109 protein-coding genes and 1 tRNA gene (2 of these 110 only partly in view) are annotated in these 113,369 nt (G+C 62.9%); 25 read left to right on the top strand and 85 right to left on the bottom strand.

All coding sequences use genetic code 11. From position 1 onward, the window contains the following. Positions 1-339: the 3' end of a translocation/assembly module TamB domain-containing protein gene (locus K0F86_RS21395; protein WP_219136197.1), read on the top strand. 4,086 nt of this gene lie to the left of the window's left edge; 339 of the gene's 4,425 nt are visible here — the last part of the coding sequence; its start codon lies beyond the left edge, outside the window; its stop codon occupies positions 337-339. A 166-nt stretch (positions 340-505) separates the two neighbouring features. On the opposite strand, the gene K0F86_RS21390 is transcribed toward K0F86_RS21395, so the two are convergent. From K0F86_RS21390 to K0F86_RS21380, 3 genes are all read right to left on the bottom strand, one after another. Continuing rightward, positions 506-745 carry a hypothetical protein gene (locus tag K0F86_RS21390; protein WP_034753464.1) on the bottom strand — a complete coding sequence of 80 codons (240 nt, stop codon included), beginning with the start codon at positions 743-745 and terminating at the stop codon, positions 506-508. Between the two features lie 183 nt (positions 746-928). Continuing rightward, a complete protein-coding gene (locus tag K0F86_RS21385) occupies positions 929-1,081 on the bottom strand; it encodes a hypothetical protein (RefSeq protein ID WP_219136196.1) in 153 nt (50 codons plus the stop codon). A 67-nt stretch (positions 1,082-1,148) separates the two neighbouring features. Then, positions 1,149-3,644 carry a prolyl oligopeptidase family serine peptidase gene (locus K0F86_RS21380; RefSeq protein ID WP_257572288.1) on the bottom strand — a complete coding sequence of 832 codons (2,496 nt, stop codon included), beginning with the start codon at positions 3,642-3,644 and terminating at the stop codon, positions 1,149-1,151. A 184-nt stretch (positions 3,645-3,828) separates the two neighbouring features. Here K0F86_RS21380 and K0F86_RS21375 point away from each other — a divergent pair, with 184 nt between their 5' ends. Continuing rightward, on the top strand, positions 3,829-4,347 hold the full coding sequence (locus K0F86_RS21375) for a hypothetical protein (protein WP_219136195.1): 519 nt from the start codon (positions 3,829-3,831) through the stop codon (positions 4,345-4,347). A gap of 6 nt (positions 4,348-4,353) precedes the next feature. On the opposite strand, the gene K0F86_RS21370 is transcribed toward K0F86_RS21375, so the two are convergent. The 7 genes from K0F86_RS21370 to K0F86_RS21340 form a co-directional block, all read right to left on the bottom strand. Beyond that, positions 4,354-5,154: a hypothetical protein gene (locus tag K0F86_RS21370; protein WP_219136194.1), complete on the bottom strand. Its 801-nt coding sequence runs from the start codon at positions 5,152-5,154 to the stop codon at positions 4,354-4,356. Between the two features lie 12 nt (positions 5,155-5,166). Continuing rightward, positions 5,167-6,189 carry a DUF4424 family protein gene (locus K0F86_RS21365; protein WP_219136193.1) on the bottom strand — a complete coding sequence of 341 codons (1,023 nt, stop codon included), beginning with the start codon at positions 6,187-6,189 and terminating at the stop codon, positions 5,167-5,169. Beyond that, positions 6,186-9,017: an ATP-binding protein gene (locus tag K0F86_RS21360; protein WP_219136192.1), complete on the bottom strand. Its 2,832-nt coding sequence runs from the start codon at positions 9,015-9,017 to the stop codon at positions 6,186-6,188. The genes K0F86_RS21365 and K0F86_RS21360 overlap by 4 nt, the downstream gene beginning before the upstream one ends. Before the next feature lie 8 nt (positions 9,018-9,025). Next, on the bottom strand, positions 9,026-9,760 hold the full coding sequence (locus tag K0F86_RS21355) for a hypothetical protein (RefSeq protein WP_219136191.1): 735 nt from the start codon (positions 9,758-9,760) through the stop codon (positions 9,026-9,028). Next, entirely contained in the window at positions 9,753-11,123 is a 1,371-nt protein-coding gene (locus K0F86_RS21350) for a hypothetical protein (RefSeq protein WP_096233629.1), read from the bottom strand. The genes K0F86_RS21355 and K0F86_RS21350 overlap by 8 nt, the downstream gene beginning before the upstream one ends. A gap of 205 nt (positions 11,124-11,328) precedes the next feature. Next, a complete protein-coding gene (locus K0F86_RS21345) occupies positions 11,329-12,090 on the bottom strand; it encodes a DUF3108 domain-containing protein (RefSeq protein WP_374197311.1) in 762 nt (253 codons plus the stop codon). After that, positions 12,091-13,206: a DUF3108 domain-containing protein gene (locus K0F86_RS21340; protein ID WP_257572287.1), complete on the bottom strand. Its 1,116-nt coding sequence runs from the start codon at positions 13,204-13,206 to the stop codon at positions 12,091-12,093. Between the two features lie 149 nt (positions 13,207-13,355). Here K0F86_RS21340 and K0F86_RS21335 point away from each other — a divergent pair, with 149 nt between their 5' ends. Then, positions 13,356-14,078 carry a PhaM family polyhydroxyalkanoate granule multifunctional regulatory protein gene (locus K0F86_RS21335; RefSeq protein ID WP_219136190.1) on the top strand — a complete coding sequence of 241 codons (723 nt, stop codon included), beginning with the start codon at positions 13,356-13,358 and terminating at the stop codon, positions 14,076-14,078. Between the two features lie 21 nt (positions 14,079-14,099). Here the strand turns inward: K0F86_RS21335 and K0F86_RS21330 are convergent, their stop codons facing one another. From K0F86_RS21330 to K0F86_RS21280, 11 genes are all read right to left on the bottom strand, one after another. Further along, a complete protein-coding gene (locus K0F86_RS21330; RefSeq protein WP_010394693.1) occupies positions 14,100-14,315 on the bottom strand; it encodes a hypothetical protein in 216 nt (71 codons plus the stop codon). A 64-nt stretch (positions 14,316-14,379) separates the two neighbouring features. Then, positions 14,380-16,110 (bottom strand): tetratricopeptide repeat-containing response regulator, encoded by a 1,731-nt coding sequence (locus tag K0F86_RS21325; RefSeq protein WP_219136189.1) that lies wholly within the window; start codon positions 16,108-16,110, stop codon positions 14,380-14,382. Between the two features lie 11 nt (positions 16,111-16,121). Beyond that, positions 16,122-16,841, bottom strand: coding sequence for a sensor histidine kinase KdpD (locus tag K0F86_RS21320; protein WP_219136188.1), 720 nt, complete (start codon positions 16,839-16,841; stop codon positions 16,122-16,124). A 157-nt stretch (positions 16,842-16,998) separates the two neighbouring features. Beyond that, a complete protein-coding gene (locus tag K0F86_RS21315) occupies positions 16,999-18,789 on the bottom strand; it encodes a family 2A encapsulin nanocompartment cargo protein cysteine desulfurase (RefSeq protein WP_219136187.1) in 1,791 nt (596 codons plus the stop codon). Next, entirely contained in the window at positions 18,764-19,693 is a 930-nt protein-coding gene (locus tag K0F86_RS21310; RefSeq protein WP_034753448.1) for a family 2A encapsulin nanocompartment shell protein, read from the bottom strand. The genes K0F86_RS21315 and K0F86_RS21310 overlap by 26 nt, the downstream gene beginning before the upstream one ends. A gap of 113 nt (positions 19,694-19,806) precedes the next feature. Beyond that, positions 19,807-20,031, bottom strand: a complete 225-nt coding sequence (locus tag K0F86_RS21305) for a helix-turn-helix domain-containing protein (RefSeq protein WP_086147172.1) — start codon at positions 20,029-20,031, stop codon at positions 19,807-19,809. Between the two features lie 7 nt (positions 20,032-20,038). Beyond that, a complete protein-coding gene (epsC, locus tag K0F86_RS21300; protein ID WP_219136186.1) occupies positions 20,039-21,025 on the bottom strand; it encodes a serine O-acetyltransferase EpsC in 987 nt (328 codons plus the stop codon). A gap of 19 nt (positions 21,026-21,044) precedes the next feature. Further along, the gene (locus K0F86_RS21295; RefSeq protein WP_219136185.1) at positions 21,045-21,542 is read right to left on the bottom strand and encodes a rhodanese-like domain-containing protein; all 498 of its coding nucleotides are present in this window, start codon (positions 21,540-21,542) and stop codon (positions 21,045-21,047) included. Between the two features lie 214 nt (positions 21,543-21,756). Further along, entirely contained in the window at positions 21,757-23,388 is a 1,632-nt protein-coding gene (gene mnmC / locus K0F86_RS21290; protein WP_219136184.1) for an FAD-dependent 5-carboxymethylaminomethyl-2-thiouridine(34) oxidoreductase MnmC, read from the bottom strand. Continuing rightward, positions 23,388-23,951, bottom strand: a complete 564-nt coding sequence (locus K0F86_RS21285; protein WP_219136183.1) for a DNA-3-methyladenine glycosylase I — start codon at positions 23,949-23,951, stop codon at positions 23,388-23,390. Before K0F86_RS21285 ends, mnmC begins: the two co-directional genes overlap by 1 nt. 38 nt (positions 23,952-23,989) lie before the next feature. Beyond that, the gene (locus tag K0F86_RS21280) at positions 23,990-25,474 is read right to left on the bottom strand and encodes a PLP-dependent aminotransferase family protein (RefSeq protein WP_219136182.1); all 1,485 of its coding nucleotides are present in this window, start codon (positions 25,472-25,474) and stop codon (positions 23,990-23,992) included. A gap of 111 nt (positions 25,475-25,585) precedes the next feature. On the opposite strand from K0F86_RS21280, the gene K0F86_RS21275 reads away from it, so the two are divergent. Next, the gene (locus tag K0F86_RS21275) at positions 25,586-26,047 is read left to right on the top strand and encodes an OsmC family protein (RefSeq protein WP_219136181.1); all 462 of its coding nucleotides are present in this window, start codon (positions 25,586-25,588) and stop codon (positions 26,045-26,047) included. Beyond that, positions 26,048-26,701, top strand: coding sequence for an FMN-binding negative transcriptional regulator (locus tag K0F86_RS21270; RefSeq protein WP_219136180.1), 654 nt, complete (start codon positions 26,048-26,050; stop codon positions 26,699-26,701). 197 nt (positions 26,702-26,898) lie between these two features. Here K0F86_RS21270 and K0F86_RS21265 read toward each other — a convergent pair whose 3' ends face one another. Genes K0F86_RS21265 through K0F86_RS21255 form a run of 3 tightly spaced genes read right to left on the bottom strand, consistent with a single transcriptional unit; the run spans position 26,899 to position 28,046 of the window. Then, entirely contained in the window at positions 26,899-27,456 is a 558-nt protein-coding gene (locus K0F86_RS21265) for a helix-turn-helix domain-containing protein (RefSeq protein WP_071080157.1), read from the bottom strand. Positions 27,457-27,476: 20 nt separating this feature from the next. Next, positions 27,477-27,707, bottom strand: a complete 231-nt coding sequence (locus K0F86_RS21260; protein ID WP_219136179.1) for a hypothetical protein — start codon at positions 27,705-27,707, stop codon at positions 27,477-27,479. A 12-nt stretch (positions 27,708-27,719) separates the two neighbouring features. Beyond that, positions 27,720-28,046, bottom strand: a complete 327-nt coding sequence (locus K0F86_RS21255; RefSeq protein WP_219136178.1) for a hypothetical protein — start codon at positions 28,044-28,046, stop codon at positions 27,720-27,722. 140 nt (positions 28,047-28,186) lie between these two features. Here K0F86_RS21255 and K0F86_RS27685 point away from each other — a divergent pair, with 140 nt between their 5' ends. Then, positions 28,187-28,315, top strand: coding sequence for a hypothetical protein (locus K0F86_RS27685; RefSeq protein ID WP_257572286.1), 129 nt, complete (start codon positions 28,187-28,189; stop codon positions 28,313-28,315). A gap of 12 nt (positions 28,316-28,327) precedes the next feature. Continuing rightward, complete coding sequence (locus tag K0F86_RS21250) at positions 28,328-29,134, top strand: response regulator (RefSeq protein ID WP_219136177.1); 807 nt, start codon at positions 28,328-28,330, stop codon at positions 29,132-29,134. A gap of 2 nt (positions 29,135-29,136) precedes the next feature. Here the strand turns inward: K0F86_RS21250 and K0F86_RS21245 are convergent, their stop codons facing one another. Continuing rightward, positions 29,137-31,704 (bottom strand): TonB-dependent receptor, encoded by a 2,568-nt coding sequence (locus K0F86_RS21245; RefSeq protein ID WP_219136176.1) that lies wholly within the window; start codon positions 31,702-31,704, stop codon positions 29,137-29,139. Between the two features lie 331 nt (positions 31,705-32,035). Continuing rightward, positions 32,036-32,626, bottom strand: coding sequence for a nicotinamide riboside transporter PnuC (pnuC, locus tag K0F86_RS21240; RefSeq protein ID WP_219136175.1), 591 nt, complete (start codon positions 32,624-32,626; stop codon positions 32,036-32,038). Between the two features lie 136 nt (positions 32,627-32,762). Between pnuC and K0F86_RS21235 the strand changes: the two genes are divergently transcribed. After that, the gene (locus K0F86_RS21235) at positions 32,763-33,524 is read left to right on the top strand and encodes an ABC transporter substrate-binding protein (protein WP_219136174.1); all 762 of its coding nucleotides are present in this window, start codon (positions 32,763-32,765) and stop codon (positions 33,522-33,524) included. A 6-nt stretch (positions 33,525-33,530) separates the two neighbouring features. On the opposite strand, the gene K0F86_RS21230 is transcribed toward K0F86_RS21235, so the two are convergent. Beyond that, complete coding sequence (locus tag K0F86_RS21230) at positions 33,531-34,232, bottom strand: isochorismatase family protein (RefSeq protein ID WP_207780966.1); 702 nt, start codon at positions 34,230-34,232, stop codon at positions 33,531-33,533. Between the two features lie 56 nt (positions 34,233-34,288). Next, positions 34,289-35,155: a pirin family protein gene (locus K0F86_RS21225; protein WP_219136173.1), complete on the bottom strand. Its 867-nt coding sequence runs from the start codon at positions 35,153-35,155 to the stop codon at positions 34,289-34,291. A gap of 119 nt (positions 35,156-35,274) precedes the next feature. Between K0F86_RS21225 and K0F86_RS21220 the strand changes: the two genes are divergently transcribed. Then, entirely contained in the window at positions 35,275-36,180 is a 906-nt protein-coding gene (locus tag K0F86_RS21220) for a LysR family transcriptional regulator (RefSeq protein WP_219136172.1), read from the top strand. Positions 36,181-36,226: 46 nt separating this feature from the next. Beyond that, entirely contained in the window at positions 36,227-37,030 is an 804-nt protein-coding gene (locus tag K0F86_RS21215; RefSeq protein ID WP_219136171.1) for a metallophosphoesterase family protein, read from the top strand. Here the strand turns inward: K0F86_RS21215 and K0F86_RS27680 are convergent. Both K0F86_RS27680 and bla read right to left on the bottom strand, forming a co-directional pair. Continuing rightward, positions 37,027-37,155 carry a hypothetical protein gene (locus tag K0F86_RS27680; RefSeq protein WP_257572285.1) on the bottom strand — a complete coding sequence of 43 codons (129 nt, stop codon included), beginning with the start codon at positions 37,153-37,155 and terminating at the stop codon, positions 37,027-37,029. The genes K0F86_RS21215 and K0F86_RS27680 overlap by 4 nt on opposite strands. A gap of 19 nt (positions 37,156-37,174) precedes the next feature. After that, complete coding sequence (bla, locus tag K0F86_RS21210; protein WP_219136170.1) at positions 37,175-38,119, bottom strand: subclass B3 metallo-beta-lactamase; 945 nt, start codon at positions 38,117-38,119, stop codon at positions 37,175-37,177. Between the two features lie 125 nt (positions 38,120-38,244). On the opposite strand from bla, the gene K0F86_RS21205 reads away from it, so the two are divergent. Then, the gene (locus K0F86_RS21205) at positions 38,245-39,048 is read left to right on the top strand and encodes a metallophosphoesterase family protein (protein ID WP_219136169.1); all 804 of its coding nucleotides are present in this window, start codon (positions 38,245-38,247) and stop codon (positions 39,046-39,048) included. Here the strand turns inward: K0F86_RS21205 and K0F86_RS21200 are convergent. After that, positions 39,045-39,572: a dihydrofolate reductase family protein gene (locus K0F86_RS21200; protein WP_219136168.1), complete on the bottom strand. Its 528-nt coding sequence runs from the start codon at positions 39,570-39,572 to the stop codon at positions 39,045-39,047. The two genes, K0F86_RS21205 and K0F86_RS21200, sit on opposite strands and share 4 nt — an antisense overlap. A 77-nt stretch (positions 39,573-39,649) precedes the next feature. Between K0F86_RS21200 and K0F86_RS27675 the strand changes: the two genes are divergently transcribed. Continuing rightward, the gene (locus tag K0F86_RS27675; RefSeq protein ID WP_257572284.1) at positions 39,650-40,201 is read left to right on the top strand and encodes a TetR/AcrR family transcriptional regulator; all 552 of its coding nucleotides are present in this window, start codon (positions 39,650-39,652) and stop codon (positions 40,199-40,201) included. A 7-nt stretch (positions 40,202-40,208) separates the two neighbouring features. Here the strand turns inward: K0F86_RS27675 and K0F86_RS21190 are convergent, their stop codons facing one another. The 26 genes from K0F86_RS21190 to K0F86_RS21065 form a co-directional block, all read right to left on the bottom strand. Beyond that, a complete protein-coding gene (locus K0F86_RS21190; protein ID WP_219136167.1) occupies positions 40,209-40,886 on the bottom strand; it encodes a type 1 glutamine amidotransferase domain-containing protein in 678 nt (225 codons plus the stop codon). Positions 40,887-40,908: 22 nt separating this feature from the next. Then, positions 40,909-42,066, bottom strand: a complete 1,158-nt coding sequence (locus K0F86_RS21185; RefSeq protein ID WP_219136166.1) for an iron-containing alcohol dehydrogenase — start codon at positions 42,064-42,066, stop codon at positions 40,909-40,911. Between the two features lie 82 nt (positions 42,067-42,148). Continuing rightward, positions 42,149-42,751: a TetR/AcrR family transcriptional regulator gene (locus K0F86_RS21180; RefSeq protein ID WP_219136165.1), complete on the bottom strand. Its 603-nt coding sequence runs from the start codon at positions 42,749-42,751 to the stop codon at positions 42,149-42,151. Positions 42,752-42,873: 122 nt separating this feature from the next. After that, positions 42,874-43,653 carry an enoyl-CoA hydratase gene (locus tag K0F86_RS21175; RefSeq protein ID WP_219136164.1) on the bottom strand — a complete coding sequence of 260 codons (780 nt, stop codon included), beginning with the start codon at positions 43,651-43,653 and terminating at the stop codon, positions 42,874-42,876. 72 nt (positions 43,654-43,725) lie between these two features. Further along, on the bottom strand, positions 43,726-44,922 hold the full coding sequence (locus K0F86_RS21170; protein WP_071079694.1) for an acetyl-CoA C-acyltransferase: 1,197 nt from the start codon (positions 44,920-44,922) through the stop codon (positions 43,726-43,728). 60 nt (positions 44,923-44,982) lie between these two features. Next, a complete protein-coding gene (locus K0F86_RS21165; RefSeq protein ID WP_257572283.1) occupies positions 44,983-45,480 on the bottom strand; it encodes a PaaI family thioesterase in 498 nt (165 codons plus the stop codon). A gap of 11 nt (positions 45,481-45,491) precedes the next feature. Next, positions 45,492-47,891, bottom strand: coding sequence for a 3-hydroxyacyl-CoA dehydrogenase/enoyl-CoA hydratase family protein (locus tag K0F86_RS21160; RefSeq protein ID WP_219136163.1), 2,400 nt, complete (start codon positions 47,889-47,891; stop codon positions 45,492-45,494). A 14-nt stretch (positions 47,892-47,905) separates the two neighbouring features. Beyond that, on the bottom strand, positions 47,906-49,696 hold the full coding sequence (locus tag K0F86_RS21155) for an acyl-CoA dehydrogenase C-terminal domain-containing protein (protein ID WP_099760869.1): 1,791 nt from the start codon (positions 49,694-49,696) through the stop codon (positions 47,906-47,908). Positions 49,697-49,776: 80 nt separating this feature from the next. Further along, a complete protein-coding gene (locus K0F86_RS21150) occupies positions 49,777-50,379 on the bottom strand; it encodes a TetR/AcrR family transcriptional regulator (protein ID WP_071079697.1) in 603 nt (200 codons plus the stop codon). Between the two features lie 258 nt (positions 50,380-50,637). After that, on the bottom strand, positions 50,638-51,027 hold the full coding sequence (locus tag K0F86_RS21145) for an RNA-binding S4 domain-containing protein (protein WP_096233566.1): 390 nt from the start codon (positions 51,025-51,027) through the stop codon (positions 50,638-50,640). Next, positions 51,024-52,187 carry a cardiolipin synthase ClsB gene (gene clsB, locus K0F86_RS21140; RefSeq protein WP_219136162.1) on the bottom strand — a complete coding sequence of 388 codons (1,164 nt, stop codon included), beginning with the start codon at positions 52,185-52,187 and terminating at the stop codon, positions 51,024-51,026. The genes K0F86_RS21145 and clsB overlap by 4 nt, the downstream gene beginning before the upstream one ends. Positions 52,188-52,196: 9 nt before the next feature. Continuing rightward, a complete protein-coding gene (locus tag K0F86_RS21135; RefSeq protein ID WP_071079700.1) occupies positions 52,197-53,018 on the bottom strand; it encodes an endonuclease/exonuclease/phosphatase family protein in 822 nt (273 codons plus the stop codon). A gap of 97 nt (positions 53,019-53,115) precedes the next feature. Continuing rightward, positions 53,116-53,409 carry a hypothetical protein gene (locus K0F86_RS21130; protein ID WP_219136161.1) on the bottom strand — a complete coding sequence of 98 codons (294 nt, stop codon included), beginning with the start codon at positions 53,407-53,409 and terminating at the stop codon, positions 53,116-53,118. 19 nt (positions 53,410-53,428) lie between these two features. Continuing rightward, complete coding sequence (nudB, locus tag K0F86_RS21125; protein ID WP_219136160.1) at positions 53,429-53,893, bottom strand: dihydroneopterin triphosphate diphosphatase; 465 nt, start codon at positions 53,891-53,893, stop codon at positions 53,429-53,431. Between the two features lie 85 nt (positions 53,894-53,978). Beyond that, positions 53,979-55,781 carry an aspartate--tRNA ligase gene (gene aspS / locus K0F86_RS21120; protein ID WP_168208495.1) on the bottom strand — a complete coding sequence of 601 codons (1,803 nt, stop codon included), beginning with the start codon at positions 55,779-55,781 and terminating at the stop codon, positions 53,979-53,981. Between the two features lie 63 nt (positions 55,782-55,844). Next, positions 55,845-56,486, bottom strand: coding sequence for a DUF502 domain-containing protein (locus tag K0F86_RS21115; protein WP_219136159.1), 642 nt, complete (start codon positions 56,484-56,486; stop codon positions 55,845-55,847). Between the two features lie 40 nt (positions 56,487-56,526). Next, positions 56,527-56,835, bottom strand: coding sequence for an FmdB family zinc ribbon protein (locus tag K0F86_RS21110; protein ID WP_219136158.1), 309 nt, complete (start codon positions 56,833-56,835; stop codon positions 56,527-56,529). Between the two features lie 90 nt (positions 56,836-56,925). After that, positions 56,926-57,528, bottom strand: coding sequence for a methyltransferase (locus tag K0F86_RS21105; protein ID WP_219136157.1), 603 nt, complete (start codon positions 57,526-57,528; stop codon positions 56,926-56,928). A gap of 19 nt (positions 57,529-57,547) precedes the next feature. Continuing rightward, the gene (gene ubiB, locus K0F86_RS21100) at positions 57,548-59,119 is read right to left on the bottom strand and encodes a ubiquinone biosynthesis regulatory protein kinase UbiB (RefSeq protein ID WP_219136156.1); all 1,572 of its coding nucleotides are present in this window, start codon (positions 59,117-59,119) and stop codon (positions 57,548-57,550) included. Continuing rightward, positions 59,116-59,754 carry an SCP2 domain-containing protein gene (locus tag K0F86_RS21095; RefSeq protein ID WP_257572282.1) on the bottom strand — a complete coding sequence of 213 codons (639 nt, stop codon included), beginning with the start codon at positions 59,752-59,754 and terminating at the stop codon, positions 59,116-59,118. Before K0F86_RS21095 ends, ubiB begins: the two co-directional genes overlap by 4 nt. A 152-nt stretch (positions 59,755-59,906) precedes the next feature. Next, positions 59,907-60,851: a Tim44 domain-containing protein gene (locus K0F86_RS21090; protein ID WP_219136155.1), complete on the bottom strand. Its 945-nt coding sequence runs from the start codon at positions 60,849-60,851 to the stop codon at positions 59,907-59,909. Between the two features lie 42 nt (positions 60,852-60,893). After that, positions 60,894-61,628 carry a bifunctional demethylmenaquinone methyltransferase/2-methoxy-6-polyprenyl-1,4-benzoquinol methylase UbiE gene (gene ubiE / locus K0F86_RS21085; RefSeq protein ID WP_034753359.1) on the bottom strand — a complete coding sequence of 245 codons (735 nt, stop codon included), beginning with the start codon at positions 61,626-61,628 and terminating at the stop codon, positions 60,894-60,896. Positions 61,629-61,953: 325 nt separating this feature from the next. Beyond that, positions 61,954-62,406 (bottom strand): gamma-butyrobetaine hydroxylase-like domain-containing protein, encoded by a 453-nt coding sequence (locus tag K0F86_RS21080; RefSeq protein WP_219136154.1) that lies wholly within the window; start codon positions 62,404-62,406, stop codon positions 61,954-61,956. A 9-nt stretch (positions 62,407-62,415) separates the two neighbouring features. Then, the gene (locus tag K0F86_RS21075; RefSeq protein ID WP_219136153.1) at positions 62,416-62,865 is read right to left on the bottom strand and encodes an HIT family protein; all 450 of its coding nucleotides are present in this window, start codon (positions 62,863-62,865) and stop codon (positions 62,416-62,418) included. Next, positions 62,865-66,905 (bottom strand): DUF3683 domain-containing protein, encoded by a 4,041-nt coding sequence (locus tag K0F86_RS21070; RefSeq protein WP_219136152.1) that lies wholly within the window; start codon positions 66,903-66,905, stop codon positions 62,865-62,867. Before K0F86_RS21070 ends, K0F86_RS21075 begins: the two co-directional genes overlap by 1 nt. Before the next feature lie 262 nt (positions 66,906-67,167). After that, the gene (locus K0F86_RS21065; protein WP_219136151.1) at positions 67,168-67,659 is read right to left on the bottom strand and encodes a YqaA family protein; all 492 of its coding nucleotides are present in this window, start codon (positions 67,657-67,659) and stop codon (positions 67,168-67,170) included. 202 nt (positions 67,660-67,861) lie between these two features. Here K0F86_RS21065 and ilvA point away from each other — a divergent pair, with 202 nt between their 5' ends. The 5 genes from ilvA to rapZ all read left to right on the top strand — a co-directional run bounded on the left by ilvA (position 67,862) and on the right by rapZ (position 73,211). Next, entirely contained in the window at positions 67,862-69,397 is a 1,536-nt protein-coding gene (gene ilvA / locus K0F86_RS21060) for a threonine ammonia-lyase, biosynthetic (protein ID WP_071079716.1), read from the top strand. A 110-nt stretch (positions 69,398-69,507) separates the two neighbouring features. Continuing rightward, positions 69,508-70,350 carry an NADPH-dependent 7-cyano-7-deazaguanine reductase QueF gene (gene queF, locus K0F86_RS21055; protein WP_219136150.1) on the top strand — a complete coding sequence of 281 codons (843 nt, stop codon included), beginning with the start codon at positions 69,508-69,510 and terminating at the stop codon, positions 70,348-70,350. Between the two features lie 343 nt (positions 70,351-70,693). Next, a complete protein-coding gene (locus K0F86_RS21050) occupies positions 70,694-71,176 on the top strand; it encodes a PTS sugar transporter subunit IIA (protein WP_071079718.1) in 483 nt (160 codons plus the stop codon). A gap of 36 nt (positions 71,177-71,212) precedes the next feature. Then, positions 71,213-72,148 carry an HPr(Ser) kinase/phosphatase gene (gene hprK, locus K0F86_RS21045; protein WP_034753337.1) on the top strand — a complete coding sequence of 312 codons (936 nt, stop codon included), beginning with the start codon at positions 71,213-71,215 and terminating at the stop codon, positions 72,146-72,148. Between the two features lie 199 nt (positions 72,149-72,347). Further along, positions 72,348-73,211, top strand: a complete 864-nt coding sequence (gene rapZ / locus K0F86_RS21040; protein WP_141171521.1) for an RNase adapter RapZ — start codon at positions 72,348-72,350, stop codon at positions 73,209-73,211. Here rapZ and K0F86_RS21035 read toward each other — a convergent pair whose 3' ends face one another. From K0F86_RS21035 to K0F86_RS21000, 8 genes are all read right to left on the bottom strand, one after another. Further along, positions 73,212-74,297: a 3-hydroxyisobutyryl-CoA hydrolase gene (locus tag K0F86_RS21035; protein ID WP_219136149.1), complete on the bottom strand. Its 1,086-nt coding sequence runs from the start codon at positions 74,295-74,297 to the stop codon at positions 73,212-73,214. 136 nt (positions 74,298-74,433) lie between these two features. Next, on the bottom strand, positions 74,434-74,793 hold the full coding sequence (hpf, locus tag K0F86_RS21030; protein WP_219136148.1) for a ribosome hibernation-promoting factor, HPF/YfiA family: 360 nt from the start codon (positions 74,791-74,793) through the stop codon (positions 74,434-74,436). 69 nt (positions 74,794-74,862) lie between these two features. Next, complete coding sequence (locus K0F86_RS21025; protein ID WP_219136147.1) at positions 74,863-76,341, bottom strand: RNA polymerase factor sigma-54; 1,479 nt, start codon at positions 76,339-76,341, stop codon at positions 74,863-74,865. A gap of 4 nt (positions 76,342-76,345) precedes the next feature. Continuing rightward, complete coding sequence (gene lptB, locus K0F86_RS21020; protein ID WP_099760888.1) at positions 76,346-77,101, bottom strand: LPS export ABC transporter ATP-binding protein; 756 nt, start codon at positions 77,099-77,101, stop codon at positions 76,346-76,348. Further along, a complete protein-coding gene (gene lptA, locus K0F86_RS21015; protein ID WP_219136146.1) occupies positions 77,101-77,664 on the bottom strand; it encodes a lipopolysaccharide transport periplasmic protein LptA in 564 nt (187 codons plus the stop codon). The genes lptB and lptA overlap by 1 nt, the downstream gene beginning before the upstream one ends. 25 nt (positions 77,665-77,689) lie before the next feature. Next, positions 77,690-78,301, bottom strand: a complete 612-nt coding sequence (lptC, locus tag K0F86_RS21010) for an LPS export ABC transporter periplasmic protein LptC (protein ID WP_257572281.1) — start codon at positions 78,299-78,301, stop codon at positions 77,690-77,692. A gap of 45 nt (positions 78,302-78,346) precedes the next feature. After that, positions 78,347-78,880 carry an HAD family hydrolase gene (locus K0F86_RS21005; protein WP_219136145.1) on the bottom strand — a complete coding sequence of 178 codons (534 nt, stop codon included), beginning with the start codon at positions 78,878-78,880 and terminating at the stop codon, positions 78,347-78,349. After that, complete coding sequence (locus K0F86_RS21000; protein ID WP_374197310.1) at positions 78,880-79,914, bottom strand: SIS domain-containing protein; 1,035 nt, start codon at positions 79,912-79,914, stop codon at positions 78,880-78,882. The genes K0F86_RS21005 and K0F86_RS21000 overlap by 1 nt, the downstream gene beginning before the upstream one ends. Positions 79,915-79,998: 84 nt before the next feature. Here K0F86_RS21000 and K0F86_RS20995 point away from each other — a divergent pair, with 84 nt between their 5' ends. Continuing rightward, a complete protein-coding gene (locus tag K0F86_RS20995) occupies positions 79,999-81,978 on the top strand; it encodes a monovalent cation:proton antiporter family protein (protein WP_219136143.1) in 1,980 nt (659 codons plus the stop codon). On the opposite strand, the gene K0F86_RS20990 is transcribed toward K0F86_RS20995, so the two are convergent. From K0F86_RS20990 to K0F86_RS20980, 3 genes are all read right to left on the bottom strand, one after another. Beyond that, the gene (locus K0F86_RS20990; protein ID WP_219136142.1) at positions 81,979-83,136 is read right to left on the bottom strand and encodes a diguanylate cyclase; all 1,158 of its coding nucleotides are present in this window, start codon (positions 83,134-83,136) and stop codon (positions 81,979-81,981) included. A gap of 34 nt (positions 83,137-83,170) precedes the next feature. Beyond that, a complete protein-coding gene (locus K0F86_RS20985; RefSeq protein ID WP_219136141.1) occupies positions 83,171-84,022 on the bottom strand; it encodes an MOSC domain-containing protein in 852 nt (283 codons plus the stop codon). A gap of 128 nt (positions 84,023-84,150) precedes the next feature. Continuing rightward, positions 84,151-85,245 carry a type II asparaginase gene (locus K0F86_RS20980; protein WP_219136140.1) on the bottom strand — a complete coding sequence of 365 codons (1,095 nt, stop codon included), beginning with the start codon at positions 85,243-85,245 and terminating at the stop codon, positions 84,151-84,153. 133 nt (positions 85,246-85,378) lie between these two features. Here K0F86_RS20980 and K0F86_RS20975 point away from each other — a divergent pair, with 133 nt between their 5' ends. Both K0F86_RS20975 and K0F86_RS20970 read left to right on the top strand, forming a co-directional pair. Continuing rightward, on the top strand, positions 85,379-85,873 hold the full coding sequence (locus tag K0F86_RS20975; protein ID WP_219136139.1) for a hypothetical protein: 495 nt from the start codon (positions 85,379-85,381) through the stop codon (positions 85,871-85,873). Between the two features lie 17 nt (positions 85,874-85,890). Further along, positions 85,891-86,727 carry a MipA/OmpV family protein gene (locus tag K0F86_RS20970; RefSeq protein WP_219136138.1) on the top strand — a complete coding sequence of 279 codons (837 nt, stop codon included), beginning with the start codon at positions 85,891-85,893 and terminating at the stop codon, positions 86,725-86,727. A gap of 5 nt (positions 86,728-86,732) precedes the next feature. On the opposite strand, the gene K0F86_RS20965 is transcribed toward K0F86_RS20970, so the two are convergent. From K0F86_RS20965 to K0F86_RS20925, 9 genes are all read right to left on the bottom strand, one after another. Beyond that, a complete protein-coding gene (locus K0F86_RS20965; RefSeq protein WP_257572280.1) occupies positions 86,733-89,168 on the bottom strand; it encodes a TonB-dependent receptor in 2,436 nt (811 codons plus the stop codon). A gap of 119 nt (positions 89,169-89,287) precedes the next feature. After that, positions 89,288-90,271: a siderophore ABC transporter substrate-binding protein gene (locus tag K0F86_RS20960; RefSeq protein ID WP_374197309.1), complete on the bottom strand. Its 984-nt coding sequence runs from the start codon at positions 90,269-90,271 to the stop codon at positions 89,288-89,290. Between the two features lies 1 nt (position 90,272). Then, a complete protein-coding gene (locus K0F86_RS20955) occupies positions 90,273-91,043 on the bottom strand; it encodes an ABC transporter ATP-binding protein (RefSeq protein WP_219136136.1) in 771 nt (256 codons plus the stop codon). Next, positions 91,040-91,990, bottom strand: a complete 951-nt coding sequence (locus K0F86_RS20950; protein ID WP_219136135.1) for an iron chelate uptake ABC transporter family permease subunit — start codon at positions 91,988-91,990, stop codon at positions 91,040-91,042. Before K0F86_RS20950 ends, K0F86_RS20955 begins: the two co-directional genes overlap by 4 nt. Then, positions 91,987-92,943 carry an ABC transporter permease gene (locus tag K0F86_RS20945; protein ID WP_257572278.1) on the bottom strand — a complete coding sequence of 319 codons (957 nt, stop codon included), beginning with the start codon at positions 92,941-92,943 and terminating at the stop codon, positions 91,987-91,989. The genes K0F86_RS20950 and K0F86_RS20945 overlap by 4 nt, the downstream gene beginning before the upstream one ends. Positions 92,944-92,956: 13 nt before the next feature. After that, positions 92,957-94,711, bottom strand: coding sequence for an ABC transporter ATP-binding protein (locus tag K0F86_RS20940; RefSeq protein WP_219136133.1), 1,755 nt, complete (start codon positions 94,709-94,711; stop codon positions 92,957-92,959). Continuing rightward, the gene (locus K0F86_RS20935) at positions 94,705-96,471 is read right to left on the bottom strand and encodes an ABC transporter ATP-binding protein (protein WP_219136132.1); all 1,767 of its coding nucleotides are present in this window, start codon (positions 96,469-96,471) and stop codon (positions 94,705-94,707) included. The genes K0F86_RS20940 and K0F86_RS20935 overlap by 7 nt, the downstream gene beginning before the upstream one ends. 103 nt (positions 96,472-96,574) lie before the next feature. Then, a complete protein-coding gene (locus K0F86_RS20930) occupies positions 96,575-97,555 on the bottom strand; it encodes a FecR domain-containing protein (protein WP_219136131.1) in 981 nt (326 codons plus the stop codon). Between the two features lie 3 nt (positions 97,556-97,558). Continuing rightward, positions 97,559-98,077: a sigma-70 family RNA polymerase sigma factor gene (locus K0F86_RS20925; protein ID WP_219136130.1), complete on the bottom strand. Its 519-nt coding sequence runs from the start codon at positions 98,075-98,077 to the stop codon at positions 97,559-97,561. Positions 98,078-98,550: 473 nt separating this feature from the next. On the opposite strand from K0F86_RS20925, the gene K0F86_RS20920 reads away from it, so the two are divergent. After that, positions 98,551-100,263 carry an ATP-binding protein gene (locus K0F86_RS20920; RefSeq protein ID WP_219136129.1) on the top strand — a complete coding sequence of 571 codons (1,713 nt, stop codon included), beginning with the start codon at positions 98,551-98,553 and terminating at the stop codon, positions 100,261-100,263. 70 nt (positions 100,264-100,333) lie between these two features. On the opposite strand, the gene ychF is transcribed toward K0F86_RS20920, so the two are convergent. The 8 genes from ychF to K0F86_RS20880 all read right to left on the bottom strand — a co-directional run bounded on the left by ychF (position 100,334) and on the right by K0F86_RS20880 (position 107,765). Next, positions 100,334-101,425, bottom strand: a complete 1,092-nt coding sequence (ychF, locus tag K0F86_RS20915; protein ID WP_219136128.1) for a redox-regulated ATPase YchF — start codon at positions 101,423-101,425, stop codon at positions 100,334-100,336. 215 nt (positions 101,426-101,640) lie between these two features. Then, entirely contained in the window at positions 101,641-102,225 is a 585-nt protein-coding gene (pth, locus tag K0F86_RS20910; protein ID WP_071079737.1) for an aminoacyl-tRNA hydrolase, read from the bottom strand. A gap of 115 nt (positions 102,226-102,340) precedes the next feature. Further along, a complete protein-coding gene (locus tag K0F86_RS20905; protein WP_219136127.1) occupies positions 102,341-102,952 on the bottom strand; it encodes a 50S ribosomal protein L25/general stress protein Ctc in 612 nt (203 codons plus the stop codon). Between the two features lie 171 nt (positions 102,953-103,123). Continuing rightward, positions 103,124-104,074, bottom strand: a complete 951-nt coding sequence (locus tag K0F86_RS20900) for a ribose-phosphate pyrophosphokinase (RefSeq protein ID WP_034753270.1) — start codon at positions 104,072-104,074, stop codon at positions 103,124-103,126. A 150-nt stretch (positions 104,075-104,224) separates the two neighbouring features. Further along, positions 104,225-104,301, bottom strand: a tRNA-Gln gene (locus K0F86_RS20895). A gap of 79 nt (positions 104,302-104,380) precedes the next feature. After that, complete coding sequence (gene ispE / locus K0F86_RS20890; protein WP_219136126.1) at positions 104,381-105,265, bottom strand: 4-(cytidine 5'-diphospho)-2-C-methyl-D-erythritol kinase; 885 nt, start codon at positions 105,263-105,265, stop codon at positions 104,381-104,383. Beyond that, on the bottom strand, positions 105,262-105,912 hold the full coding sequence (locus K0F86_RS20885) for an outer membrane lipoprotein LolB (protein ID WP_219136125.1): 651 nt from the start codon (positions 105,910-105,912) through the stop codon (positions 105,262-105,264). The genes ispE and K0F86_RS20885 overlap by 4 nt, the downstream gene beginning before the upstream one ends. Before the next feature lie 62 nt (positions 105,913-105,974). Then, positions 105,975-107,765 carry a tetratricopeptide repeat protein gene (locus K0F86_RS20880; RefSeq protein WP_219136124.1) on the bottom strand — a complete coding sequence of 597 codons (1,791 nt, stop codon included), beginning with the start codon at positions 107,763-107,765 and terminating at the stop codon, positions 105,975-105,977. Between the two features lie 166 nt (positions 107,766-107,931). On the opposite strand from K0F86_RS20880, the gene mutM reads away from it, so the two are divergent. The 4 genes in view from mutM to K0F86_RS20860 are tightly spaced (at most 42 nt apart) and all read left to right on the top strand, a layout consistent with a single transcriptional unit that may run on beyond the window. Further along, entirely contained in the window at positions 107,932-108,768 is an 837-nt protein-coding gene (gene mutM, locus K0F86_RS20875) for a bifunctional DNA-formamidopyrimidine glycosylase/DNA-(apurinic or apyrimidinic site) lyase (RefSeq protein WP_219136123.1), read from the top strand. A gap of 30 nt (positions 108,769-108,798) precedes the next feature. Then, positions 108,799-110,700: a dynamin family protein gene (locus tag K0F86_RS20870; RefSeq protein WP_219136122.1), complete on the top strand. Its 1,902-nt coding sequence runs from the start codon at positions 108,799-108,801 to the stop codon at positions 110,698-110,700. A gap of 42 nt (positions 110,701-110,742) precedes the next feature. Continuing rightward, positions 110,743-111,906 carry an A/G-specific adenine glycosylase gene (gene mutY / locus K0F86_RS20865; protein WP_219136121.1) on the top strand — a complete coding sequence of 388 codons (1,164 nt, stop codon included), beginning with the start codon at positions 110,743-110,745 and terminating at the stop codon, positions 111,904-111,906. Continuing rightward, a protein-coding gene (locus K0F86_RS20860; protein WP_219136120.1) for a sensor histidine kinase crosses the window boundary here: on the top strand, positions 111,906-113,369 show its 5' portion. Its footprint extends 339 nt past the window's final position; the window shows 1,464 of its 1,803 coding nt (coding positions 1-1,464); its start codon is at positions 111,906-111,908; its stop codon lies beyond the right edge, outside the window. The genes mutY and K0F86_RS20860 overlap by 1 nt, the downstream gene beginning before the upstream one ends.

Raw genomic sequence — 113,369 nt, 5'->3', positions numbered from 1 at the left:
GGCCACGGCGCGGAAACGGCGGCTGGCGACGAGATGGCCCTGCTCACCACGGCGGCGGGCGCCCTCTTCGGCGGCTCCGGCGGCGGCTTGCAGGGCAAACTGGCCAGTTCGCTGGGCCTCGATGAAGTGGGCCTGTCGCAGGCGCAAGGGCTGGAAAGCACGGTCGTCACCGTCGGCAAGCGGCTGTCGTCGCGCGCCTATCTGACGTTCGAGCAAGGCACGAGCACGGCGACGAGCCTGGTGAAACTGCGCTACAAGCTGAACCGCCGCATCACCCTGCAGTTCCAGACGGGCACGAACAATGCGCTGGACGTGTTGTACACGTGGGCGTTCGATTAGAGTGGCGGCCTACAATGTTGTCGGATTACGCCCTTGCGGGCTAATCCGACCTACAGTCCATGTGCATGTGCGTAGGTCGGATTAGCGGCGCAGCCGCGTAATCCGACACCACCAGAAACAACAAAGGGCGCCTCGGCGCCCTTTTCTTTGCTCTACCGCAAACAGCTTACTCGGCCACGTCGAGCCCCCGCTCGATCATGCCTTCGACATACGCGCGCAGGTATTGTTCCAGCGCGGGGCCGGACAGCACGTTGGCCGTCAGCGCGCCGTGCGGCGAGCCTTTCAGCACGCCGTCGTGGTACACGCGCGCAATCCAGGCCACATCCGCGCCCTGGGTGTAATCGAGTTCATAGTCAAACGATTCTCCGCTGACTTTGCGTGTGTAGACTTCCTTGACAATTGCCATCTGAAACAGCCTTTCTTGAGGAGATTAATAAGTAATCCTCAGGAAATTATTGTGAAATTATGACGAACAGAACCGGATGCTATGCAAGGCGCTCGCTGCGACGCAGTGCGAGCACTGCTAGCAGTGAGCAACGCCGCAGAGCGCCGGTTATGGAAGTCAGAAATCACAATAATTTATTGGGGGTTACTGAGGATGCGGGTGCGGCACGGGATCGTCCTGCGGCACCGGATGCACGGGCCCCGGATGGTGCCCGGGCGCTTCTTGCGGCTCCGGTGCCGGCATGGGTACATCGACAGGCGCCGGGTCGGGCGCGCGGTGGGCGTGGATGACGGACATGGCTGACCTCCCTGCAGACAAAAGAAGACCATACCACGAGAGATGCGCCACCCGCCCTGCGCGCCCCTTATTTCGCTGCCGGCTTGACGTCGGCGGCCGGCGGCGGGGCGTTCTTCACATATTTCTCCAGCCAGTTGTTGCTTTCATACAGCATCTGCATGATCGATTCGCGCGCGCGGTAGCCATGGCTCTCGTTCGGCAGCATCACCAGGCGCGCCGTGCCGCCCAGTCCCTTGACGGCCTGGAACATGCGCTCGCTCTGGATGGGGAAGGTGCCCGAGTTGTTGTCCTGCTCGCCATGGATCATCAGCAGCGCATCCTTGATCTTGTCCGCATAGTTGAACGGCGACATGGCCTGGTAGACGGCCGGCGCCTGCCAGAACGAACGCTCTTCCGCCTGGAAGCCGAACGGCGTCAGGGTGCGGTTGTAGGCGCCGCTGCGGGCGATGCCAGCGCGGAACAGCCGCGTATGCGCCAGCAAGTTGCCCGTCATGAAGGCGCCATACGAGTGGCCGCCGATGGCGATGCGGTTGCGGTCGGACACGCCCCGGCGCACCACTTCATCGACGGCCGCTTCGGCATCGGCCACCAACTGCGGCAGATAGGTGTCGTTCGGTTCCTGCTCGCCGGTTCCCACGATGGGGAACGATGGATTATCGAGCACGGCGTAGCCCATGGACAGGAAGGCGGCCGGGCCCCAGTAGCTGACGGCGTTGAATTTGTACGGCGAACCCGTGGTCTGGCTGGCCGCGCTGGCCGTCTTGAATTCCTGCGGATACGCCCACATCAGGGTCGGCAGCGGACCGTCGCGCTTGACGTCGTAGTTCGGCGGCAGCATCAAGGTGGCCGTCAAGTCCACGCCGTCGGCGCGCTTGTAGCGGATCAGCTCTTTCTGCACGTCCTTCAATTGCGGCAGCGGATGGGGGAAGTGCGTGAGGGCCGTCAATTGCGCGGCGCCCTGCTGTTTCAGGTTGCGCACAAAGTAATTCGGCTGCTCGGTCGGCGATTCGCGCGTCGACAGCAAACGGCTGCCGTCCTCGTCCAGCACGGCCACGACGTTTTCATAGTAGGGCGCGGCGCTCTGGAACAGGCGTTCCTTCTGTTTCGTCGCCAGGTTCAGGCGGTCGATGAACGGGCGGTCGCCATCCTTCGAGGCGCCCTGGCCATCGAGCAGGATGGAGTTATCAAAGGCGATGAGCAGGCGCGGCAAGCCGGCGGCGTCCGCGCGCATGACGGGCTGGCCCGGATCGTTGTAGCGGTCTTCGAAGGATCCCGCATACACGAGGTCGGCCGGCGTGGAAGGTTGATCTGGCGAAATCTTCCACTGCTTGACGGCGCGCGTCTTGTACCACGCTTCGCTGAGCAGGGCCAGGTCGCCGCGGCCCCAGGCCACGCCCGCGTAGCGCGAGCCGAGCCTGGCCAGCACGGCCGGCTTGGCAGTGAACGGCGCCGCCTGCGTGTAGACGATGTCGCGGATCTCGACCGTCTTGGCCGGATCGCCGCCATCCTGCGCTTCGGCCCACACCAAAGTAGCGGGCGCATCGACCCTCCAGCTGACGGAGCGCACGCCGGCGGACACGGCATCATTGCCTGGCGGCAGCCCTTCCTCCAGCGGCAAGGCCGCCACCGCGTGCTCCACCTTGCCATTCAGGTCGCGTACGTCGATTTTGTGGGCAAAGTCATGCGCCGGGACGATGTACGAATACGGACGCACGATGCTGGTCATCAGCAGGTGCTTGCCATCGGGCGAGGCCGACACGCGCGAGAACTGGCCCGGCTGGCCCACCAGGCGCTGCTTGCCCGTCACGTCCAGCAAGGCCATCTGCACGGTGATGTAGTGTTCGAACAGCTGCGCATCCTGTTCGTTTTTCAGCAGGTCGGGATAGGTGCGCAATTGCTTGACGCCACCACCCGGCACGCTGTCCTGGATGGACGGACCCGTCGGGATGCCGTTGGCCACGGGTGCCGCGCCCAGCTTGGCCGGCTTCAGCTGCACCAGCAGGGTCTTGCTGTCGGGCATCCAGGAAAAACCACGGCCATACACGGTCGACAGGGGCGCGCTGGCCAGCTTGCGCGCCGCTTTCGTCTGCACGTCGAGCAGCCACAATTGCACGCCCGCATCCTTCACGCCCTTGGCGGGATCGGCATAGGCGACATGCGTAAACGCCAGGTAGCGCTGGTCGGGCGACCAGGCCAGGTCGGCGATGCGGGGCGAGGCGGGCAATCCGCTGACCTTGATCTCCTTCTGCGTATCGATGTCGAGCAATCCCAGTCCCGTGTGGAAGCTGAAGCGGCTGGCCGAATAGGTGCGCGGATTGATGCGCAAACCGGCCAGCTTCAGTTCCGGCTGCGCCACTTCGCTGATGGCGGGCAAGGATGGCGTGGGCAGCACGGCCGCCAGGTTGCGTTTCGGGCTCAGGCTCAGGGTCGGCGCGCGCGGCGCATCGACGATGGCTTGCAGGGGCGCTGGCGGGGCTTGATAAGCGCTATCTTGCGCCATGGCCAGGGAGGACGAGGCTAACAGGCCGACAGTAATGGGCAGCAAAGGCAGACGAGTAGACATGAAACTCCAGAGTATGAAGGTGGTGACAACAAGCGAGCGCACCGCTCATGGCGGCGCATTGTGACAAGGCATAGTGCGTTCATGCCATGTAAATGTCAACCAGCAACTTTTACCGTTTGACAAGCATCGCCGCCCGTCCCCATCTCGCTTACAATCGCTGTTTTACCCGCACCCGATTGCCTACATGGAAACCACCACCCTCGCCCTGCTGTTACTGGTCCCGCTGCTGGTCTGGCGTATTTATTCGCGCCTGAAGAAACTGGTGGCGCGCCAGAAGTCGCAGCTGTGGCGCCACTGGAGCGTGGCGATCGCGTTTCCCGCGCTGCTGCTGTTCCTGGCGACGACGACGAAATTCGACATCCTGCCCCTGTCCAGCCTGGGCGCGGGCGCGCTGGCCGGTGGCTGGCTGGGCGTGCTGGGCCTGAAGCTGACGCGCTTCGAGCAAGTCGGAAAAGATTTCTTCTTTACCCAGCACCGCTACCTGGGCCTGGCCATCACGATGCTGTTCATCGCCCGCCTGCTGTATCGCGGCATGGAAATCTACCTGAACACGCGCCAGGACGTGCCCGTGCCGCCGCCGCCGTTCGGCCAAAGCCCGCTGACCATGGCCGCCTATGGCCTGGTCATCGGTTACTACGCCATGTATGCGTGGGGCCTGGTGCGCTGGCGCCAGCGCAACAAACCCTTGGAAGCGGCCGAGTAAGCCAGGTCAGTAGTACTGGCACAGGCCGGTACACGTCGTCACCGCCAGTGCCTGGCGTATCGTCGCCAGCGCCGGCGCCAGGGCCGGATCGAGATCCTGGTCCGCATCGGCCAGGCTGGTCAGCAGGCGCTCGCGCAACGGCAGCGCCATCAGATTGGCATTCGCCGTGGCGTGCTGCGCCGCCGCTTCCAGCATCCGCTTCTTTTGCGCCACGCTCCAGAACGGCCCTTGCACGAACTGCACCACGCCAGCATACAGGGCGGTCGACCCCTTGCTGAAGGCGCGCGCGCGCATGCGCTCGGTTCCGCTCACCGCATCCGCTGGCTGGGCACTGAATTCCCGCTCCATCAGCCCGATCACATGGCCATGGCAATGCATGCCAAAGGCAAACAAGGTGCTCATTTCATCGCCATAATTGGCCAGGTTCCGCGTCATCTGGTCCTTGCGCGCCTGCAGCAGCTCGGCGCCGGACAGCGGCAAAGGCCATGAGAGGCCAAACGCATAGTATGTTTTGCCCAGCCGCATGGCCTGCTCGCACACGGCCACGCTCTGGTTCATGTCCTGCAGCGCCGCGACGGGCGCCTGGAACAGGCGCGGGTGGTCGGCGATCTGCGCAAACAGCTGCGCCACCTCGGGGTCGCCCAGGCGCGGCAAGCCGCTTTGCGGCGTCGCCTTGTCCATCAGCGCTTCCAGCTGGCCGCTGGCTTGCTGGAAATCGGTATAGTTGTCGGCCCAGGCGGCGGGCGCGGCAAGCAGCGCGCCCAAGAGCAGGCTACGCAGACGGCGGGCGAGAATCGGAGTGGGCATGGCGCTGTCTTTCTATTTCTTCAGCAAGTAATTGGTACGCAGCGCAGGCGCCTCGCCCGTATTCTCGCTGCCACCCTCGACATTGCCGAAATACACGTTCAGATCCTGCTGCGGACGGAAATTGCGCAGCTTGACTTGCAAGGTGGTGGGATTGATCTTGGTAAACGTGCCGGGGAAGCACAGGCTGACCAGCTCGTCCGGCTTGCCCTTGACCAGGTTCAAGGTGAAGTCCTCGATACCATTCTTCCAGGTGTTGCCCGTCTTGAGGATGTACGAGACCCACTTGGCATTGACGAAGCCGCCCTCGCCCTGTTGTGCCGCCAGGCGGTTCCACGTCTTGTAGAAGGCCTTGTCGCCGCAGTATTTCTTTTCAAATGTATTGCCATCGCCCAGGTAGGAAGCGCCGGGGCCGGCCGCGACGAACGGGGCATATTGATGGCGCACGCGCACCGTTTTACCGGCAGGGAATTTCTGCTGCCACTGGTAGACCACCGTCACGGACCAGGCCGGCACCCATTCTTCGTCTTCGGACAGCTTGGCCAGCAAGCCGTCGGCGATCATGGCTTTTTTCTGCGCGGCGCTCAAGGGCGCCACCTTTTTTTCGAACGGGCTGAATGACGGGAAATAAGCGACTTGCGCGTCCGACAGGCCCAGCTGCGCCAGGCGCGCCGTCACGTCACGGCCGTCGAGTTTGGCGAGCAGCACGGTCTGGTAATCCTTGCGCTTGCCGTCGACCTCGATCGAGAACTGCCGCGGCTGGCCATAGTACGTGGGCGACTGGTGGTAGCCGGCCTGGTAGGCGGGCAGCGGGAAGATGATGGTCTCTTCCACATCGCTTGTCGATTCGTTGAGGAACTCGTACTCGACCTTGATCAAGTCCGTGCTGACCGTCAGCACTTCCTTTTTCATGGCCACGGCGTCGGTCTTGCCGACGATAATGCCGCCGGCACTGACCGAACCGATGCCGTCATTGGCCATCGCTGGCACCGAGAACGCCAGCGCCAACGCGGCCGACAGCAGCAAACGGCGCATCATGCCACCTTGCCCGCTACGGGCTCGACCCGGCGTTGCAGCACGAAAATCGGTTGTGCCCATTGGCTATCCTTTTTCTTTTTGCTCGTGATCAAAGTCAGTTCCGAGGGATCGTAGACATCCGTGTTGTGCGTCAACGGCGTCGTCATCAGGTATTGCGCTTGCGTATTCTTCAGGAACTCGCCGACCAATTGAATGTTGCGGATATCGAGGTGGGCAAACGGTTCGTCGATGAAGACGAAGCCGCCGGAACCGTCTTCCGATTTCAGCAAGCCGATCAGCAGCACCAGCGACTTCATCACCTGCTGGCCGCCCGATGCTTCGCCATCGTTCATGCCGATCACGCCCTTGCCGTCGAATTTGAAACGCACGTGCAAGCCCGCCTGCGACAGCTGCACATCGTCGTTTTCCAGGCGCACGGGGTCGGCATGCACTTCGATGCCGGCCAGCTCGCCCAGCTCCTTGATGTTCTTGCTGTAAGTCTTGATGGTGTAGCGCAAGCGTTCCATGTAGGCGCCGCGGGCGTTGCCCGTCGCTTCGATGGCGCGGTTGTTCTGGTAGCGGCGCTCGTCCGTTTCCGACTGGCGGCCATGCAGCTGGTCCGACAGGCGGTGATGCTGGTCGATGACGGTGGCGTCGAGTTCCCAGTCGTCGCGCGCCAGGCTGTTTTGCAGGCTGGCCACGCGCAAGTCGACCTGATGCGCATTCTGGTGCTCGGCGACGAGGGCCGCGCGGCGCGCGGGCCGACGCCAGCTTTTCGGCAGGTGGCGCCACGCATGGCGCAGGGCCAGCAAGGCGCGCGCATGCTCGGCGCGCTGTTCAATCTGTTTCTTGTAGCCGAGGCGCGCACCCGCTTCCGCTTCGGACAAAGCCAGGCGTGCGTTTTGCCACACGGTATCGGCACGCGTGCGCGCCACGGTGGCGTTTTTCGTCAGGTTTTGCAACTCGCCCAAACGGCCACCCACTTCCAGGCGCTCTTCCTTGAGCGGCTTCGAATTGCGCAGCGCTTCGGCGAACTCTTCCTGGCGTGCACTGAGTTCCTTGGCCGCGTCGACGCCGGCGATGCGCGCCTTCAACGCGCCCACTTCCGCCGCCAGTTTCGAGATCGCCAGGGTCAGCGTATCTTCCTGTCCTTCCAGGCCCGGCAGCGAGCGCAGCAGCGCTTCCAGGCGGCCGCTGCGGCCAGCCTGGCCGAAGCGGTAGCGCGACGCTTCCACGAACAGCGAGCGTCCGCCACGGCGTTCGCGGTGATACGCCTCGGGCGTGATCCATTCCTCATGGTTGCCCAACTTGAAACCGGCTTCGACGGAATCGACGCGCGCGATGCGCGACAGCTGCTCGATCAGCCAGCTGGGCACGGGCGCGGAAAATTTCACCACCGCCAGCAAGCTTTCGTCTTTCGCGTCAGGCGCCGTGACCAGCTCGGGCACGATGAAGTGACGATAGCGCTCCTTCTCGGCCAGGCGGTAGGCGGCTGCCGCATCCTTGGCCTTGTCGAGCAAGACGACGGAGGCGTAACCACCCAATATACCTTCGACGGCGCCCTGCCAGCGGCTGTCCGTCACTTCGACGATGTCGGACAGCATCGCGTGGGAAATGCCCGCGTCGCGCAGCGCACGGCGCATGCCACGCACATTGTCCGGCTCCGGCATGGCCGTCTTGCCTTGCAGCGCGGCAATCGTTGCCTGCTCGCCCGCGATGCGGGCCGACAGCGCGTCGCGCTGCTGGCGCTGCTGCAGCAATTGCGCTTCCTTCTGCTCCAGCTGGGCCGCCACTTCGGCGATGTCGCTGCCCGAGTCCGCCGCCAGCTTGTGCAAACGGTCTTTCTGCTCCAGCAGGCTGTCCAGCGGTTTCAGTTTTGCATTGATCAGGGATAGGCGACTCTGCAAGCCGATCGATTCCTGCTCCAGCAGGGTTTCGTTCATCTGCGCGTCGGACAGGGCCTTCGCCTGCGCGGCCAGCGCATTGCGTTTATCGGTCAGTTGCTGGTCCGCCTGCGCCATCGGTTTGCGCGCATCGCGCAATTGCCGGCTGGCGATGGCGGCTTTTTCGCGCGCTTCGTGGTACTGCAGGCTGGGCAGCACTTCTTCCAGCAGGTTGCGGCGCTCTTTATGCAGCCCTTCCCACTGGTGGTAATTGGCCACGCGCAGGCGCAAGCCTTCCAGATTGGTTTTCGACGCTTCCAGTTCCGTTTCGAAGCGTTTCAGCTCCACTTCCGTATCGCGCTGGTGGCGCTTGGCTTCATCGTAGGCGTCCAGCACTTCCTTGTCGCCAAACACCTGGAACACCAGGTCGAGCAGCTGGCGCGGCGCGTATTCGCACAATTTGTCCGTTTCGCCCTGCTCCAGCGCCAGCACTTTCGACATGGCGGGCGACAGGCCCGCATTGGCCAGGCGCTTGCGGTAGTTTTCCACGCCCAGCCAGTCATTGGCGTCCGTGATGTCCTCGATCTGCACATTGCCTGGACGCATCAGATACTGGCGCTTCCAGTCGCCGCCATTCTTCTGGATCTGGCAAAACAGCGTCACTTCATCGTCGCTGAAGAAGCCGGAACTGCGGAACGGGCGGTTCGACAACTGCTTGCCCACGTTCTTGTTGTCGACCACGGCGCGCAGCCAGGCCGTCTGCTGGCCCGAATGGCGCGCATAGTGTTTATACGTGCGGCCCATCGAGCAATCGAGGCCGAACAGGGTGCGCAAGGCATCGAGCAAGGTGGTCTTGCCCGAACCGTTCTGCCCCGCGATGGTGATGATCTTCGCGTCGAGCGGAATATTCTTGATGCGCTGCCAGTAATCCCAGTGCACCAGTTCAAGTGATTTGATATGAAACATGGGCGCTTTCAGTGAGGGAGGTCGGACGCAGGCTCGTCGCCCGCGTCTGGCAAGTCGCCGATGTCGGCGGACAGGTCGTCTGCCAGGTCGGCATCCGGGTCGACGGCCACCAGGCGCGCCGGCGCGCGCTTGAACACGTCGGCCAGGGCGCCGTTGATGATGCGCTCTTTCAAGACGTCGGTATCCATCATCAGGTCCAGCAGCGGGCCTTCCAGGATGAAATCGCCGCGCCGCTCGATGAAGCCCAGCTTGGCCAGGGTGCCCAGGTTCATGTCCATGCGCGTTTTCTTGCCCAGCTTGTCGCCGAAGTCCGACAGCAGCGCCTTGTAGGAAATGCCGATCGACGCGTCTTCCGCGCGCGGCAGCGGTTTTTCCGTGCCGAACATGTCATTTTGGTCGTCGTCCGCGTGCTGGTGCGTTTCCTGGCGTTCGCGCTTGGGCAGGATGATCTGCGCCCACAGCACCACCAGCAAGGCCACGCCATCGCGCGCCAAACCGAAATTATTGTTTTGCCACACGTCGCGCGCGCCGAAAATCTTCGGTTCGATGGTGCGCGTCAGGGCCAAGGTCACGTGGTCGGCATACACGTTGTCGAGCAGTTTCAAGCCGCAGGCCAGCAGGCGCGCATCGATTTCGGCGCGGAACAGCTCGTCGGACAGCACGCGCTTGACGAGCTTGTCGTCGCGGCGCAGGGTTTGATGCGTGAGCAGGCGCGCAATCAGGATTTGGGAATCGTCATTCATCGGCTGTGCCGCTATCTAAATCAAGTGAAACATTCAGTGAAAGCGAGGCGATCGACATGGCCGCCACGTGGGGGTCGGTCAGCTGGACCATCTCGTCGGTCGGTGTAAAGGTGATCGGCAAACGGGCCAGTTCGGCCGTCGAGCCTTGCAAGCTCGCTTCGGAGACATCGCCGAGCAGCGGCAGCATGGAGGCGCGGTACGAGGCCACGGCAAAGCTGGCCGGCAGCAGCGAATCCTGCACGGGCACCGATTTCGGCCCTTCTTCGCCGATGCTGGGGAAATTGCCCAGGCTGGCAAAGTTCGACAGGCGTTCGAGCAAATCATCGAGTTCAAGCTGCATGGCGGGACCGTCGCTGATGGTGGTGGGCGCGTCCTCTCCGCTGGGCAGGCCCGTGTTGATGACACCTGCCGCCCGTTCGGACAGCAGTTCCGTTTCCGCCACGTCGATCATTTCGGCCGGCGTGGAGAACAGGGGCACGACGGGCTGATCGATGGCGCCCTCGGCCAGGCTGGCCAGGTCTTCATGCAGCAAGAGCCAGCGCTTGATGTCCGTGGTCGACAGACCCGACTGGCCCAGGTGCACGCGCTGGCGCTCGATCTGGTTCAGCGCGCGTGAAAACATGCCTTGCATGTTCAGCAATTTGCTTTGCGCGCGGCCGATCGCCTGCGCCGCCTTGTGCGTGGCGCTGTCCGCGTTTTCATCGGAAGTAATCGCCACGAGAATCTCGGAACCTTTTTCCACCCAGTCGCAGGCCATGTTCCACTTCGCTTGCGCCGTGCGCAGCCGGAATTCGGAACCGGAAGCGATCGCGTCGGAAAATTCCTCCGTCAAATCCACCAGCCGGCCCAGCAAATGCTGGAGTTGTTCCACGGATACGCCGCCCACGGCTTGCGCACCGGCCACCTGCGACAGCAGAAAGCCCATTTCCGCTTCGTCTTCCGTCTGGCCCAGGCCCAGCAGGCTGTCGATGGCGGACAGCACGTTGCGCGCCATGGGCGTGACGCGGTACACGCCCTGCTGCGCATCCCAGGCCAGCAACTGGTTCGAGCGCAGGCGCAGCAAGACCGTTTCCAGGCTTTCCGGCAATAAATAGGCCAGCTTGGTGTTGATATCGGCGCGCGTATAGGCGGACGTGGCCGCATCGGACGCCAGCTCGCGCAACACCAGCAGACGCACCAGCACGCCATCGAAACCGCCATGAAACAGGGCCGTAAACACTTGCAGCAAGGGCTGCGCCCGCTTCAAGTGAAATACCTGCTCGATCTCGTCGGCCGAAATATTGGGCTGGAAATGCGCCTGCAAGGAATCGTGATGCTCTTGCTCTGTCTGATGTGCATCCGTAGCCACGGCTGCACTTGCCATTATATCAATCATTCTTTTCCGGATGAGTGTTCAGCGGGCGGCGCAGCGGGCTAACGCAGCGCTGCGGGGCGGGGGCGTCAGTATATCAGTTCTGACATGCAATTCGACTTGTGGCCAGAGGCGGCAATCTGGGGTCAGACCCGCCGGGTCTGACCCCAGCACTTGCTTTGGGGTAAGAAAAACGAGTACAGCCAAGCGCAAGCGCTTACTTCTTGACGATCTTTTGCAAGGTTTGCTCGACGTAATCGCCGTCTTCATCGGCGAACGTCACCTTCACGGGATACCATTCCAGCGACGGCGCCAGCCACAGGTCCACTTGCTGGCCCTTCTTGTCCGGCGGCGGCGCCTTGACCAGGTGGATGGCGGCCACTTCGCCCAGGCCGGTGGCGACCTTGTCATCCTTGACGACCTTGAAGGTCCACGGCTCGGCGTCGTGGCGACCGGCAACGAAGAAGCTCCATTCCGAACCGGGCGTGAATTTCTCGGGCGTGGCGCGCGCCACGCTGACCAGTTGCCAGACGGTGCTGTTGCGGTCTTGCTCGCCGCCTTTCAGCGGATAGCTGTCATCGCCCTCGCTGAAGACGATGGTCTTGCTGTCGCGCTTGAACGTCGTGGTGGCGGCTTCCTTACGGAAACGTTTTTCCACGAATTGAGAAGGCGCCAGGCCGTAATCGTCCACCGTGCCTTCGCTGCGCTGTTCCAGGATCTTGCCGAACAGGGCCGCCTTGGTTTCGGCCAGCAGCGAATACTTGCCGTCGCCGGCGCGCCAGTTGCTGACCGATTCGCCGGACAGCGCAATGCCGCGCTGTTTGGCCTTGATCGAATAGACGAGGTCCGCCGATGGCGCCAGCTTGTAGGGGCGCTTGATGACGGGATGCTCCACGGGCGCGTCGGCCATGGCGGGAGTCAGGGTGGCGGCCAGCAAGCTGGCCAGCACAGCGCGTTTAAAAGTAGTCAAAGTCATCATTTATTTTCCTGTAGCGTCATTGACGCGAATTTGGGTCACGGTTTGCGTGGTCAAAGCCCCGCTCGCCTCGGTATTGCGTATTTGTACCGGGTACCATTGCATGGACGGCGCCAGCCAGATATCGAGCTGCGACGAATAGCTGCCGGGCTTCGGTGGCCGGCGCAGATGCCAGGTCACCAGACGGCCCATTTTGGTCTCGAGTTCTTCCTCGCCCACCAGCTGGAAGCGGAACACGGTCGCTTCCTTTTCCTCGCCGACGAGGATGTCGATATTGCCGGCCAGCTGGTTGACGTCGGCGCGGCCGATGGCGGCCAGCTGGAACGGCACGGTGGCCTTGTCCTGCGCCCCCTCCTGCCATGGAACCGTGGCCGTCGTGGCCGAAAACGTGATGGCCTTGGCGTCGCGGTTGAAATGCGTGGCCGTTTGCGCGCGGCCCTTGCGTTTTTCCGTGGCCGTGACGGGCACGATGCCGCTGCCATCGATCACCCCCTCGCTGGTCAGCACCAGCAGGTTGATGCGCGTGATCAGCATGCTCAAGCCCACTTCCAGTTTCAGCTGGTAGGTATCGCCTTTGTTCTCCCACGCCATGGCGGCCACGCCCTGCCACTTGGTACCGTCGGCATCGCGCCGGTCCACGTGCAAGTCGAACTGGGCCGAGGCAGGCACATTCGTCTTGTAGTGCCGTGCCTGCTCGACGGCCGGCGGCGGCGCGGCAGCTGGCGCTGGCGCGGCCGCCACGGCGGGCGCGGGCGCCGTGATGGCCGGGGCAGCCACTGCGGCCGGCTCGGACGTGGCAGGGCCTTCCGGCACATCGCTGGCGGGCGCCGTCCACTGGGGCGTTTCGCTCGATGCCAGTTCCGTCGGCGGCGGTGGTGGCGGCAAGCGGGGCTCGGGCAAGGGCCGCAGCTTGGGCGGCGGCGGTGGCGTCACCGGCACGGGCCTGGGCGGCTCGGCGATCAAGGCCATGCTGACCACCTGCGCATGATTCTGTCCCAGCGGCACCATGCGGGCATGCGAGGTGAGCCATTCCAACGCCACGTAATGCAGTGCGCCGATGACCGCGACAAAGATGACGGTACGGCGGCGCGGCGGCGAAAAGAAGGAGTCTGGCATCATAGGCCGTAGTGTAACGCTTCCGCCCCACTTCCCGCGTCTTGCCCGTGCTCAACTCCTGATGTTTTATGTAAGAAAATGTTGGCAGCGTTGCGTCAGTTGCAAGCTGATATCTGCTACGCTAGGGACATCCACCTACCAGGAGATTTCGCATGGCAAATCCGCAAATGCCCCACATACCGGGCGCAGCAGTTGTGACCGATACCCTCGACTTCGTCAAGAACCTGTGGGGCAGCATGAGCGTGCCCGGCATGGGCATGCCCGGCATCACGGCGCCCACCATGTCGGTGGAAGAGCTGGACAAGAAAATCAGCGACCTGAAAGCCGTCGAAGCATGGCTGAACCTCAATACCAGCATGCTGCGCGGCAGTATCCAGGCGCTGGAAGTACAGCGCGGCACCATCGCCACGCTGAAATCAATGGGTGCCTCACTGGCGGCGGCCATCACCCAGCCAGGCGCCAGCGAGAAAACCGTCTTTGAATCGGTGCCCTACGCTTCCGCGTTTTTCCAGCAGGCAGCACCTGCGGCGCCAGCGCCAAAACCGGCGCCCGCACCTGCACCCGCGCCCGCGCCGGAACCCGCTGCGGCGGCGCCCGACGATGCCGGCAACCAGGCAGCAGCCCAGTTGGCCAATCCGAGTGCTTGGTGGAATTTGTTACAAGATCAGTTCAAGCAGGCCGTGTCGACGGCAATGTCGCCCGACGCTGCCAGTGCGGCAGCGGCCAGCTTTGGCAGCGTAAGCAAAGCCAAGCCAGCGGCCAGCAAGCCGGCCAAACCTGCCGAGGCAGGCACGGCAGCCAAGGCCAAGGCCCCGCTGCGCAAGGCGCCGGCGAAACGCGCAGCGCCCAAGGCTAAAGCACCAGGCAAGGCCTAGCACTGCAAGCCAGCGATATGATCAGGCGATACGATGAATGCGGATCGCCTCGATCATGTTGTCGGCCTGGCGTTTTACGTCACCGATCGTGATCAGGCCTTCGTCGGCCAGCGCCTTGGCGTGCTCGTACGAAGACTGGAATGTTTCCAGCGTGTCTCCCTTGGCGGCGACCGGGCGTACCCAGGCAATACTGCCGACCTTCATTTTTTTGTACACTTCATTGACCACATCACGCATAGTTTCTTCCTTATTGTTGTAAAGCAACTCAAGCACGGGCGAACCCACGCTGGCCCCTAGTTTATCATCCGGCACGCTCGCGCACGGATTTTCCCCCTTTTTCCGGCGCCGGCGGCGTTTTTTCCGGCACATCGACGGCCTGTTCCGGCCCGGGCGGCGGCGTCAGTTGCACCAGTTGCTCCATCAATTGCGCAAAGCGCTGCTGTCCCGGTGCAATTTTGTCTACATACAACAACACTTCCATGGCTTCGGCCGCCAATTCCGCCTGGTAACCGCGCTGTTCCAGGAAAGACACGATGATTTGCGCGGAATTGAACAGGATGCGCAGGTTGTTCGGCAGTTTTTCGCGTGCCGCGCGCATCCAGGCGACCGCCTCGTTGAGCTTGTCCGTCTTCCACAGCAGCACGCCCTTGTTCATCAAATCCGACGCTTCCTTGCGCGCAGCGATGATCAGGCTGGTGCCTTCGTCGCCCATCTTGGCCTTGTCGAAGATCTTTTGCACCTCGTCCTGCACCACCTGGTTGTCGTGATTGTTCTTCACCACGTAGCACAGCAGGCCGGCCGGCGCATCCTTGACGCCGACGGCGAACAGCAGGGTCGCCAGTTCCATGCAGATACTTTTTTCGGGCCGCGCCGGGTCTTCCGCCAGCATGGCTTCGAGTTCGTCGCCGCACTTGCGCGCGCGTCGGTAATCGCCCGTTTCGTGGTGCACCATGCCTTCCGTGATCTTCGCGCGCAAACCGATCTGCTCGGGCGGGAATTCACGCTGCGCCAGCAACAGCCATTGCAGCGCCTCCTTGGCATCCTTCTTCAGTCCGCACACGCGCGCCAGGCCCAGATAGGCATCGGGCGTCTTCATCACGGAAAATTCACCGATGGAAATACATTTACGAAAAGCCTTTTCCGCCATGCTGACATTGCCAACTTTCAAGGCGGCCAGCCCCAGATTGCGCTGGCGCGGCACGGAATTGGGCGACAGGCGCGCCGCCTTTTCCAGCACGCCGCACGCTTCCTCGTGCTGACCCATCAGCTGGTAAGCGACGGCCATCTGATCATAGGCATCGATGTAATACTTGTTTTCGACGATCACGCCCTGGAAGATCTGCCGCGCCGCCTCGTGCTCGCCGTTATTCATGCGGATCTTGCCCAGGCCCGCCCTGGCCCAGCTGTAATCGCGCTCGGCCAGCACTTTTTCATACACGGCGCGGGCCTTTTCCGGCTCGCCGCTTTTCAGCAGCAACGATGCCTTCATGCGCAGCAATTCCAGCGCGTGCAGCTTGTTGAGCTCGATCTGCGCGTCGCACAATCTGGCCGCGCGCAAATAGTCCTTTTCCATGCAGGCCTGGTCGATTTCGCGGAACACCTGCTTCTTGTGCCACACGCGGTTCAGCCGCGTCAGCAGCACGCCTTCCGTGATGGGCTTGATCAGGTAGGCATCGGGCTGGTGCTCGGCCGCGCCCATCACCGATTCCACGCTTTTTTCGGCCGACACCATCAGCCACACGCTCGATGGCGCCGTCAGGTTGCGCACGCGCGTCTCTTCCAGCACTTGCTGGCCATTCTTGCCTTCGCCCAGGTTGTAATCGCACAGCACCACGTCGTAGCGCGTCTTGGCCAGCAGTTTCATGGCTTCGCCGCCGCTGGCCGCCTGGTCGATATGGCGCGCGCCCAGGTTGCGCAAGGATTCGCGCAGCAGGATGCGGATGCCGATGAAGTCGTCGACCAGCAGATAATGCTTGTCGGCCCAGTCGGTGCTGCCCGCTTCGGCGGCGGTGGCGTGGCTGTCTGTCGTCATGGCATCCTCGTTCAGGGCAGGCGCAGGATGAAACAACCGCCGCCCAGCGCGCCGCCATTTTCCAGGGCGATGCTGCCGCTGTTGCCCCGGTGCTTGTGCATTTTCGCCACTTCGCTGGAGAAATACAGGCCCAGTCCCGTGCTGTTGGTGGAAAAGTTCACGCCGGCCGCCATGCCATCCATGGCCGCGCTGCCCGCGTCGAGCAGCGCCTGCGAGTAGCCCTCGCCATTGTCTTCCACACGCAGCTCGAGCATATTGTCGTGCTCCTGCACCGACAGGCGGATCGTGTCCTTCGTGTAGCGGATGGCGTTGTTGATGGCATGCGCGAGCACGCCGATGACCAGGTCTTCATCGAGGGTCCAGATCAGCTCGGCCAGGCACGCCGTCTGCAGGCGGATGCCTTTCGAGGCCAGCAGGATCTTTTCCTGGTCCACCACCTGGTCGATGACCTGGCTCACCAGTTGCGGCTGCACGTCGAAGGGGTAGCCGGGCTTGCCCACTTCCTTGTACAGGGCCAGCAGCTGGATCAGGTTATCGTTGAGGCGCTTGGTCTGGTACAGCATCTGCGCCATCTGCAGGTAGGCGGGGTCGGCCTGGGGCGCGGGTTTGGCCTGCTCGGCCGCCAGCAGCGACTCCAAAGTGCCGCTGACGACGCTGATCGAATTTTTCATGTCGTGCACGGTCGACGCCAGGAACAGGAAAAGCTCGGGCGAGCTGTGTTGATTTTCCACCGGGTATCTCCTTGGGGACGCAGCTTGAATATTGCCAAGGATAAATTATACCGCCAGCCTGCGGACGCCAGCCAGGCACGCGCAAAGTCCGTGACCTGACGCAACAATGCCGCCCCCGCTGGCGCAAGGGCGGCATTGGCCTGACAAGCAGGCAAGATCAGCGGCGCGCACCCGCCAGGCGGCGCACCACCGCGATCATGCGGTCGATTTCCTCATACGTGTTGTAGAAGGCGAACGATGGCCGCACCGTCGCTTCCACGCCGAAGCGGCGCAAGATCGGCTGGGCGCAGTGGTGGCCCGAGCGCACGGCGATGCCCTCGTCGTTCAGGGCGCGCCCCACTTCCGCCGGCTCGTAGCCGGCCAGCACGAACGACGCCACGCTGGCCTTGTCCAGCGCCGTGCCGATCAGGCGCACGCCGGCAATCGTCTGCAGGTGGTGCGTGGCGTATTCCAGCAGCGCGTGCTCGTAGGCAGCGATGTTGTCCAGGCCGATGCGCTGCACATAATCGATGGCCGCACCCAGGCCCACGGCATCGGCGATATTGCCCGTGCCCGCCTCGAAACGGTTCGGCACGCCCTGGTAGACGGTGCGCTCGAACGTCACGTCGGCGATCATGTTGCCGCCGCCTTGCCATGGCGGCAATTGCTCCAGCAAGTCCGCCTTGCCATACACGGCGCCGATGCCCGTCGGGCCGAACACTTTATGCCCCGAAAGCACATAGAAATCCGCGCCGAGCGCCTGCACGTCCACGCGCAGGTGCGACACGGCTTGCGCGCCATCGACCAGCACGCGCACGCCGGCCGCATGCGCCAGCGCGATGATCTGCGCCACGGGCGTCACCGTCCCCAGCGCATTCGACACCTGCGTCACGGACACCAGTTTGGTGCGCCCGTTGAGCAGCTTTCGGAATGCATCGACGATGATCTGGCCGCTGTCGTCGACGGGAATCACGCGCAGTGTCGCGCCCTTTTCCGCCGCCAGCTGCTGCCACGGCACGATATTGGCATGGTGTTCAAGCTGCGAGACGATGATCTCGTCGCCGCTGGCTATGTATTTTCGGCCGAAGGTATTGGCGATCAGATTGATGCCTTCCGTGGCGCCGCGCACGAAGATGATTTCATTGGGCGAAGCGGCGCCCAGAAAGCTCGCCACCTTGGCGCGCGCGGCCTCGTACGCATCGCTGGCGCGCGCTGCCAATGCGTGGGCAGCGCGGTGGATGTTCGAATTCTCGTGTGCATAGAAATACGATATGCGGTCGATCACCGATTGCGGCTTGTGCGTGGTGGCCGCATTGTCGAACCACACCAAAGGCTTGCCGTTGACGCGCTCAAGCAACACGGGAAAATCGCGCCGCACGGCGTGCACGTCGAATGGCGCGGGGGTTTGGCCATGCCCTTGCTGCCGCGCAGGCAGCTCGGTCTGGAAATAGAACGCGGGCTGGCCACTGGCTGGCGATACGGGCAGCTGGCGCGCCGGCGAGCGCTGCGGCGTGGCAAACAGGCCTCGCAGGTCGTCAGGAGCGGCTTGCCCCAGTCCCTGCTGCGCCAGGCCATCGAGCTTGTCGTGCGATGCGGGATAGCCATGCGCGCCGCCGACAAAATAGTAGGGCGACGGCGCACCGAGGGCGGACAGCCGTGGCGTCGGCACGGAAGCCGGCGCCGGCGCAATCGGCGACTCCAGGGGCGCCGTCACGGGCGGCACTTGCGCCGTCGCCACGCCGGGGGCGATGGCGGCGAACGAAGGGCCGGGCTGCGGCGGCGGACGGTTCACGTAGCGGGGCACCGCATCGAGCACGCTGCCGGAACCGCCAAGGCTGGGCGACTTGTCCAAGCCCGGCAAACGGGCAAAGAATTCACCGGCCAGGCGGTTCAGGGTCGCTTCGTCGGGCAAAAGGGACGACGGCGACAGGGCCGCCGCGCCATCACTTGTAGGTGTCTGGGTAGTCATGGTATTTACCGATCTCCACGTCTTCCAGTACGGCCAGCGCATCGTCGGTCAGCACGGCCAGCGAGCAATACAGCGAAATCAGATAGGACGAAATCGCGTGGCGGTTGATGCCCATGAAGCGCACGGACAGCCCCGGGCTTTGTTCGCCCGCCAGGCCAGGCTGGAACAGGCCGATCACGCCTTGCCGCTGTTCGCCCGCGCGCAGCAAAATGATCTTCGTCTTGCCGTCTTCGATGGGCAGTTTGTCGGACGGCACCAGCGGCACGCCGCGCCACGTCAAAAACTGCGAACCAAACAGGCTGACGGTCGGTGGCGGCACGCCGCGGCGCGTGCATTCGCGGCCAAAGGCGGCAATCGCCAGCGGGTGCGCGAGGAAAAAGCCCGGTTCCTTCCACACTTTCGTCAGCAGTTCGTCGAGGTCGTCCGGCGTGGGCGCGCCCGTCAGGGTAAAGATGCGCTGGTCGTCGTGCACGCTGGCCAGCAGGCCGTAATCGGGGTTGTTGATCAGTTCGCTTTCCTGGCGCTCCTTGATCGTCTCGATGGTCAGGCGCAGCTGCTCCTTGATCTGGTCGTGCGGGCTGCTGTACAGGTCCGACACGCGCGTGTGCACGTCGAGCACTGTGCTGACGGCATTGAGAAAATACTCGCGCGGCTGGTCGTCGTAGTCGACGAAGGTTTGCGGCAGTTCCGACTCGTCGCGCTGCGAGCAGGCCACGCGCACGTCCTTCGGATTTTTCACGCGATTGAGGCGGTAGATACCCGCTTCCACGGGCAGCCATTGCAGCAGGTGCACCAGCCAGCGCGGCGTGATCGTGGATAACTGGGGGACGCTCTTGCTTGCATTGGCCAGCTGGCGCGCGGCGTTATCGCCCAGCGCGAACTGGCTCTCTGTTGCTTCTGCCATGACTACTCCTGATGAGAAAAGTGAATATGCTTATCTGAAAAACAAATAAAGTATCAAGCGTCTCCCCTGATCTCTCAACATGCTATCGCCATCATCGTGGCGTTTTCATCGACCTAATCCACCAGCTCCGGCTCGCAGCGGGCCATCAATCCCGCCAGGCCGACGCCCAGCGCGATGGCCAGCTTTTCCACCGTCAGCAGCGACGGCGTGGCGGCGCCCCGTTCGATTTCGCCGATGAACGAGCGGTTCAAGTCGGCCGCTTCGGCCAGCCGCTCCTGCGACCAGCCATGCCCTTCGCGCAACTGGCGCACGGCCAGTCCAAACTGTTTGATCAACATGCTGTCCTCATGGGTGATGGGCAAAAGCGGGGTGCGATGGCGCCGGCAAATCCGCTGCTTCCTGCTGGTTGTGTGCTTGCGTGACATGGCTGCCGGGCGCCACGCTGCGGGTCAGCCAGACATTGCCGCCGATGACGGAGCCCTGGCCGATGGTCACCCGTCCCAGGATCGTCGCGCCCGCGTAGATGACCACGTCGTCCTGCACGATGGGGTGGCGCGCCAGTCCCTTTTTCAGCACGCCGTCGGCGCCGGCGGGAAAGCGCTTGGCGCCCAGCGTGACGGCTTGATAAATGCGCACCCGTTCGCCGATGATGGCCGTCTCGCCGATCACCACGCCCGTGCCATGGTCGATGAAAAAGCCGCTGCCGATGATGGCGCCCGGGTGGATGTCGATACCCGTCTGCGAATGGGCCACTTCGGCGATGATGCGCGCCACCAGCGGCGCGCCCAGTGCATACAAGGTGTGCGCCAGGCGGTAATGGATGATGGCCAGGATGCCCGGATAGCACAGCAGCACTTCATCGACGCTGTGCGCGGCCGGGTCGCCATGGAAGGCGGCCGCCACGTCCGTATCGAGCTGGGCGCGGATGCGCGGCAGCGCGCGGGCGAAGCGCTGCACGATGGCCAGCGCCTGCTGTTCGATCGAGACCGTCTGCTGCAAGCCGTGCTGGCGCGCGTGGTAACTGAGTTCGCGCCGCACCTGTTCATGTAAGCCCGTGAGCGTCGTGTCGAGCGTGTGGCCGACAAAAAAATCCTCGCTCTCCTGCTGCAGATCGAGAGGCCCCAGGCGCATGGGGAACAGGGCCGCGCACAAGGCTTTGATGATATCGTGCAAGTGCTGGCGCGACGGGAATTCGCGCGCGCCGCACTCCTGGCTGCTGGCCAATCCTTCGCGCCACTGCGCGCGCACGGCGCGCAATTCATCGACGATCTGGCGCAGTTCCCATTGCGGCTGCGCGGCAAGGGGGGCGGGGGGAAGGGCTCGCTGGTTCATGGTGGTCCCGGGAAGAGATTTAATCTTGCAGCCAGGGCAGCGCATGCCAGCGCCAGCCGCCGCTGTGGCCACGCTGCTGCTGTTCGTCGAGGTCGCCCTCGAAGCCTTGCGCGATATTGAAGACGTGCGTGAAACCCGCCTTGGCGGCCGCTTCTGCGGCCAGGGCCGAGCGCTTGCCGCTGCGGCACAGCAACACCACGACGGCATCCTTGCCGCCCACCTTCGCTTCCAGTTCGCGCGTAAAGCGGGGATTGCGGTTCATGGCCGTGCCGGTGGCCCACGCCACGTGCAGCGAGGCGGGCACGTAGCCGACGAAAGTGCGTTCCTCGTTGGTGCGTACGTCGACCAGTACGGCTTTGCCAGCCTGCACCAGCTGCCATGCATCCTGCGCGCTGACGATGCCCGCATACGGCAAGCCCTGGGCCTGCGCCTGGGCGCGCGCGAGATGGAGTACTTCGTCAAACGCCGCCTCGCCATGCACGGCGCGGGGATCGAAAATCAGTTCTGCAGCAGCCATCGTTCCACCTCTTTATTCCGTCGTCAAAAACCAGCACGAGTCCACTGTAGCGAACTTATGTTGTTCGGAAAACAAATTAAAAAGAGTTTGGAAAGCTGAAAAACGTATATGGAGAAATCAAGGTGTGGAACGTCTGAAAATGCCCAGGGCTAGGCGGAGTGCCGAAGACAGTACGAATGTACGGCGAGGCACGACAACAACGCCATGGACTTTTTCAGGCGTTCCGGCGGCGCTCGCGCAATAAAAACCGGGCAGGATCAAGCGCCTCGGCCAGTTGGCGCTCCAGCGGCAACGGCTCCCCCTCCAGCTGGCAAGCCAGCAGCTCGGCCGCCAGCGGCGCCCAGATCAGGCCGCGCGAAGCGTAACCGAGCAAACCAAACAGGCCGGGCCAGCGCGGCACGTTGCGCAGGCGCTCGCAGCGGCCTGGCACGCCGGGATCGGGCAAGGCGCCCGCCAGCGGCAGGCGGTCCGCTGCCATGCAGCGAAAGCCCGTGCGCCCGGCCAGCGGCGCCTCAAACGGGGTCACGCCAAGGATGGCGGCGATCTTCGCGATATTGTCTTCCTGGTTCGATGGGCGCAGCTTGGCGTCCGTGTCCGCGTCGTAGCTGGCGCCCACGCAAACGACGCCCTGGTGCGCCGGCGTCATGTAGGCTTCGCGGCAGACGACGAACGGCAGCGATGGCAAGCTGCCTTCGGCCAGGTGCGTGACCTGGCCGCGCACGGCGTCCAGCGGCAGACCGGCCGCCTGCTCAAAATCGACTGCTCCCGTGCCCGTCGCCAGGATGACGGTGGGTGCCGCCGCGATCAGGGCACCGTCCGCATCGCGCACCAGCCATTCGCCATCGCCACGTTCCAGGCGCAGGGCGCTGCTGGAGAAGCGCCGCGTGAGCAAGGCGCCGCAGGCGTCCAGCATGGCCGCGCAGACGGAGGATGGACGCGCCCAGCCGCCCTGTGCGAACCACCAGGCGCCATCGGGCGCCGGCGCGCCCAGCATGGCGCTCGCTTCGGGCGCTTCCAGCCAGCGGGCGAATTCGCGCGGATACAGGCCGCTGGCGGCGATCTGCCGCTGCACCTGCGCATGCGCGCCATCGCGTGCCAGGTGCAGCACGCCGCTTTGCGCACCCTCGATGGCGGTACCGATGCCGCCCAGGTCTTTCCAGCGGTTCAGCGAGTACAGGTAGGCGGCGCGCACCAGGCGCGTGGGGATATTGTCATCCTTCGACATCAGCGGCATGAAGATGCCCGCCAGGTTGCCCGACGCCTCGCCGGCTGGCTGCGCGTGGCGTTCAATCAGGGTCACCTTCCAGCCGCGCGCGGCCAGCCGTTCGCAGGCGGCCGCGCCGGCCACGCCCGCGCCGATGACGATGGCGCGCCGCTCGGGTACGGTGACGGCCACGTGCTCTGCGCGCCGCGCATAGAACACGGCGCGCAAGCGGCTTTCGTCGAAGACAAAACCATTCTGTTGCAGCGCCGCGCGCTGTGCCTCGTCCAGGTGCACCGCATGCAGCTGGCCGCCATCGACCATCAGGCGCGCCAGCACCGCCATGGCGGCAGGCACCCAGGCCAGCAGCACTTCATCGACACGCGCCGACAATTGCGCCAGGCAGGCATCGGGTTCGCCGATCAGCACATCGAGCGTGACCAGGCCGTCGTGCGAGACCATGCGGTGCAGGCCCGGCACGCAAAGCGGCCACTGTGCACGCCACTGCTCGGGCAAGTGGCTGGCATCGACGGGACGCGGCGCCAGCGCGATGTAATGCAGGCGCCGTCCGCCATGCGCCGCACAGGCGGCGCGCAAACGGGCGCCGTCAAAATCCGTGTCGAGCAGGACCAGCGCGCGGCGCATCAATGCCCCGCGCGGCAAAAGCAGGTCGGCGCATGGTCGTTGACCATGCCGATACCCTGCATGTAAGCGTAGACGATGGTCGAGCCGACGAACTTGAAGCCCAGCTTGAGCAAGTCTTTCGACAATGTGTCGGACAAGGCCGTCTTGGCGGGGAATGCGCCCGGTTGCCAGCTATTGACGATGGGTTGGCCATCGACATACGCCCACAAAAAGCTGTCCAGGGTCTGGCCTTGCGCGCGTAGGCGCAAATAGGCTTGCGCATTCGTGATGGCGGCCGCCACCTTCAGGCGGTTGCGCACGATGCCGGGGTCCGCCAGCAGCTGCGCCACCTTGTCCGGGCCATACGCGGCGATCTTTTCCGCATCCCAGCCATCGAAAGCGGTGCGGTAGGTATCGCGCTTGTTCAGGATGGTTTCCCAGCTCAGGCCAGCCTGCGCGCCTTCCAGGTTCAGCATCTCGAACAGCCGGCGCTCGTCGTGGCAGGGAACGCCCCACTCCGTATCGTGGTAATCAAGGTAGCGGGGATTGGCCGGATTGGCCCAGGAGCAGCGGATGGTGGTCATGGTCGGATTCTTCGTGTGCAGGCAAGCACCAGTATAGTTTATCGGCCGCGCAGCAGGCGCCCCAGTTCCTGCAAGCCGTGCGCCATCTCTGCCGGGGGAATGGCGGCAAAGCCCAATAACAGCCCGGGCGGCGTGGCGCAGGCGGCACCGGCGTCAGGGTCGGCATAGTGCCCCAGAGGGCGCAGTTCGATGCCCCGCTCCAGCCCCGCGCGCGACACCGTTTCTTCATCATGGCCGCCGCGAAAATACGCGCACAATTCCAGGCCGCTGTCGGCCGGGCCGCACGCGAGCTGGTCGTCGAGTTCGCGCGCAATGCCGCGCACCAGCAGGTCGCGCCGCTCGGCATTGCTGTCGCGCGTGCGGCGGATATGCCGGCCAAAGTGGCCCTCGGCGATGAAGTCCGCCAGCGCCATCTGCGGCACGATGGCCGTGTGGCGGTCCATCACGGCCTTGGCTTGCACCAGCGCTTCGGCCAGCGCGGGCGGCGCCACCATGTAACCGAGGCGCAGGCCGGGGAACAGCACTTTCGACAGAGTGCCCACGTAGACCACGCAGCCATCGCGGTCCAGGCTTTGCAGGGACGCCAGCGGCGCGCCCGTATAGCGGTATTCGCTGTCGTAATCGTCTTCCACCAGCCACGCCTTGTGCTGCGCGGCCCAGGCCAGCAGGGCCAGGCGGCGAGGCAGGCTCATGCTCACGCCCAGCGGCATCTGGTGCGACGGCGTCACATAGGCCAGCTTCGCCTGCGGACAGTGCGCCACGCCATACGCCACGTCCAGTCCCTGCGCATCGACGGGCACGGGAAAGACGCGCGCGCCGGCCGCGCGCAAGGGGCCGCTGGCGCCCCGGTAGCCGGGCGACTCCATCCACACAGCGTCGCCCGGTGCCAGCAGAATAGTCGAGAGCATGAACAGCGCCTGCTGCGAACCGGAGGTGATGACGATCTGCTGCGGCGTGCACTGGACGCCGCGCGACGCCTTCAGGTACACGCACAGCAGCTCGCGCAGTTGCAGGTAGCCGGCCGGGTCGCTGTAGCCGAACTGGTGGTCGGGCCGGCGCCAGCGCCGCGCTTCCAGGCGGTTCCACACGTCAAATGGAAAATGGTCGATGCGCGGCATGCCGACGCGGAAAGCGCGCAGCGGGCCCCGGTGGAACGCCACCTGGCGCATGGCCGCCAGCACGCCTTGGCCGCGTGCCGACAGGGGCCGCAGCAGTCCCGGTGCCGCTGTCTCCGAGGCTGCGACAGGGGCCGGCACGTCGCGACATACAAAGGTGCCGCGCCCCACGGCGCCATCGAGATAGCCTTCCGCCGTCAGCAGCGCATACGCATTGAGCACCGTCTGGCGCGACACGGCCAGCAGGCGGCAAAAGTCGCGCGTGGGCGGCAGCTGCATGCCGGGACTCATGCGGCCATCGAGGATGGCGGCCTTGATGGCCGCATACAGCTGGCGGAACAGCGGCTCGCTGGCGCCGCGCTGCAGCGGCAAGGCGGCGATGATCTGGTTCAGGTGGGAAGCTGGCATGGCGGGGAAGGCTCTTGAATTGGTAGCTTCAAGATAGCACTTATTGGCTATTTTAAATAGCCAAGACTGGCGCTAAGATGACGCATCCCCTCTTACTCCCGTGGAGCACCCATGCATCAGTTTTTCGCCACCGTGGCCTGGCAACGCGACGGCCAGGATTTCGCCGGTCAGCGCTACAGCCGTGGCCATGCATGGCAGTTCGACGGCGGCCTGACGGTACCCGCCTCGTCGTCGCCCCTGTCCGTGCCGCTGCCCATGTCGGTGGCGGAAAATATCGACCCGGAAGAGGCGCTGGTGGCCGCCACGTCGAGCTGCCACATGCTGTTCTTCCTGTCGCTGGCAGCGCAGCGCGGCTACGTCATCGACGACTACCGCGACGACGCCGTCGGCGAGCTGGGAAAAAATGCCGCGGGCCGCCTGGCCATGACGCGCATCGTGCTGCGCCCGCGCATCGCCTTTGCGGGAACACCGCCCTCGCGCGAGGCATTGGCTACCCTGCACCACGACGCGCACGAGCGCTGCTACATCGCCAACTCGCTGACGGCCGACGTGGTCGTGGAAGGAGTCGCCTAGATGTACACGCCCGCCAGCTTTCGCGAAGAACGCCTCGACGTGCTGCATGGCCTGATCGATGCGCATCCGCTGGGCGCGCTGGTGCGCCACGGCGCCGATGGCCTGTGCGCCGACCATCTGCCGTTCGAGATCGCCGCGCCCACGCTTGACGCCCCATTCGGCATCCTGCGCGCCCACGTGGCACGCGCCAACCCGCTGTGGCGCGCGGCTGGCGAAGAGGATGAATGCATGGTGATCTTCCAGGGGCCGCACGCCTACATCACGCCCGCCTGGTATATGGAAAAGCAGCGCAGCGGCAAAGAAGTCCCCACCTTCAACTATGCGGTGGTGCACGCGCACGGCCCCCTGCGCGCCATCGACGACGCGGCATGGCTGCTGGGATTGGTGGAGCGGCTGACGGCGCGCCATGAGGCGGATCAAGCCACGCCGTGGCGGGTGAGCGATGCGCCGGCCGACTATATCGACAAGCTGTTAAAAGCCATCGTCGGCATCGAAATTCCCCTCACGCGCATCACGGGCAAATGGAAGCTGGGGCAGAACCGCAGCCTGCAAGATCAGGCCAGCATGGCGCATGGCCTGGCGCTGGGCCATCAAGCCGGCGCGGCACAGGCGCTGGGCGCGCTGATCGCCGCCAACGTCAAGTCAGCCAGCTGACGGCCGCCGATGGGCGGCCAGCGGCAGCAGCGTGCGCCCGTGCAGCATCCGCTGGCGCAAAAAAAGGCCGCTCGCGCGGCCCAAGGAGGTTTCGGGGGAAACGCCGGTGGCCGGCTATGGCTTGAGCTGGGCGCGGATCTCGCCTGCCGGGTAGGCGGCGCTGTGCGCCAAACTTGCTGCTCGCCTGCCGTCGCACCTCAGGCCAGATGCCCTTCCGCCACCCAGCCCCGGTTGGCTGGCGCTGGCTTCGGTTTGGGTGCGATGCCGCTGCTCTTTTCCGCATCGAGGATAATGCTGCGCATGCTGTCGCTGGCGGCCGGCCCCGGCGCGAACGCGTAGTACTCATCATTGATGGGCAAGCCCGTCATGGCGTCGACCAGCACGGGATCGGCAGCCAGGCCCGTGTCGCGGCTGGCGATGACGAGGCTGGCGCCTTCCGGCGCGAAGTTTTCATTGCCCCAGGCGATAAAGGCCAGCAAGACGGGCTTGAAGGCGCGCCCGGACTTGCTCAGCACATAGTCGTAGCGGGGCGGCTTGGCGCAATACAGGCGGCGCGTCATCAAGCCGCCCTCCACCAGGTCCGCCAGGCGGCGCGTCAGGATGGTGGGGGCGATCTTGAGGCTTTTTTCAAATTCGTCGAAGCGCGTCTTGCCATAAAACGCTTCGCGCAGGATGAGGATGCTCCACCATTCGCCCACCTTGCCCAGGCTGCGGGCAATCGGGCAAGGCAAATTATTAAAGTTGGTATGTTTCATGACCATCTCCTCACATTGATTCAACACAACAATCGAAAAAATCTCAGTTGCAACACGAAAACATCAGTACGATCCAATACAAAGTCAGTCACGCCTTTTGCTGCTGATCCGATATGCATCATGCGGCCCGGCTCATCGTCACGGCTGACCTCATCGATGAACACGCGATAGGTGTTTGCCTGCGCGACGGGGCCAGCCTCGGCACGCACACGGCGGAGGTTGAGCGTCAGGGAAGCAGAACCGGCCTTCACGCAGCGCCTGGCTTAACAGTCAACGGTGGCCGCGATGCTCGACTTGCAGGTGTCGGGCGCCGGTGCGTTATACGGGGTGCTATTGGTGCGGGCCACACTCACGGTCGTATTGACGTTCACGGCAGTAGCCAGTACACCCTGACTTTGGTCAACGGGGATATGGGCGCTGCCGTTCAGATACACGGCCGCGTCGGCGCCACGCGGCAGCAGTGCCGTGCCGGCGACAGCGACGCTGGCGGCAACGATAAGGTGGGGGGAAATAACGCGCAACATGATACCTCCTGATGATGGAACATCATTAATGAGCCCGTCAATATGAAGGACGTCGAGGATAGTCACGGTATTGCCGGCGTTTTTTGGGGCACGCAAACCAGGACAACAAAATATCAGCGCCGGGAGCCAGGAACCTGAGGGCGTCGGTTTTTTGCCGCATTTACAAAACAGATTTTTTAATAATCGACATTGCTTTAAGTCAATGCATGGGTGAATTATTAGCGATCTGGGAAATCGCCGCTTCTTCTGGCGGAGAAACCTCTTTTGAAACACGAGAAAAACAGAAAAAAAAGAAAAAGCGAGGCATAATAAGCCACAACTTGCTTTTTGGTTAAGTCATCCATGCCATGCCATTGACCAGCGAAACCGTCAAAAAGAACATCTTGATCGTGGATGATTCCGCGTTCGAGCAGCGCATGCTGATGGAGCTGCTCAGTGAGCAGCCCTACCGTTTCAGCATCGCGTTCAACGGCTACCAGGGCTACCAGCTGGCATTGGCCACGCTGCCCGACCTGATCCTGCTCGACGTGCGCATGCCCGAGATGGATGGCTACACGGCATGCCGATTGCTCAAGGCCAATCCTGAAACGGAACAGATACCCGTCATCTTTCTCAGCGGCGCCGATGCCGCCAAGGAACGCATCATGGGCTTGCAGGTGGGCGGTGTCGACTACATTTCGAAGCCGTTCACGCCGGAAGAACTGGCCGCGCGCATTCATATCCACCTGGGGTTGATGCGTAAAAGCAACAGCACCTTACCCATCGCGGTCCCCGCCAGCGAGCGCCAGCAGCATCCCGACCTGGTGTTCGTCAATGCGGTCAAACAGCTCATACTCGACAACCTGGGCAGCCTGCCCAACCTGTCCGACATCGCCCGCAGCGTGGGCACCTACCGCGAAAAGCTGACCCTGATGTTCCGCGAACAGACGGGCATGACGGTGTTTGCCTTCATCCGCGAAGCGCGCATCGCCCGCGGCGTGGCATTGCTGCAGCAGACGGAGATCGACGTGCAGGATATCGCCCTGCTGATCGGCTTTCACAACGCGGGCAACTTCGCCACCGCCTTCCGCGAGCGCATGGGCGTGACGCCCAGCGCCTACCGCCAGCGCCTGCAGGAGCAGACGGGGCAGCGGCAGGCGGCCAACGGACACTAACGCTAGAACTTGTAGTTCAGCTTGAGCGACGCGAAGCGTCCGCGCGGGTCACTCTGGGTAAAATCGAAGCCCGAAGCCGAGTAATCCCACGGCGCGCGCTTGTTGGCCAGGTTTTGCACGATGAAGGTGACGTTCGCCTTGGGTGTCACCTGCCAGCTGCTGGTCACGTCGAAGGTGCTGAAAGCGGCCACCGATTCATCGAGGTGCTGTTGTTGCGCATAGCTGCCCACGTAGTTCCAGGTCAGCGTGGACGACCATTTACCCTGCTCCCAGGTGGCCGAGGTGACGCCGCGCCATTTCGGAATCGAGCCGAAATAATTGGTGCCGGCGCCGTTCGTCAGCGGCGCGCCATCGGACAGCGGCTCGGCAAAGCGCAGCACGCGGCTCAGCTGGCCGGCCAGGGTCAGCTTGCCCCAGTCCTGGTCGACGAAGCGCTGGCGCAGGTCGAGATCGATGCCCGACACATCGCGCTGGCCCTGGTTGCGGAACTGGCGGTACAGGGTCGTGATCCGGCCATCGGCGCCGCGCGCGACCTTTCCCGGCGACGTCAATTCATTGTCCAGGGTGGTGGTGGCGCTTTCCGTGCCGATCACGCCTTCCTGCCGGATGCGGTAGTAATCGAGGCCGATGCTGGAACTGCTGGTGGGCGAAATCACCACGCCCAGGTTCAGGTTTTTCGAACGCTCGGGGCGCAGCGCCGGATTGGCGATGGTGATGACCGTCACGCCGCGCGACAGCGTCGGCGTCAACGGGTCGCGCGGATCGATCACGCCGGTATAGCTGACAGCCGTGCTGTCGGTGATTTCCGGCAGCGACGGGGCACGGAAGGCGCGCGAAACGGTGCCGCGCAAGAGCAGCCATGGCGCCGCCTGATAGCGGGCGCTGGCCTTCGGCGAAAATGCATTGCCGAAATCGCTGTAATGGTCGGCGCGTCCCGCCACGTTGACGGACAGGTTTTTCACCACGGGCACATTGAATTCGGCGAACAGCGCCGACACGCTGCGCGAACCCTCGATGATATTGAGCGCCGGACGCAGTTCCGTGCCCGACAGCACGGCCGTCGAGGTTTGCGAATCCATCTTTTCGCGGCGCCATTGAAAGCCGGCGGCAAAGCCCAGCGGGCCCGCCGGCAGGTTCCAGATATCCTTGGCCGCCGAGAAGTCGAGCGTGTCGAGCGTCGATTCGGCCGGGCGCAGGGTCGACAGGCGCAGGCGGTTGCGCACCGCTTCGCTGTTTTGCGATGGGTCAAAGAAGTTATAACTGCCGTCGGCCAGCACTTTCTGGAATTCGTAGCGGTTGACGAAGTTCTGCACCGTCTCCTCCAGCTTGCTGCTGGAATGGGCCACGGCCGTATCCCAGTCCCAGCCCGCCAGGGTGCCTTTGACGCCCGCCAGCGCGCGGTAGAACGTCACCTTGTCCTGCTTCAGGCGCGGCCCCAGGTCGAACAGGGTCGCCGTGAACGGCAGGGGCGTCGCGCCCGGATTGTTCGGATGGCCCACGGGCAGCACCACGGGAATCGTGTCGAGCCGCTTGGTGCCGTTGTTCCACGCGCGCAGCGAGCTGCTCACCGTCAATGGCGCGCTGAAGGTCTGGTCGGCGCGCGAATAGCTGTGCAGCAGGTCGACATAGGCTTCCGTGTCCGCGTTCAGTTTCACGGTGCCGCGCAGCGAGGAGTGGATGCGCTGGATGCCGGGGATCAGGGTTTCGTAGGGCGACGGATTATAGGCCAGCACCTGCCCCGCGCCGTCCGGGTTGATGGCGCTGTACGGCACCAGCTGCAGCGGGCCGCGCACGCCGCCGAGGGTCTGCGTGGGATCGGTGCCCGCGTAATTCGTCACGTTCCAGCCCAGGCTGCCGCGCTGCTGCTGGCGGAAATCGGCATCGCGCAGCCACGCCACGTCGCTTTGCTGCAGCTTGTCGCGCTGCTGGGCATCGACCGAGAAGACCACGCTGTAGCCATCTTCCTCCAGCTTGCCGAAGCCCGTTTGCAGCGCCGCGCTCTTTTCGTGCTGGCCCGTGCCTTGCGTCGAGCCGCCCCATTGCGCCGTGATGTCCGTGCCCGTGAATTCCTTGTACAGGATGATGTTGACCACGCCGGCCACGGCGTCGGAGCCATACACGGACGAAGCGCCATCCTTGAGCACTTCGATGCGCCGCACGGCCGCCATCGGCAGGCTGTTCAGATCGACGAAGGTCTGCTGCAAATCCTGCGCCGTGGCGTAGCTGGCCACGCGGCGGCCATTCACCAGGATCAGGGTGTTTTGCTGGCCGATGCCGCGCAGCGACAGGCCCGACGTGCCGGCCGAGAAACTGCCCGTATATTGTTCGTTGTAGCTGTTGCCGCTGTTGGCGGAGATGGCGCGCAGCACATCCGAAACGCTGGTCTTGCCGCTGGCTTTCAATTCCTTGGCCGTGATGACTTGCACGGCGCTGGCGCCCTCCTTTTCGCTGACGCGGATATTCGAGCCGGTGACGTTGACTCTCGCCATTTCCTCTTCGGCATGGACAAGGGTGGGAAACGCGGGAAAAGCGGCGGCGATGGCAAGACTGATGGCGAGTGGTTTGAACATGGTTTCCTCTTATTGGGATTGAGCCTTTTTCCGATAAAAAAGGCCGAGCAGGGGCACGCGGACCGGGTAGGCCAGCGGGCAAACGACAACGAGCTGAATGGGAATGACTTAGGGGATGCGTGGACGGGCACGCACCGGCATCGACTGCACCATGCATGGCATGGTCAGCTGGTTCCGGGCGGCATAAAAACAGGCAGAAAGACTAAAGCGCAACATAAAAGACACCGGTAAGCGGGGAAAGGCCACTATATCCCGGTGTCTTTATGGCGTGAACGAATTAAAAATTGATTGTATATACGATTTGAATCTAAGGACTTGGCGTTTGGCAATATCAGGCGTCGGCCATCGCCTGCGGCGCGGCCGCCGCGCGGCGCGCCTGCACGCCCCACCAGTACCAGGAAATCAGCGCATTGACCCAGTAGGCCGCATACAGCACGGCCGTCAGGTGCAGGCCGCGGCTGTAGTACAGCGGCACGGCCACGGTGTTGACCAGCAGCCAGAAGGCCCAGGTCTCGATGCGCCGGCTCATCAGCAGGAATTGGGCGATGATGCTAAATACCAACACTGCCGAATCGATGAACGGCGCGTAGGCATTCGTAAACCGATGCAGCAGCATGCCGTAGATGACCACGGAGGCGATACCGGCCGGCACCACCCAGGCCAGGCTGCGCCAGCCCGTGCGCGTGATCGGCAACGGCTTGCCGCCGGCGCCGCGCCGCCATTGCAGCCAGCCGATGACGCAGGTGACGATGAAAAACAGCTGCAGCATCACGTCGGCATACAGATTAACCTGGAAAAACAGCACGGCAAAAAGCACGCAGCCGACGATGCCGATCCACCAGGAATGAATATTATTGCGTCCTGCCAGGATGATGGAAGCAGTCATCAAGACATTGGCGGCGATCTCGAGCGGGGGAGTCAAGCGGATTTCCTTAGAATGAAGGCAGGCCGCCACTATAGCCCATTTGATATCCGCAACCAGCCATGCACTGCTTGACTTCCGTGGCCATTCTGGCAAATTGGCAAACAGTACCCCTGAACCACTGCGGAGATGTTCCATGCGCTTGCGCCACGTGCTGCTTGCGGCAATGCTGCTCGGCAGCGTCCTGCCCGCCCAGGCCTGCCGCATGACGATGGCGCTCGAGCAATGGCCGCCCTACCTGTATCGCGATGCACAAGGCAACTATACGGGGCTGGACCTGGAGCTGCTGCGCGCCATTTTCAAGGAAGCGCGCTGCACCTTGCTGAGCGTGCCGGAACTGCCCACGGCGCGGCGCCAGCTGCTGTTCCAGAAAGGCGAACTGGACCTGCTGCCCGCCGCCTCCGACACCTCGGAGCGCCATGCGTATGCGCGTTTCAGCGTGAGCTACCGCGATGAAACCGTGGGCCTCTTCAGCAAGGCCGGCACGCACGCCGCGCAGCGCCAAGTCGGCAGCTTCGACCAGCTCGCGCGCGGCAAGTCGACCTTGCTGGCGCCCAAGGTGGGCTGGTATGGGGCAGACTATGCGGCGGCCCGGCCGGCGCTGGAAAAGGCCGGCCGCCTGAATACCTTCGGCAGCTTCCGGCAGGGCATCCTCATGCTCGACGCGGGCCGCGCCGACCTGTTGCTGGGCGACGTGCTGGCCGTGCGCCACGCAGCGCGCCTGCAGGGCGTTGCCTTGAACACCCTGCCCTTCCTGGTCCTGCGCGCCCCCGTGCACCTGATGCTCAACGCGCGCACGACCAGCGCCGACGACCTGGCGCGCCTGAACGCCGCCATCACGCACTTGGAACAGCGTGGCGTGCTGGCGGCGATACGTGCCCGCTATGAAGCGCCGTAGCGGCGATCAGCCCTTGCTGGCCGCTTCCAGGATTTCCAGCTTCGTCTCGCGGCCATTCTTTTGCACGCCCTGCGCCTTGTCGTAACTTTCGATCAGCGCGCGGTACGGCGGCACGATGTGGTCCGTCATGATGGCGGCGAATTCCATCGCATCGGCGCGGTTCCAGGTGCTCATCACTTCCGCCAGCACCGCATACGTATCGATCGGCACGGCGCCAGCCTGCGTCACGCGCGCCATGGTGATGTCGGTAGCCATCTTCGACCAGTTGCCCGAGGCGTCGATGATGGCAAACACCTTGTAGCCGGCCGCCAGCGCGCTAATGGTGGGAAAGGCCATGCACACGCTGGTCAGCGTGCCGGCGATCAGCAGGGTCTTGCGGCCCGTCTTTTCGATGGCCTCGACCCAGGCCGGATTGTCCCAGGCATTGATCTGGCCCGTGCGCGGGATGTAGACGGCGTCCGGGTTGAAATGGTGGATTTCCGGGATCAAGGGGCCGTTCGGGCCGTCGGGGACGGAAGCGGTGGTAAACGTCGGCATGTTGGCCAGGCGCGACAGCTTGGCCAGCGCCGTGACGTGGCCGCGCAGCACATGCTGCTCGATGTCGCGCACCAGCTGGAACAAGCCGCTCTGGTGGTCGATCAGCAGCATGACGGCGTCGTCGGGATCGATCATCGGTGGCAAACCTTGGAAGTTGGCGGGGGTGCTCATGGTGGTCTCCTGAAAAACCATGCCGCGGGATGCGGCATGGGTACTGCATAAAATGACTACGGAGCGATGCGGGCGAAGCGGCCGCTGTTGAAATCTTCGAACGCCTGCGCGATTTCCGCTTCGGTGTTCATGACGAAGGGACCGTGGCCAACGATGGGCTCATCGATCGGCTCGCCGCTCAGCAGCAGCACCACGGCATCGCTGTTCGCCTCGACGGTGATGCTGTCGCCATCGCGCCCGAACAGCGCCATCTGCGCTTCGCGCACCACGCTCTCGCCATTCACCAGCAGCGTGCCGTGCAAAACGATCAGCGCCGTGCTCCAGCCGGCGTGCACCGGCAGCTCCGTCAGCTTGCCCTGCGCCAGGCGCACATCCCACACCCGCATCGGCGAGAACGTGCGGGCCGGGCCATGCTGGCCGTCGAAGTCGCCGGCGATCACGCGCACCGCGCCGGCACCATCGGGCAGCGCCACGGTGGGAATGGTGTCGCTGGTGATGGCCTGGTAGCCGGGCGCCGTCATCTTGTTCTTGGCCGGCAGGTTCACCCACAGCTGCACCATTTCCAGCGTGCCGCCCGACTGCGTGAAGGCAGGCGAGTGAAACTCCTCATGCAGGATGCCGGCGCCGGCCGTCATCCACTGCACGTCGCCGGGACCGATCACGCCGCCCTGGCCCGTCGAATCGCGGTGCGCCACTTCGCCCTTGTAGACGATGGTCACCGTTTCAAAGCCGCGGTGCGGGTGCGAACCGACGCCGGGCGGACGCGTGCCGGGTGCAAATTCGGCGGGGCCGGCATAGTCGAGCAGCAGGAAGGGGCTCAGCTGCTTGCCATGGCCGGTGTACGAAAACATCGAGCGCACGGGGAAACCGTCGCCTACCCAGTGCTGGCGGGGTGCGCTGTAGATACCTGTGACTGTGTTCATCTCGATCTCCTGTTGGGGTTTGCATTACGATGGAAACAGAATACGCTTGCAACGATAGAGGCGGTAGACGGTAAAATTCGCCATCAGCGTTCCAAAAATAGAACGATCAAGGAGGCGGCATGCAGGATCTGAACGATTTGTATTATTTTGTGCAGGTGGTCGACCATGGCGGCTTCGCGCCGGCCGGACGCGCGCTGGGCATGCCGAAATCCAAACTCAGCCGGCGCATCGCGCTGCTGGAAGAGCGCCTCGGCGCGCGCCTGCTGCAGCGCACGACGCGGCATTTCTCCGTCACCGACGTGGGGCAAACGTTTTACGAGCATTGCAAGGCCATGCTGGTGGAAGCGGAAGCGGCGCAGGAAGCGATCGAGCTGACGCGGGCGGCGCCGCGCGGCACGGTGCGCCTGTCCTGCCCCATCGCCCTGCTGCACTCCCTGGTCGCGCCCATGCTGGCCGGCTTCATGCGCGAGCATCCGCAGGTGACCCTGCTGCTCGAAGCGAGCAACCGCCGCGTCGACCTGGTGGCCGAAGGCATCGACGTGGCCATCCGCGTGCGTCCGCCGCCGCTGCCCGACAGCGACCTGGTGCTGCGCGTGCTGGCCGAGCGCAGCCAGTGCATGGTGGGCAGCCCGCTGCTGTTCGGCGACGCCGCCAGGCCGACAGCGCCGGCCGACCTGGCCGACTGGCCCAGCCTGGCCCTGGGCACGCCGCAACAGCACTACCAATGGGATTTGTACGGCCCGGATGGCGCGCGCGCCCAGCTGCGGCATACGCCGCGCTTCGTCACGGGCGACATGCTGACCCTGCGCGACGCGGCCGTGGCCGGCGTGGGCGTGGTGCAGCTGCCGACCATGATGATCGTCGAACAGGTGGCCAATGGCAGCCTGCTGCCGCTGATGGCGCAGTGGCGGCCGCAGCGCGAAATCATCCACGCCGTCTTCCCGTCGCGGCGCGGCCTGCTGCCGGCCGTGCGCGCGCTGATCGACTACCTGGCGCACAGCTTCGCCGCGCTGGAGGAAGAGTGACGGTTTTCAGGTACGATGGCGTACTCCCGAATCGCCTGGATACCGCATGCGTTTATTGATTCTGTCTGACCTGCACCATGAGTTATGGCGCGAGGATGCGCCGCAAGGCGATCTTGCGCTCAGCCGTCCCGACGCCGTGATCCTGGCCGGCGACATCGACACAGGCACCCGCGCCGTCGCCTGGGCTACCAGCGCGTTTGCGGGACTGCCGGTGCTGTACGTGCATGGCAACCACGAAGGCTATGGCCACCATCTGGACAAGGTGCGCCAGGAGCTGCGCAGCGCCTGCGCCGCCACGGACAACGTGCATTTTCTCGACGCCGACAGCCACGTCATCACCGACCAGGCCGGCAAGCAGGTGCGCTTCCTGGGCGCCACCCTGTGGACGGATTTCCGCCTGCTGGGCGACGATACGCGCCAGGCGGCCATGCGCGACGCGGAAGCCGTCATGAACGACTACAAGCGCATCCGCCTGGCCAACATGGGCTTTCGCAAGCTGCGCGCAGCCGACACGGCCATGTTCCACGCGCAGCAAAAAGCCTGGCTGGCGCGCGAACTGGCGCAGCCGTTCGAGGGCCGCACCGTCGTCATCAGCCACATGGCGCCGTCGCTGCTGTCGGTCGATGATGCGTACGGCAGCGAGGCGTGTTCGCCCGCCTATGCATCGCGCCTGGACGACTTGGCCGCGCAGGCGGACCTGTGGGTGCATGGCCACCTCCACGTCTCGCGCGACTACCGCATCGGCCAGTGCCGCGTCGTAGCCAACCCCTGCGGCTACAAGACGCGCAGCGGCACGCCGCAAAATCCCGCTTTTGATCCGAACTTCATCGTCGCGCTGGCCCCGCGTTAATCCTCGGGTTTCAGGCGTCCCGCCAGCCATTGCTGCAGGCGGTGCTTGCCGGCGCCGCCGCGCAGCCTGGCGGCGGCCACCAGCGGGTTGCGCGGCTTGGGCGTGGCGTTCACTTTGATTTTCATGGCGCATGCGCCAACGTTGTTATTTTGTCGCAGCCGCCTTTTCCTTGGCGATGCGGGCATCGAGCTTGGCTTCATTCCTGGCCGCGTAATTGCTGCACGCCTGCGCATCGATGAAGGGATTCGGCGTGACGCCTTGCAGCAATTGCGTCAGCTTGCCGTCGCCGCCGGAGTGGTCGGGGTGGGCCGAGATCAGGATGTCGCACGGCAGTTTGGCGAAGTCCTGCATGACGCGGCGGAAGGCCGGCGTCAGGTCCGCATGGCGTTCATCGCCCAGGTAGTGAAAATCGTCGGCCGCCACCGGCGTGAGGCTGGCGCCGAACACCACGTTCAGGCAGTCCTGACGCTGCGCATCCTCGCACGAGACCCAGGTCCAGCTGGTGCTGCCCGGCGTATGGCCGGGCGTGTAGCGCGCCGTGATGGTCACGTCGCCCAGTTGCAGGGTTTCGCCATCGGCGATCTCGCGCACGTTTTCCACGGCCGGCATGGGCTCGATTTCGCCCGCTTGCGGGTCCATGGCGAGCACCGATCCCGCGCGCAGCGCCTGCGCTCCGAGCGGACTGGCGACCACTTGCGCACCGCTGTCGCGGGCCAGGGCGGCGACGCCGCCCGAATGGTCGAAATGCGCTTCCGTACTCAGGATGAACTTGATGTCTTGCAGGCGAAAGCCCAGCTCGAGGATATGCTCCTTGATGGCGGCCACCGATTGCGGCAACGCACCGTCGATCAGGATCAAGCCGTCGCGCGTGTCGATCAGCACCACGCTCAGACCGCCCACGCCCACGTAATACGTGTCGCCGTGGATGCGCGCCGGCTGCTGCGGGCGGTTCCACTGCGCCGCATACGGCGAGGCGATCGGCTGCGTCAGGGGATCGATGGCGGGCGTGGCGGCATGCGCCGTCAACGGCAGTGCCATGGCGGCCAGCACGATGTTCAGCAAGGTCTTGGGAAGGAAGAAAGGCGGCATGCGGCTCCAGGAATGAGTGTGTGGTAATCGATGCCATAGGGTAACGTCGCCACCCTGCGCGGTCAAGCAGACGGACGCGGCGACTTGCGCTACGATAGAGGCCCATTCACTGCTCCCCTATTGCCATGCGTTTGCTGATCCTGTCCGACCTGCACCTGGAAGTCTGGGGTGACGACACGCCCGCCATCGACCTTGCCACCAGCCGCCCCGACGTGGTGATCCTGGCCGGCGACATCGCTACGGGCAACCATGCCATCGCCTGGGCCGCGCGTACCTTCGGCGCCCTGCCCGTGCTGTACGTGCACGGCAATCACGAGGGCTATGGCCACCAGCTCGAACACATGCAGGACGCCGTACGCGATGCCTGTGCCAGCACCAATGCGCAGGGCGCCAACATCGGCCTGCTCGACGGCGACGCCGTGGTCTTGAACGGCGTGCGCTTCCTCGGCGTCACTCTGTGGACGGATTTTTTACTCTTCGGCGCGGAGCGCCGGGAAGAAGCGCTAAACGCGGCGCAAGCCTACATGCCCGACTACAAGCGCATCAGCACGGGCGGCGACGCGCCGCGCCTGCTGTGCGCCACTGACACGGCCCTGCTGCACGCGCGGCACAAGACCTGGCTATCCGGGCAACTGGCGCAACCGTTCGCCGGCAAGACCGTCGTCATCACGCACATGGCGCCATCGATGCTGTCGGTGGAAGAACAATACGCGACGAACCTGGGTTCGCCAGCGTTCGCCTCGCAGCTGGACGAAATGGTGGCGCAGGCGGACCTGTGGGTGCATGGCCACATGCACGCTTCGCTCGACTACCAGATAGGCGGGTGCCGCGTCGTGTGCAACCCCTGCGGCTACAAGCGGCCAGACGGCACGCCGGAAAACGAACGTTTTGATACAGGCTTCATCGTCGAACTGGCCGACGCGGTTTAACGCTTTGCATAGCGCAGCTGCACCACGCCGCTGGGCAGCTGGCGCGTGCCGTCCAGGCGCCAGTCGCTGCGCGGCAGCGCGTCATCGAACAGGCGCACGCCCTTGCCCAGCACCACGGGCAGCACGGACAAGGTCAGGCTGTCGATGACGCCCTCGCGCAAGGCGGCGCGGATGACGGCGCCGCCATCGAGATACACGTGGCGGCAGCCCTCCCCTGCCAGCGCCTCCAGCACTGACCGCACGCCGCCTTCGCGGCGCTGCTCGCCATGGCGCGGCGCGAAGGCGCGGTGGCTCAATACCACCACGCGCTTGCCCGCATACGGCCAAGGCTCGAACCCCAGCACGGCCTCATACGTGGTACGGCCGATCAGCAGGGTATCGACCTGCTCCATCAAGGCCGTGTAGCCGGTGGCGTCGGGCGAGTCGGGGGCCAGCTCGGCCAGCCAGGACAGGTCGCCGTTTTCTCCCGCGATGCAGCCGTCGATGCTGATGCCGAGAAAAACGCTGACGAAAGTTTTTTGCATGGGTGCTCCTTGATTTAATTCTACAGTGTAGAATTATGCCCATGAAACCGCCAAAACTTCAAGCTATTGAAAATCCCATGCGCCGCGCGGGTCGTCCGCGCCGCGCCGCGCCCGCGCTGGACAGCGCCAGCATCCTGCAGGCGGCCCTGGCCCTGCTGGAAGAGCAAGGCGAGGCCTTTTCCATGCGCGCGCTGGCGCAAAGCCTGGGCGTCGATGCCATGGCCCTGTATCACTACTATGCGGGAAAAGAGGAGTTATTGCTGGCGTTGATGGCGCAGCGTTTTGCCGCGCTCGATCCGCGGCAGCCGCCGTTTACACGGCGCCAGGCGCCACCGCGGCGAGTGCTCGCGCTGTGCGCGCTATACCTGGAACTGGTCAGCGCCACGCCGTATTTCGTGCGCCTGATGGCGCGCGGGCTGGTACAGCAAGCCGATGTCGCCGAGCGGTTTACGGCACTGTTCGAGCTGGCCGTGGAGGGCCTTGCGCTGGACAAAAAAACCCGGCTGCGCGGGCGCGATGCGCTCGTCGATTTTTTACACGGCTATGCGCTGGCGGGCAGGCCGGCCAGCGCGACGCAATGGCACGCCTCGGTCGGCCTGATCCTGGCGGGCATGACCGCCGGGCACTAGCCTGGCATCAGGCCAGCAGCTTGAGCAGCGCCTGCGCGGCCGCTTCCGACGACGCGGGATTCTGGCCCGTGACCAGCAAGCCATCGGTGACCGCGTACGGCTGCCAGTCGCCCAGCTTCGAGTAAATGCCGCCGTTTTGCTTGAGCATGTCCTCGACCAGGAAAGGCACGATGGCCGTCAAACCGACGGCGTCTTCCTCGGTATTCGTAAAGCCCGTCACCTGCTTGCCGCGCACCAGCGGCGTGCCATCCTCCGCCTTCACGTGGCGCAGCACGCCCGGCGCGTGGCAGACGGCGGCGACGGGCTTGCCGGCGGCGATCATCTGCTCGATCAGCGCGATCGAGTGCGGGTCTTCGGCCAGGTCCCACAGCGGACCATGGCCGCCCGGGTAAAACACGGCGTCAAAGTCAGCCGCCTTCACGTCGGCCAGCTTGCCCGTGTTGGCCAGCACGGCTTGCGCAGCGGCGTCCTGCTTGAAGCGGCGCGTGGCGTCCGTTTGCGAGTCGGGTTCGTCGCTTTTAGGGTCCAGCGGCGGCTGGCCGCCGTTGGGCGAAACCACCGTCAGCTTGGCGCCCGCTTCCTGCAAGGCATAGTAGGGCGCGGCGAATTCTTCCAGCCAGAAGCCGGTTTTCTTGCCCGTGTCGCCCAGTTGATCGTGCGAGGTCAGTACCATCAGGATGTTCATATTGTTTCCTTTTATGTCAGGGTTACAGTGCTGCTTCGAGGATACGGCGACTGCGCGCGAGGTCGATATCGCGGTGTTCGCCGAGCGAGGTCATGCCGTGTGCTTCCAATTGTTTCAGTACCGCTTCCACCGCTTCCTGGCCCAGCTGGTAAGCGGACAAACGGGTCGGGATGCCCAGGCCTTCAAAGAAGGCGCGGGTGCGGGCGATGGCCATGTCGATGCGCTCGTCGTCGCTGCCCTGCGTGATATTCCAGACACGTTCGCCATACTGTAGCAATTTGCCGCGTTTCTGTTCGCGCTGCACGTCCAGCAGTGCGGGCAGCACCAGGGCCAGGGTGCGGGCGTGGTCGATGTCGTACAGGGCCGTCAGTTCGTGGCCGATCATGTGAGTGGCCCAGTCCTGCGGCACGCCGGCGCCGATCAGGCCATTCAGGGCCAGGGTGGCCGTCCACATCAGGTTGGCGCGGGTAGCGTAATCGTCGGGCACGGCGATCGCCTGCGGGGCGATCTCGACCAGCGTTTGCAGCAAGCCTTCGGCAAAGCGGTCCTGCACCTTCGCCTGCGCCGGATAGGTCAGATACTGTTCCGTCGTGTGGACAAAGGCGTCGACCAGGCCATTGGCCACCTGCGTGGCCGGCAAGGTAAACGTTTTACTGGGGTCGAGCACGGAAAACTGCGGGTACAACAGCGGGTTGCGGAAACTCAGCTTGTCATGCGTGGCTTTTTTCGTCACCACGCCGCCGCTGTTCATTTCCGACCCCGTGGCCGGCAAGGTCAGCACCGTGCCGAACGGCAGGGCGCGCTGCACATTGGCGCCGCCGCGCTCGGCGATTTCCCACGGCTCGCCGTCGTACAGGGCGGCGGCGGCGACGAACTTGGTGCCATCGATAACGGAGCCGCCACCGACGGCCAGCAGGAAGTCCAGTTTCTCGCCGCGCACCTGGGCCACGGCGCGCATCAGGGTCTCATAGCTGGGATTGGGTTCGATGCCGCCAAACTCCCGCACCGTGCGCTGGCCCAGCGCAGTTCGCACTTCGGCCAGGGTGCCCGTCTTTTCCGCGCTGGCGCCGCCGTACAAGATCAGCACGCGCGCATCGTGCGGCACGAGGGTGGACAATTTGTCTACCGTGTCGGTACCGAAGACGATACGGGTCGGGTTGTGGAATTCAAAATTCTTCATGCTGCTCCTTTATTATTAGACTGGTCGTCTAGAATGCGGTTCAAAAAAACGCGGATGTCTGTCATCCGCGTATCTGGCGCCCTTATTGATCCGGCGACAGCTGCAGCATGGCCAGGGTCGCCCGCCAGGCCGTTTGCAAGGCGCTGGCGTCGCGCCGCAGCTTGGTCAGCATGGCCGCGCCCAGCCACAGCTGGTACAAGGTGGCGGCCATTTGCACCGGATCGGCCACCGATGGCAGCGAATCGTCCACCCTGCCCCGAGCGATGGCCAGGGCCAGCCTGGCGATGATGCGGTGGGTGCCGTCGAGCAGCGCCACGCGCATCGGTTCGGACATGTCCGCCACTTCGCTGCTGAGCTTGACCACCAGGCAGCGGCAGTCGCAGCCGCTGCCATCGAGACTCTCGCTGGTCCAGCTGGCCCAATACGCCATCAGCGACTGCGCCGCGCTCTGGCCCGGCTGGTCCAGCACGTCTTCCATCCCGGCCAGGTAGCCGGTGACGTAATCTTCCAGCATCGCCTCGCCAAACAATTCCTTGGACTTGAAGTAATGGTAGAACGATCCCTTGGGCACATCGGCGGCCGACAAAATCTCGTTCAGCCCCACGCCGGCGAAGCCCTTGCGCGTGATGATGGCCTTGCCCTGGTCGATAATGTGCTGGCGCACGTCGGTGTATTCAGCTTTCATGCGCTGATTGTAGCACAATTAGACCAGTCGTCTAGCGTGAGTAAACCCGAGAAGCAAATTCTGGGGTCGGACCCTGAGGGTCCGACCCCGGCAGTGCCGCATTTGGGTTTGCTTACTGGAACCTATGCAAACTTCTTGAAATCGGGCTTCCGCTTTTCAAAGAAGGCCGTAAACGCTTCCTTCGCTTCGGCGCCGCCCAGCATGGCGCTGAACAGTTTGTTTTCGTCCGCGATGGCCGCCTTCATCGGCTCCATGCGGCTTTGCTTCATCAGGCGCTTGGTGGCGCGGATCGAGGCCGCTGGCAGGGCCACCAGCTTGGCGGCCTGCCCTTGCGCGAACGTCATCAGGTCGTACAGGGGCACGACTTTCGACACCAGGCCCATTTCCAGCGCTTCGCTGGCCGGGAAGGACTCGCCCAGCATCAGCTTTTCCGCCGCGCGCGGGTAGCCGGCCAGTTGCGTGAGCAGCAGGCTGGAACCGAATTCGGGGCACAGGCCCAGCTGCGTAAACGGCATCGAGAAACTGGCATTGTCGGCCGCGTAGACGAGGTCACAGTGCATCAACAAGGTCGTGCCGATGCCGATGGCGGGGCCGGAGACGGCCGCCACCACGGGCTTGCTGCTGCCGTACAGCGCGCGCATGAACTGGAACACGGGACGGTCATGGTCGAGCGAGCCATCCTTCGGGCGCGCCGTCTTCATGAAGTCATCGAGGTCGTTGCCGGCCGTGAAAATCTCGCGCTTGCCGCAGATCAGGATGGCGCGCACGGCGTCGTCCGTCTCGGCCGCCACCAGCGCATCGGCCAGGGTCTGGTACATGGCGCCCGTGATCGCATTCTTGCGTTCCAGGCGGTTGAATTCCAGGGTCAGGATGCCCTCGCTCGTGCTGCACAAAATATCCATGTCGTCTCCAAAAAGATAAAGGGCGCCGGGGTAATCCCGCAGCGCCCTGTTGTATTGCTTACTCAGCCAGATTTATACGCGTTCGAAAATACCTGCCGCGCCCATGCCGGCGCCCACGCACATCGTGACCATGCCGTACTTCTGCTTGGTGCGCTGCAGCGCGTGGATCACGGTAGCGGCGCGGATGGCACCGGTGGCGCCCAGCGGGTGGCCCAGGGCGATCGCGCCGCCCATCGGGTTGACCTTCGATGGGTCCAGGCCCAGGTCGCCGATGACGGCCAGGGCTTGCGCGGCAAATGCTTCGTTCAGCTCGATCCAGTCCAGCTGGTCTTGCGTGATGCCGGCGGCGGCGCACGCTGCGGGAATGGCGAATTTCGGACCGATGCCCATGATTTCCGGCGGCACGCCGCGCACGGCGAACGAGGAGAATTTCGCCAGCGGGGTCAGGTTATGCTCGCGCAAAATCTTCTCGCTGACGATCAGCAGCGCACCGGCACCGTCGGACATCTGCGAGCTGTTGGCGGCCGTGACGGTGCCCTTGGCGGCAAACACGGGTTTCAGTTTGCCCAGCGACTCCATCGTCGAATCGGCGCGCGCGCCTTCGTCGGTGTCGACCGTGCGGCGGCTCACATCAACCTGGCCGGTGGCCAGGTTCGGCGTGCGCGTGATGATTTCAACTGGCGTGGTTTCGGCCTTGAAGAAACCGGCTTGCTGCGCGGCGATGGCGCGGCGGTGCGATTCAACGGAGAACGCGTCCTGCTGTTCGCGCGACACTTTCCATTGCTGCGCCACTTTTTCGGCCGTCAGGCCCATGCCGTAGGCCATGCCGATGTTCTCGTCGCTGAACATGTCCAGGTTCATCGATGGGTGATGGCCCATCATCGGCACCATCGACATCGATTCGATGCCGCCGGCGATCATCACGTCGGCTTCGCCCACGCGGATGCGGTCGGCCGCCATGGCGATGGCCGTGATGCCCGAAGCGCAGTAGCGGTTGACGGTGACGCCGCCCACGGTTTTCGGCAAGCCGGCCAGCAGCACCGAGTTACGCGCAATATTAAAACCTTGTTCCGCTTCCGGGAACGAGCAGCCGATGATGGCGTCGGTGATCAGCGCCGGGTCGAGGCCAGGCGCTTGCGCCAGGGCCGATTGCAGCACGCGCACCAGCAGGTCGTCCGGGCGGGTGTTTCTGAACATGCCGCGCGGTGCCTTGCCGATCGGGGTGCGGGTTGCAGAGACGATGTAGGCGTCTTGAAGTTGTTTGCTCATTTTATTCTTTCAAAGATGTTGAACGAGGTTCGTGTTCTGTCGAATGTCCGGGATGCTGGTCTATCGCTTCTGCGACAAATACCAGTCCACCGTCACCTGTGCCGCCAGCGTGCCTTCGGAGTCGAAGATATCGACTGCCACGGGAAACGCCACCTTGCCATCCTGCGCCAGCTGCGCCTTCAAGGCCGCCAGGTCGCCCGGCACCCGGCCTTCGGCGCGCGTCGCGCCCCGGGCCAGCTTCTGGTAGGCGATGCGCGACTCCTTGGCCACCGGGCGCAAGCCCAGTATCAGCTCGGCGAAACCGCCAGCCATGGCCGCGCCGGACGCCGTTTCGGCCAGGGTAAACAAGGCGCCCGCATGCTGCGTGCCCAGGTGATTATTCAGTTTTGGATCTTCCGGCATCGACACCCTGGAGGTGCCGGCGCCGATCTCGTCGATGCTGATCCCCAGCAGCCGCACGAAGGGCAAGGTGTCCATCATCTGTTGTTTGATACGGTCATACACCATGCTTGGCCTCACGCGCAGCAGTACTTTAAAAACAAGGGACAGGATCGTCATCGACGTTGTGCTTAGTTGCGTACCGGCTTACCGGTTTGCATCATGCCCATGATCCGTTCCTGGGTTTTCGGATGGTTCAACAGCTCCAGGAATGCCTTGCGTTCCATATCCAGCAGCCACTGTTCGCTGACGAAACTGCCCTGGTCCACGTCGCCGCCCGATACGATCTCGGCGATCATTTCGCCCAGCTTGAAATCGTGCGCCGAAATGAAGCCGCCGTCGCGCATGTTGACCAGCTGCGCCTTGATGGTGCCCCAGCCGTAACGGCCCGTGACCTGGATCAGCGAAGGAAGCGCCGGACGGAAGCCCGCGTCGAACATGGCGCGCGCTTCGACCTTGGCCACGTGCAGCAGCTCGTAGGCGTTGAACACGATCACGTCGTCTTCTTTCAGGTAGCCCATTTTCTTCGCTTCCAGCGCCGATTTCGACACATTGGCGGTGGCCGCATTGGTGAAGCCCGTTTTCAGGAATTGCAGGATATCGTTACCCTTGGCTTCCTTGTAGGCGCGCTGCGCCGCTTCCTTCAAGCCGCCGCCGGCTGGAATCAGGCCCACGCCCACTTCCACCAGACCGATGTAGGACTCGATCGAGGCCACGCGCTTCGAGGAGTGCAGCGCCAGCTCGCAACCGCCGCCCAGGGCCAGGCCAGCGACCGCGGCGATCACCGGCACGTTCGCGTATTTCAGCGACATGAAGGTGTTTTGCAGTTCGGCGATGATCGGATCGACGGCTTTCACGCCGCCTTGCATGAAGGCCGGCAGGGCCGATTGCAGGTCGGCGCCGGCCGAGAAGGCACCGCCTTCGGCTGCGTCGGCGTGCCAGATGACCAGCCCTTTGAAGTTCTTCTCGGCTTCGGCCAATGCCAGTTTCAGGCCGTTGATGACGCCTTCGCCGATCACGTGCATCTTGGTCTTGAACGAGATGATCAATACATCGTCGCCCGTATGCCAGACGCGCACGGATTCGTCTTCGAAGACGGTGGTGCCGGCGGTCTTGCCGTCGATGGCGCCGCTACCCAGGACTGGCGCGCGGAACTGCTGGCGGTCGTACACGGACAGGTTAGAGCGGGGCACGAAGCTGTTCGACGCGGCGGAATACGAACCTTCCGGCGTATGCACGCCGCCTTTTTCAGCGACCGGACCTTCGAATACCCAGGCTGGCAACGGTGCGTTGCACAGCGCGTGGCCGGCGTCGATGTCTTCCTTGACCCAGTTGGCCACTTGCAGCCAGTTCGATGCCTGCCACGTTTCAAACGGACCGACGTTCCAGCCGAAGCCCCAGCGCATGGCGAAGTCGATGTCGCGCGCATTGTCGGCCACGGTGTCGAGGTGAACGGCGATGTAGTGGAAAGCGTCGCGGAAGATCGCCCACAGGAACTGGCCTTGCGGGTTCGTCGATTCGCGCAGCGCCTTCATCTTCTTGACCGGATCCTTTTCCTTCAGGATGCGGGCGATGATGTCGGCGGCCTTGGCGCCGCCGGCGACGTATTCACCGGTGGCGAAATCGAGGCGTTGAATCTCCTTGCCGACCTTCTTGTAGAAGCCCGCGCCGCTCTTCTGGCCCAGCGCGCCTTTTTCCACCAGTTGCGCCAGCACGGCCGGCGTCTTGTAGACGGCGGCGAATGGATCGTTCGGCAGGTAGTCCTGCATGGTCTTGATCACATGGCCCATGGTGTCCAGACCGACCACGTCCGCCGTGCGGAAGGTGCCCGACTTGGCGCGGCCCAGCTTGGAGCCGGTCAGGTCATCGACGACGTCCACGGACAGGCCGAATTTTTCCGCTTCGTGCACGATGGCCAGGATGCCGAACACGCCAACGCGGTTGGCGATGAAGTTCGGCGTGTCCTTGGCGCGGACCACGCCCTTGCCCAGGGTGGTGGTCAGGAAGCCTTCCAGCTGGTCGGCGATCTCGGGCTTGGTGAACTCGGTCGGGATGATTTCGACCAGGTGCATATAGCGCGGCGGGTTGAAGAAGTGCACGCCGCAGTAGCGCGATTTCAGGTCGGCGTCAAAGCCTTCGGCCAGCTTGGTGATCGACAGGCCCGAGGTGTTCGAGGCGAAGATCGCGTTCGGGCCGATGTGCGGCGCGACCTTTTGGTACAGGTCGTGTTTCCAGTCCATGCGCTCGGCGATGGCTTCGATGATCAGGTCGCAACCGGCCAGCAGGTCCAGATTGTCTTCGTAATTGGCTACCTGGATCAGCGCGGCGTCATCCTTGTTGCCCAGCGGGGCAGGCGACAGTTTTTTCAGGTTCTCGATGGCGCGCAGCACGATGCCATTCTTTGGTCCTTCCTTCGCTGGCAGGTCGAACAGCACGACCGGCACTTTCGCGTTGATGCAATGGGCGGCGATCTGCGCGCCCATCACGCCGGCGCCGAGGACGGCTACTTTTTTAACGATGAAATTGGTCATATTTTCCTCAAGTCTTAGAACAGGTCTGCGTCGAGTGCCATCAGGTTGGCCGAACCGGAACGCGCCTGACGGATCAGGGTTGCCGTTTCAGGCTGCAAGCGGGCGAAGTAGAAACGTGCGGTAGCCAGTTTGGCGGTATAGAACTTGTCGCCGCTGGACTCTTTTTCGAGGGCGATCTTGGCCATCTGCGCGAACAAATAGCTGTAGATCATGTGGCCGACGACACGCAGGTAAGGCACGCATGCCGCGCCCACTTCGTCAGGATTCTGGAAGGCTTTCATGCCGATTTCCATGGTCAGCTTGGTGACTTTGTCGCCCAGGTCGCCCAGTGGGGTGACGAATTCGCTCATCGCTTCATCGGTGCCATTGTCTTCGACAAACGCCTTGATCTTTTCGCCGAACTTGCGCAGCTTGGCGCCGTTGTCGCCGAGGATCTTGCGGCCCAGCAGGTCCAGCGACTGGATCGTGTTCGTGCCTTCGTAGATCATGTTGATGCGCGCGTCACGCACATACTGCTCCATGCCCCACTCCGAGATGTAACCGTGGCCGCCGAACACTTGCATCGCTTCCGAAGTGGCGATCCAGGCGTTGTCGGTAATGAAGGCCTTGATGACAGGGGTCAGCAGCGCCACTTCGTCGGCGGCTTCCTTGCGCACGTCGGCGTCCGGGTGGTGCAGTTCGCGGTCGATCTGCAGCGCCACGTAGGAAGTGAAAGCGCGCGCGCCTTCGGCGTAGGCTTTGCCCGTCAACAGCATGCGGCGCACGTCAGGGTGCACGATGATGCGGTCGGCCGGCAGTTCCGGGTTCTTGATGCCGGACAGCGAACGCATTTGCGTGCGGTCCTTGGCGTAGATCAGCGCGTTCTGGTAGGCGATTTCCGTCAGGCCCAGCGACTGCATGCCCACGCCCAGGCGGGCCGCGTTCATGAAGACGAACATGGCGTTGAGGCCCTTGTTCGGCTGGCCGATGATCCAGCCTTTCGCGCCGTCCAGGTTCATCTGGCAGGTCGAATTGCCGTGGATGCCCATTTTTTCTTCGATGGCGCCGCAGGTGATCGGGTTGCGCTCACCGACCGTACCGTCCGCGTTCGGCAGGAATTTCGGTACCAGGAACAGCGAAATGCCTTTCGAGCCTTCCGGTGCGTCCGGCACGCGGGCCAGCACCAGGTGCAGGATGTTTTCCGCCATGTCGTGCTCGCCGGCCGAGATGAAGATCTTGTTGCCGGTGATGGTCCAGGAACCGTCTGCCTCAGGCAGCGCCTTCGAGCGCAGCAGGCCCAGGTCGGTGCCGCAGTGCGGTTCGGTCAGGCACATGGTGCCCGTCCATTCGCCCGACACCAGTTTCGGCAGATACACTTCCTTCTGGTGGTCGGTACCGTGTTCCTTCAGGCACTCGTAGGCGCCGTGCGACAAGCCCGGGTACATGGACCAGGCCTGGTTCGACGAGTTCAGCATTTCATAGAACGAATTGTTCAGCACGACAGGCAAACCCTGGCCGCCGTATTGCGGATCGCAAGCCAATGCCGCCCAGCCGCCTTCGACGTACTGCTTGTAGGCTTCTTTAAAGCCTTTAGGCGTGGTCACGCTTTTCGTGACGGGATCGTGGTGGCAGCCTTCGCGGTCGCCGGAGTGATTCAGCGGGAACAACACTTCGGAGGTGAACTTGCCGCCCTCTTCCAGTACCTGGTTGATGATATCGGCGTCGACGTCGGCGTACGACGGCATTTGCTTCAGTTCTTCTTCCACTTGCAGGAACTCATGCAGAACGAATTGCATATCCCGGATTGGCGCGACGTATTGACCCATAATTTTTCTCCTGAAGGCGTTTAGCTAAAGTGTTGTACTTGTGAACTGCGTGTGCGTTGCTGCGGATACTGCCTGACGGCTTATTTGCTTGTGACGGAATTCTGGTACGACGCCAGCAAGCGGACAAATCCTGCCTGCGCCCGTTCGATGCTGCCCGGCACGCGCAGGAAGCGCGCATCGTGGTGCAGGGCCAGGATCAGGCCATACATCTCGTACACCAGCTGCTGGGCGTCCGTGTCCGCTTTCAGGTCGCCCGTGGCGATCGATTGCTCGACACAGCGCAGCAGCGCACCCTGCCAGGCCCGTACCATGGCCACCAGGGAGTCGCGGATGGGGCCGGGACGGTCGTCATACTCGACGGCGCCGCTGATATAGATGCAGCCGGAAGCGATTTCCACGCTGACCCGCTTGACCCAGCGCGCAAACATCGATTGCAGGCGCTGGATGCCGCGTGGCTCTTTCATGCTGGGGAAAAAAACTTCTTGCTCGAAACGATAGTGGTAGAGCTTCAGCACTTCCATCTGCAAGTCTTCGCGCGAGCCGAAGTGGGCAAACACGCCCGACTTGCTCATGTTCATTTTGTCCGCAAGCAGCCCAATGGTCAGGCCTTCCAGGCCGTCGCGGCTGGACAAGTCCAGCGCCACGTCGAGGATGGCTGCACGGGTCAGTTCGCCCTTGCGCATGAATTTGACTGAAGTATTCAAGAGGTCCGTTCTAAAAGTGATGTTGCCGATTTGGCGGACTGAAGCGAGGGTAAAAAAAAGCACGCTTCGAAAAAATCCGAACGCTCGTACTATTATCCACTACCACGTAAAAGTCAAACGGGAACTTTAGAGCCGGTGTTCTATTGGTGCAGCGCAGCATTTTTTGGCCGCGTGTTTGTAGCGATTTCAGGCGGGCAAAAGCGGTGTGCGCCATTGCCTGACAGCAACAAGCGCGCTTCAGTCGAGGCCGCCTGCCTTGCTCAATTGACGGCGGTCGCGCTTGGTCGGCCGCCCCTTGATGGTGGTGCCCGGCTCGCGGAACAGCTTGCGCTCCTCCGCCAGTTGCTCGCGGCGGGCGATGCTGGCCGGTGTTTCTCCGTACAGCAGACGCGCCACGGGCGCCGCGCCGCGCTTGTCGGACAGGCCCAGCACGGCCACTTCCCACGTTTCCGCGCCATTGTCGATGGCCAGCTCGTCGCCCACGCGCAGGCTGCGCGCCGGTTTTACGCGCTCGCCGCCCACTTTGACTTTACCCGTGTCGACGGCCTCGCTGGCCAAGGAACGCGTCTTGAAGAAGCGCGCCGCCCACAACCATTTGTCCAGCCTTACCGTTGTCATCTCGTTCATGCGTACTTGCCTACTGAAAAAATGCGCATCACCAGCCGGTACACGAGGAAGGCGGCTTCATAGCCAATGCGCCGGATACGGCCGATGTGCTTGAAATCGTCCTGGTGAATCACGATGCCGTCGGCCACGCCCTGCTCGATGTGCTGGCGCAGGCTTTGCGCGAACGCCACGTCCTTGATGACGACGTTCGCTTCCTGGTTGAGGAACAGGCTCAGCGCGTCAATATTGCTCGAACCGACCGTCGCCCAGTCATCGTCGACCACGGCCACCTTGGCGTGCAGCTGCGTCTTGCGGTATTCGACGATTTTCACGCCTGCAGCCAGCAGTTTCGGATAAAACGAGTGCGCCACGGCATCTTGCATGCGGAACTCGCCCACGCCGATCAGCAAGACCACGTCGACGCCCCGCTGGGCTGCCTGGGCCAGGGCGTGGCGCAGCTTGTGCCCGGGCGCGAAATACGGGTTGGCCAGCATCACGCTTTTCCTCGCCTGGCCCAGCGCCTGCAGGTAGGCGCGCTGGATGGTGCGGCGGTTGCGCAGGTTGTCGCGCACGACAAAACCGGCCACGACGGGGTTCTTCGCCAACTCCTTGCTGACCACGCGCATCTTGCGGTACAGCTTGATACGCCGCACCAGGTTCATCTTGCCCAAGCGCGCCCACTGCGCCTGCACTTCCTCGTGGATGGCGTCGACCAGCGGGCCCTTCACCTGCACGGCAAAGTCCCAGCGCGGCGCTTCCAGGCTGATGCTGTGGTCGTAGTCGCAAAACATGTCGTCGTTGATATTGATGCCGCCCACCAGGGCAATTTCTCCATCGGCGACGCAAATCTTGCGGTGCGTGCGCGTGATGCCGCGCCGAAACCAGGGGTTGAAGATGCGGTGGTGCACGCCAGCCGCTTCCAGCTGCGCATGCATGGCTTTCACACGGCGATTGCCCGTGCCGAACCAGTCCGTGATCATGCACACCAGCACGCCGCGCGCGGCGGCACGCTTGAGCGCGTCGAGCACCAGAGTGCCCGTGGCGTCATCGGCAAAGATATACGTTTCGAAATACACTTCCGAACGCGCGCCGTCGATGGCGGCTATCAATGCGGGAAAGTAATCGGTGCCGCAATACAGCAGCTGGATGTCGTTGTGGGCGATGAAATTGACTGTGCGCATGCCGGCAGTCTACGCGAGTTTCAAAGCGGCAACGATCGGCGCGTGGTCCGACAGTTTTGCCCACAGGGTGCCATGCATCACTTGCGCGCCTTCCACGTGGAAACCGCGCACATAGATGCGGTCCAGGCGGAACCACGGCAAGGCGGCGGGAAAGGTGCGCGCCGGTACGGGGACCGGTGTTTTCGTCTGGCGTCGCGCCAGGGTGCGCACCAGGTCGCCCAGGGCCGAGTTCGACGCGCGCTGGTCGAATACCTCCACCACACCGAGCGCATTGCGCAGCTTGTCGCTGAGCGTGTTGCGCCAGTCGTTGAAGTCGCCCGCGATGATGACGGGCTCGCCATTCGGCGCCGATTCCAGGACGGCGTCGATCAGCGCCTGCGTCTGGCGGCCCCTTCCCGATTCGAACAGGCCCAGGTGCACGACATAACAGTGCACGTCGGCCTGCGGCGTCTTGAGCACGCAATGCAGGATGCCGCGCTGCTCGTAGGCATGGTCGGACACGTCGTGGTTGGTTTGTGAGGCGATGGGAAACTTGCTCAGCAAGGCGTTGCCGTGGTGGCCATGGTCGTACACGGCATTCATGCCATACGCGGAATGGTGCTCGGCGCCGGCAAAAAATTCATGCTGCGACGCTTCCGGCCAATGCTTGTGGCCGTTGTTCTCGGCGCCATAGCGGGCCGCATTGCGGTCATGCTTGCCTTGCACTTCCTGCAAAAAGACGACATCGGCATTGAAGAGAGCGATCGCCTGCTTCAAGGCGTGCACCCTGGGCAAGCCCCGCACGGAGGAGACACCTTTGTGGATATTATAAGTTGCTACGCGGATTTTCATGCCTTGATTCTACTCCCAGACAGGCCCCGCGCGGCGCCTGCGTAGGTGCGCGTGCGCACCTAATTCCTGGATTGGCTCGCCATCGGCATCGCCAGGCTCAGGCAAACATGCGCGCCAGGCCGCTGGCGACGCTGACGCCAGCTGCCGCGATCCCGGCGGCCCACACTACCTTGACCAGCAACGGTGCGCCGCGCCATGCCACGGTGCGCTTGCCCTTGGCAAAGGCGCCCGGATGCAGCAGCCAGCCGATCGCCATCAGCGGCAAGCCGACCGGCGGCGTGCGTTCGGGCGGCGTGTACAGGCTGGCCGCCATAATCACGACCAGGCACAGCGCCAGGCAGAATGTGCCGGCCAGTTTTTGTTGCAGGGAGAGATTAAACCAGTTCAACATGGAAGGCTTTCTAAGGGAATCAGGTGGGACGCGCCAGGCCCGTCATGGCCGGCAATTGCAAAATCGCTTCCGCGTTGGACGACGAGAAACAGCGGTCGGCCGCCGCCAGATACGGCAGCCACGCGTATTGCAAGTGTTCGCGGGGACTCAGCGTAATCACCGTATCGCGCGGCACTTGCACGCTGAACACGTGTTCCGTGTTGCGCGTCACGCCGGGCGCATAGCGGTGGCGCCAGATGGGATAGATCTCGTACACATTCGACAAGTTCCAGTCGCGCAGCACGATATCGTGTCCATCGGCAACGATGCCGGTCTCCTCGCACAATTCGCGCGCGGCCGTCTGCAGCAGCGGCTCGTCGACGGCGTCGACGGAACCGGTCACCGATTGCCAGAAACCAGGCTGGCCCGCGCGCTCGATCAGCAAGACGTCCAGATCAGCCGTATGAATGACGACCAGCACGGAAACGGGAATTTTATGGTTCATATCAACAATGAAAAAGGCGCCTCGTCAGCGCCTCTTTTTGCATAGCATTATCAAACAGCGGCCGCCGCAGCGGCCGCATGCCGCATTACGCTACTTTTGGCTCGGCGCCGCGCAAACGGATATGCAGCTCGCGCAGTTGCTTCTCGTCCACTTCCGACGGCGCTTGTGTCAGCAGACACTGGGCGCGCTGGGTTTTCGGGAAGGCGATCACGTCGCGGATCGAATCGGAACCCGTCATCATGGTCACGATACGGTCCAGGCCGAATGCCAGGCCGCCATGCGGTGGCGCGCCGTATTGCAGGGCGTCAAGCAGGAAGCCGAACTTCAGCTGCGCTTCTTCGGCATCGATTTTCAATGCGCGGAAGACCTTGCTTTGCACTTCTTCGCGGTGGATACGGATCGAACCGCCACCCAGTTCCCAGCCGTTCAAGACCATGTCGTAGGCCTTGGCGATGCAGGCGCCCGGATTGGTTTCCAGCATGTCTTCATGGCCGTCTTTCGGCGCCGTGAATGGATGGTGGGTCGCCGTCCAGCGGTCCGCTTCTTCGTCGTGTTCGAACATCGGGAAGTCGACCACCCACAATGGCTTCCATACGTCTTCGAACAGGCCGGCTTTCTTGCCGAATTCGCTGTGACCGATTTTCACGCGCAGCGCGCCGATGGCGTCGTTGACGACCTTGGCCTTGTCCGCGCCGAAGAAGATCAGGTCGCCGTCTTGCGCGCCCGTCTGCTCGAGGATCGTGGCCAGCACGTCGGCAGGCAGGAACTTGACGATCGGCGACTGCAAGCCTTCAGGACCCTTGGCTTTCTCGTTGACCTTGATGTAAGCGAGGCCCTTGGCGCCGTAGATGGCGACAAATTGCGTGTAAGCGTCGATTTCCGAACGGGGCATGCTGCCGCCTTGCGGCACGCGCAGGGCCACCACGCGGCCGCCTTTCATGTTGGCGGCGCCGTTGAAGACCTTGAATTCGACCGTCTTCATGATTTCGGTCAAGTCCGTGAAGGCCAGCTTGACGCGCATGTCCGGCTTGTCGGACCCATACAGGCCCATCGCTTCGGCGAAATCCATCACCGGGAACGGGTTCGGCAAGTCGATGTTCAGCGTGTTCTTGAACACGACGCGGATCATGTCTTCGAACAGGTCGCGGATTTCCTGTTCCGTCAGGAACGAGGTTTCGCAATCGATCTGCGTGAATTCTGGCTGGCGGTCAGCGCGCAAGTCTTCGTCGCGGAAGCACTTGGTGATCTGGTAGTAACGGTCGAAGTTAGCGACCATCAACAGTTGCTTGAACAACTGTGGCGATTGCGGCAAGGCGAAGAAGCTGCCCGCGTTCACGCGCGACGGCACCAGGTAATCGCGCGCGCCTTCTGGCGTGGACTTGGTCAGCATCGGCGTTTCGATGTCGATGAAGCCCAGCGCGTCGAGGTACTTGCGCACTTCCATCGTCACCTTGTAGCGCAGGCGCAGGTTGTTCTGCATTTGCGGGCGGCGCAGGTCCAGCACGCGGTGCGTCAGACGCGTCGTTTCCGACAGGTTGTCGTCATCGAGCTGGAACGGCACGGGCACGGACGGGTTCAGCACTTCCAGTTCCGAGCAGACCACTTCGATCTTGCCCGATTTCAGGTTGTTGTTGATGGTGCCTTCGATACGGTTCGTCACGACGCCCGTCACGCGCAGGCAGAATTCATTGCGCACGGCTTCGGCGACCTTGAACATCTCCGCTTGTTCCGGGTTGCAGACGATTTGCACCAGGCCTTCACGGTCGCGCAAGTCGATGAAAATCAGGCTGCCGTGGTCGCGGCGGCGATGTACCCAGCCGCACAGGCTGACGGTTTGTCCCAGCATGGCTTCGGTGACGAGGCCGCAGTATTCAGTACGCATAGACATAAAATTCTCAGTTCAGGTTAGTGAGTGTTCAATCCGGCCACGTCCCGCGTGGGACGCCTGCCTTTATTCTTTGGCTGCCGGGGCCGGTACAGCAACAACTTCCGCAGGCGCTACCACGCCCATCGAGACGATATATTTGAGCGCCGCATCGACGCTCATGTCGAGTTCGACGACATCGCTGCGTTTCATCATCAGGAAAAAGCCTGACGTCGGATTCGGCGTCGTCGGCACGTACACGCTGACATAGTCGCCCACCAGGTGGTTTGCCGCATCGCCGCCCGGCACGCCCGTCAGGAAAGCGATGGTCCAGGAATTCTGGTGCGGATACGGCACCAGCACGGCCTTGCGGAAGGCATTGCCCGACGGGGAAAACAAGGTATCGGACACTTGCTTGACGCTGGAATACAGGGAATTGACGATGGGTATACGTTGCAGCAATTTTTCCCACAGTTTCACCACGTAATTGCCGACCAGGTTATTCGTCAACAAGCCCGTGAAGAACACGATCAGTACCGTCAATACCGTGCCCAGGCCTGGAATGCTGTTCAGCGCGGGAACCTGGTGGCCGAACCATATGCTGGGCTTCGTACTGCCGGGCACCAGCAACAGCGACTGGTCCATCGTGCTGATCACCAGATTCAGCACCCAGGCCGTAATGGCCAGGGGTACCAAAATCAGTAATCCGGTAATAAAGTATTTACGCATCGGTTTCTCGGTAATGGAACGTATCGGCGCGGCGCGCTTTTCAGTCCGCTTTCGGCGCAGCGGCAGCCGGGGCGGACGCAGCTGCCGCGGCAGGCGCGCTCTCGGCGGCCGGGGCGGGCTTGGCGCCATCGGCCGGGCCCGTCGGAATGGCCGTGGTGGGCGCCGTGCCGCCGCGGAAATCGGTCGCGTACCAGCCAGTGCCCTTCAATTGGAAACCGGCGGCCGTCAATTGTTTCTTGAAACTGGGCTTGCCGCACGACAGGCACACCGTCAGTACTGGATCGGAGATCTTTTGCAAGACGTCCTTGGCAAAACCACACTCGTCACAACGGTAAGCATAAATCGGCATCTCTACTCCGAGAAAATCATCAAAAACCCTGAATTATAAAGCTTTTCCGCCATTCTCAGCGGAAAATGCCCGGCCGCGACCGTTGCCGCCTCAGTCCGCCCGGCGGCGCCAGCTCATCCAGCGCTCCTTGCCGGCGAAGACGGCGATGGAATCATCGACGGCTTCATCGGCCAGGCAGTCGAAATGCCGCGCCAGCAATTCCTGCAGTGTCTCACGCGATATGCCAAATGGCGGCCCCTTGGCATTGTCATCAAAGAAAAAGTAGCCGGCCAGCATGGCGCCCGGCGCCAGTAGCTGCGCCCAGCGGGCCGCCACTTGCGGCCACATGGCGCGCGGCATGGCGCACAGGAAAGCCCGTTCATAGATCAGGTCCAGCGGCGCTGCGGGTTGCCAGGCAAAGAAATCGGCTTGCACCACCTGCCCTGCCCGCGCACCGACGACAGCGCGCGCGGCGGCCACGGCGGCCGGCGAAAAATCGATGGCAGTGGCATCCCAGCCGTGATCGAGCATGAAGACCAGTTCATAGGCCGAGCCGCAGCCGGGAATCAGGCAGCGCAGCGGCGCCGGACTGTCGGCAACGAAGCGGCGCAAACGCGCAGGCACACCGCCCTGGTCCCAGGGTGTAAATTGCTTCTCGAAACGCTCGTCCCAGAAGGCGGGCGAGAGCGGATCGCGGGTATGGAAGTCAGCCATCACTTACGTCCTCAGCGAGTTAAAACGGCAGTTGATGCCAGCGCATGAACACTTGCAAGCCCAGCGCGCCGAGCGCGAAGGCGCCCACGAAGTACACGATAAAGCTCAGCAAGCGGTTCGTCTGGCGTTGTTCCGCCAGCAAGGTTTTCATCAGTTCCACGTCGTTTTCACGCGGTTCGCCATGCACGGTCAAGGCCTGGTGCAACAAGCGAGGCAGTTGCGGGAAGATGTGCGCATAACGGGGCGCCTCGGCGCGCAGGCGTTCCATGAAACCTTGCGGCCCCACCTGGTTGCTCATCCATTTTTCCAGATACGGCTTGGCCGTTTGCCACAGATCCAGTTCCGGATCGAGCTGGCGGCCCAGGCCTTCGATATTGAGCAAGGTCTTTTGCAGCAGCACCAGCTGCGGCTGCACTTCCACGTTGAAGCGGCGCGAGGTCTGGAACAGACGCAGCAACACTTGCCCAAAAGAAATATCTTTCAGCGGACGGTCGAAGATCGGTTCGCAGCAGGCGCGCACGGCCGCTTCCAGTTCATCGACGCGCGTGTCTTTCGGCGCCCAGCCCGATTCGATGTGCGCCTCGGCCACGCGTTTGTAGTCGCGGCGGAAGAAGGCGAGGAAGTTTTGCGACAGATAATCCTTGTCGTAATCGTTCAACGTTCCCACGATGCCGAAGTCCAGCGCGATGTAGCGGCCGAACGATTCGGGCGCGATCGACACGAGAATATTGCCCGGATGCATATCCGCATGGAAAAAGCCGTCGCGGAACACTTGCGTGAAGAAAATCTCCACGCCATCGCTGGAGAGTTTGCGCAAATCCACGCCGGCCGCCACCAGGCGGTCGATCTGCGACACGGGAATGCCCACCATGCGTTCCATGACGATGACGCTGCTGGAGCAATAATCCCAGTGCATTTCCGGCACCATCAGCAAGTCCGAATTGGCGAAGTTGCGGCGCAGCTGGCTGGCGTTGGCCGCCTCGCGCATCAGGTCCAGCTCGTCGTGCAGGTATTTGTCGAACTCGCCCACCACCTCTTTCGGTTTCAGGCGCTTGCTGTCGGCCCACAGGCGGCTGGTCCAGTCGGCCGCGATGTGCATCAGGGCCACGTCTTCGTCGATCAGCTTTTTCATGCCTGGACGCAAGACCTTCACGGCCACTTCGCGGCCATCTTTCAGGGTGGCGAAGTGCACCTGGGCAATCGAGGCGGACGCCACCGGCTCGCGCTCGAAGTGGGCAAACAACTGATCCGGATGCGCGCCCAGTGACTTGACGATTTGCGCGATGGCCAGGTCGGAATCGAACGGCGGCACGCGATCTTGCAGGCGCGCAAGTTCTTCGGCGATGTCGGGCGGCATCAGATCGCGCCGCGTCGACAGTACCTGCCCGAATTTGACGAAAATGGGGCCCAGCTCTTCCAGCGCCAGGCGCAGGCGCATGCCCCGTGGCGACGACAGGTCGCGCCAGAAAATCAGGGTGTCGATCAATTTGGCGGTGCGGGGAACTTGCAGACCAGAAATCGCTATCTCATCCAGACCGTACTTGATGGAAACACGGATGATTTTAAACAGGCGCAGAAATTTCAATATCATGTAGACAAATCCGGTGAGGAGGACTGCGGCTGGACGGCGGCGGCCGCCTTTTCCAGCCGGGCAAGGCGCTTGGCCAGGCGTTCGACATCATCGCGCACGCGCGTCACGCCAGCGGAATACTCTTGCAGGGTGGCAGGACGGATCAGCATGGGCTGTTCGTCGAGAAAATATTCGGCCACGTTTTCCGCCAGCTTTTGCTGGCCCGTGCGCACGAAGGCGACGGCATCCTTCGCGCCGGAAACAAGGCGCGTGGCCAGCATGGGACCGACGACTTTTTCCAGGTCGTGCTCGGCTTCCCAGCGCAAACCCTTGCTCAATTGCGAAATCGCATTGGCAAACTCGGCATCGCCTTCGATTTTCACATACGAAAACGCCCGCTCGCGGTTTTGCAGGATCAGCGGCACATCGGACAATTTCACGCGGATGGTGACGTTGGCCGGCATGTCGGCCGGCGCCGTTTCCAGCATGCCGGCGCTGTCGACGCGCAGGCGCAAGGCCACGGCGCCCGTATCGATGCAGGCCAGCTTGCCGGCGTGCACGGCCAGCTGCTGGCGCGCCCACGGCTCCTGCGCCAGCAAATGGTTGATGGTCGCGATGACGGGCGTCATCAGGGAGAGATCGGAAAGTGGTGCCATTTATATACTGCGCGCCGCGCGCGCCCCTAAAAAGAAAAAACCGCCCGTAAAACAACGTGGGCGGTTTCGATCTTACCAGTTCAGCAGGAAATATCTGTCAAGCATCATGCATTGCGCATGAACTTAAGCCATTATTCAGCAAGTTTTGACAATTAATTCAATTGCTGAATGCCTGCCAAGACCCAGCCGCTGTTGCCGCTGACGGGTTTCGACATATTCCACACTTCCGCGAACGGCTCGGCTGCCGCGCCCGGCGCCGAACGGATCAGACCCGTAAACTTCACGCTGGCCAGGTAGTCGTTGACGCTCGTCTCGATACCGAGCAGTTCGGCATCGATGGTGACGACATCGGTAAAGTCCGGCTGCGCGCCCCGTTCCTGGATCTGCATGCGCAGTTCCCCATACACTTCCGGCGACGTGAATTCGCGGATATCGTTGACGTCGGCCTTGTCCCAGGCCGCTTGCAGGCGAATGAAATTGCTTTTCGCATGGCGCAGGAAGGCTTCCTTGTCGAAGTCGCCTGGCACGCCCCATGGCGCGGCAACCTCTGCTGGCTTGTCCAGGCCGACGCCGGACGAGGCGGGCTGCAACGGCGGCAGCGGTGGAATGCCCGAACCGATGTCGGGCACGTTGCCCGCTGGCGCAGGCTGGTTGCCGCCAAAACCCGCGAACGGCGCATTGCCGCTGGTGTTGCCGTCACGCTTGCCGCGCACCATGCGGTAGATGAAGAAGGCCACGCCAGCCAGCAAAGCCACCATCAGCAGGGTACTGATCATGCTGGCCAGGGCGCCGCCCAGGCCGAAATGCGACAGCAGCGCGCCCAGGCCCAGGCCCAGCAGTGCGCCGCCCAATAGCCCCTTCCAGCGGCTCGGCGCCTTGGCGGCGGGTGCCGGTGCAGGCGCTGGCGCAGGTTGCGCCTGACGTGGCGCGGCAGCCGGAGCCGGGGTCGGCGCCGGTGCGGGCGCTTGACGGCCCACGTTTTGCGATTGGCGGCCAAACGAGCGGCCACCGCCCATCGGACGGGCCAGCGCCTCGCCCAGCATGGATACCGTGGTCGCGGCCAGCATCATGCCGACCATAAATTTCTTCAATTTCATTCCATCTCCTAAAATCACCGGCTTGGTGAGTTACAGCCTGAGTTACATCTTGATGCCGGTATGCAAAGCGGCAATGCCTGCCGTCAAATTGTAGTACTGCACACGTTCCAGGCCCGCCGTTTCCATCATGGTCTTCAGCGTTTCCTGGTCCGGGTGCATGCGGATCGATTCGGCCAGGTAGCGATAGCTTTCCGCGTCGCCGGCGATTTTCTGTCCGAACCACGGCAAGACCGAGAACGAATACAGGTCATACGGCTTTTGCAGCGGTGCCGCCACCTTGGAAAACTCCAGCACCAGCAGCTTGCCGCCCGGTTTCAGCACGCGGCGCATTTCCGCCAGCGCCACATCCTTGTGCGTCATGTTGCGCAAGCCAAAGGCCACGCTGACACGGTCAAAATAATTATCGGGGAACGGCAGTTTTTCCGCGTCACACAACAAGGTGGGGGTGAGCAAGCCGCGATTCAAGAGGCGGTCGCGGCCCACGCGCAACATCGATTCATTGATATCGGTCAACCAGACTTCACCCGTGGGGCCCGCCTGCTTGGCAAACGCCTTCGACAGGTCGCCCGTGCCGCCGGCGATGTCGAGCACCTTGAAGCCGGGGCGCACGCCCGCGTTGGCAATGGTGAACGTCTTCCACAGACGGTGCAGCCCGCCCGACATCAAGTCGTTCATCACGTCGTATTTGGCAGCGACGGAATGGAACACCTTGGCGACTTCGCGCACTTTGTCGTCTTCTGCAACTGTTTTGTATCCGAAATGGGTCGTATTGGTCATGGTAGGCAGTCTGTTTGAACTTGCACGCATTATACAAGCGGCAGGCGCATTTCCCCGTGACGCCGGAGAAGGTATTGCCTTTCCACTACATTTGAAGCCAGCATTGCCGCCTGCGCATACGCCGCCAGCGGCCTCCAGGTCCTGCGTATAGCTGGCAAGTCGGCCATCAGGCTTCCATGCTTTCATAGCGTGCCGCGTCGGCGTAGATCAGGATCAGGTATTCCATAGTCTCTTCTCCAAAAGAAAAATGCCCGCAAGCGCGGGCATTCATACGACGAATGGATATGCGGCAATCCGACAAGCTTACCGCATTATTTTTTTCACCTTAGTGTTTATGCCCGCAACTTGGGCCGTGAACATGACCGCCGGAAGATTGCTTGACCGTCATGTCGGCCTTCGCGTCGCGGCCGCTGTCGCCGGGGTAGCCGGCCGCCGCCAGCTGGTCCAGGTAGGCTTGCCACAATGTCGCTTGCTGCGCGCCCAGCTTGTACAGATAAGCCCAGGTGTACAGGCCGGAATTGTGGCCATCGCTGAAGGTCGGCTGCACGGCGTAGTTGCCGACCGGCTCCAGACCCGTGATGCCGACGAGGCGCTTGCCTAATTGCAAGGTTTCCTGGCCCTTGCCATGGCCCTGCACTTCGGCCGACGGCGAATACACGCGCAGGTATTCGAACGGCAACGTAAATGTGCTGCCATCGTCGAAGGCCACATCGAGCACGCGCGACTGGTTGTGCACGGTCAAGCCGGTCGGTTGGGGTGTTGCTGTTTTTTCAGTCATGACGATACTTTATGCGGATAAACGTTGAATGATGGCGGCGCGCAGCGCCGGCAACAGGGCGCTGCGCGTGGCCAGTACTTCCGGCGCCGTCTCGCGCTGGACCACCGCCCAGCTGGGATTCGGGAAATGCGCATCGTCGCGGTAGCGGGGAATCACGTGCCAGTGCACGTGCGGCGTCATGTTGCCGAAACTGGCCAGATTGACCTTTTCCGGCTGCATCACTTCACGCACGGCCAGCTCGACTTGCCACACGACTTCCATGACGTAATTGCGCTCACCCGGCGTCAAGTCCGTCATTTCCTTCACGTGCTTGTTCCAGATCACGCGGCAAAAGCCGGGGTAGCTTGGATCATCGACGGCCACCACGCACAAGCGTTCGCTGCGCCACAGCAAGGTCTCCAGACCCTGCTTGTTGGCGTAGCCGTCCAGCAACTGACACAGATCGCAAGGCGTGGACATTAGACCAGCACCCGTTCGATACCGCCGTCATTGGCGCGCTTCACGTAATCCGGCATCCAGTTCTCTCCCAGCAAGTGTTTGGCGATCTCGACGACGATGTAGTCGGCCGTCGTGCCCGAATCGTCATTGTAGCGCGACAAGCCTTGCAGGCACGACGGGCAGCTGGTGAGGATTTTTACGTCGCCGGTAAAACCGTCGCCGCGCAGCTTGTCGGCGCCCTTGACCATCTCTTCTTCCTTGCGGAAACGCACTTGCGTGGAAATATCGGGACGCGTGACGGCCAGCGAACCCGATTCGCCGCAGCAACGCTCATTTTTCTCGATCTTCACGTTGTCCACCGTGCTGATCAGGGAATTGATGGTCTTGCCCGATTCCTGCAACTTCATCGGATTGTGGCATGGCTCGTGATACATATAGCGCGTGCCGTTGACGCCTTCCAGCTTGACGTTTTTCTCCAGCAAGTACTCATGGATATCCATGATGCGGCAGCCGGGGAAAATCTTTTCAAACTGGTACGTCGCCAGCTGGTCGTAACAGGTGCCGCATGACACCAGTACCGTCTTGATGTCCAGATAGTTGAGCGTGTTGGCCATGCGGTGGAACAGGACGCGGTTGTCCGTCATCATCTTCTCGGCCTTGTCGAACTCACCCGCACCCCGCTGCGGATAACCGCAGCACAGGTAGCCAGGCGGCAAGACCGTCTGCACGCCCACTTCCCACAGCATCGCTTGCGTCGCCAGGCCCACTTGCGAGAACAGCCGTTCCGAACCGCAACCGGGGAAGTAAAACACGGCTTCCGTATCGGCCGTGGTCGTCTTCGGATTGCGGATGATCGGAATGACTTTATCGTCTTCGATGTCGAGCAACGCGCGCGCCGTTTTCTTCGGCAAGTTGCCCGGCATCTTTTTATTAATAAAATGGATCACCTGCGCCTTGACGGGCGGCTTGCCCGTCGATGGCGGCGGCGCCTTGGTTTGCTTCTTGGCAAATTTCTTCAGCAAGTCGTGGCCCAGGCGCTGCGCCTTGTAGCCCCAGTCGATCATGACCTTGCGCGTGGCATTGATGGTCACGGGATCGGTGGCGTTGAGGAACAGCATCGTCGCCTTGGTGCCCGGATTGAAGCTTTTCTTGTCCATCTTGCGCAGCAAGTTACGCATGTTCATCGACACGTCGCCGAAGTCGATGTTGACGGGGCAAGGCGTGACGCATTTATGGCATACCGTGCAGTGGTCGGCCACGTCTTCGAACTCTTCCCAATGCTTGATGGAAATACCGCGCCGCGTCTGCTCTTCGTACAGGAAGGCTTCGATCAGCGAGGACGTCGCCAGGATCTTGTCGCGCGGCGAGTACAGCAAGTTGGCGCGCGGCACGTGGGTCGCGCACACGGGTTTGCACTTGCCGCAACGCAAGCAATCCTTGACGCTGTCGGCGATGGCGCCGATATCGCTTTGCTGCATGATCAGCGACTCGTGGCCCATCAGGCCGAACGATGGCGTATAGGCATTGCGCAAGTCGGCGCCCATGCCCGGCAGGTTCAGCAGTTTGCCTTTGTTGAAACGGCCTTCCGGGTCGATGCGCTGCTTGTAGCTGCGGAACTCGCCGATTTCTTCTTCCGTCAAAAATTCCAGCTTGGTGATGCCGATACCGTGTTCGCCCGAAATGACGCCATTGAGCGAGCGGGCCAGGATCATGATGCGGCCCACGGCGGCGTGGGCATCCTGCAGCATGTCGTAATTGTCCGAGTTGACGGGCAAGTTCGTGTGCACGTTGCCGTCGCCCGCATGCATGTGCAGCGCGACAAACACGCGGCTACGCAAGATGCGCGCATGGATGGCGGTAGCTTCGTCGAGGATCAGTTTGAAAGCGGCGCCATTGAAGATCTGGCGCAGCTGGGCGCGGATTTCTTGCTTCCAGGTAATGCGCACGGTGCGGTCCTGCACCACGTCGAACAGGGTGGCATCCGGCTGTGTTTCCAGGCGTGCATCGAACACAGGCAGCAAGCGTTCCATGCCCAGTTCAGCCAGTTCGCCCTTCACGTCGGTCAGCGGACGGTCCAGCTGGGCCAGCAGACAGGTCCAGCGTGCCGTGACTTGCGCCAGCAACTGCTGCGCCTGCTCGGCGCGGTCGCCCAGCATTTCCGCGTCGTCGACGCGGTCATCCGACGCATCGTCGCTCTTGCCAATTGGTAAGTTACCCTTGGCAAAGAATTCACTCAGGGCATCGGCCAGTTGCAGCTTGTTCTTGATCGACAGTTCGATATTGATGCGCTCGATGCCATCCGTATATTCGCCCATGCGATTGAGCGGAATCACCACGTCTTCATTGATTTTAAAGGCGTTGGTGTGCTTGGCGATCGCCGCCGTGCGGGCGCGATCGAGCCAGAATTTCTTGCGCGCTTCGGGGCTGACGGCCACAAAACCTTCGCCCACACGGGTGTTGGCGATGCGCACCACTTCCGACGCCGCTTGCGCGACGGCATTTTCATCGTCGCCGACGATGTCGCCAAACAGGGCCATCTTCGGCAGCACGCCCCGCTTCGACTTGGTGGCGTAGCCGACGGCGCGCAGGTAGCGCTCGTCCAGGTGTTCCAGGCCCGCCAGGCGGATGGTCGTGTATTGCTCGCCCTTGGCCGGCAAGCCATCGAGGTAATCCTTGATTTCCACGATCGACGGGATCGCATCGCGCGCCTGGCCAAAGAATTCCAGGCAGACGGTGCGGGCGAATTTCGGCATCTTGTGCAAGATCCAGCGCGCCGACGTGATCAGGCCGTCGCAGCCTTCCTTCTGGATGCCCGGCAAGCCGGCGAGGAATTTGTCCGTCACGTCCTTGCCCAGGCCCTCTTTACGGAACTTGCGGCCAGGAATTTCCAGGATTTCCGTCTTGAACGGCGCGTTCGGTTTCGTCGCGTCGCGCGTGCTCGGGTGACGCCATTCCAGCTGGAAACGTGCCAGTGCGATATCGTGGATCTTGCCCAGGTTATGGTCGAGTCGCGTCACGTCGAGCCAGTCGCCGTTCGGGTCGACCATGCGCCACGAAGCCAGGTTATCGAGCGCCGTACCCCACAGCACGGCCTTCTTGCCGCCCGCATTCATGGCGACATTGCCGCCGATGCAAGAAGCGTGGGCCGAGGTCGGATCGACGGCAAACACGAAACCGGCCTTTTCCGCCGCTTCCGAGACTTTATTCGTGATGACGCCCGCGCCCGAATGGATCGTCGCGTATTCGTGCGTGAGGCCCGGCAAGACCGTCATTTCCACGGCGCCCAGGGTGATCAGTTTTTCCGTGTTGATGACGGCAGACATCGGCGTCAATGGAATCGCGCCGCCCGTGTAGCCGGTGCCGCCGCCGCGCGGGATGATGGTCAGCCCCAGCTCGATGCAGCCTTTGACCAGGCCGGCCATTTCCTCTTCCGTGTCGGGCGTGAGCACGACGAACGGGTATTCGACGCGCCAGTCGGTGGCGTCCGTCACGTGCGACACGCGCGTCATGCCGTCGAAGCGCACATTGTGCTTTTCCGTGTAGCGGCCCAGCACCTTGACCGTGCGCTTGCGCAAATCGTAGGTCTTGCGGAATTCGTCGCCGAAGTCGGCCACGGCCTTGCTGGCAGCCTTCAGCAGCAGTTCCACGTTGGCGCTGCGCGCCTTGGCCACTTCGGGCGCTTCGCCACTGGCCGCGACGTCGCCGCCGGCCGCATCGATGCCCAAGCGGCGCTTGTCGACTTCGGCCAGGCGGTGATGCAAGGCATCGATCAAACCCTGGCGGCGCTTCGGGTTGTCCAGCAAGTCATCCTGCAGGTAGGGATTGCGGCGCACGACCCAGATATCGCCCAGCACCTCATACAGCATGCGGGCCGAACGGCCCGTCTGACGGGCGCCGCGCAACTCGTCGAGCAGGCGCCAGGAGTCCTCCCCCAACAGGCGTATGACGATCTCGCGATCGGAAAACGACGTGTAGTTATACGGGATTTCGCGCAGGCGGCTTGCTGCGGGACCATTCGGCGTTTCTGCCAGTAAAGCTTGGATATGTGCGGGAGCGTTCATGGAGTGTGGTGACGATGTGGACTGGACCCTAAAGGACCATTTTATCTTATTGCGCCGCACCATGCGGGAACAGCCTTAGCCCGCCTAAGGTTTAAGCACCGCATCGGCTACCATAGCAAATACGGGAAAGCCTACTTTTGCATGAATAAAAAACCAGTTTCCATGATTTTTTGACGCAAAAATGCCAAGAATCGGACTCAGCCACAAACTATCAAGCGGCCCAAAATAGGGCAAACAGGCGTTGCAATACGCCCCATCGCCATCACGCCAGCATTTGCCCGATCCGGTGCCATACGCCATCGGGCACGTACAGCAGCAAAGCCGTCATGCTCAGGTAGCGCGCGCACTTGCCGATGGCCATGTAGACCACGCTGGGCCAGAATGGCAGCTTGAGCCAGCCCGCCAAGGTGCACAGGGGGTCGCCCACGATGGGCAGCCAGGCCAGCAGCATGGTCTTGGCGCCATAGCGGGCCAGCCAACGGAACCAGCGCGTGTCGCGCTCCTTGGCGAACGCCTGCTTGGCCCGGTAGCCCATCCAGTAGTCGACGATGCCGCCCAGGGTATTGCCCAGGGTGGCGACGCCGATGACGGCCCAGAACAGTGCGGGATTGGCCTTGATGACGGCAAATACGGCCGGTTCCGAGCCGAGCGGCAAGAGGGTGGCGGAAATAAAGCTGATCAGAAAGACCGAGGTCAGCCCGACTTCCGGTGCTGCGATCAGCTGCAGCAGCCAGGCGATTGCGGATTCGATCATGGAACACTTCGCGATGCGGTAAGGCTCTCCATTATAATGAAGAGCAGCTTGCGCGCCGCACAATCCGCGCCAAGCAGCCAAGGCTCACCAGCCCCTAGTTCCACAGAGCATTATTTGTCGCCAGGCTATCCGCCGCCGCGCCGCCGCTATCGACCGACACGCTCCAGTACCTTTCTGGCCCAGAATCACTTGCTAGCAGACTATGAACATCGACTACCTCAAGAAAATCCTGACCGCCCGCGTCTATGACGTCGCCACCGAAACGCCGCTGGAACTGGCCCCTGCCCTGTCGCAGCGCCTGAACAACCAGATTTACTTCAAGCGCGAAGACATGCAGAGCGTGTTCAGCTTCAAAATTCGCGGCGCCTACAACAAGATGGCCCAGCTCAGCGATGCGGAACGCAAGCGCGGCGTCATTTGCGCCTCGGCCGGCAACCATGCCCAGGGCGTGGCCCTGTCGGCCGCGCGCATGGGCTGCCGTGCCGTCATCGTCATGCCCACCACCACGCCCCCCGTCAAGATCGACGCCGTCAAGGCGCGCGGCGGCGTGCATGTGGAAATCGTGCTGCACGGCGAGTCCTACACGGACGCCTACAACCACGCGCTGACCCTGGAAAAAGAACAGAAGCTGACCTTCGTGCACCCGTTCGACGATCCGGACGTGATCGCCGGCCAGGGCACGATCGGCATGGAAATCCTGCGCCAGCATTCCGGTCCCATCCACGCCATCTTCGTCGCCATCGGCGGCGGCGGCCTGATCGCCGGCGTGGCTGCGTACGTGAAACAGATTCGCCCCGACATCAAGATCATCGGCGTGCAAACGGTCGATTCGGACGCCATGGCGCGCTCGCTGAAAGCGGGCGAACGGGTGACCCTGCCCGACGTGGGCCTGTTTTCGGACGGCACGGCCGTGCGCCTGGTGGGCGAGGAAACCTTCCGCCTGGCGCAGCAATATGTCGATGACATCATCATCGTCGACACGGACGCCATCTGCGCCGCCATCAAGGATGTGTTTACGGATACGCGCTCCATTCTGGAACCGGCCGGCGCGCTGGCCATCGCGGGCGCCAAGGCCTACGTGGAGCGGGCCAGCCTGAGCAAGCACCCCATCGTCAACCAGACGCTGGTCACCATCGCCTGCGGCGCCAACATGAATTTCGACCGCCTGCGCTTCGTTGCCGAGCGTGCCGAGCTGGGCGAGTTCCGCGAAGCCGTGTTTGCCGTCACCATGCGCGAACAGCGGGGCAGCTTCAAGCGTTTCTGCTCGCTCATCGGCGCACGCAACGTGACGGAATTTAACTACCGCATCAGCGATGAAAAAGCCGCGCATGTGTTCGTCGGCATCCAGATTGCCGACCGGCATGAATCCGGGGCGATGGCGAAGAAATTCGAGGAGCATGAATTCAAGACGCTGGACTTGACGCACGACGAGCTGGCCAAGTCGCACATCCGCCATCTGGTGGGCGGCAAGAGCCGCCTGGCGCAGGACGAGCTGCTGTACCGCTTTGAGTTCCCCGAGCGCCCCGGTGCGCTGATGCGCTTCCTCGACAGCATGGCGCCGAACTGGAATATTTCCCTGTGCCATTACCGCAGCCAGGGCGGCGACGTGGGCCGCATCCTGGTGGGCCTGCAAGTGCCGCCCGATGAAATGGGAGAATTCGCCCGCTTCCTCGATACCCTCGGCTATCGTTACTGGGATGAAAGCAGCAATCCCGTCTACAAGCTGTTTTTGGGGTAATAAACCCAACTGCAAATACTGGGGTCGGACCCTGCAGGGTCCGACCCCAGCCGTCGCTGTTGGGTTGAAATAGGCTACCATGCGTGCTTGACTGAATTCACGCCATCACCATGACCACCACCAACGACCTCGCCGAACTGTCTCCCCTGGGCAAAAGCTCCGCCTACCGTACCGATTACGCACCGGAACTGCTGTTTCCGATTCCGCGCCAGGGCAAGCGCGACGAGCTGGCGCTGCACGGTACGTTACCGTTTTTCGGCCTCGATATCTGGAACGCGTACGAACTGTCGTGGCTGAACCAGCGCGGCAAGCCGCAGGTGGCCATTGCCAAGGTCAGCGCGCCGGCCGATTCGCCCAACATCATCGAATCGAAATCGTTCAAGCTCTACCTGAACTCGTTCAACCAGACCAAACTGGACAGCCCGGATGCCCTGCTGGCCCTGCTCAAGCAGGATTTGTCGAACGGCTTTGGCGCGCCCGTGCAAGTGGAACTGACCTTGCAGGAAGACTTCGGCAAGCTGAAAATGGGTGAATTCGACGGCGTGCTGCTGGACCGCCTGGACCTGGAAATCACGCAATACACGCCGTCGCCGCTGCTGTTGAAGGCGGCGCTCGATGAAGCACCGGTGGAAGAAAAACTCGTCTCGCACCTGCTCAAATCAAATTGCCTGGTGACGGGCCAGCCGGACTGGGGCAGCGTGCAGATCGCGTATGCGGGACCGCAAATCGACCAGGAAAGCCTGCTGCGCTACCTGATCGGTTTCCGCGAGCACAATGAATTCCATGAGCAATGCGTGGAGCGCATCTTTGTCGATATCTTGCGCCAGTGCAAGCCGCAAAAATTGTCCGTGTATGCGCGCTATACGCGCCGCGGCGGGCTCGATATCAATCCGTGGCGCAGCAACTACAGCACGGGCACGATGCCGGGCAATCTGCGCAATGCGCGCCAGTAATCCAAAGCAACACCGCGCAATACCTTGAAATCATGCCAACAGGAATGTTGGCTGTGTTTTAAAACAACGTTGCAGTAGTGCCCCAGTGCATGTCAAAGACGCTGAAAAATCGGAAAATCGGCATTCGGCGGCGGAAAAATCTGTTCGCCGCGTGTTTTTAATCAAGAAATAGCCGATACACCCCGATGTTATTTTTTTGCTAAAATGATGGCTACATGGGCTGTAGCGCCCACTGCGCCCGCAGCGGGCGTATACTGTTGAGAATTGGCGTTACAGGCCGCGGAAACAGGCCTATAATTCGGCTCGCAAGCCCTCTGCGCATTGCACCATTTCATTGAGTGTCATGACTAATCTTAGCAAAATATTATCCCTCGAAAACGTCCTGCTGGACCTGGAAGTCTCCAGTAAAAAGCGCGCCTTCGAGCAAGCCGGCCTGATCTTCGAAAACAATTACGGCATCGCCCGCTCTACCGTTTCGGACAATCTGTTTGCCCGCGAACGCCTGGGCTCGACAGGCCTGGGCCATGGCGTAGCCGTGCCGCATGGCAGAGTCAAAGGCAGCAAGACCCTGAAAGCGCCGCTGGGCGCCTTCGTGCGCCTGGCCGAGCCGATTCCGTTCGAGTCGCCCGATGGCAAGCCCGTCAATCTGCTGTTCTTCCTGCTGATTCCCGATCATGTCACCCAGCAACATCTGGAAATTTTGTCGGAAATCGCTGAAATGTTTTCCGACGATGCCTTCCGCACGGCGCTGGCCACGGATCCGGAACCGAAATCCGTGCATTCGCGCATCGTCAATTGGCAACCCAGTCTGCAAGCGGCAGGTTAAACTTCAGGTATTCCTCCACTCCTGAAGAAGACTGCCATGTTGCAAACGCCGCTGACGATACAACGCCTGTACGACGATAATCGTGAAAGTCTGCAACTGGGCTGGTTCGCCGGCTTTCCCGGCGGCGAACGCCTGATCTCGGGCGACGTCTCGTCGGCCGCCGACCAGGTGGGCCACTTGAACCTGATCCATCCGGGCCGCATCCAGGTCTTCGGTCACCAGGAAATCAATTATTATCAGCGCCTGAAGGTCAACACGCGCACCCACGTGATCGGCGAGCTGATCGCCGGCGGTCCGCCCGCGCTGATCATCGCGCAAGGGCTGGAAACGCCGCCCGACATCCTCGCCATCTGCGACGAGCAAAACATTCCCCTGTTCTCGACCCCGCTGCCGGCCGCGCAAGTGATCGACTTCCTGCGCGTCTACCTGTCGAAAAAGTTGGCGCAGCGCATCATCATGCATGGCGTGTTCATGGACGTGCTGGGCGTGGGCGTGCTGATCACGGGCGATTCGGGCCTGGGCAAGAGCGAGCTGGGCCTGGAACTGATTTCGCGCAGTCACGGCCTGGTGGCCGATGACGCCGTAGAATTCTCGCGCATCGCACCCAACATGATCGAAGGCCGCTGCCCGCCCCTGCTGCAAAACCTGCTGGAAGTGCGGGGCCTGGGCTTGCTCGATATCAAGGCCATCTTTGGCGAAACGGCCGTGCGCCGCAAGATGCGTTTGAAACTGATCGTGCACCTGGTGCGCCGCAACGCGCTGGAGGAAGAAGTCGAGCGCCTGCCCTTCCTGTTCCCCACGGAGGACGTGCTGGGCTTGCCCGTGCGCAAAGTTGTCATCCCCGTCGCCGCCGGCCGCAACATCGCCGTGCTGCTGGAAGCGGCCGTGCGCAACACGATTCTGCAACTGCGCGGCATCGATACCTTGCAGGAGTTCATGGAACGGCAGAGATTGGCAATGAGTGGCGATTAACAACGTAGGTCGGATTAGCGGGGCCGCCGAGGTGGGGCAACGCCCCGCGTAATCCGACGACATTGTTGACGTCCAAGGTGGCGTCGGCTTACGCGCTTTGCGCTAAGCCGACCTACGAAATACACATATGAAATTGCAATAATTTGTAAAGCTAATTGCCTCGGGAGCGCAACGTCGATCTTTATTGTATGATCGACGTATGCATATCGTCCTTATCACCGGAATATCCGGCTCCGGCAAATCCGTCGCGCTCAATGTGCTGGAAGATACCGGCTACTATTGTGTCGACAACCTGCCGCCGGCCTTGCTGCCCAGCCTGGTGCAAACCTTGCTTGACGAAGGCACACCGCAACTGGCCGTCGCCGTCGATGCACGCAGTGCCGAGTCGCTGGCCAGCCTGCCGCACAATGTGGCCCTGCTGCGCGACCAGGGGCACGACGTCAAGGTAATGTTCCTCACGGCCACCACGCATTCGCTGGTGGCGCGCTTCTCGGAAACGCGGCGCAGCCATCCGCTGTCGCACGAATTGCGTCCGAACCAGAACCCGGCCAGCCGCCGCACCCTGATCGAATGCATCTCGGAAGAACGCGAGCGCCTGTCGACCATCGAGCAATTGGGCCATGTGATCGACACCTCGGAACTGAGCGCCAATAAATTGCGCGCCTGGATCAAGGATATCGTCGCCTCCGAACGCGCGCCGCTGACCTTGTTCTTCGAATCGTTCGCCTTCAAACTGGGCGTGCCGCTGGACGCCGATTTTGTCTTCGACGTGCGGGCCTTGCCGAATCCCTATTACGACCTGGCGCTACGTCCGCTCGACGGACGCGATGCGCCCGTGATCGCCTTCCTCGACGCGCAGCCAAGCGCGCTGGAACTGCTGGCCGACATCCGCGCCTTCATCGAGAAGTGGTTGCCGTCATTCAAATCCGACAACCGCAGCTATCTGACGGTGGCGCTCGGTTGCACGGGCGGCCAGCACCGCTCCGTGTACATGGCGGAACGGCTGGCGCAATACTTCGGCCCCAACGAAAGAGTCGTGCTGCGCCATCGCGAGCGCTCTTAGTTAATCCAGGTGGCGCAGCGGATGCGCTGACGCCGGCCACACGGGCGCAAAGAAACGCGCCACCATGGCTGCATCGACCTCGTCCAGGCTGGCGGGGTTCCAGCGCGGCGCATTGTCCTTGTCGACCACCAGCGCGCGCACGCCTTCGAGCACTTCGCCATGCGCGAAATTGTGGCGCACCACGCTGCGCTCCAGGCGCAGGCAATCGGCCACGCCCAGGTGGGCACCGCGCCGCAGTAATTCCAGGGTCACCGACATCATCAAGGGCGAACGCAGGCGCATGGCCGCCAGGGCCTTCGCCGCGAACGCGCTGTCGTCCTGCGCCAGCGACGCCATGATGGCGGCCACGGAAGGGGCGCCGAAATGGCGGTCCAGCGCCGCGCGCGCCGCGGCCAAAGGAGAAGCCCCCGCCTCGGCCTGGAACGGTGCAGCCAGCGCCTTGATGGCCACCGGCAAGGCCTCGCCCGGCGTCGAGTCGAACAGGGCCAGCAGCGCCCCCATCTGCGCCTCGGGCAGATAGATATCGGCCAGCCCCGTGTACAGGGCGTCGGCCGCGTTGATCGTCAAGCCCGTCAAGCCCAGGTACAGGCCCAACTGGCCGGCCAGGCGGGACAGAAAATAACTGCCGCCCACGTCGGGGAACAGGCCGATATTGACTTCCGGCATGGCCATGCGCGTGCGGCCCGTGACGATGCGCAGGCGGTTGCCTGGCCCCGCTTGCGCCACGCCCATGCCGCCGCCCATCACCACGCCATCCATCACGGCGATATACGGTTTCGGATAGAAGTGAATCACATGATTTAACGCGTATTCTTCCGTAAAGAAGTCTTCCAGCAACGCGCTGCCGCCTTGCGGCGTAGCCAGGCCCGCATCGTAAAAGAAACGGATATCGCCACCGGCGCACAGCGCTTTCTCGCTGCTGGAACGGATCACGACGGCGTCCACCTGCGGATCGTCGCGCCAGGCCAGCAAGACGGCACTCAGGGCACGCACCATCTCCAGCGACAGGGAATTGAAGGCTTTCGGACGGTCGAGCACGATGTGTCCGGTGCGGTGGCGGATGGAGGTCTGGACGAAGTTGCTCATGGCAGGCAGGAAAGAAGTGAAAGTGCAAACATTCTAGCGCCTGTGCGGGGAAGATTGCGTTCAACAGGTCCAGGCGCAAAAAAGGGCGCAATGTGCGCCCTTAGTTGATCACAACCGGTTGAAAGTCGCGGGCCAGTTAGGCGGCGGCGAATTCTTCTTCCGAGTTGTCTGGCAGATGCTTGATCGCCTCTTTACCGTGCCCTTGCACTTTGGTTTTGTACTTCATCACTTGCCTGTCCAGCTTGTCGATCAGGGTATCGATTGCGGCATACAGGTCATGCGCCAGGCTTTCCACATAGACGGTTTTGCCACTCAGACGCAGGTTGACTTCGGCCTTTTGACGTTTTTCTTTCTCTTTGAGGTTATCCACGGTCAGAATCACGGCGATATCGATAACTTGATCGAAATGACGTTTCACGCGCTCCAGCTTCGTTTGTACGTATTCACGGATGGCTGGTGTCACTTCGAGATGATGTCCGCTGATGGTGAGATTCATACACACTCCTAAAGATGATCGGGTTCGTGCGGTCCATCCTATCCGGCCCGCAGAGGAACCGAAAAAAACTTACAAACACTTACGCAGGCTCACTGGCGGAATTTTCAACGCTTCCCGGTATTTGGCAACAGTACGTCGCGCAATCACCATGCCTTGTTCCCCCAGCATGTCCGCAATCTTACTGTCGGATAAAGGATTTTTAGGGTCTTCTGCTCCTGTCAGTTGCACGATCAATGCCCGTATCGCCGTCGATGACGCTTCGCCCCCCGCTTCGGTGGCGACGTGGCTACCAAAGAAATATTTCAACTCGAACATGCCGTGCGGGGTCAGCATGTACTTTTGAGTTGTTACCCGCGAGATAGTACTCTCGTGTAAACCCAGTGTATCAGCTATTTCACGGAGCACAAGGGGGCGCATGGCAACGGCCCCATGCGAGAAAAAGTTCTTTTGTCTTTCTACTATCGCCTGCGCCACGCGCAGGATCGTGTCGAAGCGCTGGCGCATATTCTTGATCAGCCACTTGGCTTCCTGCAACTGCGCGCCCATGGCGCCCTCGCCCTTGCCCTGCTTGAGCAGGTTGGCGTACATGGCGTTGACGCGCAGGCGCGGCATGACGTCATTGTTCAGGGTGACTTGCCAGCCATTGCGCGCGCGCTTGACGACGACGTCGGGCACCACGTAATCGGACACGTCCGAGGCAAACACGGCGCCCGGATGCGGATTGCACTGGCGAATCACCGTCTGCGCTTCGCGCAAGTCTTCCTCGTCGCAATCGAGAGCTTTTTTCAGCTTGTTGAAATCGCGCTGGGCAAACCAGGCCAGGTGCTTTTCCACGATGACGAGGGCCATGCGCCGCGTCACCATGGCGACGTGCGGCAAGCGCTTGATTTGCAGCGCCAGGCATTCGGATGCATTGCGCGCGCCCACGCCCGGCGGATCGAAACTTTGCAGCAGGGACAAGGCCGTGCGCATCTCGTCGGCGTCGATTTCCAGCTCTTCCGGCAGGCGCGCCAGGATGTCGTCGAGCGACTCTTCCAGGTAGCCATTGTCGTCGAGCGCGTCGATGATCAGCTCGACCAGCGCGCGGTCGCGCAATTCGAGCACCGTCACGCGCATCTGCTCCATCAGGTGTTCGCGCAGGGTGCAGTGATGGGCCTCCAGTTGCGGACGCGAATCTTCGTCGTCGGGCGCCTTGCCCCGGCTCGCCTCGCTCCAGTCGCTGTCGCCGCCGTCCGCGGCGGCCGGGCTGTCACCCGCCTCGCCGTCAAAGGTTTCCGCTTCGGCTGGCGCCGCGGGCGCCTCCTGGCCTGGCGGCTGGGGCGGCGCTTCGGCCGGCGCGGCCGTGGAACTCAGGGCCCCGTCGGACAGCAGGCGCAGCGAACGGTCGAGCGGATCGTCGAGGCGCTCGAGCAAGGGATTGTCCGTCAGCAGTTGCTCGAGTTCCTGGTGCAATTCCAGGGTAGACAATTGCAGCAGGCGTATCGATTGCTGCAACTGCGGCGTCAGTGCCAGGTGCTGCGAGGTGCGCAGCTGCAATGATTGTTTCATTGGCTCACATGCGGAAGTGTTCGCCCAGATAGACCCGGCGTACCGACTCGTTCGCGATGATGTCGTCGGGGCGTCCCGACGCCAGCACCGAGCCCTGGTTGATGATGTAGGCACGGTCGCAGATACCCAGCGTCTCGCGCACATTATGATCGGTGATCAGCACGCCGATATTGCGCTCCTTCAAGAAGCGCACGATGCGCTGGATCTCGATCACGGCGATGGGGTCGACACCGGCGAACGGCTCGTCGAGCAGCACGAAACGCGGGTCGGTGGCCAGCGCGCGGGCGATTTCCACACGGCGGCGCTCGCCGCCCGACAAGGACAGCGCCTGGTTCTCGCGCAACTTTTCAATTTGCAAGTCGGCCAGCAATTTATCCAGGCGCTCTTCGATCTCGGCCTTCTTCAGGGGACGGCCTTCGACGGTCTGGATTTCCAGCACGGCGCGGATATTGTCTTCCACCGTCAGCTTGCGGAAGACGGACGCTTCCTGCGGCAGATACGACAGGCCCATCTGCGCGCGGCGGTGGATCGGCAGGCGGGAAATGTCCACGCCGCTGATATCGATGCTGCCGCCGTCCGACGGCACCAGGCCGACGATCATGTAGAACGAGGTGGTCTTGCCGGCGCCGTTCGGGCCCAGCAAGCCCACCACTTCGCCGCATTCGACTTGCAGCGAGACATCATGCACGACTTGCCGCTTGCCATAGGTTTTTTGCAGCCCGCGAACGATCAGGGTGCTGCCGCAACGTGTATTGTCCATTAGTTCTTTCCTGGCGCGGGCGTGGCCGGCGTCTTGGGCTTCGGCTGGATCACCATGCGCACGCTGCCGCCATCCGGCGTGCTGGTGCCGCTGTCGGAATTTTCCATTTTGAATACTTCCTTGCGGCTGTCATACGAGATGAAGGCGCCGTTGGCCACGTCGGTCACTTTCGTGCCTTCCAGGCGCGTCAGCTTGGCCTTGGAAAACAGTTTCACCACTTCCGTCTTGTTGTCGTATTCCACGCGCTCCGCCTCGCCTTCGACCCACAGGTCGCCCGCGCCATCGCGCTTCTGGCGGAAGGTGGCCAGCTTGCCGGGATCGGCCCAGAACGTGATGAACTGGTAGCCTTGCGGGTCTTCCGTGATCAGGGCCCGGCCCGCCTTCATGGTCAGCGTCCCTTTCACCAGCACGACATCGCCCGTCAGCGTGCGCACCTGCTTGACGTCATCGACGTGGCCGCTACGTGCCGTGATGACGGCTTCCTTCTCGGAATCGGCCTTTTCGGCATGCGCCACGCCCATCACGGCCAGAGAAAATACGGTCAACAGCAAGATATTCTTCATAGTATGGTTTCCTTGTTTCATTCTGTCATTTTGCCGCCGCGGCCGGGCGCGGTTTCGGCGGGAGGACCATGCGCAGCGCATTCTGCACTTCCACCACGCCGGTGGCGTTATTGGCCTTCATGCCGATGCCATTGATGCGCGAGGCGCCCGTCAGGATATCGACAGGCACGTCCGTTTCCATTCTTTCCTCATCCGGGAATACCGTCAGCGCTTCCGTCCTGACTGTCAGGTTCTGCGCCTTCGGACTGGCCACGCGGTCGATCACGACTTTGCGGTACAGTTGCAGCCGGGTATTGTCCTGGTCGATATGCGCCAGTTCCGCATTCATGTTCATCGGCGGCATGCCTGGCGTGAGCTTGCGCACGAAAGGCTGGTCGATATCGGATGAATCGTCGAGCGGGTAATGCGTGAGCTTGGTGCCCGAGACGATATAGCTGGGCTTGCCCGTCAAGTCCATGCGCACCAGGCTGAAATTGGTGATGAAATAATCTGGCTCATCGAGATGCTTGCTGGCCGTGATGTTCTGGGCATTCTTGTTCATCACTTCCAGCAGCCAGAAGCTGGCCAGCGCAAAGACGATGGCCCCCAGCACGGTAAAAATCATGCGCCAGCGATGGGCGCCTCCTGGCTTACGCATAGGGTTTCACTCTTTCAAATCGCACTGGCGGCGAGGCGATGCGCCTCACTCCAGGAACGGCGCCATGACGCGCGCATAGTTATCCTGGGCGCGCAGCAGGAATTCGCAGATCTCGCGCACGGCGCCACGGCCGCCGCCGGCCTGCGTCACATAGTGCGCCAGGTCCAGCGCTTCCGGACGCCCGCCCGGCACGCTGACGGCAAAGCCCACGCGGCGCAGGATGGGCGCATCGATGACATCGTCGCCGATATAGCCGCATTGCTCTTCCGTCAAGCCCGTCAGCGCCAGCAGTTCGCGAAACGGCGTCAGCTTGTCGTGACCGCCCTGGTGCACATGGGTAATGCCCAGGTCTTGCGCGCGGCGCGCCGTGATGGCCGAGCGGCGCGCGCTGATGATGGCCGTCTGCACGCCCGATTCCTGCAGCAGCTTGATGCCCAGGCCATCATACACATTAAACGTTTTCATCATCTCGCCATCGGGGCCGAAATGCAGGCTGCCGTCGGTGAGCACGCCATCGACGTCAAAGATCATCAGTTTGACCTTGGCCGCGCGCGCCAGGTTGTCCGCTACGCTATCCATCAGATCACCTTCGCTTGCGTCAGATCATGGATATGCAGGGCGCCTACCAGCTTGCCGTCGGCATCGACGACCAGCATCTGGTTGATGCGGAACTGCTCCATCACGGCCACGGCATCGACGGCCAGGCGTTCGGGCGCGATGCTGCGCGGCTGCGCATGCATGACGTCGCGGATCGCCACTTGCGTGAAATCCTGCACGCGCTCGAACATGCGGCGCAAATCGCCATCCGTAAACACGCCCACGGGGCGGTCATCCGCATCGACGACGGCCGTCATGCCCATGCCCTTCTTCGTCATTTCTTCCAGCGCCTGCAGCAAGGAAGCGTCCACGGGCACCTTGGGCACCCGTTCGCCGCTGCGCATGACGTCATGCACGTGCGTGAGCAGGCGGCGGCCCAGGGCGCCGCCCGGGTGCGAACGGGCGAAATCTTCTTCCTTGAAGCCGCGCAAGTCGAGCAAGGCCACGGCGATCGCATCGCCCAGGGCCAGCGTGACGGTGGTGCTGGCCGTCGGCGCCAGATTCAGCGGACAGGCTTCTTTCTCAACAGAAATATCCAGGTGCACATCGGCCAGCTGGGCCAGGCTGGAATGCGGTTTACCCGTCATGGAAATCAGTACGCCGCCCATGCGCTTGACGACGGGCATGATGGCCATCAGTTCCGCCGATTCGCCGGAGTACGAGATGGCAATAAAAGCATCGTCCGAGGTGACCATGCCCAGGTCGCCATGGGCCGCTTCCGCCGGATGCACGAACAGGGCCGGGGTGCCGGTGGAAGCGAGGGTGGCGGCAATCTTGCGCGCGATATGGCCGGACTTGCCGATGCCGGAGACGACGACTCTCCCTTTGCATTGCAGCAACATCGCCACGGCGCGGCCCACGCTGTCGTCCGTGGCCAGGCGCGCGCGCAGCGCATTGATGGCGTCGGACTCGATCTGCAAGGTGGTGCGGGCCAGCGCGACGGCGCGCTCGGTCGTCGCTTGCATGTCAATTCGATCAAAAGCTTTCAGCATTGTTTTTTCATGGGTTACACTCATGCCCAAAGTATAAACGAATTAGGAAAGCAAAAAACTTGCCAGTCACAACAAACAACGATTTCCATTGACCGCACCGGGCAACCCATGTTTTCCTCGCTTGAACTGACCCTGATGTTACTCGGCAGCGCCGTGCTGGGCGTGGTCGCTTTCAGAATGTTGCACTTGCCGCCCATGCTGGGCTACCTGGCCGTCGGCATCGTCATCGGCCCCCACGCGCTGGGCCTGGCAGCCGAGAACGAAGCGAGCCATACCCTGGCCGAATTCGGCGTCGTCTTCCTGATGTTTTCCATCGGGCTCGAGTTTTCACTTCCCAAGTTTCTCGCCATGCGGCGCATCGTCTTCGGCCTTGGCATGGCGCAGGTGGTCACCACCATCATCGCCACCGTCGTCTTCGGCTGGTTCGTCGGACGCTACCTGTCCGCCTACATCCACCTGAGCTGGCAAGCCGCCTTCGCCCTAGGCGGCGCGCTGGCCATGTCGTCGACGGCCATCGTCTCGAAAATGCTCACGGAACGGCTGGAACTCGAAAGCGAACACGGCCGCAAAATCATCGGCATTCTGCTGTTCCAGGACCTGGCCGTGGTGCCCCTGCTGATCCTGATTCCCGCCCTCACGCGCGATTCGGACAATCTGGCCGAAACCCTGGCCTGGGCGGGCGGCAAGGCCCTGGTTGTCCTCATTTTGCTCTTGTTCATCGGCCAGAAGCTGGTGCGCGGCTGGCTGACCATCGTCGCCAAGCGCCGCTCGCAGGAATTGTTCATGCTCAACCTGCTGCTGATCACCTTGGGCGCGGCCTGGATCACGGAGCGGGCCGGGCTGTCGCTGGCCCTGGGAGCGTTTGTTGCCGGCATGCTCATTTCCGAGACGGAATTCAAGCACCAGGTGGAAGAGGATATCAAGCCCTTCCGCGACGTGCTGCTGGGCCTGTTCTTCATCACCGTCGGCATGCTGCTCAACATCCGCGTGGTGCTCGATAACTGGTGGCTGGTCTTGCTGCTGCTGTGCGGCCCCGTGCTGCTGAAATTTGCCCTCATCGCAGGGCTGGCGCGGCTGTTCGGCTCATCGACGGGCGTGTCATTGCGCACGGGCCTGGCGCTGGCGCAGGCGGGCGAGTTCGGCTTCGTGCTGCTGAACCTGGCAGGCGGCATCAAGCTGATGGACCCGTTCGTCGTGCAGGTAGTGCTGGCCTCGATGGTGCTGTCGATGCTGGTGGCGCCCTTCCTCATCGCCAAGTCCGACGCCATCGTCATGAAACTGGCGGCCAACGACTGGATGATGCAATCGCTGGCACTGACCAAGATCGCCACGCGCACCATGGCGTCGCAGAAACACGTGCTGATCGCCGGCTTCGGGCGCAGCGGCCAAAGCCTGGCCACCCTGCTGGCGGAAGAAAAGATCGAATACCACGCGCTGGACCTGGACCCGGAACGGGTGCAGGAAGCACAGCTGGCTGGCGCCCACGTCTCGTATGGCGACGCGGGCCGGCGCGAAAGCCTGGTGGCGGCCGGTATCTACCGGGCCAGCGCCGTGGTGATCACCTATGCGAATACGCCCTCGGCACTGAAGTTACTGCATTTGCTCAACGATATGGCGCCGACCTTGCCCGTCATCGTGCGCAGCCACGACGACAGCGACCTCGACCAGTTGAAGAAAGCGGGCGCGGCCGAAGTGGTGCCGGAATTGATGGAAGGCAGCCTGATGCTCGCCTCGCACGCGCTGATCATGATGGGCGTGCCCCTGCGCCGCGTGGTGCACCGGGTGCAGGCGGCACGCGAGGAACGCTATGCGTCCCTGCGCGGCTATTTCCACGGCTCCAGCGACGCGGGCGACGATGCCGAGCTGGAACGCTTGCATACGGTCACCGTCAGCGAGGGCGCGCAGTGCGTGGGGTTGCCGTTAAGCACGGTCGACGTAGCTGGCTGCGGCGCGTTTGTCACGGCCATCCGCCGCGGCCGCGGCCGCCTCGATATCACGCCAGAGACGCAGCTGGCCAGCGGCGACGTGGTGGTGCTGCGCGGCACTGCCGATGCCGTGGCCAAGGCCGAAACGTTATTATTGAAATAGTCAGCCGATCTGCGCCTGCCAGCTGATGACCTTGTTGCGGCCGCCCGCCTTGGCCTGGTACAGGGCCTGGTCGGCGTGCGCCACCAGCTGCTGCGCCACCGTTTCGATGGGTAGCAGCGCCGCGTCCGCTTCCAGGCTGGCCACGCCGATCGACACGCTGACCCACGCTTGCGCGCTGCCCGGCAAGTCAAACATGGTGCCGGCAATGCTGGCGCGGATGCGTTCGGCAACAAAGGTCGCGCTGTCGAGGTCGGCATCAATCAGCAGGACGACGAATTCCTCGCCGCCGAAGCGGCCCAGCGCATCGGAGCGGCGCAATTCCGTGCGGATGCGCGTGGCCACTTCGCGCAGCACTTCATCGCCGCCCTGGTGGCCATAGGTGTCATTGACCCGTTTAAAATGGTCGATATCGATATACATACACGAAATGCAATAATTCTGGCGCCGCGCGCGGGCGATTTCTTCCAGCAGCCGGCGGTCGATATAGCGGCGGTTATAGACGCCCGTCAGGGAATCGGTCAAGCCGATGTATTTCAGCATTTCATTGCTGATCACGTTTTCCAGGCAAATGGCGATGATGGAGGCCATGTGCTTGATAAAATCCGTGCCCAGCGAAGGCGTGAAGCGCGTCACGTCGCCGCTGGCCAGGTTCAGGCTGCCAATCAGCCGCTTGTTGCGCAGCAAGGGCACCAGCGCCACGCTACGCAAAGCGCTGATCTGCGGAAAGCGGGAACCATGCACGGCGGCGTCGAACTGTCCCAGCAGGGGCAACGGCGGCGAGGCCGCTTCCCCTTCGGCCACGGGCGCCGGCAAAGCAAAACCCAGCTCCGCCACGGCATGCACGAACAGCAACTGCGGAAAGGCGCTGAAATCGACGCCCAGCTTTTCCATCACCAGCACGATATCGTCATCCTCGTCGAGCAGGCTCAAGGTGACGCCGTCGAGGTCGGAGATCACGGGCAAGGTGCGGAAAATGGTGCCGATCAACTCGGGAAAGGTGGACGCGCTGACGATTTCCAGGTCAAACGCCTGGTGGCGGCACATGATGTCGTGGTTGCGCTCGACCTGTTCCAGCAGGAAAGCCATGCGCGCGCGCAAGGCCTGGTTTTCGGCTTCGAGGCTGGCAATGCGCGGGTCCGGCGGTATTGCTTGATTCATAGAAACCTTAAACCCTTGTGTGCGGGCACCATGCTTAAAATGCCAGTTCGAAACCGATGTCCTGCCCCACCACGATGCGCTCGTCGCCGCCGTCGGTGACGATGGCGTTCATGCCGAAGCAGATGGCGCCATCGAGTTCGGGCTTGGCGCGATAGCCATGCATGACGTCGAGCGGGTCCGGTCCCGGCACGCCCGTGGCCTGGTCCACCGACGGGATCGGGCAACGCGAGCACGGCTTGACGGGTTTTAACACGGTGGCGCCAAATTGCAGGAACGCGGCGTAGTCTTCCTCGAAGGCAGCAATATCGCCGATGACCAGGTTGGGACGGAAACGGTTCATCGGCAGCGCCTCGCGACCGGCGGCGCGCAGCTTGTCATTGACATCGTCCAGCGAGGCACTGCCGGCGATCAGCACCGGGTAGCCGTCGGCAAACATGGTCGCGGCGGCAATTCCATTCGTCCAGGTGGTACTGGTGGCACGCACCACGTCCGGGTGAAAGCGCACCAGGCGGCACGGCACGCCGATGGCGTTGGAAAACCAGGTGGCCGTGACGTCGTCGCAATCGTAGGCGCGCACGGTATCGTCCCACACCTGCACGTCCAGCATGGGTGCCAGTTGCGGATGTGGCAATCCCAGCTCGATTTCCAGGCGCAACATGCCCGGCGCGCGCAGCTCCAGCGTGGTGGCCTTGATGGAGGGCACGATCAGCGCCATGCGCGGATGTTCGCGCTGGGTCAGGAAGCGGCCTTGCTCGTCCACCACCATCCATTCGCGGTCGAACACCTGCTCGCTCATCAGCCCTGAATGCGTGAGCACTGCCTCCTGCAAGTGGATGCCGGCGCACGATTTGATCGGATACAGAATGATGTCGGACAGGATAGCCATGGACAAGGGAGAAGGAACAGTGTTGCTGCTTCTGCCAGAAAGTTATTCAGAAGCGAAGTATGGCAGCAAAGCGGGCAAGCGTAAATCGGCCAGGCTCAGCCAATAAGGCAGGCCTGGCGCGGCAAAGATCAATACGTGTAGAAAATACGCTGGACTTCTTGCGTACTGTTGGTCTTGGTCAAGGCCAGCATCAGCAGGATGCGGGCTTTTTGCGGGTTCAGGGTATCGGACACGACACTGTCGAGTTCATCGTCGTTGGCTTCGCCATTGCGCGCCACGATGCCCTGGCCGACGCGGCTGGAACGCACGATCAGCACGCCTTTCTGGCGCGCCTCCACCAGGGCCGGCTTCATTTGCGCGGCCACGCTGCCATCACCCACGCCCGCGTGGATGATGCCCTTGGCGCCGGCGGCGATGAAAGCGTCCATGCCGACACGGTTCATGTTGGCGTAGCCGTAGACGATGTCCACTTGCGGCAAGGTATCGAGCTTGCTGATGTCAAATTCCGATTCCAGGGTGTGCTTGCGCGTCGACTGGCGATAGAAAAACGCCTTGCTGCCCTGAATATAGCCGAGCATGCCCAGTTCCGGCGATTTGAAGGTGTCGGTGGTCGAGGTATTGGTTTTCGTCACTTCACGCGCCGCGTTGATCTGGTCGTTCAAGGCCACCAGCACGCCCTTGCCCACGGCTTCCTTGCTGCCAGCGAGCATCACGGCGTTGTACAGGTTGATGGGACCATCGGCCGAAATGGCCGTCGACGGACGCATGGCGCCCACCACGACCACGGGTTTGTGGCTCTTCACGGTGAGGTTCAGGAAATACGCCGTCTCTTCGATGGTATCGGTGCCGTGCGTCACGACCACGCCATCGACGTCGTTCGAGGCCAGCAGCACGTTGATGCGTTTGGCCAGGGCCAGCCAGTGGCTATTGCCCATGCTTTCACTGGCGATCTGGAACACTTGCTCGCCTTTCACATTCGCCACTTTCTTCAATTCCGGCACGGCCGCGATCAGGCGCTCGACGCCCACGGTGGCCGAGGTGTAGCCCACGGTGGTGGTGCTGTCGGCGCCGCTGCCGGCGATGGTGCCGCCCGTGGCCAGGATCACCACATTCGGCAATTTGACAGCCGCCTCTTGCGCGCGCGCGGGCGCGGTGGCGACAAAACTCATCAGCAAGGTGGCCAGCATCAGCTGTGCACAAGAATGGAATTTGCGTGAAAACATGGTGCTCCCGTGAGGTGTACTGTCAAAAATAACAAAGTCGTGTGCAAATTATATGTCATCAGTGCCGCACAAATCCCCCAATTCATGCGTCCCGCGCAAACGTGCGCGCCCTTGCTTGCGCTACAGTGGCGCCATGTCCACACTCCTCTGCCTGCGCGCGTGCCTCGTCCTGCCGCTGATCTTGATCGCGCTGGGCGCCTGCTCCACGCAAACCGAACTGCGCACGGCAGCGCAGCAGGAGCAGTTCGCGCGGGAAGCGGCCAGCCAGGGCGACTGGGAGCGAGCCATGCGCAGCTACGCGGCCGCGGCCGAGAATGCCGAACTGGGCCATGGCGACTTCGCTTGGCAGGCGCGGCTGCATCACCAGGCGGGACGCGCCGCCAGCGGGGCCTGCCGCTACGATGCGGCCGAATTTCATTTCCGCCAGGCCATCGCGCTGGCAAAGAAGAGCGAACGGTCGAGCGCCCTCAGCTACAAGGCGCTGATCGACCAATATGACCGCCAGGGCAAGTCGACCGCAGCCTTGGCAGTGCGTAACGAACTGGGCTTTCATCAATCGTCGGCCCTGGGCGCCTTTGCCGACCGGGAATCGCTGCCGGTGGGCAAGTCTTGCGGCACACCGCCCTAGCACAGGAAAGTGTGCCGATGAGAGTGACACGCACGCTGCTGGCCACATCCGCCCTCTTCGCCGGCATCGCACCCGCATGCGCCGCCGAGCCGGCGTTACCCTTATGGGAAGCGGGCATCTTCGGCGGCACGGCCGTCACGCCTGCCTATCCCGGCGCCAGCGAGCGCTCGACGCGCAGCCTGGCCCTGCCCTATTTGATTTATCGCGGGAAAGTGCTGCGTGCCGATCGTTCCGGCGTGGGCGCGCGCCTGCTCGACACGGAGCGGGTGGAGTTCGACGTGGGTTTCGCCCTGTCCTTGCCGGCCAGGTCCAGCGACGTGCCGGCCCGGCGCGGCATGCCGGACCTGGGCACCCTGGTGGAATTTGGCCCGCGCCTGAAAATCAAGCTGGCCGAACCGACGCCACACAGCCGCCTGGGCCTGGAACTGCCCTTGCGCGCCGTGATCGAAACGCGCGGCGGCCTGCACCGCCAGGGCGCCACATTCGAGCCACGCCTCGTGTATGCGCTGCAAGGCAAGCAGCAGGCGTGGCAGGTCGACGCCAGCCTGGGCGCCGTGCTGGGCAATGCCGCCATCAACGATTATTTTTATGGCGTCAGCCCCGCTTTTGCCACCGGTCAGCGTCCGGCGTATGTGGCAAAAAGCGGGCTGATGCTCACGCGCCTGGGCCTGGGTGGTTCCTACCGGCTACACCGGGACTGGCGCGCCTTTGCCTTTTTGCGCTACGACAACTACTCAGGCGCCGCCAACCGTGCCAGCCCCCTGCTGCGCCAGAACAGCGGCACCTCGGCCGGTATCGGTCTGATGTGGACGTGGCAACGTTCAAGCAGCCTGGCGCGCGGCCCGGATGACTAGCCGGCTTAAAAGTCCGTCGTGGCCGACAGCATGAAGGTGCGCGGCGCGCCCAGCCCCAGGCTGGTCCATTGCGGCAACGCCCAATACGCCTTGTTGCCCACGTTGCTCACGCTGGCGCGCACGGTCAACGGCCGGCCGGCGGCGCGGGTGGCGTAGCGCGCGCCCAGGTCAAATACGCTGCGGCCCGGTACCGACAATGAATTGTCTTCATTGATGTATTGCTTCGATGCCACCGTCGCGTTCGCCGTCAGGGTCAGCCCCGGCACTGGCGGCGCATCCCACTCCACGCCCAGCTTGGCCTGCAGCTTGGGCACACCCGCCGCCTGCTTGCCCTGGTTGACGCCGTCATCCGTCCTGGCCAGGGTCGGGTCCACATAGGCGATACCGCCCATCAGGCGCATGTCGCGCACGGGCGCGCCGAAAAAGCCCCAGTCGACGCCGCGGTTGCGCTGCTCGCCGCCAAAGGAAAAGACATTGCTGACCGGGTCAACATAGCTGCTGGGACGTTTGATTTCGTACACGCTAAGCGTATGGGCGAATTCGCCCAGGTCGACCTTGACGCCGGCCTCCATCTGCTTCGATTTATACGGGGCAAACACTTCCCCCGCGTTGGCCGCCGTCATGGGGGCCGTCGCACCCTGACTCAAGCCTTCGATGTAATTGGCGTACAGCGAAACGTTCCTGGCGGCTTTGACCAGCAGGGCGACGGCCGGCGTCGTGGCAGCGGCGTCATAGCGGGAGGTTCGCGCGCCCGTCTTCACGTTGAAGCTATCGTTGAGCACTTCCTGGCGCCGCAAGCCCACCGTCAGTTGCACTTGATCCTGCGCAAACGACAGGGTATCGACCAGACCATAGCTGGCCAGGCGCAATTCCGTCTTCGAAATTTGCGGCGCCTCGAAGCGGGTCGCTGGACCCCAGACGGGATTGTAGATATTCGTGATCCAATCTTGCGCCAAGGTATTCCTGCGGCCGAACTGCTGGTCCGTGTGATGATAATACGTGGCGTTGGCCGCCCATTGATGGCTGATGCCGGCTGTGCGGAACTTGCCCTTCACGCCCACTTCCGCCGATTGTTTTTCCAGCTTAAACCCCAGGTCCGCCAGATTCGTGCGGTAGTCGCCGGCCGCATTGAACACCTGGATCAGGTAGGCGCCCGTCGACTGGTAATCGGCCTTGCCGGCGCCGATGGCGGTATACGCCATCAGTTGTTCGTTGACGTCATATTCGCCGCGCAGCATGGCGCCCTTGTCCTTCGTGTCATAGAAGGCCCAGCTGGGATTGAGCAAGGTCTCCGCTTTCGGCGGACGCGGCACGGGCAGGCCGGCGGCCAGGTTGACACCACGGTTCAAGCCACGCGCGCGGTCTTCGCTGCTGTACAGGTCGGCGGACAGGCGCGCACCAACGCCGCGCCAGTCGAGTCCTACGGACGCAAGTTGTGTCTTCTTTTTCTGATGCTCGATGGCGCCATCGCCGTCGCGGTAGACGCCGTTGATGCGGATGCCGAATTGCTTGTTTTCACCAAAGCGCTGACCCAGATCAACATGTCCACCGAACTGAGAATCCGACATATACGACGCCGTCACGCGCGCCAGCGGCGTCTCGCCCGCGCGCTTGGGCACCAGATTGATGCTGCCGCCCACGGAACCACCCGGCGGCATGCCGTTGAGCAAGGCCGACGGGCCTTTCAGCACTTCGATGCGTTCGAACATCTCGGGAGAAGTGCGGTACACGGGCGAGACGCCGAACAGCCCGCCGAACGCGACGTCGCTGGTGCCGGAACTGAAACCGCGTATCGAGTAATTCTCGCCGATGATGCCCGTCATGCCGCTGCTGAAGACGGTGGGATCGGTGGCCGAGATCACATCGGTGATGTCGCGCGCTTGCCGGTCTTCGATGAATTTATCCGTATAGCTGATGGTGTTGAACGGGGTTTCCATGAAATCCTTGTCGCCCAGAAAGCCCACGCGCCCGCCGGACGCCACTTGCCCGCCTGCGTAGGCATCGGTGACAGTATTGCCTGTGCCCCAGACCGTCACGGCCGGCATGGTTGCGGCGGCCTCTGCACTGGCGCTGTGCGCCAGCTCGCGGCGCAGCGTGTAGCTGCCATTGCCCTCGCGCACGGCCTGCAAGCCGTGTCCGCGCAGCAATTCGTAAAATCCTTCGGGCACGCTGTAGCTGCCGGACAGGCCGGCGCTGTGCTTGCCCTGCAGCAAACCTGCATCGACCGTCAGTTCGACGCCTGCCTCGGCAGCAAAGGTGTTGAGCGCCAGGCCCAGTGCACCGGCCGGCACGCTGAACGCTTGCCGGACTTGCGCCGCTTGCGCAAAGGCCGGCGGGGCCGCCACGCTCAGCGCCCCCACGGTCAGGCCCGTGACAAGCGCCAGTTGCACGGCAGTGGCGATACGGTTCAGGTTCAAGGCGGGAAGGTGGCGTGTCGCCATGCGTGTTGCCATAAGTTAAGTCCTTTTCAGATGGGATGATTGCTTGTTCTCACCCTATCTCCCGAACGAAAAGGCAAAACCCTCAATGCAAATACGAATCATTACAAAAATAACTTATATTATTCATACCCCTTGAGCACGTCGTCGATCACCCGTTTCAGCGACGTCACGCTGGCTGCCGTGATGTACCAGGCATCGGCATCGACAAAGATGACACGGCCATTCTTCCAGGCATTGGTCTGGCGCAAGAGCGGATTGGCCATCTGTTCGGCCGTCATGACGGGACGGTGTTCCATCACGGCCGTACGGTCGACAACATAAATGATGTCGGGATTGGCTTGCTGGATGAACTCGCTGGAAATGGGCTGCCCATGCAAGCCCGCTTCGACGGCCGTGCTGGCCGGTTTGACGCCCAGCGCATCGAAGACGAAGCCGTAGCGCGACTGCACGCCGAATGCACTGAAGGCGCCGTTGTTGTGCAGCACGATCAGCGCCTTCTCGGGACGGTCCTGCGTCACCTTGCGCGCGTCCGCCACCTTGGCATCGAGCTCGGCGGCCTTCTGGCGAGCAAGGTCTTCCTTGCCGAAGATACGTCCCAGTGTCAGCAAGTGTTGCTTGACCACCTCGATGTGCTTGCTCTCGCTGTTCTGGTAATCCACGTCGAAGTGCAAGGTGGGCGCAATCTGGCTCAGCTCCTGGTAATGGTTGGCCTGGATCGAGGTCATCAACACCAGGTCGGGCTGGAGCGCGTGGATATGTTCGAGATTCGGCTGCACGATGGCGCCCAGGTCGCGGATGTCCTGGTCGTCCTTGTAGCGGGTGAGAAAGTGCGGCACGTATTCCTTCACCATACCGGCGACCGGCACGCCCAGCTGATCGAGGAAATCGACTTCGTTCATGTCGAGCACGGCCACGCGCCGGGGACGCTGTTCGATCACCGTCGTGCCCAGCTTGTGCACGACGGTGATGGGAGAAAACGCCGGCTGTGTGGCCGAGGCGGCAGGCGCCGGCGGTACGCTCGCCGTCTTGTCGGTACAGCCTTGCAAGACGGCCATGGCGGCGAGCAGCACGGCGATTGCCAGACGGGGTTGGTTGCAGATCATCTCAAGCTCCTGTGGGGGTAAAGTAGTTGCAGACGCAGCCGCGCTCGTTGCGCACGATGTGGAAATCGATGTCGTACAGGGCGCGCAAGCGTTCCTCGGTGACGACCTCGTGCGCGGGGCCAGCAAAGCGCACGGCGCCGCCCTGCATGGCGACGATGTGGTCCGAATAGTTGGCGGCGAAGTTGATGTCGTGGATCACCAGGATCACGGTGCGGCCCTGCTCGTCGCACAGACGGCGCAGCGCGCGCATGATCTGCACGGCGTGTTTCATGTCGAGGTTGTTGAGCGGCTCGTCGAGCAGCAAAATGTCCGTCTGCTGGGCAATCGTCATGGCCAGGAAGGCCATCTGGCGCTGGCCGCCGCTCAGCTCATCGACGTAGGCGGCACGCAGCGCTTCGAGCGACAAAAAGGCGATGGCCTCGTCGATGGCGAGCCGGTCCTGCGGCGTCAGCGTGCCACGGCTGTAGGGGAAGCGGCCGAAGGCGACCAGTTCTTCCACCGTCAGGCGCAGATTGAAATCAGGCGACTGGCGCAGGGTGGCCACTTGCCGTGCATAGTCAGCAATGCGAATGTCCGCGATGCTGCGCCCGCCAAGCAAAATTTCCCCCTGACCCGGTTCCAGCAGGCGCGCGATGAGCATCAGCAAGGTGGTCTTGCCGGCGCCGTTGGGGCCGATCAAGGATGTCACTTTGCCCTTGGGAAACTGCGTGCTGACGTTGGCCAGCACGCGCCTGGCGCCGTAGCTTTTTTCAATTTGTTTGACGTGGATCATGCGGTGCCTCGGGTGCGGACCATGAGCGCGAGGAAGTAGGCGCCACACACCAGGTTGACGAGGATGCCGACCGTGGTCCGGTAGTTAAAAACGTGCTCGACCAGAAGCTGGGCGGCCAGGAAGATGGTGATGGCGATGGCGCAGCCCAATGGCAAGGTGACGCGATGGCGTGCCGTGCGGGCCAGGGCATAGCTTGTGTTCGCTACAAAGATGCCCATGAAGGCCGTCGGACCCAGCAGACTCGTCGACACCGCCACCAGCACGGCGATCAGCGCCAGTTGCAGCTGCACCATGCGCCGGTAATCGATACCGAGCGAGATGGCTTGCTCGCGCCCCAGCGCCAGCACGTCGAGCGCCGGCAAGGTTTTCAGCACGGCCAGGCAGGCGGCACCCACCAGCAGGGCCGAGGTCAACAATTGTGCGGGCTGCGCCTTGTTGAACGATGCCTGGCTGAATCCTTGCAAGATGGCAAATTCGCCCGGGCTGATGCGCAGCTGGATGAACTGCGTGAACGTAGCAATCACCATCGTCAGCACGAATCCCAGCAGCAACAGGAAATACACGTTGTTCTTACCATCACGAAACAGCCAATAGTGGATGGCCCAGGAGTAGGCCAGCATCAGCGCGATCGACACGACAAAATTGCCGTTGTGTCCCAGCAGCACCACATTGTGCATGCCCATCGCCAGGATCAGCAGCGACTGCAGCAGCAGGTACACGGCTTCGTAGCCCATGACGGCCGGCGTCAATATCCGGTTGCCGGCGATGGTCTGAAAAATAATGGACGACACGGCCACGCAGACGCCGCCGATGGCAATGGCGGCCAGGCGAGAGATGCGCTTGGGGATGATGTAATCGAAGTCAAAATTCGCGCCGAGGAAGAGAAAGGCCAGCGCCAGGGCAAACACGACCAGCCACAGCGTCCGCTGCTTGAATAGCCGCTTCATCGCCGCCCCCGGATGATCAATATGAGGCACAGCAGGCCGCCCACGCCCCCTGCCGTCAGGCCGATCGGCACCTCGAACGGGTAGATCAGCAAGCGCCCGGCGATGTCGCAGGCCAGCAGCAGCGAGGCGCCGCACAGGGCCACGATGGGCAGGGTGCGGCTCAGGTTGTCGCCATGGCGCAAAGCCACCAGGTTCGGAATGGCCAGCCCGACAAACGGAATCGCCCCTACCGTGATCACCGTGGCCGCCACCGTGACGGCCACCAGCATCAGGCCCAGCGCCACCGTGCCCGCATAGTTCAGGCCGAGGCTGGTGGCCATCCCCTCGCCCATGCCCAGCACGGTAAAGCGTTGCGCGTACAGATACGTGACGGCAACGATGGGCAAGATCAGATAAATGATTTCATAGTTGCCCTGCACGATGCGCGAGAAATCGCCGAGCAGCCAGCCCTGCATGCTTTGCAGGATGTTGTTGCGGTAGGCATAAAACTCGGCCACGGCACTGAGCACGCCGCCATACACGAGGCCGATGACGGGCACCAGTATCGTGTTCTTGAAGCGGATGCGGCGGATCAGCGCCACATACAGCAAGCTGGCGGCAAAGCAAAAGGCCAGCGCGAACGCCATCTTGCCCGCCGTGCCCGCTGCGGGCGCCACGGTCAGCGACACGAGAATGCCCAGCTTGGCCGCGTCGAGGCCGCCCGAGGTGGCCGGCTCGACGAATTTGTTGCGCACGATGTGCTGCAGGATGACACCGCAGACGGACAGGCCCACACCCGTCAGCACCAGCGCCGCCAGGCGCGGCAGGCGGCTGGCCGTGAGGGTCAGCCATGCATCAGCGGACAGCGCGTCGGACAGCGCAAACAGCTGCGTCCAGGCGATGTGCCTGGCACCGACCAACAGCGAGGCGCAACACAGGATCAAGAACAGGAACAGCAGACGCGCTTGTGTCAAATCGTCATCCCGTTCATTGCTGCGGCGCGGCGCAGGCGATGCGCCAGCCCTTGGCCGCCTGGCGCTGGGCCAGGAAGTGCGCATACAGGCCGTTCCGTGCGCGCAAGGTGGCTGGCGCGCCCTGCTCGCGGATCGTGCCGCCATCGAGCACGACGATCTGGTCGGCCATGGCCACCGTCGATAGCTGGTGGGCGATGACGATCACCGTGCGCTTGCCGCGCAGCCGCGCCAGCGCCTCGGCGATGGCGGCCTGGTTTTCCGCATCGAGCGCGGCTGTCGCTTCGTCGACCAGCAAAATCGGCGCATCCTTGATCAGCGCGCGGGCAATCGCAATGCGCTGGCGCTCGCCACCGGACAGGCGCGCGCCGCCCTCGCCCACCGGGGTATCGAGTCCCTGCGGCAGGCGGGCGATGATCTCGGCCACGCCCGCCTGGCGCGCCGCATCCAGTACTTCGGCATCGGTCGCGTCCGGCTTGCCTATGCGGATGTTGTCGCCGATGCTGCCGTGGAACAGATAACTGTCCTGAAATATCTGGCTGATCTGCCCGGCCAATTGCTCGCTGGACATGTCGCACACATCGACACCGCCCACCAGCACGCTACCCTGGCTGGCGTCGAAGAAACGCGCGATCAGGCGTACTAACGTCGTCTTGCCGGAGCCGGAAGCGCCGATCAGCGCCGTCATGCTGCCCGGTGCAATCTGCAGATTGATGTCCGTCAATATGTCAGGCTGGTCCTGTGCATAGCGGAAAGCTACGCCGCGCAGCTCGACGGCACCATCGCGCGGCGCTTGCGGCGCTGGAGCTTCCGGCAAAGGCTGCACGGCGAAAATATCGCGCGCCGCGTCGAGCGGCCCCCGCGCGCCGCGCAGCACTTCGCCATAGCTGGCCACTTCCTGCAGCGGGTCGACAAAGCGCACCACCAGCAGCAGTGCCACGATGACAGAAATAGCGTCACCCGCAGCGGCTGCCGCACCCAGCAGGCCCTGCAGCCACAGCGCGGCGGCGGCCAGCAAGGCGGCGAAGATGGCTTGCACGGCCCAGGCGTTGAGCACCGACGACAAGGCCGACAGATAAATCAGCCGCGAGCCCGCATGGCGCTGCCCGTCGATGGCTTGCCGCAAAAAACGCGTACCGTCGCCGCTGAAAGCGCGCAAGACGGACTGCGCTTGCGCAAACTCCACCAGGCGCTGGCTGGTCTGGGCAAAATGCCGGTGGTAGGCGTCGTCGGCGCGCTGGCCCAGGTGCGCCGTGAGCCGCAAGGCGCCCGCCAGCAGGGGCAGCGCCAGCAGCGCCATGACGCCCAGCTGCCAGTGCAGCGCGAACAGCGCGGCCACCAGCACCAGGGGCGTGACGGCGCCGCAAATCACGGGCGTGAGCACGTGGGCCGGCAGTTGCGCCACGTTCATCATGCCCTGCGTGATGACGTGGCCCAGCTTCGCCGTGTTGTCCGGCGTGAACCAGCCGACGGGCAGGCGCGCCACATGGTCGCCCAGGCGCTGGCGCGCCCCTTGCAGCACCGTCACGCCCACGCGCACGCCCGCCTTTTCCACCTGGCGCCGCCAGCCCCAGCAAGCGACCAGCCCGGCCAGCAGCACCAGCAACCACAGGGCCGCGCCGCCCGTGTCACCAGCCAGCAGCCGGCCCAGCGCCAGCACCAGCGCGGTGATCGTCAGCCCGCTGAGCACGCCATACGCGACGGCCATGGCACAGTAGCGGCGGAAGACAGGCGCATCATCGCCCAGCAATTGTATGAAAGTCTTCAGCATGACGGGGTCGCCTCTTCCTCGGTATCCTGGTAACCGCCCAGCGCCCACAGTTGCGCGTAGCGGCCCTTGTCTGCGAGCAATCCAGCATGGCTGCCCTGCTCGACGATGACGCCGTTCTCGACGACGATGATGTGGTCGGCGTGCATGATGGTATCGAGCCGGTGCGCGATCACCAGCAGGGTGCGGCCCCGGGCAAAGCGCGACAGCGCGTCCTGGATCGCCACCTCGTTTTCCGCATCGGCCGCCGCCGTGGCTTCATCGAGCACCAGCACGCTTGGATCGAGCAGCACGGCGCGGGCGATGCTCACGCGCTGTAGCTCGCCGCCGGACAGTTGCGCATCCTCGCCGATCACGGAATCGTAGCCGCGCGGCAAGGCCAGGATGCGTTCGTGGATGTTCGCCAGGCGCGCCGCTTCCTCAACCTCGTCGCTGCTGGCCGATGGCCGCCCCAGTGCAATGTTCTCGCGCACGCTGGCGTGGATCAATCGCACTTCCTGCAGCACGAAACCGACGCGCCGGTACAGCTCGGGCGTGGCGATGTGGCGCAGGTCGACGCCGCCCAGGGTGATGCGCCCCTCGCTCGGGTCGAAAAAGCGCAGCAGCAGGCGCGCCAGGGTCGACTTGCCGGAACCGGAGGCGCCGACGATGGCCGTCACCGTGCCAGCTTGCAAAGTGAAACTGATGTCCGACAGCACCTTGTTCTGTCCGTCGTAAGCGTAAGCGACGTGTTCGACGCGGATCTCGGTGCCGTTCGGCAATTGCTGCACATCCGGCCCCGGCTGCGCCAGCACGGGCGTATCGAGCAAGGCTTGCACGCGTTGGGCCGCGCCGGTGGCATTGTTGAGGTCATGCGTCAGGTAATGCAACAGCAGCATCGGTGCGGAAATGCCGGGCGCCACCAGGGCGAACGGCAGGATATCGACGGGCGCCATCCAGTCCAGCGCCACGAAGACGGTGCCGGCAAGCACCACCACGCCCAGCACGGCCACGGGCGCGATCAGCGCGTTGGCGTTCGCCATGGAACCGACCAGCGGACGAGTGAAGGCAGAAAACGCGTCGGCAAAAGCGTCGACGGCCGCGCGGTAGCTGCCATGCGCGCGGCCCGTGGCGCCGAAGGCCTTGACCACGGGAATGCCGTTGACGAACTCCACCACGGCATTGTTGATGCGCCCCATGCCGGCGACAAATTGTTCCATATTGCTTCCGCTGGCCTTCATGGCCCGGCCAAAGAACAGGAAAAAGCCGGGAAACGGCAATATCGCGACGATGGCCAGGCGCCAGTCCATGGCGAACAGGTACACCACCGAAATAGCGATGGCGCCGACGGCGCGTCCCGTCGTCGTATAAAAATGGGCAGTGAGGCTGTGCAGGGTGTTGATGTCATCCTGCATCGCCTGCTTGACCTCGCCAGAGGCCCGGCTGGTGAACCAGCCCAGCGGTACTTGCCCCAGGCGCTGCATGGCTTGCAGGCGCAACTGGTGGGTGAGGCGGTTGTCGGCCAGGTGGGCGGCCAGCTCGCCCAGCGACATCAGCGCCATGCCGGCAAACAGGCAAGCGACGCTGGCGATGATGGTGGGCCAAAGATCACCTTGCGCCAGCGCAGGGTCCAGGGCGATGTGCGCGATGTGCGCGATGCCCGCCAGCGGTACCAAGGTGAGCATGGAACCGGTGCCGGCGAGCATGGCGGCGACGATCAGCCGTCCGCGGATGGGGAGCAGTATCCGGCTGATCGGGCCGGCTTGGCGGCTTGGGCTACTCATGGAGAAAACGGGGGGGAACGTGCATAATTTCAATGGATAAGGGTGGCTCTTACCCTATATCCCGAACGAAAATGCAAAACCCTCAATCACGCGAGCGAAATTATCAGGCAGCGGCCTGGCGGATGGCTTGCACCGTCACCCAGTAGCGCGTGCGCGCAACGATCTGCACCGGCAAGGCCAGCGCCAGGTTGTGCAGCGCGCGGTCCGTATCGCGCAAGGAAAACACGCCGTTGACGGTCAAGCCGGCCACAGCCGGGTCGCAGCGCAGCAGGCCCGGACGGTAGCGGGACAGTTCGGCAAGCAGGGCATCGAGGCGCATGTTGTCGGCCACCAGCACGCCCTTCGTCCAGGCTGCGGCGCTGGCGGAGGCAGGCGCGCCAGACTGCACGATGTCGGCCGAGAAGACGGCGCCCTGGCCCGTGGCGATGCGCACGGGCCGCTCCGGCGCATGCGCGAGGCGCACCTCGACGGCGCCCTCGAAGACGGCGACGCGCGACGTGTGTTCGTCTTGCCGCAAAGTAAAACGCGTGCCCAGGGCCCGCACCGTGCCGTGGCGGCCCTGCACGCGGAAAGGCCGCTGCGCCGGATCGGGATCGTGCGCCGTGGTGACGAGGATTTCCCCTGCCCGCAGGATCAGCAGGCGTTCGCTGGCATCGAAGCGCACGTCGATGGCGGAAGCGGAAGCGAGCATCACGCGCGTGCCGTCAGGCAACATGATTTCGCGAATTTCCCCTTTCTCCGTAGCGTGGCCTGCCATGGCCACTTGCCAGGCATCCGTGCCGCGCGCCGCATACAGCATGCCGCCCACGGGCAACAGCACGGCCAGCAACTTCAGGGCGCGGCGGCGGTTCAGGTAGGCGGCGCAGGCCGGCTCGCGCAGTGCATGGCGGGCCACCTCGCGCGGCACGCTGTGCAGCTTGCCTTCGAACGCTTGCAGGCGCTGCCAGGCGAGGTCGTGGTGCGGATGGGCGGCGCGCCAGCGGGCGCACTCGGCCTGGTCCTCGTCACTGGCGTCATCGGACCACAGGCGCGCCATCCACCGGGCAGCCTGCTGAACGATGGCGGGCGCAATCAGCACGTCCATGGCTCAGGCATCCTGCCCATGCAAGGCCTGGTAGCAGGCCAGCAAGCCGGCGGCGATGTATTTTTCGACGGACGAAACAGATACTTGCAGTTCGGCGGCGATGTCGCGGTAACTCATGCCGTCGAGTTTGCACAGCAGCAAGGCCTGGCGCGCCTTGGCCGGCAGCCGGTGCAGCACGGCGTCGATTTCCGCCAGCGCTTCCAGCACCAGGGCGCGCTCTTCCTCGGACGGCGCCAGCGCTTCGGGCACCTGGGCCAGCACTTCCAGGTAAGCCGCTTCGATCTGGCGGCGGCGGTACAGGTCGATGACCATGCCGTTGGCGATCTGCGTCAGGTGACGGCGCGACTCCCCGGCAGGCGGTACCCTGCCCGTCTTCATCAGGTGCAGGTACACGTCGTGCGCCAGGTCGGCCGCATCGAAGGCATTGCCGAGCTTTCGGCGCAACAAGCCCCGCAGCCAGCCATGGTGGTCGGTGTACAGACTGCTGACTTGCTGCTGAAGCGCTAACTCGGCGGTGCTCACGATACCCTTCCTGTCGCCAACGGCCGGCAAGAACAGGCGCATCGGATTATAAATGAGAATTATTCTCATTGTACGCGGAGTGACGAGGAAAGCGCAATACGGCTGCGGGCAGCAAACGCTGTCAGTGCTGTTGTTTGACCGGCCTGAGCAGCCTGAAGGCGGCCCACAGCGAAGGCCGGCAGACGTACAGTACGGCCGCCAGCAGCACGCACCATGCCAGCGGGGCAAGCGGCCCCAAACGCTGCGCAAAAAACGCATGGCTCTGGTGCAACTGACTGCCCACGCCAGGCCGTCCATCTTGTCCGCGTGATGCACGCGGCGATGGGAAGGAAATTTGCTAAAATATCCTTTGTCATGTGGTTTAGCAACACAGACAGCAGCGTCTTTCACAAGACCACAGCGCCTGTCGCTCAACAATATGCAGCCAGCCCTATCCGACCGGAAGCGGCCGTTGCGAACCAAGGGCAGTAAGCATGAACGACATTCACCGCGCCGGTACCGCCGCACGCGCAGCCCAGCCTGCGCTCCTGAAAGCGGGAGTACTGCAGGAAGCCATCTTCAACAGCCCCTATTTTTCCTGCATCGCCACCGATGCACAGGGTGTGATCCAATTATTCAATGTCGGTGCCGAGCGCATGCTGGGCTATCAGGCAGACGAGGTGATCGACCAGATTACGCCGGCCGGCATATCCGATCCGGCCGAGGTCATCACCCGCGCCGCCGCCCTCTCGCAAGAACTCGGTACGCTGATCGCGCCCGGTTTTGAGGCGCTGGTCTACAAGGCGTCGCGCGGCATCGAAGACAGTTATGAGCTGACATATGTGCGCAAGGATGGCAGCCGCTTCCCCGCGATCGTCTCGGTGACGGCGCTGCGCGATGCGGACGAGGCCATCATCGGCTATCTGCTGATCGGCACCGACAATACCGTACGCAAGCATGCGGAACAGGAGCGCGAGCTGCTCAATCGCGTGCTGAGCGACAATAGCGTCGAACTGGAAAATGCGCGTGCGCAAGCCGACAAGGCCAACCGCGCCAAGTCGGAATTTCTGTCGAGCATGAGCCATGAGTTGCGCACGCCGCTCAATGCGGTGCTGGGCTTTGCCCAGCTGATGGCGTCGGACACGCCGCCGCCCAGCCCCTCCCAGCAACGCTCGCTGGACCAGATCCTCAACGGCGGCTGGTATCTGCTACGCCTGATCAATGAAATTCTCGACCTGTCGATGATCGAATCGGGGCGGGTCGCCATGTCGCGCGAGGCGATGGCGCTCACGGATGTCTTGCGCGACTGCCGCGCCATGATCATGCCGCAAGCGCAAAAACGCAATATCACGCTGTCCTTCCCTTCGCTCGACCAGCCGTTCTACGTGCATGCCGACCTGACGCGCGTCAAACAGGTGGTCATCAATCTGCTGTCGAACGCGATCAAATACAACCGCACGGGCGGCAGCGTGCTGGTGGAATGCAAACCGCATGGCGATCGGGTGCGCCTGAGCGTGCGCGATACGGGTAATGGCTTGCGTAGCGAACAACTGGCGCAATTGTTCCAGCCATTTAACCGGCTGGGACAGGAAGCCGGCGTCGAGGAAGGTACCGGCATCGGCCTCGTCGTGACCAAGCAACTGGTCGAACTGATGGGTGGTACGCTGGGGGTGGAGAGCGAAATCGGTGTCGGCACGCTGTTCTGGATCGAACTGGCGGCCTCGTCTGCTCCCGAACTGCTGCTCGGCACGCATGCGGCAGACCTGGACCGGGAACCGTCGGGCGAGACGTCCTGCGATGCACCTTGCCGCAAGGTACTGTATGTGGAAGACAATCCGGCCAATCTGATCCTGGTCGAGCAGCTGATCGCCCGACGCAGCGACCTGGGCATGCTCAGCGCCGTCGATGGACACCTGGGCATCGCGCTGGCGCGCCAGCATCAGCCCGACCTGATCCTGATGGACATCAACCTGCCCGGCATCAGCGGCACCGAGGTCATGGGCTTGCTGCGCGTCGATCCGCTGACAGCGCACATTCCCGTCATCGCCTTGTCAGCCAACGCCCTGCCGCGCGACATCCGCAAGGGCCTCGATGCCGGCTTCCTGCGCTATTTGACCAAGCCCATCAACGTACCCGAGTTCATGGAGGCGCTTGACACGGCGCTGAGCCTGGCGGCAGCCGCGCCAAAAGGCGTGGGGACGCGCTAGCCTGCCTGGCGATGCGCCAGAAGTAAAAAAACCTCGCACGCCGCGAGGTTTTTTTTTATCTGCCAGACAATCAGACGTTGAACAGGAAGTTCAGCACGTCACCATCCTTGACCACGTATTCCTTGCCTTCGGCGCGCATCTTGCCCGCTTCCTTGGCACCGGCTTCGCCCTTGTAGGCGATGAAGTCGTCATAGGCGATGGTTTGCGCGCGGATGAAGCCGCGTTCGAAGTCGGTGTGGATCACGCCGGCCGCTTGCGGTGCCGTGTCGCCTACATGGATGGTCCAGGCGCGTACTTCCTTCACGCCCGCCGTGAAGTAGGTTTGCAGGCCCAGCAGCTTGTAGGCGCTGCGGATCAGGCGGTCCAGGCCGGGCTCTTCCAGACCCATGTCAGCCAGGAAAGCGCCCTTGTCGGCGGCATCCAGATCGGCGATTTCCGCTTCCATCGATGCGCAGATGGCGACGATGGGCGCGTTTTGCGATTGCGCGTAGGTGGTCAGCTGGTCCAGCAGCGGGTTGTTGGTAAAGCCCGTGTCGGAGACGTTGGCGACGAACATGGCTGGCTTGGCCGTGATCAGGCACAACGGCTTGATCAGTTCCATTTCGTCGGCGTCCAGACCCATCGCGCGCACCGGCTTGGCGTCATTCAGGTAAGGCATCATGCGTTCCATGATGGCCAGCAGCTTGGCCGCGTCCTTGTCGCCCGAGCGGGCTTTCTTGTTTTCGCGATGAATCGCTTTTTCCACGGTGCCCATGTCGGCCAGCGCCAGTTCGGTCTGGATGACTTCGATATCGTCGAGCGGGCTGATCTTGCCGGCCACGTGGATGACGTTGTCATCTTCGAAACAGCGAACGACGTTGACGATAGCGTCCGTTTCGCGGATGTGCGACAAGAACTGGTTGCCCAGGCCCTCGCCCTTCGATGCGCCAGCCACCAGGCCGGCGATGTCGACGAATTCCACGATGGCGTTGACCGTGCGTTCCGGCTTGACGATGGCGGCCAGCGCATCCATGCGTGGATCCGGCACTTCGACGACGCCGACGTTCGGTTCGATGGTGCAGAACGGATAGTTTTCAGCCGGGATGCCGGCTTTCGTCAGTGCATTGAACAGGGTGGACTTGCCGACGTTCGGCAAGCCGACGATACCGCATTGGAGACTCATGGAAAACCTTTAATAATCAAAGCACATGGCGCCGTCTATCGGCGTGCTTGCCGTGCTGTTAGGGAAAACGGAGCTATCGCTCGCCGTTTTCCGGGAATGGTGCGTGTGCTGCATTTCAAGGGGTCAATTGTACCCCTGACAGGCGCGCTTCAAAAGCCCGATGATGGGCAAATGACGCCAAAACAGCCGTATCGTGACGCCATCAGGCCCTGTTCTCAAGCCGTATGCAGCTTCATGGTCGCCGCCTCGAACTTGCCTTCGACGATCTGCGGCATGACCTGCAAGGATTTCTCAATGGCTTGCTCGATCAGTTCCTGGTCTTCGCGGCGCGGCCGGTGCAGCACGAAGTCGGCCACCTGCTGCTGCAGGCTCAGGGTGCGCGGGTGACCGATGCCCAGGCGCAAGCGCCAGTAATCCTGCGTGCCCAGCGCGGCCGTAATGTCTTTCAAGCCATTGTGGCCGCCGGCCGAGCCACCTTTCTTCAGGCGCGCAATGCCGGGCATCAAGTCGAGCTCGTCGTGCACGACCAGCACTTCATCGGCGGCGATCTTGAAAAAGCGCGCCAGCGCGCCCACGGACTGGCCCGAGCGGTTCATGAAGGTCAGCGGTTCGAGCAGCCAGACTTCCTTGCCGGCGATCGACGTTTTTGCCAGCATGGCGTTATAGCGCGAATCGCGCTGCAAGCGCGTGCCGGGCAAGCTGTTGGCAAGATTGTCCACCAGCCAGAAACCGGCATTGTGGCGCGTTTGTTCGTATTCGGGTCCCGGGTTGCCGAGACCGACGATCAGGCGTATGGGCATGGCTGTGTCTGCAATGAAAAAGAAAACATTATCGGTGAAAACAGGCAGAAAAAAACCCGCGCGGCGAACCTGGCGGGTTTTTCCTTGCAACTACCGCATTGCTGCGGCGGCAAAATTACTTCTTGTCGGCTTCAACAACAGCAGCGGCTTCAGCTTCAGCAGCAACGTGGCCAGCCGGTACCGAAGCGGTAGCGATGGTCAGGTTGGCGCCGTGGGTGACAGCGGTCACGCCAGCTGGCAGGACCAGGTCGCCGATGTGCAGCGAGTGACCGACGTCGATGTTCGACAGGTCAACGTTGATGAATTCTGGCAGTTGGCCTGGCAGGCACGAAACTTCGATTTCGTTGGCTACGTGGCTGATGGTCGCGCCGTGCAGTTTGACTGCTGGCGAAACGTCAGCGTTCGTGAAGTGCAGAGCAACTTTCACGTGGATAGCTTGCTTCGAGTCAACGCGCTGGAAGTCAGCGTGCAGGACCAGTTGTTTGTATGCGTGGACTTGGAAGTCGCGCAACAGAACTTGCTGGGAAACGCCATCGATTTCCAGATCCAGGATCGACGAGTGGAACACTTCTTTTTTCAACGCGTGGTACAGGGCGTTGTGATCCAGCGAGATCAGCACCGGGGCTTCAGCGCCACCGTAGACGATACCAGGGGTTTGGCCGGAAATGCGCAGGCGGCGGCTCGCTCCGGAACCTTGCAATTCGCGTTTAAATGCGATAACTTTCATGTGAAACTCCAAGAAGAACAAGGCTTGCGCCTTGTGTTATGAAGATTCCCGCGACCAGGAATCTTCGGAAATGGGTGCAGATGCACCCCGAAAACTAAAACACTGCGGCGCAACAGGCAAAAAGCCGGTCGCGCCGCAGGCATTACGTCTGTTTCTATCGACTGTATCGAATTAATCGATGAACAGCGAGATGACGGAGTCACCCTTGATGATGCGTTTGAACGTCTCGGCCAGCAGCGGCGCGCACGTCAATTGACGGATCTTGCCGCAGGCTAGGGCCGCTTCGGACAGGGGGATCGTATCGGTCACGACCAGCTCATCGAGTGGCGAAGCCGAAATACGGTCGATCGCCGGGCCCGACAGCACCGCGTGCGTGCAATACGCCACGACTTTTTTCGCGCCGCGCTCTTTGAGCACTTCGGCAGCCTTGGTCAGGGTGCCTGCCGTGTCGACCATGTCATCCATGATCACGCAGTTGCGGCCTTCGACTTCACCGATGATGTTCATCACTTCGGACACGTTCGCTTTTGGACGGCGCTTGTCGATGATGGCCAGGTCGCAGCCCAGGCGTTTTGCCAGGGCGCGCGCACGTACCACACCGCCGACGTCCGGCGACACCACCAGCAGATCCTGGTAGTTTTTCTTTTGCAGGTCACCCAGCAAAATTGGCGAAGCGTAAATATTGTCGACTGGGATATCGAAGAAACCTTGAATCTGGTCAGCGTGCAAGTCCATGATCAGGACGCGCTCGACACCGGCTTCTTCCAGCATGTTCGCCACCACCTTGGCCGAAATCGCCACACGCGCGGAGCGGGGACGACGGTCTTGGCGGGCGTAGCCGAAGTAAGGAATCGCGGCGGTGATGCGGCCAGCGGAAGCACGTTTCAAGGCATCAACCATCAGCATGATTTCCATCAGGCTGTCGTTGGTTGGAGCACAGGTGGATTGCAAAACAAAAACATCCTTGCCGCGCACGTTTTCGTTAATCTCGACCATTACTTCGCCGTCGGAGAATTTCGAAACGTTTGCTTTACCGAGAGGAATGCCGAGGTTTTTTGCGACCCCCTCTGCCAACGCTGGATTCGCGTTGCCGGTAAAAACCATCAGGTTTTCGTAAGCCATGGGAGTCCCAAGAGGTGATAAAGAAGTCTTGAAAAGCACTAACCGGGCATAGGCCCGGTCAGTCATTGTTTAGAATATGCCGCGTGGCGACATATCTGCTTTTTCCCGCACTGGACGCTAACTTCGCATCGACAGACTACGGTGAAATGGTGGCAGGGGAAGAAGGATTCGAACCTTCGCATGCTGGAATCAAAATCCAGTGCCTTAACCAGCTTGGCGATTCCCCTACGTTACTGACTGCTTGCCGTCATGTTGGCCAGTATTATACCGACTATTTGACGCTAAGCAAAATCTTTTTTTTGCTCTCTACAACATGGTGAGCATCGGGTGGCGACTCAGCGCTTTTGCCTTCCAGGCGACCCAGACTGGTGGCACATTGCCGAGCACCGCATCCGCTTCTTCCTGACTGCCAAACGCACTAAACACACAAGCACCGGAACCAGTCATCCTGGCCTCACCGTAAGCACCCAGCCATTCTACCGCATCTGCTACCGGCTTGAAAAGACTGCATGCTACTTGCTGTAAATCATTCTTACCAAACCCGCCCGCATCGTTTCCTTCTGCGAGGTACCTGGAAAAGTCCGCTATTGTGACGGGTTCGGTATTTCTCGTCAAGCCTTCCGCGCAAAAAATTGCGGCGGTGGGCACTTGCACGCCCGGCTCGATCACCACATACCAGCATTCTGGCGTGGCGACAGGCTGCAAGGCCTCGCCCACGCCTTCGGCAAAGGCATTCTCGCCAAAGATGAAAAACGGGATATCGGCACCCAGCGGCAAGCCCAGCGCCATCAATTCCTCGCGCGTCAAGCCCGCTTGCCACAAACGGTTCAACGCCATCAACGCCGTGGCCGCGTCGGACGAGCCGCCCCCCAGCCCGCCGCCCATGGGCAACACTTTATCGATAGCGATATCGACGCCGCGCGGCAAGGCGCCCTTGCGGCGCAGCACCTCCGCCTGCAGCAATGTCGCGGCGCGGATGATCAGGTCCTGCTCCTGTGGCACGCCGGCCAGTTCCGTCACGCGGACAATCGCCGTGTCGTCGCGCAGCGCGAAGTGCAGGGTGTCGCCATGATCGAGCAACTGGAACACCGTCTGCAGCAGATGGTAGCCATCGGCGCGGCGGCCGTTGACGTGTAGAAATAAGTTCAGCTTGGCCGGTGCCGGGCAATTGTTCAGGGTCGTCAGTGTCATGGTGCAGGTGCGGAAGGGGCGGGATCGAGCACGATGCGCAGCGAGACGGCATCGGCCTGCGCGCTGGCATTGCGTTCGGCATCGATACGCCGCGGTTGGGGCAAGGCGCCCGGTACATTTTCGCCCGCATTTTGCCCTACTTCTTGCCACGACACATAGCGCAAACGCCAGCCGTCCTTGGTGGTCACGCTGTCGTTGGCGGGCGAAGCGACAAAGCGCTTGCCATCGGCGCCCACGGCATAGCCTTGCAGCCAGTCGCGCAAGCCCGACACGGGCAAGGACCAGCCCAGCATCTGCGCGCTCAGGGTATCGACATCGGGCGCGCTGCGCGGCGCCTTGCCGCTTTGCGTCAACACGGCCTGCCGCGGCGTGACGGCAATCGTCGCCAGCGTGCTGCCGACGGGCGAATACAGGGTCACGTCCGTGCGCTGCGCCGTCTGCTGCCAGTTGAAATTGACGGTCGCCGATTCGGGCTTGTCATCCTTCTGGTACACCACGTTCAAGCGGCCCGTCAGCTCCACCTGTTCGCGGTACGGAGCGACGGTTTGAGCGGATGGCGCGGTGCCGGACGAGAATGGGGAACTCAAGGTCGAGCAGGCCGAGAGGGACAGGCACAGGACAGTCAGGGGCAGGAGATGTTTAGACATGGGCAAAAGGAAAAACCAGCGCCATGGCGCTGGTTTTTTTATAGTGGAGTTAATCGATTCAATCACAGACTGACATTCAAGCGCGCCAGGGTGCTTTTCAGCGCATCGTTTTTCGGGTCCTTGCTTCGCGCATCGCGCCACAGTTTTTGCGCTTCATCCTTGTCGCCCTTCTGCCACAGCACTTCGCCCAGGTGGACGGCGATTTCCGGATCGCTGCGCACGGCATAGGCGCGGCGCAAGGCGTTTTCCGCGGCAGCCAAGTTGCCCATGCGGAACTGCACCCAGCCCATGCTGTCCATGATGAACGGATCACCCGGCGCCATCTGCAAGGCTTTTTCGATCAGCGCATGGGCTTCCGGCAGGCGGATACCGCGCTCGGCCAGCGAGTAGCCCAGGGCGTTATACGCATGCTGGTTGTCGGGCGCCAGCGCCATCACGCGGCGCAGGCTGGCCTCCATCAGATCGAGTTTATCCAGGCGCTCGGCCAGCAAGGCGTAGTCATACAGCAGTTCCGGATTGTCGGGGAAGCGCAGCAAGGCGTTTTCCAGCACCGTGTAGGCGCTTTGCACATAGCCGGCGTCGCGCAGGAATTGCGCGTCGACCAGCAGCACCTGCGCCTGGCTTGCCGGATCGTCCGTTTCGATTTCCGTCAGCGCCTTGCGGGCCGCATCGAGATTGCCGCCACGGGCGATCAGCTGGGCGCGGCGCAAGCGCGCCTCGACATAGCCGGCCGAGGCACTATTATCAACCTTGTCCAGCCAGGCGATGGCGCCGGCCGTGTCGCCGCGCGTCTCGGCGATCTGCGACAAAATCATCAGGGCCTTGAACGGATCGCGCGTGTCGCCAGGGGATTTTTCGAGCACGGCCAGGAAGCGCTTGAAGTACTGCTCCGCGCCCTTGGTGTCTTCCAGCTGCAGCGCCACGATGCCGAGCGCATACAGGGCGCCCACGTTATCGGGCGCGCTTTTCAGCAGCAGCAGGAACTGGTCGCGCGCCGGCTCCAGCTGTTTTTGTTCGACCAGCAGGCGCGCATACGCGCCGCGCACTTCGACGGCGTCCGGATTCTTTTGCAGGAAAGCGGCCAGCACCTTGCCCGCCGCCTCGGGCTCGCCCGTCACCTGCGCCAGGGTCAGCACGGCCAGCTCGGAGTTCGGCTTGATGGCCAGCGCCTTGTTCGCTTCGCCGATGGCGCGTTCACGCTCGCCGATCGACAGGGCGCCCTGCGCCAGCACCAGGTGCGCTTCAAACATGTCCAGGTAGGGCTGCACCAGGCGCGTCACCATCGAATAGGCATACAGCTTGTCATTCGAGCGCGACAAAATCTGCTGCATCTGGAACAGGGCCACGCCGCGTGCGCCTTGCGGCGCATTGGCCAGGCGTTCGGCGAAAATCGGTTCCGCTTCTTCGATCTTGTCCGTCAACACGACAAAGCCGAGGAAGAACTGCGTCGCCTCGTCCGAGTCAGGCGCCAGCTCGCGCCACAGGCGGATGGCCGCCAGCGCTTCGCTACCCTGCTTGGCGGCCAGCGCCATTTCGGAAGCGCGGCGCGCCAGGCGCGGGTCGCGCGTCTGCTGCGCCGCCACCATCATCGTCACGTACGGCCCTTGCCACTGGCCGCTCTTGAATTCCATCTCGGCCTTGGTCAGCTTGTACAGCAAGTCGCTGCTCAGTTCGACCTTCGGCAGTTCGCCGCCGCCGGCCCCCTCCTTGGAGGTGGCGTCCGGCTCCTGCGGCGCGACGGGCGCGGCCGCAGAGGGGCCGGCCGCGGCATCGGCGGGGGCGACAGGCGTCTGTGCCATGGCATGCGTGGCCATCAGGGCGGACAAGGTTACAATGGCGAAAGCGTTTTTCAAAGGCTGATCCTGGCTAAACGGCAAAGTTTGATTCTACGCCCAACGCGGCTATCGCGTACTTCACGTATGTAACGAAATATATACGTCGTGACGGCGTGGCCGGCCCGGACCAGCCATCGGCCTGCAACCCGCCTGTTTTTACCCGGTTTTCAACCATTCGAGCCCTATGCCAGAATTGCCAGAAGTCGAAGTCACACGGCGCGGTGTCGCGCCCCACATCGAGGGCCGCGCCGTGCGCGCCGTCGTGCTGCGCCGCGACGGCCTGCGCTGGCCCTTCCCCCCTGCCCTGGGCGAGCAACTGTCCGGGCAAACCATCGGCCTGACGGGGCGGCGCGGCAAATACCTGCTGATCCACTTCCGCCACGGCACCTTGATCATCCACCTGGGCATGTCGGGCCATTTGCGCGTGCTGCCGACGGGGACGGAGGCGCAAAAACACGACCATTTTGATTTGATCGTGGAAGACGCGGACGGCGGCAGCCAGGTGCTGCGCATGACGGACCCGCGCCGCTTCGGCGCCGTGCTGTGGCACGACGAGGCGGACGGCCCGCTCGATGGCCACGCGCTGCTGCGCGGCCTGGGCACGGAACCGCTGGAAGGCGGCTTCACGGGCCAGCTGCTGTTCGAAAAAACGCGCAACAAGGGCACCAGCATCAAGCAGGTACTGATGGCGGGCGACATCGTCGTCGGCGTGGGCAATATCTATTGTTCCGAAAGCCTGTTCCGCGCAGGGATCAACCCGAAGACGCCGGCCCGGCGCATCGGCCTGGCGCGCTATGAGAAACTGGCGCAAGCGATCCGCGACGTGCTGGCCGAAGCCATCGTGCAGGGCGGCAGCACCCTGCGCGACTTCATCGGCGTGAACGGCCAGTCCGGCTACTTCCAGCAGACGTATTTCACGTACAACCGCGCGGGCAAGCCCTGCCGCGTGTGCGGCGCGCCGATCCGGCAAATCGTGCAGGGACAGCGTTCCACGTTTTACTGCGTGAATTGTCAAAAGTAACCACGCTCACACACTCACGGAGGGAGCCAGATGGTCAGAGACCTGGAACAATACAGCGCATGGCGGCAGGACGTGCAGGCCGCCTTGCAGGCCTACCGGCAAGCCGCCAGCGCGGCGGGCCTGGTCGACGGCGCCTCCGCGCTGCGCCTGGCGCGCTGTGGCTCCCGCCTGCTCGATGACCGTTTATCTGTCGCCTTCGTGGCGGAATTCTCGCGCGGCAAATCCGAGCTGATCAACGCCATCTTCTTTGCCGGCTATGGCCAGCGCATCCTGCCCTCGGGCGCGGGCCGCACCACCATGTGCCCCACCGAGCTGCTGTACGACGCGGCCTGGCCGCCATCGATCCGGCTGCTGCCCATCGAGACGCGCGCGCACAACCTGTCGACCAGCGACTATCGCGAGCTGCCCGCCGCCTGGACCGTCCTGCCCCTGAACATCGATGCGGGCGACGACATGCAGGAAGCCATCCGCCAGGTCAGCCTGACGAAAAAAGTCAGCGTGGAAGAAGCGGCGCGCTACGGCCTGTACGACGCCGACGATGCGGACGCTCCCGCCATGCTCGACGAGGACGGCCAGGTGGAAATTTCCATGTGGCGCCACGCCATCATCAACTTCCCCCATCCGCTGCTGAAACAGGGCCTGGTCATCCTCGATACGCCCGGCCTGAACGCCATCGGCACGGAACCGGAACTGACCCTGAACCTGATCCCGAATGCGCACGCGGTGCTGTTCATCCTGGCGGCCGACACGGGCGTCACGCGCAGCGACATCGAGGTATGGCGCAACCATATCGGCGCCGGCGCCGGGCGCCTGGTGGTGCTCAACAAGATCGACAGCATGTGGGATGAATTGCGCGGCGACGCCGAGGTGGCGCTGGCGATCGAACGCCAGCAGGCCAGCGTGGCGCATCTGTTGACGCTGGACGCCGGCCAGGTGTTTCCCGTCTCGGCGCAAAAGGCCCTGGTGGGCAAGATCAACCACGATATGGCGCTGCTGGAAAAGAGCCGCCTGCAGGCGCTGGAGACGGCCCTGTTCGAGGAGCTGATCCCCGCGCGCAAGGACATCATCCGGCGCCAGCTGGCGTTCGACCTGGACGCCATCGAAGCGGCGCAGCAGGTGCAGGCGGCGGCCCGCGCGCGCGGCATCGCCGAGCAGCTGCACGAGCTGCACAGCCTGCGCGGCAAGAACCAGAGCGTGATCGCCCACATGATGCGGCGCATCGATATCGAGAAGAAGGAATTCGACAGCAGCCTGTTCAAGCTGCAAGCGACGCGCGCCGTATTTACGCGGCTGTCGACGGAGCTGTACACGAGCCTGGGCATGGACATCGTGCGCGACGATATCGATGGCGTGCGCGCGGCCATGCAGCGCAGCCGCTTTTTCACGGGCCTGCGCGAAGCCGTGCGCCAGTATTTCGAGCGCATCGCCAGTAACCTGGACCGTTCGGAAGGCAAGACGGCCGAGATCACGGAAATGATGAACGTGATGTACCGCAAATTCGCCTCCGAACACGGCCTGGCGCTGGCCTTGCCGATGCCATTTTCGCTGGCCCGCTACCGCCAGGAGATCGCCGACATCGAAGCCGTCTACCATAAACAATTCGGCACGGCGACCCTGCTGACCACCAGCCGCGTCGTGCTGATGGAAAAATTCTTCGACACCATCGCCTCGCGCGTGCGCCGCAGTTTCACCAACGCCAACGACGACGCCAGCGCCTGGCTGAAAGTCATCATGGCGCCGCTCGAAGCGCAGATCGTCGAGTACAAGGAACAGCTGAAACTGCGCTTTGCCTCGATCCAGCGCATCCACGACGCCACGGGCAGCCTGGAACAGAAAATCGCCGGCTTCGAGGCGAGCCTGGCGGCGCTCGAACGCGACAAGGCGCAGCTGGCGCAATTGCTGGCCGCCTTGCGCGCGGCCAGCGCTGACTGAGCAACATCAGCACCATCCAACAACAGAACACTGGAATCCCGCATGAAACGTCTGCTGCATCCGCTCTCGCCCGCCACGGGCGCGGCACCATTTGAAGACTATATCGACCCGACTTTTTCCGCCACCGTCATCGCCTGGCAAAAGCAGCATGGCCGCCACGCGCTGCCGTGGCAAAACACGCGCGATGCCTACCTGATCTGGCTGTCCGAAATCATGCTGCAGCAAACGCAGGTCACCGCCGTACTCGCTTACTACGCGCGCTTCCTCGAACGCTTCCCCACCCTGCGCGACCTCGCTGACGCACCGGTGGAAGACGTGATGGCGCAGTGGAGCGGCCTCGGCTACTACACGCGGGCACGCAACCTGCACAAGTGCGCGCAGCGCGTGGTGGCCGAGTACGACGGCGTCTTTCCCAGCGACCCGGCCCTGCTGGCCGACCTGCCCGGCATCGGCCGCTCGACGGCGGCCGCCATCTCCGCGTTTTCTAGCGGCACGCGCGCGGCCATCATGGACGGCAACGTCAAGCGCGTGTTTGCGCGCACCTTCGGCATCGACGCCTATCCCGGCGAAAAACGGGTCGAGGAAGCCATGTGGCGCCGCGCCGAGGCGCTGCTGCCTGAAACAGGCATCGAAGCCTACACGCAGGGCTTGATGGACTTCGGCGCCACCCTGTGCACGCGCAGCAGCCCCGATTGCGGCCGCTGCCCGCTGCAACCGCGCTGCGTGGCCTACGCCACCGGCCGCACCAAGGATTTGCCGGTGCGTAAACCGAAGAAAACCAGTCCGGAAAAACACGCGGTTATGCTGGCCATCATCGACGACGGCCAGGTGCTGCTGGAGCAGCGCCCCGGCTCGGGCATCTGGGGGGGCTTGCTGTCGCTGCCCGAACTCGATGGCCATCTGCTGGCCGATGCGGACTCGCCGCGAGAGATAGACCAGCAGGTAATGGCACGCGCCGTGGCGCCGTTCGGCGCAATCGAAACGCAGGAACGGCTGCTGCCCATCGTGCACGTCTTCACCCACTACAAGCTGCACATCGTCCCCTGTCGCATCACCCTGGCGCGCCGCCTGGCGCTGGCAGGGGAAGCGACCCACGTCTGGTACGACGGCACGAAAATTGCTGACGCGCCGCTGCCCGCACCCATCAAGAAACTGCTGCTGGAACTGTTCGGCGATGCGCGCGCGGCGCAGCGCAGCATGTTCTAGTGCGACGTTTTTTACTGTTCGCGCTGACGGCGCTGTGTCTGCACGGCGCGCAAGCGGCTGACGCGCTGCCGGAGATACCAGAGGTGAGAATAGGCGTGCTCGCCTACAAGGGCGCCGACGCCGTGCAGCAGGACTGGTCGTACGTGACGCGCCACCTGCAGGCGAGCATCCCCGGCATCCGTTTCATCCTGGCCGACTACGACCAGGCGGGCCTGACGCGCGCCGTGCAGTCGCAAGCGATCGCCTTCGCCATCACCAGCAGCGGCCATTACGTGGCGCTCGAACACAGCGATGGCGCCAGCCGCATCGCCACGCTCGAATCGCCATGGACGGAGTCACCGCGCCAGGCCATCGGCTCGGCCATCGTCGTGCGCAGCGCGTCACCGCTGCATGACCTGGCCGACCTGGCGGGCAAGAACGTGATGGCGGTGGCGCCCGATGCGTTTGGCGGCTACCAGATCGCGGCGCGCGAACTGCGCGAAGCGGGCATCGATCCCACGCATGATTTCGCCAGCCTGCGCTACAGCGGCTTTCCCTCGCAGCAGATCGTCGAAGCCGTGCGGGCGGGGCGCATGGATGCCGGCATCGTGCGCACCTGTCTGCTGGAACAGATGATGGCACGCGGCGAAGTGCGCGCCGATGAACTGCGCGTGATCACCACGCGCCCAATTCCCGGTTTTCGCTGCGCCAGCTCGTCGCGGCTGTATCCGGACTGGCCCTTCGTGGCCCTGCGCCAGACGCCGCCGGCGCTGGCGAAAAAAGTGGCGCAGGCCCTGCTGGCCATGCCGCGTACCGATGAAGGTTACAGCTGGACGGTGCCCAGCGATTACCAGATCGTCGATGAACTGTTCCGCGAGCTGCGCATCGGCCCCTACGCCTATTTGAACAAGCTGACGTTCGAGACGGCCCTGCGCCGCTACTGGGGCTGGATGCTGCTGGTGCTGGCCTTGCTGGTGGCCTGGGCCGTGCATACGGTGCGCGTGGAATACCTGGTCAGCCGGCGCACGGAGCAATTGCGTGCCGCCCAGCACCAGCAGCGCGCGCTGGAAGAACAGGCGCGCCAGCGCCAGGCCACGCTCGACCACACGGCGCGCCTGGCCATCCTGGGCGAGATGGCCAGCGCCATTGCGCACGAATTGAACCAGCCGCTGGCGGCCATCGGCAATTTCGCGCGCGGCATGGCGCGCCGCATCGCGGCGGGCCGGCTCGATGCGGTGCCACTGCTCGACGGCGCACAGGAAATCGCCACGCAAAGCGAACGCGCGGGCGCCATCATCCGGCACATCCGCGCGATGGCGCAAAAGCGTCCCGCGCACAGCACGCCCTTCGCCCTGGCCGACGCCGTGGAGCAGGCGGTATCGCTGTTCCGCGCGGCCCATCCGCAAGCCAATATCAGCTGGCGCCACGAGGCGGTCAGCGCCGCACCGCGCGTGCTGGCCGACCCGCAGCAAGTGCAGCAGGTG

The sequence above is a fragment of the Janthinobacterium sp. UMAB-60 genome (assembly GCF_900095235.1).
Taxonomy (GTDB): Bacteria; Pseudomonadota; Gammaproteobacteria; order Burkholderiales; family Burkholderiaceae_D; genus Janthinobacterium.
The sequence above is the reverse complement of the archived record's forward strand: the minus strand, read 5'-3'. Positions and strand labels throughout refer to the sequence as shown.

Coding starts and splice junctions, on each gene's coding strand:
- K0F86_RS21390 (WP_034753464.1), bottom strand. CDS start 745: ATGGCAATTGTCAAGGAAGTCTACACACGCAAAGTCAGCGGAGAATCG.
- K0F86_RS21385 (WP_219136196.1), bottom strand. CDS start 1,081: ATGTCCGTCATCCACGCCCACCGCGCGCCCGACCCGGCGCCTGTCGAT.
- K0F86_RS21380 (WP_257572288.1), bottom strand. CDS start 3,644: ATGTCTACTCGTCTGCCTTTGCTGCCCATTACTGTCGGCCTGTTAGCC.
- K0F86_RS21375 (WP_219136195.1), top strand. CDS start 3,829: ATGGAAACCACCACCCTCGCCCTGCTGTTACTGGTCCCGCTGCTGGTC.
- K0F86_RS21370 (WP_219136194.1), bottom strand. CDS start 5,154: ATGCCCACTCCGATTCTCGCCCGCCGTCTGCGTAGCCTGCTCTTGGGC.
- K0F86_RS21365 (WP_219136193.1), bottom strand. CDS start 6,189: ATGATGCGCCGTTTGCTGCTGTCGGCCGCGTTGGCGCTGGCGTTCTCG.
- K0F86_RS21360 (WP_219136192.1), bottom strand. CDS start 9,017: ATGTTTCATATCAAATCACTTGAACTGGTGCACTGGGATTACTGGCAG.
- K0F86_RS21355 (WP_219136191.1), bottom strand. CDS start 9,760: ATGAATGACGATTCCCAAATCCTGATTGCGCGCCTGCTCACGCATCAA.
- K0F86_RS21350 (WP_096233629.1), bottom strand. CDS start 11,123: ATGGCAAGTGCAGCCGTGGCTACGGATGCACATCAGACAGAGCAAGAG.
- K0F86_RS21345 (WP_374197311.1), bottom strand. CDS start 12,090: ATGATGACTTTGACTACTTTTAAACGCGCTGTGCTGGCCAGCTTGCTG.
- K0F86_RS21340 (WP_257572287.1), bottom strand. CDS start 13,206: ATGATGCCAGACTCCTTCTTTTCGCCGCCGCGCCGCCGTACCGTCATC.
- K0F86_RS21335 (WP_219136190.1), top strand. CDS start 13,356: ATGGCAAATCCGCAAATGCCCCACATACCGGGCGCAGCAGTTGTGACC.
- K0F86_RS21330 (WP_010394693.1), bottom strand. CDS start 14,315: ATGCGTGATGTGGTCAATGAAGTGTACAAAAAAATGAAGGTCGGCAGT.
- K0F86_RS21325 (WP_219136189.1), bottom strand. CDS start 16,110: ATGACGACAGACAGCCACGCCACCGCCGCCGAAGCGGGCAGCACCGAC.
- K0F86_RS21315 (WP_219136187.1), bottom strand. CDS start 18,789: ATGACTACCCAGACACCTACAAGTGATGGCGCGGCGGCCCTGTCGCCG.
- K0F86_RS21310 (WP_034753448.1), bottom strand. CDS start 19,693: ATGGCAGAAGCAACAGAGAGCCAGTTCGCGCTGGGCGATAACGCCGCG.
- K0F86_RS21305 (WP_086147172.1), bottom strand. CDS start 20,031: ATGTTGATCAAACAGTTTGGACTGGCCGTGCGCCAGTTGCGCGAAGGG.
- epsC (WP_219136186.1), bottom strand. CDS start 21,025: ATGAACCAGCGAGCCCTTCCCCCCGCCCCCCTTGCCGCGCAGCCGCAA.
- K0F86_RS21295 (WP_219136185.1), bottom strand. CDS start 21,542: ATGGCTGCTGCAGAACTGATTTTCGATCCCCGCGCCGTGCATGGCGAG.
- mnmC (WP_219136184.1), bottom strand. CDS start 23,388: ATGCGCCGCGCGCTGGTCCTGCTCGACACGGATTTTGACGGCGCCCGT.
- K0F86_RS21285 (WP_219136183.1), bottom strand. CDS start 23,951: ATGACCACCATCCGCTGCTCCTGGGCCAATCCGGCCAATCCCCGCTAC.
- K0F86_RS21280 (WP_219136182.1), bottom strand. CDS start 25,474: ATGCCAGCTTCCCACCTGAACCAGATCATCGCCGCCTTGCCGCTGCAG.
- K0F86_RS21275 (WP_219136181.1), top strand. CDS start 25,586: ATGCATCAGTTTTTCGCCACCGTGGCCTGGCAACGCGACGGCCAGGAT.
- K0F86_RS21270 (WP_219136180.1), top strand. CDS start 26,048: ATGTACACGCCCGCCAGCTTTCGCGAAGAACGCCTCGACGTGCTGCAT.
- K0F86_RS21265 (WP_071080157.1), bottom strand. CDS start 27,456: ATGAAACATACCAACTTTAATAATTTGCCTTGCCCGATTGCCCGCAGC.
- K0F86_RS27685 (WP_257572286.1), top strand. CDS start 28,187: ATGGGTGAATTATTAGCGATCTGGGAAATCGCCGCTTCTTCTGGCGGA.
- K0F86_RS21250 (WP_219136177.1), top strand. CDS start 28,328: ATGCCATTGACCAGCGAAACCGTCAAAAAGAACATCTTGATCGTGGAT.
- K0F86_RS21245 (WP_219136176.1), bottom strand. CDS start 31,704: ATGTTCAAACCACTCGCCATCAGTCTTGCCATCGCCGCCGCTTTTCCC.
- K0F86_RS21235 (WP_219136174.1), top strand. CDS start 32,763: ATGCGCTTGCGCCACGTGCTGCTTGCGGCAATGCTGCTCGGCAGCGTC.
- K0F86_RS21230 (WP_207780966.1), bottom strand. CDS start 34,232: ATGAGCACCCCCGCCAACTTCCAAGGTTTGCCACCGATGATCGATCCC.
- K0F86_RS21225 (WP_219136173.1), bottom strand. CDS start 35,155: ATGAACACAGTCACAGGTATCTACAGCGCACCCCGCCAGCACTGGGTA.
- K0F86_RS21220 (WP_219136172.1), top strand. CDS start 35,275: ATGCAGGATCTGAACGATTTGTATTATTTTGTGCAGGTGGTCGACCAT.
- K0F86_RS21215 (WP_219136171.1), top strand. CDS start 36,227: ATGCGTTTATTGATTCTGTCTGACCTGCACCATGAGTTATGGCGCGAG.
- K0F86_RS27680 (WP_257572285.1), bottom strand. CDS start 37,155: ATGAAAATCAAAGTGAACGCCACGCCCAAGCCGCGCAACCCGCTGGTG.
- bla (WP_219136170.1), bottom strand. CDS start 38,119: ATGCCGCCTTTCTTCCTTCCCAAGACCTTGCTGAACATCGTGCTGGCC.
- K0F86_RS21205 (WP_219136169.1), top strand. CDS start 38,245: ATGCGTTTGCTGATCCTGTCCGACCTGCACCTGGAAGTCTGGGGTGAC.
- K0F86_RS21200 (WP_219136168.1), bottom strand. CDS start 39,572: ATGCAAAAAACTTTCGTCAGCGTTTTTCTCGGCATCAGCATCGACGGC.
- K0F86_RS27675 (WP_257572284.1), top strand. CDS start 39,650: ATGCGCCGCGCGGGTCGTCCGCGCCGCGCCGCGCCCGCGCTGGACAGC.
- K0F86_RS21190 (WP_219136167.1), bottom strand. CDS start 40,886: ATGAACATCCTGATGGTACTGACCTCGCACGATCAACTGGGCGACACG.
- K0F86_RS21185 (WP_219136166.1), bottom strand. CDS start 42,066: ATGAAGAATTTTGAATTCCACAACCCGACCCGTATCGTCTTCGGTACC.
- K0F86_RS21180 (WP_219136165.1), bottom strand. CDS start 42,751: ATGAAAGCTGAATACACCGACGTGCGCCAGCACATTATCGACCAGGGC.
- K0F86_RS21175 (WP_219136164.1), bottom strand. CDS start 43,653: ATGGATATTTTGTGCAGCACGAGCGAGGGCATCCTGACCCTGGAATTC.
- K0F86_RS21170 (WP_071079694.1), bottom strand. CDS start 44,922: ATGAGCAAACAACTTCAAGACGCCTACATCGTCTCTGCAACCCGCACC.
- K0F86_RS21165 (WP_257572283.1), bottom strand. CDS start 45,480: ATGACGATCCTGTCCCTTGTTTTTAAAGTACTGCTGCGCGTGAGGCCA.
- K0F86_RS21160 (WP_219136163.1), bottom strand. CDS start 47,891: ATGACCAATTTCATCGTTAAAAAAGTAGCCGTCCTCGGCGCCGGCGTG.
- K0F86_RS21155 (WP_099760869.1), bottom strand. CDS start 49,696: ATGGGTCAATACGTCGCGCCAATCCGGGATATGCAATTCGTTCTGCAT.
- K0F86_RS21150 (WP_071079697.1), bottom strand. CDS start 50,379: ATGCGCAAGGGCGAACTGACCCGTGCAGCCATCCTCGACGTGGCGCTG.
- K0F86_RS21145 (WP_096233566.1), bottom strand. CDS start 51,027: ATGAACGAGATGACAACGGTAAGGCTGGACAAATGGTTGTGGGCGGCG.
- clsB (WP_219136162.1), bottom strand. CDS start 52,187: ATGCGCACAGTCAATTTCATCGCCCACAACGACATCCAGCTGCTGTAT.
- K0F86_RS21135 (WP_071079700.1), bottom strand. CDS start 53,018: ATGAAAATCCGCGTAGCAACTTATAATATCCACAAAGGTGTCTCCTCC.
- K0F86_RS21130 (WP_219136161.1), bottom strand. CDS start 53,409: ATGTTGAACTGGTTTAATCTCTCCCTGCAACAAAAACTGGCCGGCACA.
- nudB (WP_219136160.1), bottom strand. CDS start 53,893: ATGAACCATAAAATTCCCGTTTCCGTGCTGGTCGTCATTCATACGGCT.
- aspS (WP_168208495.1), bottom strand. CDS start 55,781: ATGTCTATGCGTACTGAATACTGCGGCCTCGTCACCGAAGCCATGCTG.
- K0F86_RS21115 (WP_219136159.1), bottom strand. CDS start 56,486: ATGCGTAAATACTTTATTACCGGATTACTGATTTTGGTACCCCTGGCC.
- K0F86_RS21110 (WP_219136158.1), bottom strand. CDS start 56,835: ATGCCGATTTATGCTTACCGTTGTGACGAGTGTGGTTTTGCCAAGGAC.
- K0F86_RS21105 (WP_219136157.1), bottom strand. CDS start 57,528: ATGGCTGACTTCCATACCCGCGATCCGCTCTCGCCCGCCTTCTGGGAC.
- ubiB (WP_219136156.1), bottom strand. CDS start 59,119: ATGATATTGAAATTTCTGCGCCTGTTTAAAATCATCCGTGTTTCCATC.
- K0F86_RS21095 (WP_257572282.1), bottom strand. CDS start 59,754: ATGGCACCACTTTCCGATCTCTCCCTGATGACGCCCGTCATCGCGACC.
- K0F86_RS21090 (WP_219136155.1), bottom strand. CDS start 60,851: ATGAAATTGAAGAAATTTATGGTCGGCATGATGCTGGCCGCGACCACG.
- ubiE (WP_034753359.1), bottom strand. CDS start 61,628: ATGACCAATACGACCCATTTCGGATACAAAACAGTTGCAGAAGACGAC.
- K0F86_RS21080 (WP_219136154.1), bottom strand. CDS start 62,406: ATGACTGAAAAAACAGCAACACCCCAACCGACCGGCTTGACCGTGCAC.
- K0F86_RS21075 (WP_219136153.1), bottom strand. CDS start 62,865: ATGTCCACGCCTTGCGATCTGTGTCAGTTGCTGGACGGCTACGCCAAC.
- K0F86_RS21070 (WP_219136152.1), bottom strand. CDS start 66,905: ATGAACGCTCCCGCACATATCCAAGCTTTACTGGCAGAAACGCCGAAT.
- K0F86_RS21065 (WP_219136151.1), bottom strand. CDS start 67,659: ATGATCGAATCCGCAATCGCCTGGCTGCTGCAGCTGATCGCAGCACCG.
- ilvA (WP_071079716.1), top strand. CDS start 67,862: ATGAACATCGACTACCTCAAGAAAATCCTGACCGCCCGCGTCTATGAC.
- queF (WP_219136150.1), top strand. CDS start 69,508: ATGACCACCACCAACGACCTCGCCGAACTGTCTCCCCTGGGCAAAAGC.
- K0F86_RS21050 (WP_071079718.1), top strand. CDS start 70,694: ATGACTAATCTTAGCAAAATATTATCCCTCGAAAACGTCCTGCTGGAC.
- hprK (WP_034753337.1), top strand. CDS start 71,213: ATGTTGCAAACGCCGCTGACGATACAACGCCTGTACGACGATAATCGT.
- rapZ (WP_141171521.1), top strand. CDS start 72,348: ATGCATATCGTCCTTATCACCGGAATATCCGGCTCCGGCAAATCCGTC.
- K0F86_RS21035 (WP_219136149.1), bottom strand. CDS start 74,297: ATGAGCAACTTCGTCCAGACCTCCATCCGCCACCGCACCGGACACATC.
- hpf (WP_219136148.1), bottom strand. CDS start 74,793: ATGAATCTCACCATCAGCGGACATCATCTCGAAGTGACACCAGCCATC.
- K0F86_RS21025 (WP_219136147.1), bottom strand. CDS start 76,341: ATGAAACAATCATTGCAGCTGCGCACCTCGCAGCACCTGGCACTGACG.
- lptB (WP_099760888.1), bottom strand. CDS start 77,101: ATGGACAATACACGTTGCGGCAGCACCCTGATCGTTCGCGGGCTGCAA.
- lptA (WP_219136146.1), bottom strand. CDS start 77,664: ATGAAGAATATCTTGCTGTTGACCGTATTTTCTCTGGCCGTGATGGGC.
- lptC (WP_257572281.1), bottom strand. CDS start 78,301: ATGCGTAAGCCAGGAGGCGCCCATCGCTGGCGCATGATTTTTACCGTG.
- K0F86_RS21005 (WP_219136145.1), bottom strand. CDS start 78,880: ATGGATAGCGTAGCGGACAACCTGGCGCGCGCGGCCAAGGTCAAACTG.
- K0F86_RS21000 (WP_374197310.1), bottom strand. CDS start 79,914: ATGAGTGTAACCCATGAAAAAACAATGCTGAAAGCTTTTGATCGAATT.
- K0F86_RS20995 (WP_219136143.1), top strand. CDS start 79,999: ATGTTTTCCTCGCTTGAACTGACCCTGATGTTACTCGGCAGCGCCGTG.
- K0F86_RS20990 (WP_219136142.1), bottom strand. CDS start 83,136: ATGAATCAAGCAATACCGCCGGACCCGCGCATTGCCAGCCTCGAAGCC.
- K0F86_RS20985 (WP_219136141.1), bottom strand. CDS start 84,022: ATGGCTATCCTGTCCGACATCATTCTGTATCCGATCAAATCGTGCGCC.
- K0F86_RS20980 (WP_219136140.1), bottom strand. CDS start 85,245: ATGTTTTCACGCAAATTCCATTCTTGTGCACAGCTGATGCTGGCCACC.
- K0F86_RS20975 (WP_219136139.1), top strand. CDS start 85,379: ATGTCCACACTCCTCTGCCTGCGCGCGTGCCTCGTCCTGCCGCTGATC.
- K0F86_RS20970 (WP_219136138.1), top strand. CDS start 85,891: ATGAGAGTGACACGCACGCTGCTGGCCACATCCGCCCTCTTCGCCGGC.
- K0F86_RS20965 (WP_257572280.1), bottom strand. CDS start 89,168: ATGGCGACACGCCACCTTCCCGCCTTGAACCTGAACCGTATCGCCACT.
- K0F86_RS20960 (WP_374197309.1), bottom strand. CDS start 90,271: ATGATCTGCAACCAACCCCGTCTGGCAATCGCCGTGCTGCTCGCCGCC.
- K0F86_RS20955 (WP_219136136.1), bottom strand. CDS start 91,043: ATGATCCACGTCAAACAAATTGAAAAAAGCTACGGCGCCAGGCGCGTG.
- K0F86_RS20950 (WP_219136135.1), bottom strand. CDS start 91,990: ATGAAGCGGCTATTCAAGCAGCGGACGCTGTGGCTGGTCGTGTTTGCC.
- K0F86_RS20940 (WP_219136133.1), bottom strand. CDS start 94,711: ATGCTGAAGACTTTCATACAATTGCTGGGCGATGATGCGCCTGTCTTC.
- K0F86_RS20935 (WP_219136132.1), bottom strand. CDS start 96,471: ATGAGTAGCCCAAGCCGCCAAGCCGGCCCGATCAGCCGGATACTGCTC.
- K0F86_RS20930 (WP_219136131.1), bottom strand. CDS start 97,555: ATGGACGTGCTGATTGCGCCCGCCATCGTTCAGCAGGCTGCCCGGTGG.
- K0F86_RS20920 (WP_219136129.1), top strand. CDS start 98,551: ATGAACGACATTCACCGCGCCGGTACCGCCGCACGCGCAGCCCAGCCT.
- ychF (WP_219136128.1), bottom strand. CDS start 101,425: ATGAGTCTCCAATGCGGTATCGTCGGCTTGCCGAACGTCGGCAAGTCC.
- pth (WP_071079737.1), bottom strand. CDS start 102,225: ATGCCCATACGCCTGATCGTCGGTCTCGGCAACCCGGGACCCGAATAC.
- K0F86_RS20905 (WP_219136127.1), bottom strand. CDS start 102,952: ATGAAAGTTATCGCATTTAAACGCGAATTGCAAGGTTCCGGAGCGAGC.
- K0F86_RS20900 (WP_034753270.1), bottom strand. CDS start 104,074: ATGGCTTACGAAAACCTGATGGTTTTTACCGGCAACGCGAATCCAGCG.
- ispE (WP_219136126.1), bottom strand. CDS start 105,265: ATGACACTGACGACCCTGAACAATTGCCCGGCACCGGCCAAGCTGAAC.
- K0F86_RS20885 (WP_219136125.1), bottom strand. CDS start 105,912: ATGTCTAAACATCTCCTGCCCCTGACTGTCCTGTGCCTGTCCCTCTCG.
- mutM (WP_219136123.1), top strand. CDS start 107,932: ATGCCAGAATTGCCAGAAGTCGAAGTCACACGGCGCGGTGTCGCGCCC.
- K0F86_RS20870 (WP_219136122.1), top strand. CDS start 108,799: ATGGTCAGAGACCTGGAACAATACAGCGCATGGCGGCAGGACGTGCAG.
- mutY (WP_219136121.1), top strand. CDS start 110,743: ATGAAACGTCTGCTGCATCCGCTCTCGCCCGCCACGGGCGCGGCACCA.